The 87,164-nt window shown below is 50.7% G+C and carries 73 protein-coding genes and 1 tRNA gene (1 of these 74 only partly in view); 64 read left to right on the forward strand and 10 right to left on the reverse strand.

Annotation, left to right across the window (positions count from 1 at the left end):
• The 9 genes from argS to ACLU9Q_RS12660 all read left to right on the forward strand — a co-directional run.
• On the forward strand, positions 1–738 hold the end of the coding sequence (gene argS / locus ACLU9Q_RS12620) for an arginine--tRNA ligase (protein WP_412625371.1). Its footprint begins 1,029 nt before the window's first position; only the last 738 of its 1,767 coding nucleotides appear in the window; its start codon lies beyond the left edge, outside the window; it ends in the stop codon at positions 736–738.
• A gap of 172 nt (positions 739–910) precedes the next feature.
• Positions 911–2,161, forward strand: a complete 1,251-nt coding sequence (locus ACLU9Q_RS12625) for an SH3 domain-containing protein (RefSeq protein ID WP_412625372.1) — start codon at positions 911–913, stop codon at positions 2,159–2,161.
• A gap of 13 nt (positions 2,162–2,174) precedes the next feature.
• A complete protein-coding gene (locus tag ACLU9Q_RS12630; RefSeq protein ID WP_412625373.1) occupies positions 2,175–3,257 on the forward strand; it encodes a hypothetical protein in 1,083 nt (360 codons plus the stop codon).
• Between the two features lie 22 nt (positions 3,258–3,279).
• Entirely contained in the window at positions 3,280–4,191 is a 912-nt protein-coding gene (locus ACLU9Q_RS12635; protein WP_296906897.1) for an N-acetylmuramoyl-L-alanine amidase, read from the forward strand.
• A 5-nt stretch (positions 4,192–4,196) separates the two neighbouring features.
• A complete protein-coding gene (locus ACLU9Q_RS12640) occupies positions 4,197–4,841 on the forward strand; it encodes a CPBP family intramembrane glutamic endopeptidase (protein WP_296832029.1) in 645 nt (214 codons plus the stop codon).
• An 11-nt stretch (positions 4,842–4,852) separates the two neighbouring features.
• Positions 4,853–5,380 (forward strand): signal peptidase I, encoded by a 528-nt coding sequence (gene lepB, locus ACLU9Q_RS12645; protein WP_296832031.1) that lies wholly within the window; start codon positions 4,853–4,855, stop codon positions 5,378–5,380.
• Positions 5,381–5,398: 18 nt separating this feature from the next.
• A complete protein-coding gene (locus ACLU9Q_RS12650) occupies positions 5,399–6,775 on the forward strand; it encodes an aminopeptidase (RefSeq protein ID WP_298514435.1) in 1,377 nt (458 codons plus the stop codon).
• A 9-nt stretch (positions 6,776–6,784) separates the two neighbouring features.
• Complete coding sequence (gene pduL, locus ACLU9Q_RS12655; protein ID WP_296832034.1) at positions 6,785–7,426, forward strand: phosphate propanoyltransferase; 642 nt, start codon at positions 6,785–6,787, stop codon at positions 7,424–7,426.
• 71 nt (positions 7,427–7,497) lie between these two features.
• Positions 7,498–11,397: a phosphoribosylformylglycinamidine synthase gene (locus ACLU9Q_RS12660; RefSeq protein WP_302592224.1), complete on the forward strand. Its 3,900-nt coding sequence runs from the start codon at positions 7,498–7,500 to the stop codon at positions 11,395–11,397.
• Positions 11,398–11,510: 113 nt separating this feature from the next.
• On the opposite strand, the gene ACLU9Q_RS12665 is transcribed toward ACLU9Q_RS12660, so the two are convergent.
• Together ACLU9Q_RS12665 and ACLU9Q_RS12670 are read right to left on the reverse strand one after the other, a co-directional pair.
• Positions 11,511–11,999 carry a hypothetical protein gene (locus ACLU9Q_RS12665; protein ID WP_302227396.1) on the reverse strand — a complete coding sequence of 163 codons (489 nt, stop codon included), beginning with the start codon at positions 11,997–11,999 and terminating at the stop codon, positions 11,511–11,513.
• Between the two features lie 53 nt (positions 12,000–12,052).
• Positions 12,053–12,673: a class I SAM-dependent methyltransferase gene (locus ACLU9Q_RS12670; RefSeq protein ID WP_296832039.1), complete on the reverse strand. Its 621-nt coding sequence runs from the start codon at positions 12,671–12,673 to the stop codon at positions 12,053–12,055.
• A 464-nt stretch (positions 12,674–13,137) separates the two neighbouring features.
• Here ACLU9Q_RS12670 and ACLU9Q_RS12675 point away from each other — a divergent pair, with 464 nt between their 5' ends.
• The 10 genes from ACLU9Q_RS12675 (at position 13,138) to ACLU9Q_RS12720 (ending at position 24,669) form a co-directional block, all read left to right on the forward strand.
• Positions 13,138–13,794, forward strand: coding sequence for a hypothetical protein (locus tag ACLU9Q_RS12675; protein WP_296832041.1), 657 nt, complete (start codon positions 13,138–13,140; stop codon positions 13,792–13,794).
• Positions 13,795–14,058: 264 nt separating this feature from the next.
• On the forward strand, positions 14,059–14,775 hold the full coding sequence (locus ACLU9Q_RS12680; protein ID WP_296832043.1) for a response regulator transcription factor: 717 nt from the start codon (positions 14,059–14,061) through the stop codon (positions 14,773–14,775).
• Positions 14,756–16,069: a histidine kinase dimerization/phospho-acceptor domain-containing protein gene (locus tag ACLU9Q_RS12685; protein ID WP_296832045.1), complete on the forward strand. Its 1,314-nt coding sequence runs from the start codon at positions 14,756–14,758 to the stop codon at positions 16,067–16,069. Before ACLU9Q_RS12680 ends, ACLU9Q_RS12685 begins: the two co-directional genes overlap by 20 nt.
• 187 nt (positions 16,070–16,256) lie before the next feature.
• Complete coding sequence (locus ACLU9Q_RS12690) at positions 16,257–17,684, forward strand: efflux RND transporter periplasmic adaptor subunit (protein WP_298515261.1); 1,428 nt, start codon at positions 16,257–16,259, stop codon at positions 17,682–17,684.
• A gap of 53 nt (positions 17,685–17,737) precedes the next feature.
• A complete protein-coding gene (locus tag ACLU9Q_RS12695; protein WP_296832053.1) occupies positions 17,738–18,364 on the forward strand; it encodes an ABC transporter ATP-binding protein in 627 nt (208 codons plus the stop codon).
• Positions 18,361–20,745, forward strand: a complete 2,385-nt coding sequence (locus tag ACLU9Q_RS12700; RefSeq protein WP_302227400.1) for a hypothetical protein — start codon at positions 18,361–18,363, stop codon at positions 20,743–20,745. The genes ACLU9Q_RS12695 and ACLU9Q_RS12700 overlap by 4 nt, the downstream gene beginning before the upstream one ends.
• Before the next feature lie 12 nt (positions 20,746–20,757).
• On the forward strand, positions 20,758–22,014 hold the full coding sequence (locus ACLU9Q_RS12705) for an ABC transporter permease (protein ID WP_296838373.1): 1,257 nt from the start codon (positions 20,758–20,760) through the stop codon (positions 22,012–22,014).
• 142 nt (positions 22,015–22,156) lie between these two features.
• Entirely contained in the window at positions 22,157–23,503 is a 1,347-nt protein-coding gene (locus ACLU9Q_RS12710) for an ATP-binding protein (RefSeq protein ID WP_296838371.1), read from the forward strand.
• Positions 23,504–23,828: 325 nt separating this feature from the next.
• Positions 23,829–24,263: a hypothetical protein gene (locus ACLU9Q_RS12715; RefSeq protein WP_330490565.1), complete on the forward strand. Its 435-nt coding sequence runs from the start codon at positions 23,829–23,831 to the stop codon at positions 24,261–24,263.
• 46 nt (positions 24,264–24,309) lie between these two features.
• The gene (locus ACLU9Q_RS12720; protein WP_296838368.1) at positions 24,310–24,669 is read left to right on the forward strand and encodes a YccF domain-containing protein; all 360 of its coding nucleotides are present in this window, start codon (positions 24,310–24,312) and stop codon (positions 24,667–24,669) included.
• Positions 24,670–24,759: 90 nt separating this feature from the next.
• Here ACLU9Q_RS12720 and mscL read toward each other — a convergent pair whose 3' ends face one another.
• On the reverse strand, positions 24,760–25,218 hold the full coding sequence (gene mscL / locus ACLU9Q_RS12725; protein ID WP_296838364.1) for a large conductance mechanosensitive channel protein MscL: 459 nt from the start codon (positions 25,216–25,218) through the stop codon (positions 24,760–24,762).
• Between the two features lie 227 nt (positions 25,219–25,445).
• Between mscL and ACLU9Q_RS12730 the strand changes: the two genes are divergently transcribed.
• Together ACLU9Q_RS12730 and ACLU9Q_RS12735 are read left to right on the forward strand one after the other, a co-directional pair.
• Positions 25,446–26,513: a metallophosphoesterase family protein gene (locus ACLU9Q_RS12730; RefSeq protein ID WP_296838361.1), complete on the forward strand. Its 1,068-nt coding sequence runs from the start codon at positions 25,446–25,448 to the stop codon at positions 26,511–26,513.
• A 3-nt stretch (positions 26,514–26,516) separates the two neighbouring features.
• The gene (locus ACLU9Q_RS12735; RefSeq protein WP_296838358.1) at positions 26,517–28,103 is read left to right on the forward strand and encodes an ATP-binding protein; all 1,587 of its coding nucleotides are present in this window, start codon (positions 26,517–26,519) and stop codon (positions 28,101–28,103) included.
• Between the two features lie 12 nt (positions 28,104–28,115).
• Here the strand turns inward: ACLU9Q_RS12735 and ACLU9Q_RS12740 are convergent, their stop codons facing one another.
• The 4 genes from ACLU9Q_RS12740 to murC form a co-directional block, all read right to left on the reverse strand.
• Positions 28,116–29,285: a ribose-phosphate pyrophosphokinase gene (locus ACLU9Q_RS12740; protein ID WP_296838355.1), complete on the reverse strand. Its 1,170-nt coding sequence runs from the start codon at positions 29,283–29,285 to the stop codon at positions 28,116–28,118.
• Positions 29,286–29,335: 50 nt separating this feature from the next.
• Entirely contained in the window at positions 29,336–30,346 is a 1,011-nt protein-coding gene (locus ACLU9Q_RS12745) for an ATP-binding protein (RefSeq protein WP_296838352.1), read from the reverse strand.
• A gap of 11 nt (positions 30,347–30,357) precedes the next feature.
• Positions 30,358–31,488: a DnaD domain protein gene (locus ACLU9Q_RS12750; protein WP_298515048.1), complete on the reverse strand. Its 1,131-nt coding sequence runs from the start codon at positions 31,486–31,488 to the stop codon at positions 30,358–30,360.
• A 369-nt stretch (positions 31,489–31,857) separates the two neighbouring features.
• Entirely contained in the window at positions 31,858–33,237 is a 1,380-nt protein-coding gene (murC, locus tag ACLU9Q_RS12755) for a UDP-N-acetylmuramate--L-alanine ligase (protein WP_298515045.1), read from the reverse strand.
• A 291-nt stretch (positions 33,238–33,528) separates the two neighbouring features.
• On the opposite strand from murC, the gene ACLU9Q_RS12760 reads away from it, so the two are divergent.
• The 8 genes from ACLU9Q_RS12760 (at position 33,529) to ACLU9Q_RS12795 (ending at position 41,991) form a co-directional block, all read left to right on the forward strand.
• On the forward strand, positions 33,529–34,767 hold the full coding sequence (locus ACLU9Q_RS12760; protein WP_412624635.1) for an IS110 family transposase: 1,239 nt from the start codon (positions 33,529–33,531) through the stop codon (positions 34,765–34,767).
• Positions 34,757–35,059, forward strand: a complete 303-nt coding sequence (locus tag ACLU9Q_RS12765) for a hypothetical protein (RefSeq protein WP_296928017.1) — start codon at positions 34,757–34,759, stop codon at positions 35,057–35,059. Before ACLU9Q_RS12760 ends, ACLU9Q_RS12765 begins: the two co-directional genes overlap by 11 nt.
• Before the next feature lie 416 nt (positions 35,060–35,475).
• A complete protein-coding gene (locus tag ACLU9Q_RS12770) occupies positions 35,476–36,750 on the forward strand; it encodes a glucose-1-phosphate adenylyltransferase (protein ID WP_296834908.1) in 1,275 nt (424 codons plus the stop codon).
• Complete coding sequence (gene glgD / locus ACLU9Q_RS12775) at positions 36,747–37,865, forward strand: glucose-1-phosphate adenylyltransferase subunit GlgD (RefSeq protein ID WP_296834910.1); 1,119 nt, start codon at positions 36,747–36,749, stop codon at positions 37,863–37,865. Before ACLU9Q_RS12770 ends, glgD begins: the two co-directional genes overlap by 4 nt.
• A 92-nt stretch (positions 37,866–37,957) precedes the next feature.
• On the forward strand, positions 37,958–38,236 hold the full coding sequence (gene spoVG, locus ACLU9Q_RS12780) for a septation regulator SpoVG (protein WP_296834912.1): 279 nt from the start codon (positions 37,958–37,960) through the stop codon (positions 38,234–38,236).
• Positions 38,237–38,509: 273 nt separating this feature from the next.
• Positions 38,510–40,033: an alpha-N-arabinofuranosidase gene (locus ACLU9Q_RS12785; RefSeq protein WP_298515721.1), complete on the forward strand. Its 1,524-nt coding sequence runs from the start codon at positions 38,510–38,512 to the stop codon at positions 40,031–40,033.
• Entirely contained in the window at positions 40,030–40,290 is a 261-nt protein-coding gene (locus ACLU9Q_RS12790; protein ID WP_298515724.1) for a DUF6171 family protein, read from the forward strand. Before ACLU9Q_RS12785 ends, ACLU9Q_RS12790 begins: the two co-directional genes overlap by 4 nt.
• Before the next feature lie 57 nt (positions 40,291–40,347).
• On the forward strand, positions 40,348–41,991 hold the full coding sequence (locus ACLU9Q_RS12795; RefSeq protein ID WP_298515727.1) for a glycoside hydrolase family 43 protein: 1,644 nt from the start codon (positions 40,348–40,350) through the stop codon (positions 41,989–41,991).
• 59 nt (positions 41,992–42,050) lie between these two features.
• Here ACLU9Q_RS12795 and ACLU9Q_RS12800 read toward each other — a convergent pair whose 3' ends face one another.
• Positions 42,051–42,707, reverse strand: a complete 657-nt coding sequence (locus tag ACLU9Q_RS12800) for a YesL family protein (RefSeq protein WP_298515730.1) — start codon at positions 42,705–42,707, stop codon at positions 42,051–42,053.
• 219 nt (positions 42,708–42,926) lie between these two features.
• On the opposite strand from ACLU9Q_RS12800, the gene ACLU9Q_RS12805 reads away from it, so the two are divergent.
• The 16 genes from ACLU9Q_RS12805 (at position 42,927) to ltrA (ending at position 63,005) form a co-directional block, all read left to right on the forward strand.
• Positions 42,927–43,904 carry a family 43 glycosylhydrolase gene (locus ACLU9Q_RS12805; RefSeq protein ID WP_302592911.1) on the forward strand — a complete coding sequence of 326 codons (978 nt, stop codon included), beginning with the start codon at positions 42,927–42,929 and terminating at the stop codon, positions 43,902–43,904.
• Between the two features lie 208 nt (positions 43,905–44,112).
• On the forward strand, positions 44,113–45,468 hold the full coding sequence (locus ACLU9Q_RS12810; protein ID WP_302592913.1) for an ABC transporter substrate-binding protein: 1,356 nt from the start codon (positions 44,113–44,115) through the stop codon (positions 45,466–45,468).
• A gap of 121 nt (positions 45,469–45,589) precedes the next feature.
• Positions 45,590–46,510, forward strand: coding sequence for a carbohydrate ABC transporter permease (locus ACLU9Q_RS12815; RefSeq protein WP_412625377.1), 921 nt, complete (start codon positions 45,590–45,592; stop codon positions 46,508–46,510).
• Positions 46,511–46,524: 14 nt separating this feature from the next.
• Complete coding sequence (locus tag ACLU9Q_RS12820) at positions 46,525–47,394, forward strand: carbohydrate ABC transporter permease (RefSeq protein WP_296834928.1); 870 nt, start codon at positions 46,525–46,527, stop codon at positions 47,392–47,394.
• A gap of 83 nt (positions 47,395–47,477) precedes the next feature.
• On the forward strand, positions 47,478–48,797 hold the full coding sequence (locus tag ACLU9Q_RS12825) for a family 43 glycosylhydrolase (protein ID WP_412625378.1): 1,320 nt from the start codon (positions 47,478–47,480) through the stop codon (positions 48,795–48,797).
• 75 nt (positions 48,798–48,872) lie between these two features.
• Positions 48,873–49,796, forward strand: a complete 924-nt coding sequence (locus tag ACLU9Q_RS12830) for an ArsR/SmtB family transcription factor (RefSeq protein ID WP_296834932.1) — start codon at positions 48,873–48,875, stop codon at positions 49,794–49,796.
• Positions 49,797–49,875: 79 nt separating this feature from the next.
• Positions 49,876–51,063, forward strand: coding sequence for a CobW family GTP-binding protein (locus ACLU9Q_RS12835; protein ID WP_296834934.1), 1,188 nt, complete (start codon positions 49,876–49,878; stop codon positions 51,061–51,063).
• 15 nt (positions 51,064–51,078) lie between these two features.
• Positions 51,079–52,026 carry a GTP-binding protein gene (locus ACLU9Q_RS12840; protein WP_412625379.1) on the forward strand — a complete coding sequence of 316 codons (948 nt, stop codon included), beginning with the start codon at positions 51,079–51,081 and terminating at the stop codon, positions 52,024–52,026.
• 180 nt (positions 52,027–52,206) lie between these two features.
• The gene (locus ACLU9Q_RS12845; RefSeq protein WP_296834938.1) at positions 52,207–52,728 is read left to right on the forward strand and encodes a nitroreductase; all 522 of its coding nucleotides are present in this window, start codon (positions 52,207–52,209) and stop codon (positions 52,726–52,728) included.
• Between the two features lie 18 nt (positions 52,729–52,746).
• Entirely contained in the window at positions 52,747–53,322 is a 576-nt protein-coding gene (gene pth, locus ACLU9Q_RS12850; protein ID WP_296834944.1) for an aminoacyl-tRNA hydrolase, read from the forward strand.
• Positions 53,319–56,840 carry a transcription-repair coupling factor gene (mfd, locus tag ACLU9Q_RS12855; RefSeq protein WP_296834946.1) on the forward strand — a complete coding sequence of 1,174 codons (3,522 nt, stop codon included), beginning with the start codon at positions 53,319–53,321 and terminating at the stop codon, positions 56,838–56,840. The genes pth and mfd overlap by 4 nt, the downstream gene beginning before the upstream one ends.
• Before the next feature lie 82 nt (positions 56,841–56,922).
• Positions 56,923–58,194, forward strand: coding sequence for a peptidyl-prolyl cis-trans isomerase (locus ACLU9Q_RS12860; RefSeq protein ID WP_296834948.1), 1,272 nt, complete (start codon positions 56,923–56,925; stop codon positions 58,192–58,194).
• A 270-nt stretch (positions 58,195–58,464) separates the two neighbouring features.
• Complete coding sequence (locus ACLU9Q_RS12865; protein WP_296834950.1) at positions 58,465–59,151, forward strand: response regulator transcription factor; 687 nt, start codon at positions 58,465–58,467, stop codon at positions 59,149–59,151.
• Positions 59,141–60,511, forward strand: a complete 1,371-nt coding sequence (locus tag ACLU9Q_RS12870; RefSeq protein ID WP_296834951.1) for a sensor histidine kinase — start codon at positions 59,141–59,143, stop codon at positions 60,509–60,511. The genes ACLU9Q_RS12865 and ACLU9Q_RS12870 overlap by 11 nt, the downstream gene beginning before the upstream one ends.
• Before the next feature lie 71 nt (positions 60,512–60,582).
• On the forward strand, positions 60,583–61,128 hold the full coding sequence (spoVT, locus tag ACLU9Q_RS12875) for a stage V sporulation protein T (protein WP_040782947.1): 546 nt from the start codon (positions 60,583–60,585) through the stop codon (positions 61,126–61,128).
• A gap of 485 nt (positions 61,129–61,613) precedes the next feature.
• On the forward strand, positions 61,614–63,005 hold the full coding sequence (ltrA, locus tag ACLU9Q_RS12880) for a group II intron reverse transcriptase/maturase (protein ID WP_412624637.1): 1,392 nt from the start codon (positions 61,614–61,616) through the stop codon (positions 63,003–63,005).
• A gap of 148 nt (positions 63,006–63,153) precedes the next feature.
• Here ltrA and ACLU9Q_RS12885 read toward each other — a convergent pair whose 3' ends face one another.
• The gene (locus ACLU9Q_RS12885) at positions 63,154–64,608 is read right to left on the reverse strand and encodes a nicotinate phosphoribosyltransferase (protein WP_296905938.1); all 1,455 of its coding nucleotides are present in this window, start codon (positions 64,606–64,608) and stop codon (positions 63,154–63,156) included.
• Positions 64,609–64,801: 193 nt separating this feature from the next.
• On the opposite strand from ACLU9Q_RS12885, the gene ACLU9Q_RS12890 reads away from it, so the two are divergent.
• Positions 64,802–64,873 (forward strand) — tRNA-Gln (locus ACLU9Q_RS12890).
• 25 nt (positions 64,874–64,898) lie between these two features.
• Here the strand turns inward: ACLU9Q_RS12890 and ACLU9Q_RS12895 are convergent.
• Positions 64,899–65,984, reverse strand: a complete 1,086-nt coding sequence (locus ACLU9Q_RS12895) for an acyltransferase (protein WP_296830868.1) — start codon at positions 65,982–65,984, stop codon at positions 64,899–64,901.
• A 292-nt stretch (positions 65,985–66,276) separates the two neighbouring features.
• Between ACLU9Q_RS12895 and ACLU9Q_RS12900 the strand changes: the two genes are divergently transcribed.
• The 18 genes from ACLU9Q_RS12900 to lysS all read left to right on the forward strand — a co-directional run.
• Positions 66,277–67,899, forward strand: coding sequence for a VWA-like domain-containing protein (locus tag ACLU9Q_RS12900; protein WP_296833897.1), 1,623 nt, complete (start codon positions 66,277–66,279; stop codon positions 67,897–67,899).
• A complete protein-coding gene (locus tag ACLU9Q_RS12905) occupies positions 67,896–69,410 on the forward strand; it encodes an AAA family ATPase (protein WP_296833894.1) in 1,515 nt (504 codons plus the stop codon). Before ACLU9Q_RS12900 ends, ACLU9Q_RS12905 begins: the two co-directional genes overlap by 4 nt.
• A gap of 174 nt (positions 69,411–69,584) precedes the next feature.
• Entirely contained in the window at positions 69,585–70,304 is a 720-nt protein-coding gene (locus ACLU9Q_RS12910) for an acyl-[acyl-carrier-protein] thioesterase (protein ID WP_296833893.1), read from the forward strand.
• Positions 70,305–70,342: 38 nt separating this feature from the next.
• Positions 70,343–71,179 carry a S1 RNA-binding domain-containing protein gene (locus tag ACLU9Q_RS12915; RefSeq protein WP_296833890.1) on the forward strand — a complete coding sequence of 279 codons (837 nt, stop codon included), beginning with the start codon at positions 70,343–70,345 and terminating at the stop codon, positions 71,177–71,179.
• 22 nt (positions 71,180–71,201) lie between these two features.
• The gene (locus ACLU9Q_RS12920; RefSeq protein WP_296833887.1) at positions 71,202–71,576 is read left to right on the forward strand and encodes a RidA family protein; all 375 of its coding nucleotides are present in this window, start codon (positions 71,202–71,204) and stop codon (positions 71,574–71,576) included.
• Between the two features lie 122 nt (positions 71,577–71,698).
• Complete coding sequence (locus ACLU9Q_RS12925) at positions 71,699–71,932, forward strand: hypothetical protein (RefSeq protein ID WP_006861554.1); 234 nt, start codon at positions 71,699–71,701, stop codon at positions 71,930–71,932.
• 123 nt (positions 71,933–72,055) lie between these two features.
• Entirely contained in the window at positions 72,056–75,508 is a 3,453-nt protein-coding gene (locus ACLU9Q_RS12930) for a DNA polymerase III subunit alpha (protein ID WP_296833876.1), read from the forward strand.
• Between the two features lie 67 nt (positions 75,509–75,575).
• Positions 75,576–76,550 (forward strand): 6-phosphofructokinase, encoded by a 975-nt coding sequence (gene pfkA / locus ACLU9Q_RS12935; protein WP_296833873.1) that lies wholly within the window; start codon positions 75,576–75,578, stop codon positions 76,548–76,550.
• 2 nt (positions 76,551–76,552) lie between these two features.
• Positions 76,553–77,371: a TrmH family RNA methyltransferase gene (locus tag ACLU9Q_RS12940; RefSeq protein WP_296833870.1), complete on the forward strand. Its 819-nt coding sequence runs from the start codon at positions 76,553–76,555 to the stop codon at positions 77,369–77,371.
• A gap of 144 nt (positions 77,372–77,515) precedes the next feature.
• On the forward strand, positions 77,516–78,916 hold the full coding sequence (locus tag ACLU9Q_RS12945; RefSeq protein WP_296833867.1) for a cell wall hydrolase: 1,401 nt from the start codon (positions 77,516–77,518) through the stop codon (positions 78,914–78,916).
• Between the two features lie 412 nt (positions 78,917–79,328).
• A complete protein-coding gene (locus ACLU9Q_RS12950) occupies positions 79,329–79,769 on the forward strand; it encodes an NfeD family protein (protein ID WP_296833864.1) in 441 nt (146 codons plus the stop codon).
• Positions 79,766–80,689, forward strand: coding sequence for an SPFH domain-containing protein (locus ACLU9Q_RS12955; RefSeq protein ID WP_412625381.1), 924 nt, complete (start codon positions 79,766–79,768; stop codon positions 80,687–80,689). Before ACLU9Q_RS12950 ends, ACLU9Q_RS12955 begins: the two co-directional genes overlap by 4 nt.
• A gap of 24 nt (positions 80,690–80,713) precedes the next feature.
• Positions 80,714–82,618 carry an ornithine carbamoyltransferase gene (gene argF / locus ACLU9Q_RS12960; protein ID WP_412625382.1) on the forward strand — a complete coding sequence of 635 codons (1,905 nt, stop codon included), beginning with the start codon at positions 80,714–80,716 and terminating at the stop codon, positions 82,616–82,618.
• A gap of 8 nt (positions 82,619–82,626) precedes the next feature.
• Complete coding sequence (locus ACLU9Q_RS12965) at positions 82,627–83,607, forward strand: biotin--[acetyl-CoA-carboxylase] ligase (protein WP_412625383.1); 981 nt, start codon at positions 82,627–82,629, stop codon at positions 83,605–83,607.
• A 16-nt stretch (positions 83,608–83,623) separates the two neighbouring features.
• Positions 83,624–83,953, forward strand: a complete 330-nt coding sequence (locus tag ACLU9Q_RS12970; protein ID WP_296833850.1) for a DUF6145 family protein — start codon at positions 83,624–83,626, stop codon at positions 83,951–83,953.
• The gene (gene dusB / locus ACLU9Q_RS12975; protein WP_296833847.1) at positions 83,950–84,909 is read left to right on the forward strand and encodes a tRNA dihydrouridine synthase DusB; all 960 of its coding nucleotides are present in this window, start codon (positions 83,950–83,952) and stop codon (positions 84,907–84,909) included. Before ACLU9Q_RS12970 ends, dusB begins: the two co-directional genes overlap by 4 nt.
• A gap of 213 nt (positions 84,910–85,122) precedes the next feature.
• On the forward strand, positions 85,123–85,602 hold the full coding sequence (gene greA / locus ACLU9Q_RS12980; RefSeq protein ID WP_296833844.1) for a transcription elongation factor GreA: 480 nt from the start codon (positions 85,123–85,125) through the stop codon (positions 85,600–85,602).
• Positions 85,603–85,634: 32 nt separating this feature from the next.
• On the forward strand, positions 85,635–87,164 hold a 1,530-nt coding region (lysS, locus tag ACLU9Q_RS12985), incomplete at its 3' end, for a lysine--tRNA ligase (RefSeq protein WP_412625384.1).

Raw genomic sequence — 87,164 nt, forward strand, 5'->3', positions numbered from 1 at the left:
ATCTGTTATCTGGCGGACAAGCGGCAGGAGATGCACTTTATCCAGGTATTCCGTACCGCGCGGAAAACCGGGCTTGTGAAGGAGGATACAAAGCTTTCCTTCCTTGGCTTCGGCACAATGAACGGAAAGGACGGCAAGCCGTTTAAGACAAGGGACGGCGGCGTGATGCGTCTGGAGCATCTGATCGCGGATATCGAGGAGGAGATGTACCACAAGATCATGGATAACCATGAGATCGACCCGCAGGAGGCGCGCGAGACGGCGAAAATCGTCGGACTTTCAGCGATCAAGTACGGCGATCTGTCAAACCAGGCGTCCAAGGACTATGTGTTTGATATAAACCGGTTTACTTCCTTTGAGGGAAATACCGGACCGTATATTCTCTATACGATCGTGCGTATTAAGTCGATCCTGAATAAATACCAGGCAGCGGGCGGCAGCGCGGCAGAAGGGAGCATACTTGCTGCGGCAAATGACAGTGAAAAAGCGCTGATGCTGGAGCTGAGCCGCTTCAACGGCGTAATGGAGAATGCTTTCGAGGAGACGGCGCCGCACAAGATCTGTTCCTATATTTATGACCTTGCGAATGCGTTCAATCGTTTCTACCATGAAACGAAGATTTTAAGCGAGGAGAATGCGGCGCAGAAGGCGTCCTGGATCTCGCTTCTCTGTCTGACAAGAAGGGTTCTGGAGGCGTGCATCGGAGTGCTTGGCTTTGAAGCGCCGGAGAGGATGTAGGTGAAATAACAGACACCGCTGTGAAGGAAAGCGCGCGGATGGCTTCGGGCCTTTGCGTGGGGAAAGGATTTTCGGTAGATTTTCTTGTGAATCTTAAGGAAACATGAACCGCCGCAAAAAGGTTGGACATTTACAGGTGGGTGTGTTATTATCAACATAAGAGGTGAGGAAAATGTCTGATAAGAGGAAAATATCAACAATTTTAGGAATCTGCGGGGCAACAGTGCTGGCAGCGGGCGGCAGTATTTTTCTGACAAATACCGGGCTGTCCCTGGTGGATCAGAGCCAGCAGGTTGAAGGAGAGACAGAGCCGGGGCTTGGTGCGCAGACGAAGGAAACCGAGCAGCCGATCACTGTCGAGCAGTTTTCAAAAACAAAGGATTCATTTACGGTGTCGTCGAAAACGGCGTCGGATACAAAGACGAATGCAGATAATCAGAACATTTCCGGGACGGGGAATGCGGCGGACACGTCTGCTGCGGGAACCTCCGGGGAGAATTCAAGCATGATGTATGCCACCGGCGGCGTGAATGTCAGAAGCAGCGCAGGCGTGGAGGGGGATATCCTCGGCACGCTCCAGGTGGGAGAGGGCGTTACCGTAACCGGAAACAGCGAGGGCAACTGGATAGAGGTGACCTATAACGGGCAGACCGGCTATGTCAGCGGAAATTATCTGCAAAATGGAAGCACGGGCGGCAATGGAAGTACCGGCAGCAACGGAAGCACCGGCAGCAATGGAAGCACCGGCAGTTCGGGCGGTACTGTCAGCCAGACGGAGGGCACGGACAGCAGCTCCTCAAACGGCAGCAGCGGCACTGACAGCAATTCGGCGGGAAGCAACGGCGGTTCTTCGAACACCGGCAATACGCCGGCAGTCATTACCTGGAACGTTACTTCCATGAGCGGCACCATGTATGCGACCGGCGACGTGAATGTCCGCACCGGTGCAGGCACGAGCAATGACCGCATCGGCGGTTTGAGTGCAGGATCTTCTGTCACGGTTACCGGCTCAACGGACAACGGCTGGATACAGGTAAGCTACGACGGGCAGACCGGTTATGTTGCAGGCAATTATCTGTCCTGGGACAAGCCGTCAGGCGGCGGTTCATCAGGCGGCAGCAGCGGCGGTTCATCGGGAGCATGGGACGACAGCTATACATACGATCTGAGCAGCCGTTATGTCTCTGAAGATGAACTGGCAGGGTACAGCGCAAGCGAGCTTGCGATCATACGAAACGAGATTTTTGCGCGGCACGGACGCATCTTCACAAAGCAGACATATAAGGATTATTTTTCACAGAAGACATGGTATGAGCCGACTTACGACCCGTCCTACTTTGATGCGAATTTGGACAGCTTTTTGAACGATTACGAGTGGGCGAACCTTGCTGTCGTTCAGAAACTGGAAGATGCAAAGAGCTAGGGAGGAATATGTGATGACGGATAACAATCAACAGTATAAATGGCGGCAGAGAAAACAGCGCAACACACGCCTGGGAATCTGGATCGTTGTGGTAATTCTTGTTTCGGTGGGCGGCACCTTTGCCTATGAGGGGCTTCGGGACAGCGATCCGCAGAGAGTTGCCGAGGAATATGTGAAAAAAGCAACCGGAGTCGAGAGCTTTACCGTGGAGGCAGGCGACCGCTCCTTAAACGCAGATAATCAGTTTGTGCAGGATTACACCTTCACCTACACGGTGGACGGCAAGGAAACCAGTCAGCGGCTCAGTCTGACACAGCAGCAGGAAAAGAAATACGGTCTGTTTGATCAGTGGGCGGTGCAGGCGGCCGGCGCAAATGCGGTCGATATGGAGCTGATCGTTCCGGCAGGCGTGCAGGTGCTGATCGACGGCGCAAGTCCGGATGCATCCAGCGTGAAGGAGGATGACACGCTCTCACCGGGTGCGGTCCGCTATCAGCTTACCGGCGTGGAACCGACGGCGAAGCTTCAGATCAACGGGCTTCCGTTTGAATCCTTTGAGGGTACTCTGGAGACGAGCAATGGTCTGCTTGATATCCGTGACCGTCTGGAGGTCAGCGAAAACGCGAAGATACAGATGGAAGAGCTTGGAAAGAGCATGATCAATGAGCTGTACACTGCAGTGATGCAGGGAAAAGCGTCCTCAGACCTTGGGGAAGATTTCGCCGATGTTCCGAATAAGGATAATCTGTTTAAGGCAATATCCAGTAATCTTTTCCGCGGTGACGAGCTGCAGGCGGATAATATCACGTTTGAGGGCTTTGAGCCGACGTTTGGAGACATCTACTATCCGGGAAGAGATGAGGAGAGCTATATTGGAATCGAAATGACGCTTTCCTATACCTGCAGCTACGAGCAGGCGGAGGCGGAAACCGAAGAGGAAACTGAGGAGGAGACCGAAGCACAGTCTGAGAGCGAATCTGAGACTGAGACAGAGAGCGCAGGCAATGCGGGAACAAAGAAAGAAGCAAAATTCTATTTCCGCTATCAGAATGGCGACTGCGTGGTGACATCTGCGGAGATTCCGGGTGTACTCTAAGACAACGGCGGGAGAGGCAGGAATGAAAAAATATTTAAGGGGGCTGGCGCTGGTTCTGATGCTGGCGCTTGCAGGCAGCTATAGCTCCTCTGCGCAGGCGATGCTGACGGAGGAGGAGCAGCTTGCCAACCGGCAGAAGGACAGTGAAGCAGAAAAAATCATAGATGCCGACAAGGAAGCGGGAGCTTCCGGGACGGAAAAGGAAAGCGGTGAAGAGACGCAGGACAGCGAACCGGCTTCCGGGGAGCAGGAGAGCGAGTCAGCTGCAGAGGCGCAGGACGGTATTCAGGGAACCGGGGACGGACCGCTGGTTGCGATCGATCCGGGACACCAGGGACCGGGGCAGGATATGTCCGGCGTGGAGCCGAACGGTCCCGGGTCTGATATCATGAAGGCGCGGCTTGCCACCGGCACCAGCGGCTGTGTATCCGGGCTGGATGAGTATGAGCTGGATCTTGATGTTTCTTTAAAGCTGCGAGACGAGCTGATCAAAAGAGGTTATCGCGTGATCATGACGCGCGAGACACACGACATCGACATCAGCAACATTGAACGCTGTCAGGTGGCGAACGAGGCGGGCGCGGATATTCTTCTGCGCATCCATGCCAACGGTTCGGAGGACGGCAGCGTATCGGGCGCGCTCACAGCGGCGCCGTCCGCGTCCAATCCGTATGTGTCGGATATCTACGAGAGCTGCATGAAGCTGGCGGACGATCTGATCAACGCCTACTGCGAGACGACCGGGCTTTATAACCGCGGCATCTGGATTACCGACGATATGACGGGGATCAACTGGAGCGATATGCCGGTGACGATCCTGGAGATGGGCTTTATGACGAATCCCGGTGACGACGCGTACATGGCGGATGCGGCAAACCAGGATGTTATGGTTCAGGGAATCGCAAACGGAGTTGACAGATACTTTGGGAGATAGACAGTATGTTCTTGGAGCTGGCGGACAAAGTCGGACGGGTGATCGGACCGGTTCTGATCCATTACCTGGTGATCAATATCATAAGTATGATGAGGCTGCATGCAGATGCAGCCTTTCTGACTAGCATAGCGGCAGTGCTTGTACTGCCGTTGTTTTGGCAGATGTACAAAAAAGACAAAGAGCTGACTGGGAATGGCCGCAGGACGCCGGAAATGGCGGCTTTGGATTATGTGAAAATTGCGGTGCTCGGTATCGTCTGCAATTTGCTGCTGACGCTGGTGATGAACTGGATCCTTTCTTTTTTCTCCTTTTCCAACCAGACGCAGGAGGCGTTGTTTGGAAGCAATCTGGCAGTTCAGCTCGTCGGCGTCGGGATGATCGTCCCGATTATGGAAGAAGTTTTATTTCGGGGTATTGTATATAATCGTTTGAAGGGTTATACTAAAACTGCGCAGTCCGCCGTAATTCTGGCGGCAGCGATTTTTGCCGTGTATCACGGAAATGTGGTTCAGATGCTGTTTGCGTTTCCTATGGCGCTCATTCTGATCGCAGTGTATGAAAAATGGGGGACGCTGCGGGCGTGCATCACCTTCCACATGGCGGTGAATTTAAGCTCTGTGATCCTCACGGCAGTATTAAGCAGCAGATAAAGGAGAGGCTAATGAAGAAAGAGATTTTAAGCTGGATTGGGTGTTTTGCGGTCGCGATCGCGGCGGCGCTGTTTATCGTGACGTTTATCGGACAGAGAGTGGAGGTCGACGGGCGTTCCATGGAGCCGACGCTGGAGGATAAGGATAATCTGATCTGTGATAAGATCAGCTATCGCTTCAGCGAACCGGAGAGATTCGACATCGTGGTGATCTACCCGTACGAGGGCAGCAAAAAGGAACGCTGGATCAAGCGCATCATCGGTCTTCCGGGCGAGGAAGTGCGCATTGATGAGGAAGGAAATATTTACATTAACGGGGAGATCCTGGAGGAATCCTACGGCAAGGAAGTGATCCAGGATCCCGGCATGGCGATCGAGCCGATCCAGCTTGGCGAGGATGAATACTGGGTGATGGGCGACAACCGCAACCACAGCAGCGACAGCCGTGTGATCGGTCCGGTGACGAAGGACCGTATTATCGGAAAAGCGTTCGTGCGCATTTATCCGTTCAGCAAGCTTGGATTTATTAAACATCAGTAATAGAGAAGGAGTCTGAAAATGGACAAGAAAAACGTTTGGAGCAGCTACAGCAAAAAACAGCTCACAGAGCTGGAAAAATTAAACAAGGAGTACCGTCATTTCCTCGACCATGGCAAGACGGAGCGGGAGTGCATCAGGGAAGCGGTGAAGCTGGCAAAGGAGGCAGGCTACCGCGATCTTGGCGAGGTCATCAGGAAAAAAGAGACGCTCTCCGAGGGCGATAAGGTGTATGCTGTCTGCATGGGAAAGACGATCGCGCTGTTCCACATCGGAAGCAAGGACATCGAAAAGGGTATGAATATCCTGGGAGCGCATGTGGATTCTCCGCGCCTGGATCTAAAGCAGAATCCGTTGTACGAGGACACGGAGCTTGCATACCTTGATACGCACTACTACGGCGGCATCAAGAAATACCAGTGGGTGACGATCCCGCTTGCCCTGCATGGTATTGTGGCAAAGAAGGACGGCAGCGTGGTGGACGTCTGCATCGGCGAAAAGGAGGATGATCCGGTATTCTGCATTACCGATCTTCTGATCCACCTCTCCGGCGAGCAGATGGAAAAGAAAGCGGCAAAGGTCATCGAAGGCGAGGCGTTAAACCTGCTGATCGGAAATATTCCGCTGGCGGATCAGGAGGAGACGGCGGTAAAAGCGAATGTATTAAAGCTCTTAAAACAGCAGTACGATATCGACGAGGATGATTTCCTCTCGGCGGAGCTGGAGGTGGTTCCGGCAGGAAAAGCGAGAGAATGCGGGCTTGACCGCAGCATGGTGCTCGCGTACGGACACGACGACCGTGTGTGCGCATACACCTCTCTGGCGGCGATGCTGGATATGAAAAAGGTGAAACGCACTGCGTGCTGCATCCTGGTAGATAAGGAAGAGATCGGCAGCGTCGGCGCAACCGGTATGCAGTCCCGGTTCTTTGAAAATACGGTGGCGGAGCTTTTAAACTGCATGGGAGACTACTCGGACATCAAACTGCGCCGGGTGCTGGCAAATTCCCGGATGCTTTCCTCCGATGTGAGCGCGGCGTTCGATCCGGAGTTTGCTTCGGCGTTTGAGAAGAAAAATACGGCATATTTTGCGCACGGGATCGTGTTCAACAAGTATACCGGCTCGAGAGGAAAATCCGGCTCCAACGACGCCAACGCGGAATATATGGCGCAGCTTCGCGCAACTCTGGAGAAGCATGAGGTGGCGTTCCAGACGGCGGAGCTTGGAAAGGTAGATTTCGGCGGCGGCGGAACCATCGCCTACATTCTGGCGCTTTACGGAATGCAGGTAATCGACTGCGGCGTTGCAGTTCTGAATATGCATGCGCCGTGGGAAATCGTCAGCAAGGCAGACGTCTATGAGGCGAAGCGCTGCTATGCGGCATTCCTGGCGGAGTAGGTGTGCGGTATGAAGTCGAAGATACCGATAGAGATCTCGGCAAAGCATATCCACCTTTGCCGGGCGGATTTTGAAAAGCTGTTCGGCGAGGGACGCGAGCTGACCTTTGTCAAGGAGCTGAGCCAGCCGGGGCAGTTTCTGGCTGAGGAGCGGCTGACGATCGAGGGACCGCGCGGGCAGATGGAGCATGTGGCGATTCTGGGACCCTTCCGAAAGGAGACGCAGGTGGAGCTGGCGATTACAGACACCCGCAAGCTTGGCATCGAGAAGGTGATCCGTCAGTCGGGCGATATTGAAGGGACGCCTGGCTGCCGCCTGATCGGTCCGAAGGACAGTCTCGATCTGGAAAAAGGAGTAATTGTGGCAAAACGTCACATACATATGACGCCGAGCGACGCATACCGTATGCATGTGAAGGACAACGAAGAAGTGTTTGTGATCACGCAGAGCTACGAGCGGGCGCTGATCTATGCGAATGTGGTGGTGCGCGTGCACCCGGATTTCGTGCTCGCGATGCATGTGGATACGGATGAGGGCAACGCCTTCGACCACGGCGAGGAGCAGTATGGCGTGATCTTAAAGCTGTTTGACGGAAACGCTTACAGCTTAAGTGACTGGGCGGACGAGCTTCTGTCCGGCATACAGAGGTAAAAAGCGGGCACTTCCGGCGGATGAAGATCCGGCGGTGCGGAAATAGAAAATATATTTGACGGAGGAAACGTATGGGTAACGTAAAGAGAGTTTATGTGGAAAAGAAACCGGCTTTTGCTGTGCAGGCCAAGGAACTGAGACACGAAATACGCAGCTACCTCGGCATTACCGGGATGACCGGCGTGCGCGTACTGATTCGCTACGATGTGGAAAATATATCAGAGGAAGTATTCGAAAAGGCGTGCAGGACGGTATTTTCAGAGCCGCCGGTGGACACCCTTTATCATGAGAACTTTCCGATGGGAGAGAGCGACCGCGTTTTCTCTGTAGAGTACCTGCCGGGACAGTTTGACCAGCGTGCGGATTCTGCCGAGCAGTGCGTGCGCTTCTTAAACGAGGAAGAAGACCCGGTAATCCGTTCGGCGACGACCTATGTCATTGAGGGAACGCTGACGGAGGAGGAATTTGCGGCGGTGAAGAACCACTGCATCAACCCGGTGGATTCCCGCGAGACGGGGATGGAAAAGCCGGAAACGCTGGTGACGGTTTTCGACGAACCGGCGGATATTAAGATTTTTGAAGGCTTCCGTGAGCTTGCAGAGGCGCCGCTTAAGGAGCTGTACGCTTCCTTAAATCTGGCGATGACGTTTAAGGATTTCCAGCACATCCAGCATTATTTTACGGATGAGGAAAAGCGCGATCCGTCCATGACGGAGATCCGCGTGCTGGATACGTACTGGTCAGATCACTGCCGCCACACGACCTTCTCCACGGAGCTGAAGGACGTTGCGTTCGGTGAGGGCGATTACCGGGAGCCGATCGTCGGCACCTATGAGAAATACCTGGCGGACCGCGCGGAGATTTTCAAAGGGCGCGACGATAAATTTGTCTGCCTGATGGATCTGGCGCTGATGGCGATGCGCAAGCTGAAAAAAGAGGGGATGCTGGAGGATCAGGAGGAATCGGACGAGATCAACGCCTGCAGCATCGTGGTGCCGGTGGAGATCGACGGAAAGACGGAAGAGTGGCTGGTGAACTTTAAGAATGAGACGCACAACCACCCGACGGAGATCGAGCCGTTCGGCGGCGCGGCAACCTGCCTTGGCGGTGCGATCCGCGATCCGCTCTCCGGCAGAACCTATGTATATCAGGCGATGCGTGTGACCGGCGCTGCCGATCCGACTGTATCTGTGAAGGAGACCTTAAAGGGCAAGCTGCCGCAGAAGAAGCTTGTGCGCGGCGCGGCGAAGGGCTATTCCTCCTACGGAAACCAGATCGGGCTTGCAACCGGTTATGTAAAAGAGATCTATCATCCGAATTATGTGGCGAAGCGCATGGAGATCGGTGCGGTCATGGGTGCTGCTCCGAGAAAGGATGTAAAGAGACTGACGTCTGATCCTGGCGATATCATCATCCTGCTTGGCGGACGCACCGGACGTGACGGCATCGGCGGTGCTACCGGTTCCTCGAAGGTACACACCGAGGCTTCCATCGAGGTCTGCGGCGCGGAGGTGCAGAAGGGTAATGCGCCGACGGAGCGTAAGATCCAGCGTATGTTCCGCCGCCCGGAGGTGAGCCGCCTTATCAAGAAGTGCAACGACTTTGGCGCAGGCGGCGTTTCCGTTGCAATCGGTGAGCTTGCTGCCGGTCTGCAGATCTACCTTGACAAGGTCCCGAAGAAATACGCCGGACTGGACGGCACGGAGATCGCAATCTCCGAGTCTCAGGAGCGTATGGCGGTTGTTGTGGACCCGGAGGATGTGGAAGAATTTTTGAAATATGCCAATGAGGAAAACCTGGAGGCGGTGGCGGTGGCTGTTGTCACCGAAAGCCCGCGTCTGGTGCTCATCTGGAGAGATAAAGAAATCGTAAATATCAGCCGCGCGTTCCTCGACACCAACGGGGCACACCAGGAGACCGGCGTGTTTGTCGAGATCCCGTCGAAGGAGGATAAATATTTCCGCAGAGACGAGGTGGCGGATGTTAAGGCGAAATGGCTGGATACCTTAAGTGACTTAAACGGATGCTCCCAGAAGGGGCTTGTGGAGATGTTTGACAGTTCCATTGGCGCAGGCAGCGTGCTGATGCCGTACGGCGGAAAATATCAGCTCACTGAAACGCAGGCGATGGTGGCGAAGCTCCCGGTTCTGGAGGGCAAGACCGATACCGTCACGATGATGGCATATGGTTTTGATCCGTATCTGTCAAGCTGGAGCCCGTATCACGGTGCGATCTATGCAGTGCTGGAGTCAGTGGCGAAGATCGTGGCGGGCGGCGGCGATTACCGAAAGATCCGCCTTACCTTCCAGGAATATTTCCGCCGCATGACCGAGGATCCGAAGCGCTGGAGCCAGCCGTTTGCAGCGCTCCTCGGCGCATACGACGCGCAGCTTGGTTTTGGTCTGCCGTCCATCGGCGGCAAGGATTCCATGTCCGGTACCTTCAATGACATTGACGTTCCGCCGACACTGGTTTCCTTTGCGGTCGACGTGGCGAGTGATAAGACCATGGTGACGCCGGAGCTGAAGATGGCTGGCAACAAGCTGGTGCTGCTGACGATTGAAAAAGATAAATATGATTTGCCGGTCTATGAGCAGATTAAAGACCAGTATGGAAAATTCTTTGAGGATGTGAAGGCAGGCAGAATCGTGTCCGCGTACACCGTGGACGGCAAGGGGCTTGCGCTTGCGCTCGCAAAGATGGCGTTCGGTAACGGGCTTGGCGTGAAGGTAGAGCACAATGTCGACGAGCGCGATCTGTTTACCGCCGGATTCGGCAACATTGTGGCTGAGGTTCCGGGCGATAAGGTGGGAGAGCTTTCCATCACCTACACGCTGATCGGCGAGGTGCTTGCGGATGCGCATCTTGAGCATAAGAATGTATCGCTCTCTCTCGACGAGGCGCTGGAGGCATGGAAGCGTCCGCTGGAGAGCGTGTTTAAGACGGTTTCCGGGGAGAACGGCGGTACGGCCTTCCTGGAGGAGACGGAAGCGTCTGAAGAGGCTGTTTTGGCGGAAAATGCGGAAGCAGGCGAGGTTGTTTCGCGCGTGGCAGGAGACGGTCCGATAGCCGTATTCCTTGCCGGCAAATTAAATCCGGAGGACGAGGCGACCTTTGAGAACGGCGTTTATAAGACGGACAAGATTTATGTCTGCAAACATAAGGTAGCAAAGCCGCGCGTGTTTATCCCGGTATTCCCGGGCACGAACTGCGAGTACGACAGCAAAAAGGCTTTCGAGCGCGCAGGTGCTGACGTAGACGTTAAGGTATTCAAGAATCTGACGGCGGAGGATATCCGTGATTCGGTAAATATTTTTGAGAATGCGATTAACCAGGCGCAGATCATCATGTTCCCGGGCGGATTTTCTGCGGGCGACGAGCCGGACGGCTCTGCAAAATTCTTTGCGACGGCGTTCCAGAACGAAAAGATGAAGGAAGCGGTTATGCGCCTCTTAAATGAGCGCGACGGTCTGGCACTCGGCATCTGCAACGGCTTCCAGGCACTCATTAAGCTTGGTCTGGTGCCGCACGGCGAGATCGTCGGACAGACGGCTGATTCACCGACGCTGACCTTCAACACCATCGGACGCCACATTTCCAGGATGGTTTACACGAAGGTGGTATCCAATAAATCCCCGTGGCTGCGTCTTGCAACGCCGGGCGCGACCTACTGCAACCCGGCATCCCACGGCGAAGGACGCTTCGTGGCAAACGCCGAATGGCTGAAGAAGCTGTTCGCAAACGGACAGGTGGCGACGCAGTACGTATCCCCGGACGGCGAGCTTGGCGTAAACAACGAGGAGTGGAATGTCAACGGCTCCCACATGGCGATCGAGGGCATCACCAGCCCGGACGGCCGCGTGCTCGGCAAGATGGCGCACTCCGAGCGCCGCGGCGATTCCGTAGCGATCAACATCTACGGCGAACAGGATATTAAGATATTTGAATCCGGCGTGGAATACTTCAAATAAAAAGGTTTAGTGTGGATTTGACTCTCGCGGCAGCTGCCAAATGGATGTGCGGGCACATCCGCTTGGCTCGCTGCTCGCGGGAATAAAAGATTTTTCATCATATTGTGTTTCCTTTAGACGAACAGGAGCATCATGCCTGCGAGTATTGCTGCGATAATCGCCATACCTGCTGTACCCATCAGCCACTTTCTGCGCTTGTCTTTGGTGGTGATATAGGGCATCAGATCTTCCGTGCCGGGAATTATCCATGCTTTGGTGTGCCCTACCCAGAAGCCGTCTATCAGAAAGCGGTCTATGAGGTTCATAACAGACAGGATTATGAATATCTGCCAGAATCCCTCCTCAAACTCTCTGGCATTATTGATAACATAGACGCATACCAACACATAGACGATATAACCGGGAACGCACAACATTTTAAGAAGGATGCTGTTCCGTCTGATCTTTTCATGAGTTGTCAGACCCATTAAAACGCAACGCTCCTGTACCTCCGTGCTATATAGATGTACCATATTAACAGCACCTTTGTAAATGCTGATAGCACAGACTAAAATCAATAACCCGCCTAATCCAAGTCCTTCTAAAACAGATTGTATAATCATCAGTTATTCTTCCTGACCCCCTGCTCATCCGCACATCTGGGATGCTTCTTCAGCTAATCCATAGCGGCGTAATCCGACTTTACACACTCTGCATAGGTCAGTGGGAAACTGGCTTTCAGCACGACACTTTTCCGCACTTCCCATCCATGTTCCCGCAGGAAACTTAAATATCCATTGGTTGACCATTTGCTGTACTGGTGAAAGCCTGACAGCTTCATCAGAAACGCTTTGACCTTTCCGCGAAAACGGTTGTCAGCGTGGGTGAAGGTCGGTGCGATCAACACGCCATCATCCTTCAGTACTCTATGTATTTCTGCCAGTGCTCTTTCAGGCTCCGGTACAATATGCAGAGCATTGGATACGATGACGACATCGAATGACTGAGCAGCATAGGGGAGACAGAACATATCCTGCACAGAGAAATGGAGCTTTGCAGACTGCACGCCCTGTTTTGCCTGTTTGATCATTTCCTTTGACGCATCTGTAGCTTCGATATGATCAGCAGCGCGGACGATATGTTTGGCGATCAGCCCGGTTCCGGCAGCAAGCTCCAGCACCTGCTTATGCCGCACTACAGGATAAATGAGAGAGTACATTTGCCTGTACGCCCTATGGTCTTTCCGCATGAAGCGGTCATAGATTTTTGCTGTTCGATCCCAGAAAGTTTTCTTCATAATGCTCCCCCTTTACAACGAGGTTAGCAATAACTAACCAAAAACCCTTTAAAAAGCCGCCCATTGACCGCTTTTCTGTTTAATCAAATAATCCTTTACAAACCCCAATGAAGCAGCGTTTCAAGTACCTGTGGATACAGTTCACCGCGAATCGTTTCATTTTTTGTAGTCTCAATTATACTCTTTGCATTTAACGCTGTCAATAAGATTCAAAAAATGTAAAAACCGGCCGTGTATGGGCGGCGCAGGACAAACGTCCACCGGACGATTGTGACGAATCGTCACATAAATGGGCGCAGGAAACTTAACATACAGCTTTTTCTATGCTGAATGTTTCAATTTGTTGCAACACATATAAAGTACTTGAAAAAGAAATCCCTATGCGTTTATGATAGGACTGTACAAATTAAGGGCATCGGAGTGTGAGCTGATCGATGCACATAAAAACGAAGGGAGTACTATCAATGGAACACACAAATGAGGGGACACAAATCTGTTATGCAATTCTGAGAGGCAAGGCAAACCAGCAGCTTTTTGAAGAGGAAATTCAAAAGATGAAGGTTCTGGACGTGGCTGCCAGCATCCGGAAGGAGATGGAGCCGGAAATCCAGGTGCTTGCCTACTGCGTATTGGACAACGAGCTGCATCTTGTGCTGCACGCTGCCGGGGAGCAGGCCGTTGAAAAATATCTGGATAAGGTGACAAAACGCTATGAGGAAACCTGCATTCCGGAAAACGACGCAATGCTGCGGATAGATTATTTGCCGAGCACTAATCATTTTCCGCAGGTAAATTCTTCCGTGCATGAGCAGGGAATCATGTACGGGATCAACCGGAAGGCTACTCACTTCAGGAAAAGTACTATGCATGTCCTGAAGGATATGAAATCCGCGCTTCGTTATTGCATGAAACTGCACATGATGCCGGTGAAGGAACAGATCGTCAGCGTGCCGGAGGATTACTGGTGGTGCAGCTATCCCGACTATCTCGGAAGAAGCTGGCTGCCGCTGGTAAGTACAGAGGAGCTTCTCGGCGAGCTGGATGTGAGCGAAAAACAGGCGCAGAGAATCATCCGGAAAAAGCATTTAGACGCACTTGCGAAAATATCTTCTAACAAGTAATACGTAACCGGATGAGGCATTGTGATGGAAAAATGAGAAATGTATGGAGAATATTTCATTGATGGAATATAATGAAAAGAGACAGAATGTTCTGTGTTATTATTTTATTGCTTTAGATTTTTTTATGATTATTTCAGAAGCTGTTAAGATATTTTTGCGATAATATAAACAGGCGCCCGGCTTAAACGATCTGACCGGGCGTTATCTGTAAGTGAGACGCAAAGGTTAGCGGATGTGATTTTGCGACAGGAAAGGAGACAAGCTATGAATCGGGAGCAGGTATTGATTATCGAAGATGACGCGGATATCCGCGAGGGTGTGCGCATTCTTCTTGAAAGTGAGAATTACCATGTGAAAGAGGCGGAAAACGGGAAGAAAGGGCTGGAGCTTTTGGAGGATTCCACAGATCTGGTAATTCTGGATGTGATGATGCCGGGAATGTCGGGACTGCGCACCTGCGAGGAAATCCGTAAAATTTCCAACGTGCCGGTGCTCTTTCTGACAGCGAAGGCGCAGGAGTCGGACAAGCTGATCGGGCTGATGGCGGGCGGGGACGATTATCTGCCCAAGCCTTTTTCCTATGCGGAGCTTTTGGGCAGAGTGAGGGCGCTGCTGCGCAGATACCGGGTATATATGGGAAAAACCGCCGCAAAGGAAGAAAAAGAGGAGGAATACCTGGAAGCGGGCGGTATCCGTATCCACGAGGTTTTCAACGAAGTGTATGTGGACGGCGTGCTCAGGGAGATGTCTGACATAGAATATCATATGTTGTTATTGATGATGCAGCATCCGGGCAAGATTTTTTCCGCGCAGAATCTTTATGAGAGCGTTTGGGAAGAGCCTTACTTTTACTCCTGCAACAGCACGATCATGGTACATATCCGCAAGCTGCGGGTAAAAATAGAGGAGGATCCCAAATATCCGAAATATATCAAAACGGTCTGGGGAAAGGGGTATAAATTTGACACGGTCGGCGAATAAAATACACTCTATTTATTTCCAGCTTGTGCTGCTGCTGACGGTCTCGGCGGTGACGGCGGGAATTGTTTTTCTGGCTCTTGAGAAGGCGGGGGTGTGGCTGATTGACAACTACTACGACACGCCTGAATATAACGAAAAGAAAAACCGTTTCTACATAGAAAAGATGCAGCAGTATATCGACGAGGAGCAGATCAGCTATGAGGACAGGACAAAGCTGAATGCCTGGGTGAAGGAGCAGCAGGTCATCAGCGTTCGCGTATATAAAAACAACACATTGATGTTTAATTCGGACTATCAGGAGCAGGAGCCGGAGACCGACGGCATTTATGCGAATGAAAACGATCTGCTGACCTATTATCCGGTGGAATTTGCGGATGGCACGGCGATGGTAGGGATTATAGGCTGGTATGTGTATCAGCTCTACAATTATGAGCAGATTACCACTCTTGTAGCTTCCTTTCTGCTGTTTCTGGTGCTCACGCTGCTCGGTATACGCCGGAAAATGGCTTACATCGCCAGGCTCAGCATGGAGATCGGGATACTGGAGGGCGGAAGTCTGGATTATAAGATCACGGTAACGGGGCAGGATGAGCTTTCGCGTCTCGCGCAGGGGCTGGATAATATGAGACGTTCCTTTAAAAATATGATTGCCAGGGAAGCCGAGATGGTGCGGGAGAATCAGAAGGTGGTCACAGAAATGTCACATGATCTGCGCACGCCGGTCACGTCCATTCTGCTCTACACAGAGATCCTGAAAAAAGGAAATTATGAGAGTACGGAGCAGTCTGCGGAATATCTGGACAAGATTGACCGGCAGGCGCGGCGCATGAAGCAGCTCACGGATCATCTGTTTGAGTATTCTCTGGTGTCGGGACAGCAGGAGATTACACTCGAAAAGGCGGAGAGCTACGAGGATCTGTTTTACGACCTGCTCTCGGAGACCTGCAGCTTTCTTGAACACAGAGGGTTTCACACGGTGACGCAGATGGAATGGCGCGACCAGAAGCTGCGGGTATGCACGGAGTATGTGGTGCGTATCATGGACAACATCACATCGAACATCTTAAAGTATGCGGATGCGGAGAAGCCGGTAAAAATTTCCAGCATGTATATCGGCCAAATGGCAGGCTTCGCATTCGAAAACAGCGTGCAGGAGCTGACAGAAAAGCCGGACAGCACCCGCGTCGGTCTGCAGAGCATAAAAAATATGATGCAGAAGATGGGCGGCATCAGCAAGACATGCGAGCAGGACGGCATATTCCGGATCGAGGTGCTGTTCCCGTGCATGAAGTAGCCTCCCGGTTTCAGTAGTTTCCTGGTTTCTATATATAATTCAGATGTATATTTATCCTCTTTTAAGTAAGCGGAGGGGCGCGATTCAGACGCGCCCCTCTTTGTTATTTAGAATTTTTCAGAATTGATTCAGAAATGATTAAGAAAGACAGTGCATACTGACAGAAAACGGAAGGACAGGGGGATATATGAAAAAGAAGATTTTTATTCTGCTGGCGCTGTGTATCGCAGCGGCAGGTGCATACTATGCTGTAAACCGCTTTCAGGGAAGCAGAAGCGGCGCAGCGGATAATAAGGATGTTGTTTATGTGAACCGTGTGTCGGATATCACCGGTTCCGCCAGCTCAGACTACAGAGAACGGTTTGGGGGCGTCATTGAGCCGCAGGCGACTGTCAAAATAAAGCTGGATGCTGAAAAGAAGGTGAAGGAATGTAAGGTTAAGGAGGGCGATCAGGTCAAAGAGGGTCAGACGCTGTTCGTCTACGATACGCGGGAGGATGAAAATAAGCTGGCACAGCTTGAAATTGATATTGAAAAGGAAAAGAGCGAGATTGAGAGCGACACGGCGGCAATCGCCAGGCTGGAGAAGGAGAAACGCTCGGCAAGTGCGGACGACCAGCTCTCGTACACGACGGATATTCTGACGCAGCAGAACAACATTAAGATGAGCGAGTACGAGATTAAGACGAAGACGCTGGAGATAGAGCAGCTAAAGGAAACGCTGCAGCACGCGGAGGTAAAATCGGAGGTATCCGGAATTGTTCAGACGATCAATCCGCCGGACAGCGACAGCATGAACAGCTCAGACGGCACATATATGAAAATTTTGAAGTCCGGTGATTTCCGCATTAAATGCAAGCTGAATGAACAGAACCTGCCGATGGTGACGGAGGGAATGCCGGTCGTGATTTTTTCACGGCTTGACAGGAACCAGACCTGGAAGGGGACAGTAACAGAGGTCATTACAGACAACACGCAGGAGGATGATGGAAACGCAATGGTCATCGGCGACAGCGGTTCTACCGGCTCGTCCAATTATCGTTTTTACGTACAGGCGGATTCGATTGAAGGGATGCTGCTTGGACAGCACGTTTATCTGGAGGAGGACAAGGGGCAGGAGACGGAAAAAGAAGGTCTCTGGCTGAATGAAGCGTATCTGACGCGGGAGGATGGAAAATTCTTCGTCTGGAGGGCAGATGAGAGCGAACGGATCCGCAGGCAGGAGGTTACGGTCGGCGAGTACGATGGGGAGCAGGAAAAATATCAGATTCTCTCCGGGCTTGCCGCAGAGGATAGCATCGCATTCCCGATGGACGGTATTCAGGAAGGCAGCCAGGCGGTGCTGAATGTGTATGACAGCAGCGCGGACGGCGCGGTGGCTGATGAAGCCAGCGGCGACGATACGGGTGATGATGACAGCGCCGAAGTGATCGAAGACAATGCAGATGATGATTTGATGGAGGATGATGCGAATGTCGAAGTGATCGAAGACAATGCAGATGATGATTTGATCGGGGATGATGCAAATGCCGAAGTGATTGAAGATAATGCAGATGATGATGTGGATATTACAGTCGTGGATGAATTGGACGGCGCGGAGGATGTACAGGAGTGAGCGATGTAATTTTAAATCTGAAGCATATTTATAAGGATTATCAGCAGGGAAAAATGGTGGTTCCGGTGCTGAAGGATGTCTGCCTGGAGGTGGAGAGAGGTGAGTATGTGGCGGTGATGGGACCGTCCGGTTCGGGAAAATCCACGCTGATGAACATTATCGGCTGTCTGGACCGCCCGACCTCCGGCGAATATCATCTTGCGGGGGAAGAGGTGCTGAAGCTGAGCGAACGCGGACTGTCGGATGTACGGCTGAAAAATCTTGGTTTCGTGTTTCAGAATTTTCAGCTTTTGTCCCGAATGAGCGCGCTGGAGAACGTAGCGCTTCCGCTGGTGTATGCGGGCGTGCGAAGATCCGTCCGGCGTGAGCGGGCGTATGAAGCGCTTGCAAAGGTCGGGCTTGAGGATCGCGTAAAATTTCTGCCCACCCAGCTTTCCGGCGGGCAGAAGCAGAGAGTGGCGATCGCCAGGGCAATGGTGAACCGGCCGGAGCTGCTTCTTGCGGATGAGCCGACCGGCGCGCTGGATTCCAGATCCAGCAGCCAGGTGATGGAGCTGTTCGGCAGGCTGAACGCAGAGGGCGTCACGATTCTGATGATCACGCACGACCGCAATATAGCGGAGTGTGCGCGGCGTATGGTAACGATTTTTGACGGAGAACTAAGCGAGGAAAAGCAATGAAAAAAGGAGCAGTTTTAGGAGCAGCTATTTTAATTGTGTGCGTTGGGGCAGCGGCGGGCGCTGTCCGTTTTCTGGTACAGCATAGGCAGGTGACGGCAAAGGTGGTGCCGGTGGCGAATGTGAACGTGGGATCGTTTTCGAATCTGGATGACGGAATGTATGGAAATATTACGTCGCGGGTGGAACAGAATGTCAGTCTGGACGAATCCTATCAAGTGGACAAGGTTTTTGTAAAGGAAGGCGATCATGTGAGCGAGGGAACGCCGCTGTTCAGCTACGATATGACGCTGACGGAGCTGAAGCTGGAGATCGCGCGGCTGAAACAGCAGACGGAGGAACTGCATCTGCAGAGAATGGAAAAGGAGCTGAAAAAGCTTGGCGGTACACTGACGGCGCAGCTGATTCCAAATGAGATAAAACAGCTTGCAGCAGGAGAGGAAGCTTCCCGGGAGGAGCAGGTAATACAGCCGCCGGAAGAGGCGCCGACGGAACCGCTTGCCGAAGCGTCAGCGGAAACGCCCGCCGAAACGCCAACGGAGCCTGGAACGAAAACGCCCGTCGAAACGCCAGCGGAGCCGGGAACGGAAACGCCCGTCGAAACGCCAGCGGAGCCGGGAACGGAAGCACCTGCTGAGACGCCGGCGGAGCCGGAAACGGAAGAACCCGCCGAAACACCGACGGAGCCGGAAACGGAAGCACCCGCCGAAACACCGACGGAGCCGGAAACGGAAGCGCCCGCCGAAACACCGACGGAGCCGGAAACGGAAGCGCCAGTCGAAACGCCGACAGAGCCGGAAACGGAAACGCCAGTCGAAACGCCGACGGAGCCGGAAACGGAAGAATCAACCGAGACATCGACGGAAACCGAGACAGAATCTGAAACGGAAAGCGAGACGGAAAATGGGACAGAGACGCTTCCGGACGAGGAAACCCTTAAAAATCTGCAGATCTATTGCAGTCTGGCGGAGGCAGTCTTAAATGCGGCGGACGCGTCCGCAGAGCAGACACTGACGGACAGTGAGAGAGCGATAGAGCTTTATCAGACATGGCTTGCAGATGTGCGGATACCGGAAAAACCGGAGGAAGAGCAGGTTGTGTCGGAGGATAATGCAGCTTCTGAAAATTATATGGAGGATTATAGTCTGAAGCCGGAAATTGTCCTATATTTCCAGAAACAGAATCAGGAGGACGCAGCCAAAAAGCTGGCGGAGAGCTACCGGGAAATCTGCCTGCGCTATGTGCTGTATCAGGCTCTTTCGGCAGATCCGGAGACGGTCACGCGGGAAGCGCTGAAAAAGGCGATGGACGCCTGTGGACGTCTTGGCGAAAACTGGCTGCGGGAAGCAGAGCTTCGCTGGTTTGAGCTTCGGAAGGATCCAAAGAATCCGGGCACGCTGGTGCCGACACTGCAGGATACGCTGAAAGCGTACGATGTCATGCTCAGCATCCGGGAACTGGATCCGGCGTCTTTTGAGGAAAATCTGATAAACTATCTCACCACACTGCGCGATTATTACCTGGCGCTTCCGGAGGAGGCGCGGGCGCTTGTGAGCAATTCGGAGGAATTTATCGAATTTCTGAAGCAGTATGGTCTGTGGAAGGAAGAGGAACCGGACAATCCGGACGGAGGTTTTTCAGACTGGAATATGCCGGATTATACGCCGGAGGAGCGCAGCGAACTGATAAAGGATAAAGAGCGGGAGATCGCCGCACAGAAACTGAGTATAAAAGAGGCCGCATTAGCGGTAAAGGAGCTGCAGGAAACGGTGGATGGAAAGATTGTAAAGAGCAGCGTCAGCGGAACGGTGCTCAGCATCGGATCAGAGCAGGGCGGCTCCGGCAGCGAGTATTTTGCACGGATCTCCAGTGCGGAAGGACTTTATGCCCAGGGCGTTCTGGATGAATTTGGCAAGGAAGAGGTAAAGCCGGGCGATGTCATACAGGGCACTTCCCTGGACAGTGGAGAAGAATTTACTGCTGTGATCAAGGAAATTTCACAGTATCCGAATTCCGGAAATGAGGGCGATTTTATTCTGTTTGGAGAACAAAACCAGAATACGTCGTATTATACCTTTTACGCGCTGATCGAGGATGCGGGAGACCTTCCGGAGGGAATGGCGCAGCTTCGTCTGTCGGGCAGCAGCACGGAGGATGCGATCAGCGTAGAGCAGTATTTTGTGCGCACAGAGAAAAACGGCACAAAATATGTGCTGAAGCGCGGGGAGGACGGCAGGCTCTGCAAACAGACGGTAAGGACCGGGATCACAAACGGTTCCTATGTGGAAATTCTTGACGGACTGACATTGGAGGACTGGATCGCGTTCCCCTATGGGAAGGATGCGGTGGAAGGCGCGCAGACCGTCGAAACGGACACAATTTAGGGAGGATGCGCTATGACAGAAAATATACGGTTATCATTCCAGGGAATCTGGTCGCATAAGATGAGGTCCTTTCTGACGATGCTGGGAATAATTATCGGGATCGCCGCCATCATTTCCATCGTATCCACGATCAAGGGCACAAATGAGGAGATCAAAAATAATCTGATCGGGGCGGGCGATAATACGGTGCTTGTGCAGCTTGAGCAGAACGGTTTTAAATTTTCAATTTTTTCGGAAGAGGATATTCCGGCAGGCGTGCCCGGGGTGAGCGAAGCCTCCATTGAGAAAATCAAGGCATGCGATGGGGTGGAAAATGTTTCCTGCTATACGGAGCGGGAGAGTCCCGGCAGCGTGTTTTATAAAAACAAATCGCTGTCTGGCGTCGGGCTGCGCGGGATCGATACGGAATACTTCAATACAAGTAATTATTTTCTGCGCAGCGGCAGAAATTTTGGCAGGCAGGATTATGAGAAATTCCGCAAGGTGATTATCATCGAGCAGTCCGTGGCGGAGACACTGTTTCAGAACCGCAGCCCGATTGGGGAGGTAGTGGAGATCAGCGGAGCGCCGTTTACGATCGTCGGGGTTGTCGAGAAGGCGCGGCGGTTTGAGCCAAAGATTAACTCGGTGGATGATTATCTGAACTATGTCACAGACTCTCCGGGATATATTTATATGCCAAAGACTTCCTGGCCGATCGCATTCTTTTATGACGAGCCGGAAAATGTGATTGTAAAGGCAGAGCGCGTGGAGGATATGGAGCGCGCGGGCAAGGAGGCGGAAAAAATATTGAATGCCGCGCTTTCTCCGGATCAGACGGAAATTTCGTATAAGGCGGATGATATTCTGAAAAAGGTTGAGGATCTGCAGAATCTTGGCGCGGCGGCGCAGAAGCAGCTTATCTGGATCGCCAGCATTTCTCTTTTGGTGGGCGGGATCGGCGTTATGAATATCATGCTGGTTTCCGTTACGGAGCGGACAAATGAAATCGGGCTGAAAAAGGCGATCGGCGCCAGGAAGCAGAGCATTCTGATGCAGTTTCTGACCGAGGCGGCGGTGTTGACAAGCATCGGCGGTGTGATTGGCGTGCTGTGCGGAATCGCGATGGCGCAGACGATCAGCCGTGTTTCCGGCGTTGCAGTGGCAGTCAGTGTCCCGGCAGCGGGCATTGCGGTCGTCTTTTCCATGGTCATCGGAATCATTTTCGGACTGCTTCCGTCCGTAAAGGCGGCAAACTTAAATCCTATTGACGCGCTGCGGCGGGAGTAGAGAATAGAAAAAGTTGGAAAAGTTGCAAAAAGCATGTGAAGAATGGTTGGAAAAGTTGTAAAAATAAATAAAAAATGGTTGGAAAAGTTGCAAAAACGGGCTATAATAAGGTTGGAAAAGTTTTTGCAAGGAGATGACGACGATGCTGCGGCGGGAAATGGAACAAAAGCTTCAGAGGTGGCTGAAGGAAGGAAAAGCAGCTTTTATGCTGACAGGGGCACGTCAGATCGGTAAGACATATCTCATAAGAGAATGTCTGAAACAATCGGGATACCCATTTGTGGAATTAAATTTTATTGAACAACCGGAATTAGTGCAGCTTTTTCAGGATGCGGCGGATGCGAAACAACTGCTTCTCAGAATCAGCCTGGCAGCGGGCAAACCGCTGGAAAAAGGGAAAACTATATTTTTCTTCGACGAAGTGCAGGAATGCAGAGATATTGTTACACGTATAAAATTTCTGGTGGAGGAGGGGAGTTATCGTTATATTTTAAGCGGTTCTCTCCTTGGGGTAGAATTGAATGATCTGCGTTCGGCTCCGGTTGGATACATGCAGATTTTTGATATGTATCCGATGTGTTTTGCAGAGTTTGCGAATGCATGCGGGATACATCAAACGACAGTGGATATACTGCAGGAATGCTTTGAGCAGAGAAAGGCGGTAGATTCTTTTATTCATGAAAAAATGCTGGATTTGTTTTATCTGTATCTGATTATTGGCGGAATGCCGGAGGCAGTGAGTGAATATTTAAAAACAAACGACTTAAACCGGGTGGGAATGATTCATCAGAAAATCCTTCGACTATATAAAATGGATTTTTCAAAATATGAGAAACAGTATAAGCTAAAGCTCCGGGAGATATATGATGCGATGGCGACCGAGCTGGACAGTAAAAATAAAAGGTTCCGGCTGAACACCTTAGGAAAAGGCATCAATTATGACAGGGTGGTAAATGACTTCCTCTGGCTGAAGGATGCAGGAGTTGCGCTTCCTGTATATAATGTCAGCGAGCCGAAACTTCCGCTGAAGATCAGTGAAAACCGAAGTCTGTTCAAATTGTTTTTTTCGGATGTTGGATTGCTGACCAGTCAATATTCCAACAATGTGAAGATGCAGATATTAAATAAGGCATCGTCCATTAATAATGGAGCGTTATTTGAAAATGTAATTGCACAGGAACTGGTACAGAGAGGGATTCCGGCATATTATTTTAACAGCAAAAAAAAGGGAGAGCTGGATTTTGTGATAGAGCTGGATGGAAAAGTGCTGCCGATAGAAGTAAAATCCGGCAAGGACTACAAAAAACATTGTGCACTGGAAAACGTGCTTGCTGATGTAAACTATCAGGTGGAGCAGGCATATATATTTTCGGATTACAATGTGGAGGTAAAAGAGCAGAAAATATATTTGCCGGTTTATATGATCATGTTTTTAAAAAAAATGGAACTGCAAAATCCAATTTATAAACTGGATCTGAGCGGTCTGTAAAAAATCCTGGATCTGAGCGGTCTGTAAAAAATCCTTGACATCATCAGCTAATTGTGTTATATTTTTAACAAGCAAGCGAAAGGGAGTAGCTGAACGGTTATAAAACCGGGTTTGAGATCGACATTCGATGCCGAAGGGCATCCGTATCAAATGAGATAGCAAGACTTTTATTGTGGCAGGTGTCATGGTAAAAGTCTTTTTGTTACCATACAGTCCTTTCACAGTACCATTCGCAGATCCAAAATTCACTTCGTGAATGGGAGTTGAGAGCAGGAGGGACGCCTGCACAAGCCAGACAGCTTGCCGGGAAATGGAGGGAAAATAAATGATGGGAAAAACAAGAGAGACAGAAATCAGAGAAGCAGTAGCGGCGGGAGAGCGGGCGCTCACAAGTTTGCGCAGGGCGCAGGAAAAGCTCGACAGCGCGAGAAACTGGGGGTTATTTGACTTGTTCGGCGGCGGTTTTATCACGGACATGATCAAGCACTCCCGCATGAATGATGCGTCGGCGCTGATGGAGAATGCCAGGGCGGATCTGCTGGTATTTCAGAGAGAGCTGCGCGATGTCTGTGTGCCGACGGAATTTCGCATGGAGGTGAGCGATTTTCTTACCTTTGCGGACTTTTTCTTCGACGGAGTGATTGCCGATTATCTGGTGCAGTCGAAGATTGCGGAGGCAAGGGCGCAGGTGAGCGACGCCATTTATCAGGTGGAGCGGTTGCTGCGGGATCTGAGAGGATTGCAGAACTGTAACGGGTAGTGTGAAGTGAAAAATAGGGTGTTTTGACAAAAGGGAGGATGTAAGTATGGGTTGTCTTGGAAATGCATTATGGTTTATCTTTGGCGGCTGTATCACCGGTCTTAGCTGGTGCCTTGCGGGATGCCTGTGGTGCCTGACGATCATCGGCATTCCGGTGGGGCTGCAGTGTTTTAAATTCGCATCTTTAAGCTTCTTTCCCTTTGGAAAAGAGGTCGTTTACGGAGGCGGTGCAGGCTCGTTTCTTTTAAATGTGATCTGGCTGGTCGTATCCGGTCTGGTGCTTGCGATAGAGCATCTGGGGTTTGGCGTGCTGCTGTGTATTACGGTCGTGGGAATCCCGTTCGGGCTGCAGCAGTTTAAGCTCGCGAAGCTGGCACTGATGCCGTTTGGGGCGGAAATCGTCTGAGCGGAAGGAGCAGTGCGTTTAAGATGGGAAAAAAGCCTGTCCTGCAAAAAAGCAGGGCAGGCTTTTGCAATGAAAAAACCCGTGATCTGTTTACTCGATCACAGAGGTGCAGTGCGGGCAGCGCGTTGCGTTGATGTCGATCTCGCTCTGACAGTATGGACATTTCTTTGTGGTCGGGGCTGCTTCGGCTTTCTCCTCGTGATGTCCGACTGCGGCAAGCCGGTTCATAGCCTTCACCATGGAGAAGATGACGATCGCCATGATGAGAAAATTGATGACGGCGGTGAGGAAATTTCCATAGGCAAAGACGGCGACGCCTGCTTCCTGCGCGGCGGCAAGCGTGGAAAATTTCTGGTCGCCGCCGAGCTGGATGAACCAGTTGGAAAAATCAATGCCGCCCGTGATAAGGCTGATGATCGGCATGATAAGATCGTTTACCAGGGAATTGATGATTGCCTGGAATGCGCCGCCGATGATAACGCCGACTGCCAGATCCATGACATTTCCGCGCATGATAAATGTTTTAAATTCGTCAATAAGTTTCTTCATAACTCACGTACCCTCCTATGTAAGATATATTGATATCATTCTAACAAAAATCCCTGGAGATTACAATGTATTCGTAAAGTTATTGTTCGGAGGGTATTCGTAAAGTTATTGTTCGGAGGGCGATAATAAAATAGTTGCCGTTTGTGCCGTTTTGCGCTACAGTATAGAAGAAGAGAGGATTTGAGACGGGAAAACAGTAAATGTGCAATGGGAGATGGAGCAGCAGCATGAGATTTATACATATCGCAGACATACATCTGGGCGCGGCGCCCGACAAGGGGCAGCCGTGGTCGCAGAAACGCGCGCAGGAAATCTGGAAAAGCTTCCGGAGAGTCATTCAGGAGGCAAAGCGGCAGCAGGTGGACCTGCTTCTGATCGCGGGAGATCTGTTCCACCGGCAGCCACTTCTGCGCGAATTAAAAGAAGTAAACTATTTATTTGGCAGCCTTGGCAGAACACAGGTGGTATGGATTGCCGGCAACCACGATTATCTGCACCGCGATTCGCCCTGCCGCAGCTTTGCCTGGGAGGAAAATGTAATCTTTCTGGACTCACCGGAGTGTGAGAGCGTTTATTTTAAGCGGCTTCAGACGACCGTTTACGGGTTCAGCTATTACAGTAAGGAGATTACAGAGCCGCTCTACAACGATCTGGAGCCCGATGACACACCGGGATGTCACATTCTGCTTGCGCACGGAGGGGATGACCGCCATATCCCGATAGACAAAAAACGTCTGGCATCAAGCGGCTTTGACTATATCGCGCTTGGGCATATCCACAAGCCGCAGATACTTGCGGAGGACAAGATGGCGTACGCGGGGGCGCTGGAGCCGATCGACAGCAACGACACCGGCATACACGGCTATATTCTGGGAGAATATACGGATGGCCAGATTTCCATAGAGTTTGTGCCGTTTGCCTGCCGTGAATATGTACACCTTTCGCTGGAAAGCAGCATGGAGAGCACTGATTATGAGATGCAGGAACGGCTTGAGCGGGAAATCGCCGCTCACGGCGTGCAGAATATTTACAAGGTGGATATCGTTGGCGTGCGGGAGCCGGAGATTGTGTATGATACGGAGAGCTTTGGCGAGCTTGGCAATATTTTAGAGATCAACGATCTGACGGAGCCGGGATTTTCGATCGAGGAGCTTAGGCAGCAGCACGGGACAGATATTATCGGGCGTTATATTGAAAAGCTTATGCCTGCGGACGGGGAGACAGAAATCAGCCAGGTAAGGCGGCAGGCGCTCGCCTGCGGCATTGCCGCACTGAAGAAAACGCAGAAGAGGTAGCAGATGGAAATACTGGAAATCAGAATGGATCATTTTGGAAAATTTAACGGACAGAGCATGACGTTTCATCCGGGAGTCAATATCATTTACGGGGACAATGAGACGGGAAAGAGTACCATGCGCGCTTTTATACGGGATATGTTTTACGGGATCGACAGAATGCGCGGCCGCGCGGCGCAGCAGGATGAATATAGTCTGCGCCAGCCGTGGGAGAATGGCAGTTATTTTTCCGGGATGCTTAGGTTTCGCAGCAAAGATAAAATTTACCGGATAGAACGAAACTTTGAGAAGCGGGATAAAGCGGTGCGGCTGATCTGTGAGACGGAAGGCCGTGAGCTGGATGCAGAGGAGCTTTCCGGTTTCCTGCAGGACATGGACGAGACAGCATTCTCCAACACTGTGTTTTACGGCGGACAGAGCGGTGAGACGGACGAGGGGCTGGCAAACGCTGTGCGAAACGGCATGATTAACGCCGGGAGCGGTTCTTTGTCCGGTATAGATGGGGCGAAGGCAATGGAGGAGCTGAAGGAGGAGCGGAAACGTCTGGAGCGCGAGAAAAAGCAGAAGGTTGCTGCGAAAATTGAAAAAATGCAGGAGCTTTCCGTAAAGATAGATTATGCGCAGCAGGAGCTGGAGCAGCTTACATCGCAGGAGATGAAGCAGCGCGAGCGCCTCAAAGCTCTGGAGGAGGAGATCGGGGAAGCCGGTGAGGCATATAGCCGTGCGGCAGAAGAAGATATTCCCGGAAATGCCGGGACGCCTGTCTGGAAAATCGGTAAGATCACCATGGCGGTGATCGCGGTAGCGGCGCTGGCAGTCGCATTGGTGATGTCGGCATGGCAGGTGCGCGCAGGAGCGGTGGCTGTTATTCTGCTTGCCTGTCTGGGCGTACAGTTTTTCGGCGTGCGCGACCAGAAGCAGAAGGACAGGATGAAGGAGCAGGAGGCGTATCTTCGCGAACAGCGGATGCGCCGCGAATATGAACGGCAGAAGGCGCAGTATGAGCGTCAGCAAAGGAACGCGCCGAAGAAGGAGCGGCTGCTTGCCAACCTGGAGTGGGCGGTAAACGCGCGCAAAGAAAAACAGGTGATGCTTGAAGAGCTGCAGGAGCAGCAAAAGATACTGAAAAAGGAAAAGGGCGAGGTGGAGGAGCTGGAGCAGAAGCTGTCCGCCGTGTATCTTGCGATAGATACGCTCTCGGAGGTGATGAATGACATCTACCAGGAATATGCACAAAAGCTTAACGAGCGGATTTCCGAAATTTTATTGGTGATCACCTGCGGAAAATACACGGGCGCATATCTGGATGAAAATTTTCAGGTGCGGGTGAGCACGCCGCAGAAGCTGCTGTCCATCTGGCAGGTGAGCCGCGGAACGATGGAACAGATCTATTTTGCGCTGCGCATGGCGTGCGCGGAGTTTTTAAACCAGGAGGATGCGCTGCCGCTGATATTGGATGACGCTTTCCTCACATACGACGACACCCGCCTTGAGCAGACACTGCGGTGGCTGGCTCTTAGCGGGCGTCAGGTACTGCTGTTCACCTGCCATCGGAGAGAGCAGGAGATACTAAAGCGGATATATGAGTAAAAAGCAGATAGCCTACGCGTTTGCTTTTTCCAGGAAACGCTGGATGCGGTCGAGCGGGCTTAACAGCTCGCTGATGGAAGCGTCGTGGTTCAGCGTGTCGATAATGTAGGCAAGATATTTGCTGAGATCACAGCTTGTATAATATTTTTTCGAGAGCAGCTCCGGCGTCTGATAAACAAGGTTCGTCGTGAGCAGATAGTCGAATATGCCGTCCTCGTATGCTTTGTCGAATTTCTCCAACCCGTTCGTGAAAAGACCGAAGGTAGCACAGAGAAAGATTCTTCTCGCTTTGCGTTTTTTCAGTGCGGAAGCCACCTCCAGCATACTGTCGCCGGAGGAAATCATATCGTCGATGATCACCATGTCCTTGCCTTCCACGTTGGAGCCAAGAAACTCATGCGCTACGATCGGATTGCGTCCGTCTACGATCTTTGAGTAATCTCTTCTCTTATAGAACATACCCATATCAAGACCGAGCACGTTTGCCATATAGACGGCGCGGCTCATGCCGCCTTCATCCGGACTGATGATCATCATGGAATCTTTGTCAATGTGAAGATCTGGCTGCGCTTTAAACAGGCCCTTGATAAACTGGTATACCGGCTGTACCGTCTCGAAACCGTGCAGCGGGATCGCGTTCTGTACGCGCGGATCATGTGCATCGAAGGTGATGATGTTGTCGACGCCCATGTTTGTCAGTTCCTGAAGAGCCAGCGCGCAGTCGAGGGATTCGCGGCCGCTTCTCTTGTGCTGGCGCCCCTCATATAAAAACGGCATGATCACTGTGATGCGCTTTGCTTTTCCCTCTGCGGCTGCAATGATGCGCTTGAGGTCCTGAAAGTGATCGTCCGGCGACATATGATTCGTGCGTCCGGCAAGAGAGTAGGTGAGACTGTAATTGCAGACGTCGACCAGGATATAGAGGTCATTGCCGCGCACCGAGTCGTTGATCGTGCCCTTTGCCTCACCGGAACCGAAACGGGGGACCTTTGCATTTACAAGGTAGCTGTCTTTTTCATATTCGCGAAAAGCAATGGTTTCTTTGTGTTCGTGGTCGCGCTCTTTGCGCCAGTTCACCAGGTACTGGTCGATTTTCTCGCCAAGCTCCCTGCAGCTTGCAAGCGGGATCAGTGCGAGCGGTCCGACCGGGATGGTGTTCAAATTGCGTTCTTCTGTCTGCATGATTGTTCCTCCGTAGGTTTTTTCACTAACATCATAACATAAAAGTTTATTTATTCAAGGCTTTTTTTCTTTTGTGAGATCTGTTCCATCTTCTTTAAAAGGCGGATGTCCTTCCCAAACAGCTTCAGCATGGTATAGCTTGTTGAGATGCGCGAAAAGATACGCTCCGAGTAGGTATCCTTAAATGCTTTCAGCGAGAGATTGGTGGAGATAATGGTGGATTTTTGCGCTGTGAGCCGTTCGTTAATACAGAGAAACAGCTCGGAATTCACAAAGGTATTTGTGATCTCGGTGCCGAGGTCGTCGATGATCAGCAGGTCGCAGCTATAGATGGCATCCAGAGCAACCTGCGCGTCCTCCGTTTTTCCAAAGCGCTTCTGTGCGATCATCTCGAAAAGCTCCTGCGCAGAAAAATAGACCACCGAATGCGTCGTGTCCAGAAGCTCTTTGGCAATACAGTGGGAGAGGAAGGTTTTTCCGGTCCCGGTGTCTCCGTAGAAGAACAGGTTTGCGTTCGCAGTGTCGAAATCCCGGACAAACTGACGGCAGACGGCGTGAACCTTCTGCATTCGCTCCAGTGAGGAAACACCGCTGAGCTCTTCCTTCAGCTCGGCAGAGTAATAATCGAAGGAAAAGTTATCAAAATTTTCCACATCCAGAACGCCGCGAAGATTTGACTGCGTGTACAGAAGATCGATCTCTGCCTTCTGGAAGCAGCGGCATTTCTGACCGTCGACATAGCCGAGGTCGCGGCAGTCCGGACAATCGTATGTCATTTCAAGATAATTGGCGGGGAAGCCGCCGGCAAGAAGCACCTGCTCCCGCTCTGCGCCGAGAACGGCGATCCGTTCCTTCAAAACGGAAAGGGCAGCGTCGTTCCCGGATAAAAGCTCCCGGGCGCACTGCACGCTTGCCGAGGCGATCTCATCGTCAATTTCTTTGATGCGCGGCAGTTTTTCACGCACCTCACGAACGCGTTCCTCCATCTGGCGGCGGTGCATTGCCTGACGGCGGTAGTAATCACGCATAATTGCATCGTATTGTGAATTATTCAGTGCCACGTTTCTCCTCCTCAGCAGTCAAGAAGCTGCTGCTCAAGCTGTTCAAAATCGTAATCGCGCTGCGGGAAATTGTTAAATCTGTTTGCGGAAGCGTTTTTTCGCCCGGGCTGAGACTTCTGTGCGGGCGCCGCGGCAGGTGCCGGACGGTCCAGGGCGGCGATATCGCTCAGACGGGCGATGCCTGCCTCCTTCCAGCTTGCCAGGATCTTGTCCGCATACTGGAAATTTGGCGCATGCGTGCGGTTAATGGTGCGGCGGCACGCCTCCAGCACAACCTCCAGTGAGAAGTGGTACTGTGTGAACCAGCGTGCCATCATCTCGGCTTCCGCCTGTGCCGGACCGCGGTCCTTGATGCCAAAAGCATTCATGACAGCGTAGTAGTCCTTGCTGTAAAGGTTTGTATCCTTTTTTGCATCCGCGACGGTGGAAATCTGTTTGGAAGCCCATTCCAGCGCGACGGCACGGATGTAGCTGATGCTGCGTTTCCCTTTGGAAACACAGTATTCGATCAGATACTCGATCAGATCCACGGAAAAATGCAGCTCGTCGTAAAAGTATAAGATATTGGTGACCTCTGTGCTGCTCAGCTTTTTACCGAGGTATTGCTGTGCGATATACATGAGCTGCTGGATATCCTCCTGCGCAGCAAGCTCTTTTTTCCGGTCCGCCGATATAGAGATCCGTTTTGGCTCGGAATCGCTGCGCAGCGGGAAATCTGCTGCGTGCGAAGCATAGCTGTCCAGACGGTTCCCGGCATCGGAAACGACCGCGGTCTCCTCTGCGTAAGAAGGGACGCTCTCCTGCGTGCGCTGCGCAGAGCGGGCACAGTCCGCAGTCTTCTGAGGATCCGGAAAGGAAACGCCGTCTGTCAGTGTGATGCTTTTCAGCTCCCCGTCCGGGGTATAGCTGATCTGCAGAAGCTTTTTCTTTTCCCAGTATGTGAGGGCACGTTTTACATCGCTTTCCGTGTGGTTGAAGATATCCGCGATCACAGAAAGGGAAAGCTCGCGATCCGTATCGCTGCTGCGGAGCAGATAAAGATAAATCTTTACGAACTCCCCATTTGCCGAGGGCATATATTCATCAAAAAAACGATTGTGAACCAGCGTATAGTCGCCGGAATGGTATTTATGTAAGATCAATTTGTTCACCTGCCGCATTTTGCCGCTAACGTACTTCCTTCGCAGATTCGCGAAGCCGTTACGGTATGTTTTTTATAAGAAGTGGGACGCGCACACTGCGTCCATTAGCAGTATATCATAGCTTTTTTAAAAAGAAAACAACGACTTATACCGGACATTTTTGTGGAAATCCGTGTGGATAATGTGGATAATGTGGACAAAAGAAAAGCTTCTGTTTTTAACGCAACCAAAAATATTGTGGAAAAATCAAGGTTTGTCGAATTATAAGACATTATGCGTCCGGAGTTATGTCGACAATGATTTGCACAAAAAATTCCACACGCCGATTTGCGCAATTTTGTGCATAAGCGTGTGGATAATGTGGATAAGTTATTCGCCAAGAAGCTTTTCCCCGATTTTAACGACATCTCCGGCACCCATGGTTATCAACAAATCGCCGTGTACACATTTTTCCAGCAAAAATGTTTCGATCTCGTCGAAGGATGGAAAATAATGCGCTTCGGTACCGAGCGCCTCGATTTTTTCGCGCAGCGTATCGGAGCTGATGCCAAGATTGTCAGTCTCGCGGGCGGCATAGATGTCTGCGAGCACGACCTTGTCCGCCAGGGAGAGCGCTTTCGCGAAATCGTCCATCAGCGCCTTCGTGCGCGTGTATGTATGCGGCTGGAACACGCACCAGAGCGTCCCGTGCGGACAGTTTTTGGCAGCCGTTAAGGTAGCGGCGATTTCCGTGGGATGGTGTGCGTAGTCGTCCACAATGGTCACGCCGCCCACTTTTCCCTTGTACTGGAAACGGCGGTCTGTACCCGTGAAATCCCAAAGCCCCTTCTGCGCCGTCTCGCGCGGAATATGAAGAAGATCGGCGAGCGCGAGCGCGGCAACGGCATTATCCACATTGTGGATGCCCGGCACGCGCAGCTCGTAGTGGCCGAGCGTTTCCCCATCCCTTGTGAGGTCGAAGGATGCGCAGGCAAGCTCGTTATAGGTAATATTTGTCGCGGAGTAGCCGCAGCCTGCCTCAAGACCGTAATAGATCACGCGGCAGGGCAGATCTTTGGTGATGTCTTCCACCCGCGGGATCGCGCGGTTGATGATCAGCGTGCCGTCCGCCGGAAGCAGTCCGGCAAAACGCCGGAAGGAATGACGGATATCGTCGAGATCCTTAAAGAAATCAAGATGATCGGCGTCGATGTTCAGAATAATGCTGATCTTCGGGAAGAAATCAAGAAAGCTGTTGGTGTACTCGCATGCCTCTGTCAGAAAGATATCCCCTGCGCCGACACGGATGTTTCCATTTATTGCCGGCAGGATGCCCCCGACGGAGATCGTCGGATCATCCTCATCCGCGAGCAGCAGATGGGAGATCATGGAGGTCGTGGTCGTCTTTCCGTGCGTACCGGAAACGGCGATCGGCAGCCGGTAATTTGTCATAAGCTGTCCAAGCAGCTCCGCGCGCGTGAGCATTGGGATACCGGCGTCTGCTGCTGCCTTATATTCGGGGTTGTCCGGGTGGATGGCAGCCGTATAGACCACCAGATCGGTTCCCTCTTTTATATTAGAAGCGCGCTGTCCATAATAAATCGATGCGCCCTGTTCTTCCAGTCGTCTGGTCAGCTGAGATTCGCTGCGGTCGGAACCGGAAACGTGAAATCCGCGGTCGAGCAGCACTTCCGCCAGGCCGCTCATGCTGATGCCGCCGATCCCGATAAAATGAACGTGTACCGGTTTCTGAAAATCTATTTTGTACATAGCTTTTTCTCCTTATACTACTACAATGTATTTATGGTTAATACCCCTTACAGCCAGTAAGGAATTACCCATCTTGTTGCTTAAGCTGTTAGAATGAGTAAGGCAATAGGTCTGGCCACCTTCTACTAGGACTTTACGTCCGTAATTTAGTCAGCCAACCAGCCCTCATTCGCAGCATTCGTTTTACGCAGGTTGAACCCACAGGCGTTCGTGTGATACCCAGTAGATTGAACAGGCAATGAGTAAATCTGGTATTGACCATTGCTGATTCATTGTAAAGGAGTATCCATTATGAACGCTGTTGGTATTGATGTTTCCAAAGGCAAGAGCACTGTTACCATCCGCAGGCCTGGCGACGTTGTCCTGATGCCTCCCCGCGACATTCCCCATACACAGTCCGCTATCAACGGACTGATCGGGCAGATAAAGGAGCTTGACGGGGAGACGAAGGTCTGCATGGAGCACACCGGAAGGTACTACGAGCCGGTCGCCATGTGGCTTTCTGACGCCGGTATCTTTGTTAGCGCCGTAAACCCCATTCTCATCAGGAACTTCGGGGATGATTCCCTGCGCACTCCAAAGACCGACAAAGCGGATTCCAAAAAAATCGCACGCTATACTCTTGACCGCTGGGCAAAACTGAAGCAATATGGAATCATGGATAAAACACGCAACCAATTAAAAACCATGAACCGACAGTTCGGCTTCTATATGGCACAGAAAACTGCCATGAAAAACAATCTTATTGCCCTGCTTGACCAGACTTATCCGGGTGCTAATGACTTCTTTGACAGCCCTGCGCGCAGCGATGGCAGCCAGAAATGGGTGGATTTTGTCCATACCTACTGGCATGTGGACTGTGTCCGCTCCAGGTCGCCGGAAGCCTTCAAAAAGCATTACCAGAACTGGTGCAAACGCAAAGGTTATAATTTCAGCGCACAGAAAGCGGAAAATATCTACCATGCCTCTTCTGACCTGATCGCCGTATTTCCAAAAGATGACAACACAAAAATGCTCATCTGGCAGGCTGTGGCAATGCTTAATACTGCTTCCCGGACAGTAGAATCCCTCCGTCTGGAAATGGATAAGGCTGCTTCCGCGCTGCCGGAATATCCGGTTGTTCTGGCTATGGATGGTGTCGGGCCTACCCTCGGTCCCCAGCTCATGTCTGAGATCGGGGATGTGACACGGTTTACACACCGCGGGGCTCTGACTGCTTTTGCCGGCGTTGACCCCGGAAAGGATGATTCCGGGCAGCGCATCCGTAAAAGTGTGCCTACCACAAAGAAAGGCTCGCCGTATCTGCGCAAAACCCTGTTCCAGATCATGGACGGGCTCATCAAACGTTCCCCTGCTGACGATCCCGTTTACGCCTTTATGGATAAAAAACGGGCGCAGGGCAAACCTTATTACGTCTACATGACCGCTGGTGCGAACAAATTTCTCCGTATTTATTACGGGCGGGTAAAGGAATATCTTGCCTCACTGCCCCAGACATCCGACACGGAGGCGGAGAAGGATGGAATATAAAACATATCCCTGCGAGGTAAATTTCAGATATCTCGTCCTCAAAGGCGTGCCTGTTGTGGCTGGTTTTTTCTCCGAGAAAGACGCGGCGGATTATGCCCTGTCCATTGGAGGAACCGTCATAAAAGCGAACGAAAATCCACGCAATGCCGGAAGGATACCGAAATTCTCTGACCGCGAGAAAGATGCTATCAGAGAATGTATCGCACAAGGAATTCCCATGCGTCGTATTGCCCGGGAATTCCGATGTTCTGTAGGCTATGTTCAAAAATTAAAATGTGAACATCCCTTATAGGTGGCACAATATATGGCTTCCTTTTTTCTTAAGCCAGCGTAAACCGGTGGCTTAACGTTTATGCCCTAATTTCAACCTGTATAAAATTTTCAAAGTTCATCAATTTCTGCTTGACTTTTTATTTGCAGACTATATTGAATGAGTATGCTATCATCATACCGCAATTTTGGAAAAAAAGAAAGTGCGCGGGAAGAAATAATTAGTATTCCATAAAAATAGACAGGTTTTCTTTGCCAAAAGTGGAAATAATAAACGAAAAAATTTTCTTTTTCGACGCAATAAGGCGATGTAAACTGAAAAATTCATAAAAAGGCGTCTGTTGCTTTGTGATTTTTGTAAAAACTGCGTAAAAGGTGTTCACTATTTTAAAAAGCTGTGTTATAATCATTTAAAACATAACATCAAGAGGTGATAACGTGATTAAGAAAGAAATGATTGCCATGCTGCTGGCAGGTGGTCAGGGCAGCCGTTTAGGCGTTCTGACATCCAAAGTAGCAAAACCGGCAGTTACTTTCGGCGGGAAATATCGCATCATCGACTTCCCCTTAAGCAACTGTATCAATTCCGGGGTAGATACGGTAGGTGTTCTGACGCAGTACCAGCCGCTGCGTCTTAATACGCATATCGGCATCGGCATTCCCTGGGATCTGGACCGCAATATCGGTGGTGTGAGCATCCTGCCGCCGTACGAAAAAAGTACGGATACCGAGTGGTATACAGGCACTGCAAACGCCATTTACCAGAACCTTACTTACATGGAAATGTTTCATCCCGAATATGTGCTCATCCTTGGCGGCGACCACATCTACAAGATGGATTATGAGGTTATGCTGGATTTCCACAAGGCAAGCGGCGCTGCAGTCAGCATCGCGGTGATGCCGGTCCCGTGGGAGGAGGCAAGCCGCTTCGGCGTCGTTGTTACAGATGACAACAGCAATATTACAGAGTTTCAGGAGAAACCAAAGGAACCAAAGAGTAATCTGGCGTCCATGGGAATCTACATATTCACATGGGAAGTGCTTCGGGAGGCACTGATCGCCAACGCAAATGTACCGGGCTGTGATTTTGGAAAACACGTTATACCCTATTGCTTTGATAAAGGTGAAAAACTGGTAGCATACGAATACAACGGATATTGGAAGGACGTGGGGACTTTAAGCTCCTACTGGGAAGCCAATATGGAACTGATCGACATTATCCCGGAATTCAATCTTTACGAAGAATTCTGGAAGATCTATACTTCAAGTGAAATCATTCCTCCGCAGTATGTATCGGCTGACGCGAAGATTGAACGCAGTATCATCGGCGACGGCACCGAAATCTATGGCGAGGTAAAAAGCTCGGTGATCGGAGCAGGCGTTACGATCGGAAAGGGCGCCGTGGTCCGGGATTCCATTATTATGAAAGGAACGGTGATCGGGGAAAACGCGGTGGTGGATCGCGCGATCATTGCGGAAAATGTAAATGTCGGTTCCGGTGTCGTGATGGGCATCGGAGAGGAAGCGCCCAATAAGTACAAACCGGCAGTGTATGCCGGCGGTCTTGTCACCATCGGCGAAAACAGTACCATTCCTGCTGATGTAAAGATTGGCAAAAACACCGCGATTTCCGGAAACACCGCGCCGGAGGACTACCCGGACGGCGTGCTGGAGAGCGGCGGATCAATTATTAAGGATGGTGATGTGGCATGAGAGCGGTAGGAATCATTTTAGCAGGCGGCAACAACCAGAAAATGCGGGAGCTGTCCAACAAAAGAGCGATTGCGGCCATGCCGGTGGCGGGAAGCTTTCGGAGTATCGACTTTGCTCTGAGCAGCATGACTAATTCGGGGATCCAGAAGGTAGCTGTTTTAACGCAGTACAATTCCCGCTCCTTAAACGAACATCTCAGCTCTTCAAAGTGGTGGGATTTCGGAAGAAAACAGGGCGGTCTGTTTGTATTTACGCCGACCATCACGGCAGGAAACAATTTCTGGTTCCGCGGAACCGCAGACGCACTTGCGCAGAATCTGGATTTTCTGAAAAGGTGCCATGAGCCGTATGTGGTGATCGCATCCGGCGACGGCGTCTACAAGCTGGATTACAGCAAGGTGCTGGAGTATCATATTGACAAGAAAGCAGACATTACCGTGGTCTGCACGGATGTACCTGAGGGAGACGACGTCAGCCGTTTTGGCGTCGTGAAGATGGACGACGACGGCAGGATCGAGAGCTTTGAGGAAAAGCCCATCGATGCAGTCGGGAATCTCATTTCTGCAGGTATTTACGTCATCCGCAGACGTCAGCTCATCGAATTGATCGAGAAGGCGGCGTCGGAGGACAGATTTGATTTCGTAAAGGATATTTTAGTCCGATATAAAAATATGAAACGGATCTATGCATACAAGATGGATTCGTACTGGGCAAATATCTCTACGGTAGACGCTTATTACAAGACAAACATGGACTTCCTGAAACCCGAGGTACGGGACTATTTCTTCCGGCAGTATCCGGACGTGTACTCCAGGATCGAGGACATGCCGCCGGCAAAATACAATCCGGGCGCTGATGTGAGAAACAGCCTGGTATCCGCAGGGTGTATCGTAAACGGTAAGGTGGAAAATTCCATATTATTTAAGAAAGTATTTGTCGGAGAAAATTGTGTGATCAAAAATTCCATTATTCTCAACGATGTTTATATTGGCGACAATACGTATATTGAAAACTGCATCGTGGAAAGCCATGATACGATCCGCGCAAATTCCCGCCATGTCGGCGAGGGCGAAGTGAAGATCGTGGTGGAAACGAACGAAAGGTATGTCATGTGATGTCCGTAGAGGGCAGAGCCCGACCGATAAAAACAGACTGAAATGCTAACCTCTGCCCATAAAATACAATTTATGAGGAAGGAGGACCGGCTATGAATATCACAGACGTTAGAGTCCGCAAGGTAACAAAGGATGGAAAAATGAAGGCCGTTGTGTCCATTACAATTGATGATGAATTTGTTGTTCATGACATCAAAGTGATCGAGGGCGAGAAAGGCCTGTTTATTGCAATGCCCAGCAGGAAAGCTACGGATGGGGAATATCGCGATATTGCACATCCGATTAACTCTGGAACTCGTGACAGAATACAGAATCTTATTCTGAAAAAATATGAAGAAGCTTCTCAGGAAACTGATGAAGAGACGCTGTAAAGGGGTTTTACAGGCGCGGGGATGCTGCGAGAGCAGCATCCCTTTTTTTGTTATGTTTATTTATGATAAACTAAAATGCTACAAATAAATATAAAATATACGTATCTGATTTAGGAAACTTTAAAGAGTCTATTGAAAAATTTGTTTAATCTTTAAAAAAATATAAAATAATTCAATAAAAACAGTTGCTATTTTTGTGCTTTCAGTATACGATAGGATTACATAGATTATTACAGTGCGCGGTTTGGAAACATGCGCAGGAAGGAGTTTGTTATGGCTAGATTGATGATTAATCCGAAAAAGAAGGTCAGCAAAATTCATAAGGAAATCTACGGACATTTTTCCGAGCATTTGGGAAGATGTATTTATGAGGGGATTTACGTGGGCGAGGATTCCCCGATCCCCAACGTGAACGGTATGCGCTGTGACGTAGTGGAAGCGCTGAAAAAGATCAGGGTGCCGGTACTGCGCTGGCCGGGCGGCTGCTTTGCGGATGAATATCACTGGATGGACGGCATCGGACCGAAAGAAGAGCGAAAAAAGATGATCAATACGCACTGGGGCGGGGTCCTGGAGGACAACAGCTTCGGTACGCATGAGTATTTTGAGCTTTGCCGTCAGCTGGGCTGCGAGACCTATGTAAATGGCAATCTTGGCAGCGGCACTGTGCGGGAAATGTCGGAGTGGGTGGAGTACATTACGTTTCCGGGCGTATCTCCGATGGCGGATCTTCGCAGGAAAAACGGACATGATGAGCCGTGGAAGATTGATTTCTTTGGCGTAGGCAATGAAAACTGGGGATGCGGCGGTAATATGAACCCCGATTTCTATGCCAACGAATACCGGAGATACCAGACTTATGTGCGCAATTATCACACGGAAGGCGAAGAGGAGCAGACGATCCAAAAGATCTGCTGCGGAGCTAACGTCGACGACTATGAGTGGACAAGGGACGTGCTGAAGACTTGTTTTAATCACTGCGAAGAGAAATTCCACGGCTTTATGGACGGATTATCACTGCACTATTATGTACATCCGGAAGGCTGGGAAATTAAGGGCAGCGCTACGGATTTTGACGATGCAGTATGGTACAAAACGCTCTCCAAAGCGTATTATATGGACGAGCTGATCCGCCGTCACGGTGCGATCATGGATTCCTATGATCCGGAGAAAAAGATCGGTATGATCGTGGACGAATGGGGAACCTGGTACACGGTAGAGCCGGGTACCAATCCGGGCTTCCTGTATCAGCAGAATACGATCCGGGATGCACTGGTAGCGGGAATCACCCTGAATATTTTTAATAAACATTCCGACCGCGTAAAAATGGCAAATCTGGCGCAGATCGTGAATGTGCTCCAGTCCGTGATCCTCACGGAGGGCGCGGATATGATCCTGACACCGACGTACCATGTGTTTGACATGTATAAGGATCATCAGGATGCGATGCTTCTGGACAGCTTTATCGATGCAGAGAAAATCGGCGTCTGCGGGGAATATCAGGTGCCGAACCTGACGGAATCCGTATCGATGGCGGAGGATGGTACGATACATATTACGGTGACGAATGCGTCCCTGACGGAATCGTATCCGGTGGATACGCAGATCCTTGATCAGGCGGCATGGAAAGTAACCGGCGAGATGGTGCAGGGAGAAATGCATGAGATGAATACGTTTGAGGAGCCGGAATGTGTAAAAGTAAAGGCGTTTCAGGATATTGAAACGAAAGAGGACGGTTTCTCCTTTAAGATCCCGCCCTGCGCTGTGGTCCATCTGACTGTGAAGAAACAGTCATGAGCGGCGGGCTTCGGGTCTGCCGAAAATGCCTGCCCCGCGGGGAGTCCGGGAAAGAATATTTTGAAAATCTAAGAAATTATATTGCGAGCCTGGATGATGACGTGAGGGTGGAGCAGGAGATTTATGAAGAACGGCTCCATAAATGCGCACAGTGCGCGCAGCTTTTAAACGGAATGTGCCGTCTGTGCGGATGCTATGTGGAGCTTCGCGCGGCGATCAGGGTCCGAAAATGTCCTGCGATGGATCGGCAATGGTAAGCATACGCCTGCGGGACGGCATTTTGGTGTAAAAACAAACATGGGAGGGTTTAAAAAGTGAAAAAGAAGGTATGGATAGCAATGATATCTGCCGCGGTTCTGGCAGCTTCTGTCTGCGGATCGCTGTCTGCCGCGGAGAACGCGGAGGAGACAACGGCCTCTGGCGGGGAAAAAACATTTTACGAGGGCGCGATTTCCCGCGCCAGCGTACATGATCCCTCGATCATCCGTGAGGGCGATACGTATTATGTATTTGGAAGCCATCTCGCCGCGGCGAAGTCAGAGGATCTGGTAAACTGGGAGCAGCTTTGCAAGGATTACGAGAATCCGACAGACAATGCCATATACGGGAACCTGACGGAAAATTTTGCGGAGACGTTCGAGTGGGCGGGCTTTAACGACGGCGACTGCACGGGCGGTTACGCGATCTGGGCGCCGGATGTCCACTGGGATGCGGAGTATGTCTGGGAAGACGGGAGCAAGGGCGCGTATCTTTTATATTACAGCGCGTCTTCTTCCTGGAAACGCTCCTGTATTGGTCTGGCTGTATCAAAGACGATCGAAGGACCGTATGCGTATGTGGACACTATGATCTATTCCGGCTTTTCCAAAGAAAGCGGTGTGGACGAAAACAGTAAGATCGATACCAGGTGGGATAATGACTATCTGAACCTTACGGAGCTTCTGGAGCTTGGCTCGGCGAACGGCGGGATCGATGAGATCAGTGAAGAATGGTTTGGCGCAGACGGGCTTTACAATTACAAGTATGCTCCCAATGCGATCGATCCAACGGCGGTAGAGGATAAGGACGGAAATCTGTACTTGGTGTACGGCTCCTGGTCCGGCGGACTTTATATCCTCAGGGTAGACGAGACGACGGGGCTTGTGATCTATCCGGGCACGGATTCCCAGGAAGAGGTTTCCGGCAATTTCACAGACCGTTATTACGGCACGCACATTGCGGGCAGCAAGCATCAGTCCGGCGAAGGTCCGTATATCCTTTACGATGAGGAAGCCGGTTACTATTATCTGTATGAGACGTATGGCGGTCTCACCGCGGACGGCGGCTACAATATGCGTATGTTCCGGTCTGAGAATATTTACGGTCCATATCTTGACGCAGCGGGAAATAACGCGGCGGACAGCGGCAAAGTAGAAAACTCCAAATACGGTATCAAGCTGATGGGCAATTATCAGTTTGACGGTCAGCGGGGCTACAAATCCGCCGGACATAATTCGGCGCTGATCGACGAGGACGGTCAGAGATACCTGATCTTCCATCAGCGGTTCAACGAGGGCTCCGAATACCATGAGGTGCGGGTACGCCAGCAATATCTGAATGAAGACGCGTGGCCCTGCACGGCGGTGTACGAGAATCGCAATGAGCGCATTACAAATGTCGATGACTCTGCGGTGACGGGAATTTACGAATACATCAACCACGGAAAGGAAAACAGCCCTTCCATGCTGGAAACCGGCTCTTTGGAGCTGAAAGAGGACGGAACGGTGACGGGAGCCTTTGAGGGAACCTGGAGCAAGAAGGATTCCGGAAAGGGATACGATTACGTGACGATCACCATGGATACCGGACTGGAATTTAAAGGGATTTTCTATGAGCAGACCAACGATGAAGGGGAAAAGAAGATGACCTTTTCTGCGATCGGCGGAAACAACGCCTGTATCTGGGGAAGCATGAAGTAAAATGCAAAAAAAGGCTGAAAGGAAAAAAGGATTCCTTTCAGCCATCTTTACGATCTGTATTATTGTTCCTGGTCCATCCTGGACGCCATGGCGTCTTCCTGCAGCTCGTCGGGCAGATATTTCCGGAATACATAGACGAAAACGCAGGACGTAAGGTAGCCGAATATGCCGGCTCCCGCGATCAGCATCAAGCCCATAAAGGGCGGAAATACCAGCGTCAGCAGAACAAAAGTGGCAAGAATGAATGCCAGAAACAGGGTCCACTGAAAATTTGACAGGGACATAAGGAATGCATTTTTGAGGTTGTCTAAAATGCGGTTCTCAAATTTTGCCTGCACCGGAAAAATGTAAAGAACAGTGCAGAAAAACGGGATCAGGAGCATGGAGCAGCTGACCAGCATGATTTTTCCGAGCACGCCTTCCACAGAAAGCCCGATCCAGAGATCCATGTAGAGGATGCCGCCGACTGCCAGAAGCAAAAGCCAGATCAGAGTGGATTGCCGGAAGTTGGATTTAAAAGCGCGAAAAAAGTTGCCGGTGATATACCCTTCATCTCTCCGGATGCGCTTCATGCAGGAGGAATAAAGGGCGGTAGTGGAAGCCCCGATCGTCACGATGGGGAGACTGCAGATGATCCACAGGATATGAAGCAATACGATATCCGCTACCAGATAGAGAAATCTGGAAAGCCAGCTGTTAAACGAAAATATATTCATAGGTAACTCCTTTTACAATTTTTTTGGTCGTACAGGTTCTTTGTATATTATATCGTGCATTGTGCGAAAAGTCGATAGCAAACCTGTGCAAAAAGACATAAAAATTTTAGCTAAATGTGTAGTAATTTAACAAAAACTAAAACAGTAATTGCATATGCCGAAAAGGTAGTGTAGAATAAAACGGATTACCTGATAAAACAACAGGAGGAATATGAGATTATGAATAGAAAGAAAATCTGTATTACGGAATATAATCAGCCGCTGATCGAATGCCGCGCGGATCCTTATGTGTTCCGTGCACAGGATGGAACGTATTATTTTATGGGATCCGTACCGGAATACGACCGGCTGGCTATCCGCCATGCCGATACCATTGCCGGGCTGAAAGACGCAGAAGAAAAAACAGTCTGGACAAAGCACGAGAGCGGGCCGATGAGTCTGCATATCTGGGCGCCGGAGCTGCATTATCTGGACGGCCGCTGGTTTATTTATTATGCGGCAAGCGAGGTCGGTAATAAATGGAAGCTGCGTCCCTACGTATTGGAGTGTACGGGAGACGATCCGATGAACGATCCCTGGGAGGAGCGCGGGATGATCCAGCCGGCGGACGGGGATAAGTTCAGCTTCCGGGATTTCTCTCTGGATGCGACGATCCTTGAACATAAAGGGGAAAAATATTTCGTCTGGGCGGAAAAGGTGAATAAGGGAAAGAAGATCTCCAACCTCTATATCGCCAGAATGGAGTCGCCTTATAAGCTTGCCACGGCGCAGGTGCTTCTTACGACACCGGACTATGACTGGGAACGCGTAAACTTCTGGGTAAATGAGGGACCGGCCTTCTTAAAGCATGGCGGAAAGATATTTATGACATATTCCGCAAGCTCCACAGGCGCCTGCTACTGCATGGGAATGCTGAGCATTGACGAGGACGCGGACCTTCTGGATCCGCATGCCTGGAAGAAGGAACGCTATCCGGTGCTGTCTACCGATCCTGAAAAAGGCATTTTTGGCCCTGGCCACAATTCTTTTGTAAAAGGCGAGGACGGCGTTACAGATTACTGCGTGTACCATGCGCGTCAGTACGAAAAGATCACCGGAAACTCCCTGTATGACATCAATCGCCATGCGATGGTAATGAAGCTCACCTACGATAAAAAAGGATTTCCGGTATTTGATTACAAACCAAATTTATTTTAGGAAATTTAAAATAAAAAAATCCTCCTTAATTTTTTTGTGAAAAACGACCAAAATAAAACTGGCATTTTCATGAAAAACTAACAAAATATCATTTTTCATTTAGAAAAATGTAAAAAATCATAGACAAAACTAAAACAATCTGCTATAGTATTGTTATCATCAAAAGCGCATGGAAAACCACACGCAAAATAAGAAGGAGGATATTAAGATGAGCAGTAAAAAACTTATGGTTCTTGGACTGGCAGCAGTGATGACCTGCGGTTCCGTGTCCATGGTACAGGCAGACGACGGCGCAAAGCTGAGCATGTTCGTATATGCGAATGAGCAGGAGCAGGCGATCGTCCAGAACATGATCAAGAAGTTCGAGGAAGCGAACGGATGCACCGTTGAGGTTCAGTTCTCCACGAAGGACGACTACAACACAACGCTGACCGGTATGATGACAGCGAGAGATCTGCCGGATGTATTCTACGTAGGACCGGAAACAGTTTCTCAGTACGTAGACAACGGCTATATCACCTCCCTGACTCCGCTTCTGGAAGAAGCAGGTCTTTCCACGGACGACATGATGCAGGATATCCTGGACAACTATCGCTACGATGGAGAGTCTACCGGTACCGGCGATCTGTACGGACTTCCGTATGATTCTTCCGTATTTGCATACGCTTACAACAAAGAGCTGTTTGACGAAGCAGGACTGGATTATCCGGACCCGGACAACCCCTATACATACGACGAATTCGTAGAAGTCTGCAAACAGCTGACAAAGGATACGGACGGCGACGGTGAGATCGATCAGTGGGGCATGGGCGCAGCAAATGCCTTTATGCTGTATCAGTATGTATGGTCAAACGGCGCAAGCTTCCTTTCCGATGATTACAGAACCGTAACCATCGACACGCCGGAGTTTATCGAAGCATGCCAGAAATTCGTAGATCTGACGCTTGTACATCAGGTAACGCCGACCGTAGAGCAGGATGCTTCCCTTGGCGTATATCAGAGATGGCTTGCAGGACAGGAAGCCTTCTATGCATGCGGTACCTGGGATGTAGCTGCTTTCATGGATGATGAGACTTTCCCGTTTGAATGGGATCTGTGCCTGTATCCGACACTTTCCACCGGCAAATCCATGACCTGGTGCGGAACCGTTGGCTACTGTGTGGCAGAAAGCTCTGAAAACAAAGATCTTGCCGCAAAACTCGCTTACTTTATGAGTGCTGATGAGGATGGAAACAGAGAAATGTCCGGTATCACGACCGGTCAGTCCATCCGTCTCCCGAACATCACTTCCATGGCAGAGGGCGAATTTAAGGATGCCGTTACAAACGGCGAGCTTCCGTACCCGAGCAACGTAGACGTATTCTTCAACTATCTGAACGGAACGGAAAACGCAGGCGTAAGATTTATCGAGTCCACCTACACCCCGAGCGCAGGCTGGCTGGATAGATTCTTTGAAGGTTTCGATACCGTAAAGAACGGCAGCGTAACCGTAGAAGAGTATATTGCAGAAGTTCAGCCGGAAATGCAGGAGCTCCTGGATGAAGCATGGGAAATGGTAGAATAAGATAAAACAGATAAAACAGAATCAGACGAGGGAGAACAGCCGGCCGCCATAAGTCCGCGGCCGGCTCTCTTTCTATAAAAAATCAAAATGCAGTTTTTGTCTGTATTGGAGGTGGAAATTCGTGAGTGGTAACGTAGCGAAACGTAAAAAAATGAGTAAAGCAGCTTTTAAAGAGCATTGCTGGGGGCTTGCATTTGTGGCTCCGCCTTTTATCGGCTTTTTGATCTTCATGGCGTTCCCGATCGTCTTCGCGTTTATTGCCAGCCTGACTAAATGGACTGGTATGAACAACATGCTGGACAACTTCGTCGGTCTCAGGAACTATATCAAGCTCTTTACCGATGACCGTTTCTGGAAGGTATTGCTGAACACCATTATTTACATGCTCGGCATTCCATGCGGTATGATCCTCGGTATTATCATTGCCATGGGTATGAACCGTAAGATCAAAGGCATCAAGGTACTCCGTACCATGTACTATATTCCGGTTATTTCTTCTCTGGTTGCGGTATCTATCCTCTGGATGTGGGTATTCAACTACGATTACGGTCTGCTTAACAGCATTATAAAGCTGATATCCGGCAAACATGGTCCTAACTGGCTTGGAGATGAATTCTGGGTAAAGGTGGCAATGATCATCTTTATGACATGGAAAGGTCTTGGAACCTCTATTATCCTGTATCTGTCCGGTCTGCAGGGCATTCCCAAAGACTACTATGAGGCGGCGAAGATCGATGGCGCGAGCGGCTGGAATCTGTTCCGAAATATCACCTGGCCGCTGGTATCCCCTGTTACCTTCTACCTGCTGATCACCGGTCTTATCGGCGGTTTCCAGGTATTTGTAGAGGTACTCGTTATGGTTCCGAACGGTGGTCTGAACTACAGCGCCGCGACGGTAGTATTTTACCTGTACGATAAGGCGTTCGGCAATAACCAGATGGGTTATGCATCCGCAATGGCCTTCATTCTGGCGATCATCATCTTTATCATAACAGCGATCAACTTTGTCGGCCAGGATAAATGGGTTAAGACGATTGAGTAGGGGGTGGAAAGAAAATGGCGAAAAATGATGAAAAAGCTTCGGGCGGTATGACCTCGAAAGAACGCAGGACGAATGTGATCGTGTTTATCCTGCTTTGCCTTGGCGCGGTAGCCATGGTATTTCCGCTGGTGTATATGATTTTTGCTTCTTTCATGACAAAGAATCAGATACTTTCCGCGAACTTCAGCCTGATCCCGAATCCGTGGAAATTCGGTAAATATTCGGAAGTGCTGGCGAAACCGGAATTCCTGCGAGGTGTGCGCAACACCCTGATCGTTGAGATCCCGGTGCTGTTAGTCGGCAGCTTTACCTCTTCCCTGGCGGCTTTCTCGTTCAGTAAGCTGAAATTTAAAGGGAAAAACGGAATCTTCCTGGGACTTCTGGCAACGATGATGATTCCCTTTGCCGTTGTTATGATCCCTCAGTACGTAATGTTCACAAGAATGGGTCTGACAAACAACCTGCTTCCTCTGATCCTGCCTGGTCTGTTTGGTAATGTCAGCATGATCTTCTTCCTGCGGCAGAACCTGACCAGCATTCCGGATGCGTTGGTGGAGGCGGCAAAGATCGACGGATGCGGTTATTTCAAGATTTACTATGCGGTGTTCCTTCCGCTGATGAAGGGCGCGCTGATGACGCAGGCGATCCTGTGGTTCATGGGTATCTGGAATGATTATCTCGCACCGACGATCTTCGTATCCAAGGATAAGTGGTACACACTGCAGGTAGTTATCCGTATGTTTAATTCTGCCTATGCAGTAAACAGTGATTATCCGCTGATCATGGCAGCTTCCGTATTGTCGCTGCTGCCGACTCTGGTACTGTTTTTCATATTCCAGAGATACATCATCGAATCGATGGCGCTTACCGGCGTAAAGGGCTAATAAGTATACAATTCAACAGATGAAAAAGGGGCAGCGGAAAAATTTTACGGCTGCCCCTTTTCAAAACAGAAAGGGAGAAAAACATGGAAGGTTTGCTGCGGCTGAATGACTATCACATAAAATCAAACGCTTTTGCAGGAGCCCATGATCCTTCTATGATGTGGGATCCTGTCACAAAAAAATATTATTCTTACTGTACGGACGCATACGGACCGGAGCTCGGACTGCCGGATGAGATCGGGATCCCGGTACGAAGCTCTGCCGATCTGGTGCACTTTCGTTACGAGAAGTGTGTGCTTTCCCCAAAAGCGATCGCGCAGGGACGGGATAACGGCGGGTATCCGCCCACCCCAAATTTCTGGGCTCCTTTTACCGAGTATGTGAAAGGCGAGTATCGGATGTATTATTCTGCAACCAGAAGCTTTGGCAGTTCGGAATCCAGGATCTGGCTGGCAGCGGCAAAGCATCCGCTGGGGCCTTTTGAAAACCGGGGCGTGGTGGCAGACACCTGGGGAACGGACGACACCTATCCGAATGCCATTGATCCGCATATCATCCGGGCAAAAGAGCGCTGCTATCTGGTATATGGTTCCTTCTTCGGGGGGATTTACATAAAGGAACTGGAGGCGTCCACCGGGCTTCCTCTGGATGGGGATCCGAAAACTTTAGGAACCTGTATCTCGAGAAAAGGACGTCCGCCGAAGCTGGACGGGCCTGAGGGGGCGGCTGTGATCTATGTGCCGGAGACTGGGTATTTTTATCTGTTCCAGTCCTACGGCTGGCTGGGGAATAATTATGATGTCCGGGTGGGCAGAAGCAGGACGGTGACCGGACCCTATACAGATCGGGAAGGAAAAAATCTTGTGGAAGAAAGCATGGGAGAAAAGATCGCAAACAGCTATCGGTTTAATGCTTGCGCTCCCGGTGTGGGATCGGAAAATGCCGGATGGAAATGGGGAGGCTTTCGCGGACCGGGACACGGCGTGCCGTTTTATGATCCGGTGCGGAAACAGTATTTTTTCGTGCACCATATCCGTGACGGGGCAATGGCGGAGAGTTACCGTGATGAGTATGAGAACCGTCTGAGTTTTAAAAAGCATTACCTGATGGTGCGTCCGATGTTTCTGATCGACGGATGGCCGGCGCTCGGGCCGGAACCCTTTGCCGGAGAGGCGCTGGAGAAGATTCCGGCGGAAGAACTCTGCGGCTCCTGGGAGATCGTAGAACTGGACGATAAGGATAATGAACAGAAAATTTCGAAGGAGGTTCATCTGGAAAAAGAAAGCGTATATTTCCGGCATTTTGCCGCGTATAGGGGCTGGGATTACGAAAATCAGAAAAATGCTATTTTTTTGACAGGATTTTTGGAAACAGGCATTGCATTTTGGGGAAAACTCTTGTAAAATGGACTCAATTAGTTTGGTTTTATCTAAAACAAACCGGGTATTTCAGAAGAACAATGCAAAGGGGAAGGGAAAATGCTGCATGTTAAAAATATTGGCGATGGACTGGAATTATTTAAGGCACTTGGCTCAGATGTCCGGATCGCGATTCTGAAGCTTCTGCTGAAGGAAAAAGAGCTCAGCATGAACGAGATCGCGGTCCGTCTGGGAATAACCAACGGCGCGCTTACAAGTCACATCAAGAAATTAGAAGAAAACGGACTGGTAAAGATTTCAATCGAGCGTGGCTCGCACGGGAATCAGAAACTGTGCAGTGTAGCAGAGGATAAGATCCTCATTGAGATAGAATCGGAAGAAAACCAGCACAGCGGACAGATATACAATGCGGAATTAAAAGTGGGGCATTACGCAAACTACGAGGCGTATCCTACCTGTGGTCTTGCCACGACGGAGCATCTGATCGGGGAAGTGGACGATCCAAGATACTTTGCGCATACGGATCGGATCAATGCGGGGATTTTATGGTTTACCCGGGGGTACGTAGAGTATATCATTCCAAATCTTTTGCCGGAGGGGTCGCGGATCGATCAGCTTACGCTGTCCTTTGAGATCGGCTCGGAGGCGCCGGGCGTAAGCTGCGACTGGCCATCGGACATCTCTTTCTATTTAAACGATGAATGGGTGGGAATGTGGACGAGCGCCGGCGATTTTGGAGACGTGAGGGGGATCTTTACGCCGGGCTGGTGGCCGCCGAACTGGAATCAGTACGGCGTGTTAAAGATGCTGATGATCAATCATAAGGGGACCTTTATCGATGGAATGAAGGTGTCCAGTGTGACGATCGATCATCTGCACATCGACTACAAGAGCACGCTGCGTTTTAAGTTTATGGTTCCGGGCGATGCATTAAATACCGGAGGTCTCACCCTCTTTGGAGAGGGATTCGGCAATTACAATCAGGATATCAAGATCCGGATTTCCTATAGCAGAATGAGTTAGAAAGCAAATTTTATAATCTGTTTACTTGCTGTTTTGCGAAAAAGGCAGTATACTATTTGGGAACAAGGAGGCGGTTATTATGACCAAGATTGATATTATCTCCGGCTTTCTGGGAGCCGGAAAAACGACACTGATTAAAAAGCTGCTGAAGGAGGCGTTCTCCGGGGAGCAGGTGGTACTGATTGAAAATGAATTTGGAGAGATCGGCATCGACGGCGGATTTCTGAAGGAATCCGGCATCGAGATCCGGGAGATGAACTCCGGGTGCATCTGCTGCTCGCTGGTGGGCGATTTCGGAAAATCCTTAAAGGAAGTGGTGGATACCTACCATCCGGACCGCATTCTCATCGAGCCGTCGGGCGTTGGCAAGCTTTCGGATGTCATTAAGGCGGTGCAGGATGTGCAGGAGCAGATCGACGCGAAGCTGAACAGCTTCACGACGGTTGTGGACGTCACAAAGTGCAAAATTTATAATAAAAACTTCGGCGAATTTTTCAGCAACCAGATTGAATATGCCGGTGCGATCATCCTCAGCAGAACCGACAAGGCGAAGCCGGAAAAAGTGCAGGAGAGCCTTGCGATCCTGCGTGCGCTGAACGCGAAAGCACCGATCATTACGACGCCGATCGCCAGTCTGACCGGCGAAAAGCTGCTGGATACGATGGAGGGAAGCAAGTCTCTGGAGGAAGAGCTGCTTGGCGAGCTTCGCTGCCCGGAGTGCGGCGAGGTGCATGAGCACGGCGAGGAGTGCTGCTGCGGCCACGATCATGACCATGAGCATCATCATGACCACGAAGAGCATGACCATGAGCATCATCATGATCACGAAGAGCATGACCATGAGCATCATCACGACCACGAAGAGCATGACCATGAGCATCATCACGATCATGAAGAGCATGACCACGGGCATCATCACGATCATGACGGGGAGTGCGGCTGCGGACATGACCACGATCACGAGCATCACCATCACGGACATCATCATGCGGATGAGGTGTTCACAAGCTGGGGATGTGAGACGATCAAAACGTACACGAAAGAAGAAATCAACCGGATCCTGCATACGCTGGAGAGCGACAGCGCTTACGGCACGATCCTGCGCGCAAAGGGCATGGTAGCAGGTGCGGACGGCGAGTGGATCTATTTTGACATGGTGCCGGAGGAACATGAGGTGCGCAGCGGCGCGGCGGAATATACCGGTCGTCTCTGCGTGATCGGTTCTGCTTTGAACGAAGCAAAGCTGGCAGAGCTGTTCGGCGTTTAGGACGGAGGGATTTTCATGAACCAGCCAAGTGTTATGGTTTATCTGGTGACCGGATTTCTGGACAGTGGAAAGACGCAGTTTTTAAAATTTACGCTGTCGCAGGATTACTTTCAGATCCGCGGCAAGACGCTGCTGCTTCTCTGTGAGGACGGCGAGGAAGAGTACGACCCGGAGGAACTGAAAAAATATCATGTAGTGATCGAGCGCGTGGAGCGGCAGGAGGAGCTGACAGAAGATTACCTCAAAATGCTGGACAAAAAGCATCGCCCGAAGCGCGTGGTTGTGGAATACAACGGCATGTGGAAGGTAAGCGATTTTGAAAAACTGAAACTCCCGTATGGCTGGGAGATGGAACAGAAGCTGACTACAGTGGACGCAAGTACTTTCCAGATGTACCTGACGAATTTAAAGCCGCTGTTTGTGGAAATGGTGCGCGGCTCGGAGCTGGTGCTTTTCAACCGCTGCGAGGACATTAAGCCGCTGGCAGGCTACCGCCGGAGCGTTAAGGTGGTCAGCCCGCAGGCGGAGGTAGTCTTCGAGGACGAAGAGGGCGAGATCGAGAATATTTTCGGCGACGAGATGCCCTATGATATGAACGCGCCTGTCATTGAAATCCGCCCGGAGGATTACGGAATCTGGTTTGTCGATGTGATGGAGAATCAGGAGCGGTACCGCGGAAAGATCGTGGAATTTACGCTGCAGGCAAAGAAATATCCCGGCTTCCCGACCGGCGTGTTTGTGCCGGGGCGCACGGCGATGACCTGCTGCGCGGACGACACGACCTTCCTTGGGTATGTCTGCAAATGCGGCAAGGAACCGGAGCCGGAGGACGGCGCCTGGGTGAAGATCCAGGCGAAGATCGACTTTGCGCATCTCTCCGTATACCGCGGCGTCGGCCCGGTGCTGAAGGCACAGCACATTGAGCCGGCGGAGGAGATTAAAGAGATGGTGTATTTTAACTAGCAGGATCGCGGGGTGCAGCCCGTCTGCCGCGCTGAAAACAGTGGCGGTGACGGCTGCGCTTTTTTTATGCGCAAATTCGTGTGGAAAATTGAGCAGAAGAAACAAAGAACAGTGGTTCACAAATTTTACCATAAATGATACAATAAATACGCAAATGCGAGTTTGAGAGGAGGATTTATCATGAGCAATACGATCGATGCTATACTGTCAAGAAGAAGTATCCGCAAATACAAACCGGACATGGTTCCGAAGGAAATCATTGAGAAGATCGTGCAGGCGGGCACTTATGCAGCCACCGGCATGGGGAAGCAGTCGCCTGTCATTCTGGCGGTGACAAATAAAGAGCTGCGTGATAAGCTTTCAAAAATGAATGCTGAGGTTATGGGAACCGTATCTGATCCGTTTTACGGGGCGCCGGTCGTGCTGGTGGTGCTTGCGGACAAAAGCCGGCCCACATACGTTTACGACGGCAGTCTGGTGATGGGAAATCTGATGCTGGCGGCGCACGAGCTGGGCATTGCGAGCTGCTGGATCCACCGCGCGAAGGAGGAGTTTGAAAGCCCGGAGGGCAAAGAAATTTTAAGATCGCTTGGCATTGAGGGCGATTATGAAGGAATCGGACACTGCATTCTGGGGTATGCTGATATGGAAGCGCCCAAGGCAGCGCCGCGGAAAGAAAATTACGTATATTTCGCAGAGTAAAAACGGTGGAAACGGGACATGTATATCATAGCAGGACTTGGAAATCCGGGCAGACAGTATGCCCATACCAGGCACAACGTGGGATTTGATGCCATAGATGTGCTTGCAGAGAAATATAATATAAAAGTAGAGAATGCAAAGGGCAGGGCGCTGACGGGCAGCGGAAGGATCGAAGGACAGAGCGTGCTGCTGGTAAAGCCGCTCACCTACATGAATTTAAGCGGCGAGAGCATCCGGGCGCTGACGGACTTCTATAAAATTGACGAGACATCGCAGCTCATTGTCATTTACGACGATATCAGTCTGCCGCCGGGACAGCTTCGCATCCGTGAAAAAGGCAGCGCCGGCGGGCACAACGGCATAAAAAGCATCATTTCCCATCTGGGCGGACAGGAGTTTCTGCGCATTAAGGTGGGTGTCGGGGAGAAGCCGGCGGGCTGGGATCTGGCGGATTACGTGCTCAGCCGCTTTGCAGAGGACGACCGCAAAAAAGTGGAGGAAGCGCTTGAAAGGGCCGCCGATGCCGCTGTGTGTCTGATGACGGACGGCGTGGAGGCGGCGATGAATGAATATAACAGGAAGGTATCAGAATGAAAGCATTTACTGCTCCGCTGAAAAATCTGGAGGAGTTTGAGCAGCTATGCTCCGGCTTAAAGAAAAACCGTGGCATCCTGCAGGTGTCCGGCTGCATCGAGGCGCAGAAATCGCATCTGATGTACTGCGTGGGCGAGCCGTACCGGAAGAAGCTGATCATCACATACAGCGATCTGCGTGCGAAGGAAATCTACGAAAACTACCGCTTTTTCGACCGGAAGGTGCTGCTGTACCCGGCGCGGGACCTGATGTTTTACAGCGCGGATATCCGCAGCCACCAGATCGGGCAGCAGCGCATGGCAGTTCTGCGGGAGCTTTTAGAGGAAGAGCAGGTTACGGTGATCACAACCCTTCCGGGGTGTATGGAGCATGTGCTGCCGCTTTCCGGTATCCGGGAGCATGTGCTGGAATTTGCGCAGGACAGCGAACTGAGCCTGGAGAAGCTCTCAGGACAGCTCGTCGAGATGGGCTACGAAAAGACGGCGCAGGTGGATGCGCCGGGGCAGTTTGCTATCCGCGGCGGCATTGTGGATATTTTTCCGCTGACAGAAGAAAATCCCGTCCGCATCGAGCTGTGGGGAGATGAGATCGACTCCATCCGCAGCTTTGACGCCCAGAGCCAGCGCTCTATTGAAAATCTGGAATCTGTGCGTGTCTATCCGGCAAGCGAGATCGTTATCAGCGATGCGCAGGCGGCAAAAGCGGCGGAGCGCATCAAAAAAGAAAGCAAAAAACAGGAAAAAATCTTCCGCGAGGAAATGAAGACGGAGGAGGCGCACCGGATTAAGACGGCGGCGCAGGAAATCTGCGATCGTCTGCTGGAGCTTGAGGAGCGCACCGGGCTGGAAGCATTTATTCCTTACTTTTATGAAAAGACGGTATCCTTTCTGGACTATTTCGGACAGGACGCTTTGATTTTGCTGGATGAGCCGAACCGCATTGCCGAGGAAGGGCGTGCGGTGCAGGAGGAGTTTTCCGAGAATATGAAGAGCCGTCTGGAGAAGGGCTACATTCTGCCGGGGCAGACGGGAATCCTGTACGGACAGCAGGAGATCATCGGCGAGCTGAACCGCCGGAATTGTCTGGCACTCTGCATCATGGATCTGCCGCGCGATGAATGGAACATTACGGGCAGATACAACATGACCGTGCGCTCCATCAGCTCCTACAACAGCAGCTTTGAGCAGCTTGTGAAGGATCTCGGGCGCTGGAAAAAGGAGGGCTACCGGGTGGCGCTTCTGTGCGCCTCACGCACGCGCGCCATGCGTCTTGCAGAGGATCTGCGCGATCACGAGCTGAACAGCTTTTTCACGGAGGATATGGACCGGGAGATCCAGCCGGGAGAAATTCTGCTCGCGCGGGGAAACACGCACAAGGGATATGAGTATCCGCTGATCCGTTTTGCGGTGATCACGGAAAGCGATATTTTTGGAAAAGAAAAGAAACGGCGCAAAAAGCAGCGGCGCTATGAGGGCACAAAGATCGCCAGCTTTGCCGATCTGAATGTCGGAGATTATGTGGTGCATGAAAGTCATGGACTTGGTATCTACCGCGGTATCGAAAAAATTGAGGTAGATCATGTCATGAAGGATTACATGAAGATCGAGTACAGCGGCGGCAGCAATCTTTACGTGCTGGCGACACAGTCGGATGTTATCCAGAAGTATGCAGGCTCCGAGGCAAAAACGCCGAAGCTCAATAAGCTGGGCACGCAGGAGTGGAATAAGACGCGCACCCGCGTGCGCGCAGCGGTGCAGAACATCGCAAAGGAGCTGGTGGCGCTCTACGCCGAGCGGCAGGAAAAAAAAGGTTTTGCCTACGGGGCGGACACCGTCTGGCAGCGCGAGTTTGAGGAAATGTTTGAGTTTGAGGAGACGGACGACCAGCTTGCAGCGATCGAGGCGACCAAGCGCGATATGGAGAGTACGAAGATCATGGACCGCCTGATCTGTGGGGACGTGGGCTTCGGAAAAACAGAGATCGCGATCCGCGCGGCGTTCAAGGCAGTGCAGGAGGGCAAGCAGGTGGTATATCTGGTGCCGACTACCATTCTCGCGCAGCAGCATTACAATACCTTTGTGCAGCGCATGAAGGATTTTCCGGTGCGTGTGGATCTGCTGTGCCGTTTCCGCACGCCTGCGGAGCAGAAAAAAACGCTGGTGGATTTAAAGAAAGGGCTTGTCGACATCCTGATCGGTACGCACCGCGTGCTCTCAAAGGATGTGGAATACAAGGATCTCGGCCTGCTGGTGATCGACGAGGAACAGCGCTTCGGCGTTACGCATAAAGAGAAAATCAAACAGTTAAAGACAAATGTGGATGTACTCACGCTCACAGCGACGCCGATCCCGCGCACGCTGCATATGAGCCTGATCGGTATCCGTGATATGAGCGTGCTGGAGGAGCCGCCGATGGAGCGGACCGCTATCCAGACCTATGTTATGGAGTATAATGAAGAAATGGTGCGCGAAGCGATCAGCCGCGAGCTGGCGCGGGGCGGGCAGGTTTACTATGTCTATAACCGTGTCAATACTATCGTGGAGATGACAAATAAAATCGCAAAGCTGCTGCCGGAGGCAAATGTAGCGTTCGCTCACGGCCAGATGAAGGAGCGCGAGCTGGAGCGCATCATGTACGATTTTATCAACGGCGACATCGACGTGCTGGTGTCTACCACCATCATCGAGACGGGGCTGGACATTTCGAACGTTAATACCATGATCATCCACGACGCTGACACGATGGGGCTTTCCCAGCTCTATCAGCTTCGCGGGCGCGTGGGACGTTCAAACCGGACGGCATACGCATTTCTGATGTACCGCAGAAACAAGATGCTCAAAGAGGTGGCGGAAAAGCGGCTGCACGCCATCCGGGAATTTACCGAGCTGGGCAGCGGCATCAAAATTGCCATGCGCGACCTGGAGATCCGCGGAGCGGGCAACTTGCTTGGCGCGGAGCAGCACGGGCACATGGAGGCGATCGGCTACGATCTTTACTGCAAGATGCTCAATGAGTCTGTCCGTGCGCTGAAGGGCGAGATGAGTCCGGCGGACAACTTTGAGACGACGATCGATCTGGACATCGACGCCTACATCCCGGAAAAATATATCCGCAACGAGTATCAGAAGCTGGATATTTACAAACGGATCGCGACGATCGGGAACCAGGAGGAATACGACGATATGCTGGAGGAGCTGATGGACCGCTTTGGGGAGCCGCCGAGGGCTGTGCAGAACCTGCTGGCGATCGCGCATCTGAAGGCGATCGCACACAGTGCCTATGTGGCAGAACTGACGCAGAAGGGCGATTACATCCGATTCGTCATGTACGAAAAAACGCCCGCCGACCCGAAAAAGATAGAAGCCTGCATTGCAAAGCACGGCGGAAAGCTAAAATTCGTGATGGAGGGGCGACCTTATTTTCTGTATGCAAAGCCGCGCGTCAGCGCAAAGGATAACGCGGACGTGCTGACGCTGACAAGAGAACTTCTTACAGATATCGCAGGATGTTTGCAATAAAAAATGTTGCGATATCAGTAAAAACGCGCTATACTACTTAATAGCATGTTCGAAAAAAGAAGGTAAAGCGAGGAGAATACGTATGAACAGGTTTGGAAAAAGATGGATTGCAGCAGGACTTTGCGCCGCACTGGCGGCATCAATGCTTACGGGCTGCTCCTCTGTGAATAAAAATGATGTGGTAATGACGGTGGATGATACGAAGGTCACACTTGGCGAGGCGGCATTCTGGCTGCGTTACAACCAGGCGAACACAGAAATGTATCTTGGCGGACTTTTCGGGGATGGCAATATGTGGGAGCAGGATCTTTTTGGCACGGGAGAAGCCTACGGCACCACCATTAAGGAGCAGATCCTGGAAGATATCAAAGAAATGGTTCTGATGGAGCAGCACGCGTCCGAGTATAGTGTAGCGCTGACAGCGGAGGAGGAAGCGGCGATCGACGAGGCGGCGCAGGCGTTCTTTGAAGCAAACGATGACAAGACCCTGAAGGCAATGTATGCCGATGCGGAGACAGTAGATCGTATGCTGACGCTGCGCACGATCCGTGAAAAGATGGAGACGGAGATCAAGAAGGGTGTCGACACAAATGTTACCGATGAGGAGGCGGCGCAGAAATCGATCCAGTATGTAAGCTTTACGGCGTCGTCGACCACTGATGAGGATGGAAATACGGTCGATCCGACGGATGAAGAGAAGGAAGCTGTGAAACAGCAGGCTCAGGATGTCATCGACGCGGTAAACGGCGGCAAGACACTGGAGGACGCCGTGGCAGAGGTTGATGAGGAGAAAAATGTAGTCTCCAGCACCTACGGCGACGACAACACTACCTTGAATGACGCGCTGAAGGAAGCGGCGGATGCGCTCTCTGATGGGGAAATCTGTGCGGAGCCGGTGGAGATGAGCAGCGGAAACGGCTGGTACGTTGTTCAGATGGTATCCACTTTTGATGAAGAGGCAACGGAGGACCGCAAGGCCGAAATCATCACCGACCGCGAGAATGATTTGGTGACGACCACGCTGGAAGGCTGGGAGCCGGAGGTTTACGAGGTCGACGAAGAGCTTTGGGCGAAGATCACCTTTAACGTAGGCTTCAATGCACCGGAGGCGGAGACAGAAGCGACGGAAGCGGGAAACACCGAAGCTGAGACAACCGCAGAGAGCGAGACGGAAGCGGGAAGCACTGAAGCGGCAGAGGAAACCGAAGCGGAAACAGCTGCAGAGACTGAGACGGAAGCGGAAAGCGCCGAAGCAAAGACAACTGCAGAGAGCGAGACGGAAGCGGAAAGTACCGAAGCGGCAGAGGAAACCGAGGCGGAGACAACCGCAGAGACCGGGACGGAAGCAGAATAAGAAAAGCAGGTTATATGGGATGGTGTTTCGGCATCATCCCATATTTTTCTCACAATTTTTCGATACAATCAAATATCCCGCTGCAAGCAACAGGGGATCAGGTTTGCAACGCTGCAGAGCAGCGGGGTATTTGATCCTCGCGGCATCTACGCTACGCTTCGGTCGGTGCTAAGCGTGTGCCACTGGCACACAGCACCGCCAAATATCCGCACAAGTGCGGCTGCTTGGCTCGTTGCCCGCGGGAATAAACCAAAATCGAGGAGAGGATATATGAAGAAAAACAGGATTTTGATCGTAGAGGATGAGCAGAAGCTTGCGAGGACGATGGGAGACTTTCTCAGGCTCCAGGGATATGAGACCTGTCGGGCGGCAGACGGGCGGGAAGCGCTTGCGGTTTTTTATAAGGAGCGAAAAACGCTGGATCTGATTTTGCTGGACGTTATGATGCCGGATATCAGCGGCTACGAGGTTTTAAAGGAAATCCGCAAGACCTCCAATATTCCGGTTATCATGCTGACGGCGCGGTCGTCGGTGGAGGATCAGATGAGCGGCTTTGAGAAGGGCGCGGACGATTATATCACAAAGCCGTACACGCTGGAGCTGGTAAAGCTGCACATAGAAGCGGTCTTAAAGCGTTCCGGAAAGCTGGCGAAGGTTCTGGAATATCAGGATATCAGCATAAATCTTGAAGCGCAGAAGGTTTACTGGAAGGGGAATTATATCGAGACGACCCGCAAAGAATATGAGCTGCTGGTTTATTTTATTGAAAACAGCGGAATTGTACTCGCGCGCAATAAAATTCTTGATGCGGTCTGGGGCTACGATTATGTCGGGGATATTCGCACGGTGGACACGCTGGTGAAGCAGCTCCGCAAAAAGCTGACAGAGGAATGCACGTATATTAAATCCGTTTATGGAGTAGGCTATTTATTCGGAGAAGGCGGCTATGAGGAATAACAGAGAACAAAGGCTCCGGCAAAATCCGGGACTTCTTTTGCTGCTGGCAGCGGCAGTTGTGATAATGCTCTATGCGTTTTTGGCGTACCCCATTTACACACGCATGAAAATGCAGGTGCTTAAGAATGCATATAAGGAAATCAGCGTGATGAATCTGGCGATGCTGGATGAAGAGGAAACGTCGATTCTGCAGAGCTTTAATGCAGATAAGCTGGAGTTTCTGATCACGGATGAGAATTTTGCGCTTGTTTATACGAATAAAAGTCAGGCGGTCGATCAGCAGATAGAGCGCTATGTGAGGTCACGTGCAGATGAGTTCCAGGAGGAACCGACGCTGACTGCGCGGGAATATAATTCGTTCTGTGTGATCCGTTTGCGTGCGCTCCTGCACGCTGACGGCAAGACGTATTATGTGTTTATCCGATGTGAGGTTCATCAGGTACATGAGATGATCAATTACACGGTCATGTATCTGACACTGGCGCTTCTCATAATCTGTGCGGTGTGGTCTCTGCTGCAGAAAAAGATGCAGCAGAGGCTGGCGTTTGTGCCGGAAGGAGCAATGGCCGGACTGGAAAACGAGCGTGCGGCAGGTACACATGGAGAGGGAGCGGACGGAGGCTTTGGAAGCATTGACGAGGCGCAGAAGGAATTTGTCGCGAACATTTCGCATGAGCTGAAGACGCCGCTGGCAGTGATCTCCGGGCAGGTGGAGATGCTGCAGTGTATGGGCAGCGAGATCGACCGGGAATACTATTTTTCTTCTATCCGCGAGGAAATTGATAAAATGACGGATCTGGTAGGAAACCTTTTAGATATCACGGTTATGGATCATCATATGGAAGAGATGGAAATGAGTGAAGTAAACCTCTCCGATATGATGGAATATATGATGCTCAAGTACGATGCGCTTTTCAAGAAAAACAAGATCAAGCTGCAGAGCGAGCTGGAGAAGGACTGTATTGTTTTTGGAAACCGTATGTATCTGGAGCAGGCGGTCAATAATTATATGATGAACGCTTTCCAGCACACCGCGCAGGGAAAATGGATGCGCGTCGGACTCTTCAGAAAACACGGCGCTGTGCGCATTGAAATTTACAACGAAGGACCGCAGATCCCGGAGGAGGATATGGAACGCATCTGGCAGAGCTTTTATAAGAGCGGTCGGGAAAATTATAAAAAGGATCTTAAGCTCAGCAACGCCGGGCTTGGGCTTTATATGGTGAAAAAAATCGTCGAGCAGCACGGCGGACGCTGCGGCGCCGAAAACGAGGAAAACGGCGTGACGTTCTGGATGGAGTTTGCAGCTCATCAAAAATCTGCTGCAAACAACAGGAGCTTTGGAAAACAGCATGCATAAATCGGCGGCATTTCCACATACTAACTCCATGACCAATATAGACACAGACGAATGGCAATGGAGGAAGATATATGAAAGCTACAGGAATTGTCCGCAGGATTGACGACCTCGGAAGGGTGGTCATTCCGAAGGAGATCAGAAAAACGTTAAGAATAAGGGAATCCGACCCGCTGGAAATTTTTACCGACCGGGAAGGAGAAATCATACTGAAGAAATATTCCCCAATCGGGGAGCTCGGCAGCTTTGCCAAGGAATACGCCGAGTCGCTGGCGCAGACGACCGGTCACAGCATCTGCATTACCGATAAGGACCAGATTATTGCCGCGGCAGGGGGCTTAAAGCGCGAGTACGTGGGACGTCCCATCAGCGGGTCGCTGGAGAGCCTGATCGGGGAGCGCGAAAATGTGCTTTACAATATGTCAGACAGGGAGTACATCGAGATTTTTGACAGCAGCGAGGAAAAGCGTCCGCAGGTCATCAGCCCGATTATCTGCGAAGGAGACGCCATCGGCGCCGTCGTGATGGTCGGAAGAAGCGATAAGGTCACGATGGGGGAAACCGAGCAGGTGGTGGCAAAATGCGCGGCAAATTTCATGGGAAAACAGATGGAAGCATAAAATAAGCGGCTCCGGGAAGCTTTTATCCCGGAGCCGGTTAAATAGTGCGCCTGGCGGCGCACGTTTCCAACAGGTGCAAGTCCTGAATCCGCCCGGTAGTGGGAAGGATATAGCCGAAGGCAAGGGTGTCCATCGAGAGGTGGAATCTGAAGGAAGCTGGATGTGGGGAACATACTAACCCACGGGCAAATCTCTGGTCTGACGAACAGAAATCACATATGAGGTTATGCATGAGGGTAAGGCTGCTATGCAAGTCGAAGCCCAATAACTACACGGAATCATGCATGATAAATGTGGCAGATGGATGGAGAGAAGGAAACGTGTGGTACCCGGGGAGGTCTGTGTGATACGCTCCGAAAAGAGTAACCAACACTGAAAAGTGTTGCTGAACACACAGAAGTCAGCAGAGGTCATAGTAGCCGGGAGGCGAAGGACCGAATCAGTAGGAGTCTTAAGTATGACCGGGAAAGGAGGAATGACCGCCCATGACAGAAAACACAAACAGTGGCTGTTCGCAAAGAGATAGTGCGGAACATGAAGGGTATGCGAAAGCGTCAAGGTCGTTCAAGCGGATATGGAAAGAAAGAGACAGTGCACAGCCGAAGCTCTTGGAAATGATTCTGTACAAAGATAATCTTAACAGAGCGTACAAAAGAGTGAAAGCAAACAAAGGGGCGGCAGGCATTGATGGAATGAGCATCGAAGAAGCCCTGCCATATCTAAAGGAACATCAACAGGAGTTAATTAACCGAATACTTAGAGGAAAATATACTCCATCACCAGTGAGAAGGGTTGAGATTCCAAAATCAGACGGTGGTGTGCGAAAGCTTGGCATACCAACAGTGATAGACCGAACAATCCAACAGGCAATAACGCAGAAGTTAGTGCCAATCTATGAACCATTGTTTGCAGAAAACAGTTTTGGATACCGTCCGAACAGGAGCGCAAAGGATGCAATCATAAAGATTAAGGAGTATGCGGAACAAGGCTACACATTTGCGGTAGCCCTTGATTTGTCAAAGTATTTTGATACCTTAAATCACGAGATTCTCATAAATCTGCTGAGACGGAATGTAAAGGATGAACGTGTAGTGCAGCTGATTAAGCGTTGTCTGAAAAGCGGTGTAATGGAAAACGGAGTGGTCATAGAAACAGAAGAAGGCTCGCCGCAAGGCGGAAATCTGTCGCCATTGCTTGCGAATATCTACCTCAATGAGTTCGACCAAGAATTCATAAAGAGAGGTGTTCCGTGCATCAGATACGCAGATGATATCGTGCTTCTCGCAAAGAGTAAGCGTGCATCAGAGCGGTTGCTGGAAAGTAGTACGAAATATCTTGAGGAAAAGCTGAAATTAACAGTAAACCGAGAGAAAAGCCGTATGGTCAGCGTGTTTGCAATCCGAAATTTTAAGTTCCTTGGCTTTGCATTGGGAAGGAACGGAAGTGGAATTTATGTCCGAGTTCATCCAAAGTCATGGAAAAAGTTTAAGTCAAAACTGAAAGACCTATCTTCCCGTAGGTCGGTACAGAGTATCAAACCAAGCCTTGAGAAAATCAAAGTGTATGCAAGAGGTTGGCTGAACTATTACGGAATAGCAAGCATGAAGAACAACATAGATGACATCAATGGATGGCTCTATCACAGGATACGAATGTGTATATGGAAACAATGGAAAAAGCCGAAAACAAAGGTGCGAAACCTAATAAAGATGGGAGTACCAGAAGATTTGGCGAGGAAGGCGGGAAACAGCCGCCGGGGCTATTGGTTCACAACACATACAGTAGCCGTAAATATGGCAATGACAAAAGAAAGACTGATAAGCAGTGGCTTTTATGATTTAGCCACAGCCTATCAGTCTGTGCACGTCAACTATTGAATGCGCCGGATACGTGAACCGTATGTCCGGTGCTGTGAGAGGACGGGAGCTAATCACTCCCTCCTACTCGATTGCATCTAAATCAGGCGCTTAAAATATCTGCCCGGATTATCTGCATAAACGATTATTGGCCCCTGCTGCTTTTACTTTACATATCCTTGCTCATTTCGCGAAGCAGGTCTTTTTTCGTTTCATAGAGCTTATCGGAAAGGTCGACATACATTTCGTGCGGATTAACCAGACGGCGCGTCTCATCCCAGAGGGTATCCAGCTCTTTGAAGCAGATGTCACGGATTTCCATAACACTCGGGGAGGTGTAGACGCACTCACCGTTTTTAAATACCGGTACCAGCAGCTCGCGCAGAGTGTAGGTGCCTGCTTTCAGACGAGTGTGCTTCCAGGTCTCGATCGGGTCGAAGATTACCAGATCTTCGGACTCGTCGAAGGTTTCGTCCGCAAGGGTGATGAGATCTGCCTTTACTTTATAAGCATCCTTTTCGTAGATGCGGTAAATGGTTTTGTTGCCAGGATTGGTAATTTTTTCCGTGTTGTCTGAGAGTTTGATCTTTGGAAGAAAATTACCGTTTTCATCCTGGATGGCAGCCAGCTTGTATACGCCGCCGAAGGATGGGCAGTCCTTGGAGGTGATCAGATTTGTGCCGACGCCCCAGGAGGTGATGCGGCAGCCCTGTGCTTTTAAGCTGTCGATCAGATACTCGTCCAGGTCGCTGGAAGCGGAGATGTACGCATCGGTAAATCCGGCTGCATCCAGCATTTTACGTGCTTTCTTTGAAAGGTAGGCAAGGTCGCCGCTGTCGAGGCGGATGCCGTAATTTTGCAGTGTAAGACCAGAATCGCGCATTTCTTGGAAAACGCGGATGGCGTTCGGAACACCGGATTTTAAGGTGTCGTAGGTGTCAACCAGCAGACAGCAGGCGTTCGGGTAGAGGTCTGCGTAGGTCTTAAAAGCAGTATATTCATCCGGGAAACTCATGATCCAGCTATGCGCATGTGTACCCTTCACCGGAACATCAAAAAGCTGACCAGCAAGCACATTGGAGGTTCCGATACATCCGCCGATCATCGCAGCGCGCGCACCGTACACGCCGGCGTCCGGTCCCTGCGCGCGGCGCAGTCCGAATTCCATGATGCCGTCGCCCTGCGCGGCATAAACCACGCGGGATGCCTTTGTTGCGATAAGACACTGGTGGTTGATGATCGTCAGAATAGCAGTTTCCACGAGCTGCGCTTCCATGATCGGCGCGATCACCTTGATCAGCGGCTCGCGCGGGAAAACAACAGTACCCTCCGGGATAGCGTAGATATCGCCGCTGAAGCGGAAGGTGCTGAGGTAATCGAGAAAATCTGCGTCAAAGATATGCAGCCCTCTCAGATAAGCAATATCTTCCTCTGAGAAGCGCAGGTTTTTGATATATTCGATCACCTGCTCCAGTCCGGCAGCAATCGCGTAGCCGCCGTCGCTGGGATTGTGACGGTAAAACATATCAAAAACAACTGTTTCGTTTGTGCGGCTCTTAAAATAGCCCTGCATCATGGTCAGCTCATAGAGGTCAGTCAGAAGACTGATGTTCATTGTACTCATGATCGTTTCTCCTGTCTTTTATACATAGTGTATATGCCGCAATGCCAAAGCCTGCAGCTTATCTTGCTTATTATAACACAAATCAGAAAGATTGGACATGCATTTGAAAAAAAGTTGAAAAAAATTAAAAAAAATGAAAAAAAGGGCTTGCTTTTTTTGATAAGCTGTTCTATAATACATCGTGTTGTGACATTGGGCTATCGCCAAACGGTAAGGCAACGGACTCTGACTCCGTCATTTCAAGGTTCGAATCCTTGTAGCCCAGCTAAGAGATACTCAGATGAGTATCTCTATTTTTTTATCTTCTCATCAATTTTATCAGCGGCAGAATCCAGTGCCCGTGTATAGCGTTTTTCCAGAATATGAATCCTTGCCAGTTCAATAACGGTACATCCAATGAATACAGCAGCGATCACCAGCAGCGAATATGGAATCAATATGTTGTTTTCTGCATAGGAGGCATTTTTAAATAACGTTTTCCACAGAAAAGGACGGATATATTTATTATCATGTATCAGATATACTCCAAAAGTTGCCGAGGAAATCGTGTTGATAACCGGCTTGTATCCGATATCTGTTTTTAAAAAACCGATAAACAGCATAGCTGCTATTAAAAAAATCGGGAATTTTCGCATACCGTATAAAATTGTTGCATTTTTATAGAAGAATTCAATTTTTGTTCCCAGGAAATCGGAGACAACTGCAGACAAAAATGTCAGTAATGTAACAGCAATGGACATCCATATGTATGTGCTGCCCTTTATGTTGGTTTGGGGCTTGAATAATCTTATATATCCTGCAAAAGCATACAAAAATACAAACCACAGTAAGTCATTGCTTTGGTTAGCCTGTGCAGTAAGCGTCGGTATGATACACCAGCAGAATCCTAGCAGCAGCAGAAAATGCTGATACTGTTTTTTATTCAATGAATGCAGCAATCTATTGATATACGGAGATAAAAGATAAAGAATAAAATAGGTGCTCGCGAACCACCATTGCGAATACGTGATGGGGAAGCAGACCTTGATTAATTTTTTTATCCCAAAGGTTTCAGCTCCGCATAACGAAAAGACAATAAAGATACCGGCGGAATACGTGAATATCTGCAGCCACAGCTTTAAAACTTTATTCGTTTTCAGCGATTTGGCGGATACAAGAAAATATCCGGATATGAGCATAAAGATATTAACACCGATTTTTCCGCCAATGAGAAGAAATTGTACCCAAAACCGGGTGGCCGTAATTGTATCGCTTGAAAATTTAAAACCGCCGTGGAAAGCAAAATGATGAGCAATGATCATGATCATGGCAACAATACGCAATAACTCAATATTAGATTGGCGCGGGGCTTTGGCTGTCAGATTTTCGGTCTGCATTACATTTTGACTCCTTTTTCAAGAATTTTTGCTGTGCTTTTCTATTATGATTTTATTAGTTCCTGTTCACGCCAGCCTCAAACACCTGTTGTTTGAAGCGTGAGAACGTGATGCAAGTGTGAGCAAATCCCATTCGCGAAGCGAATTTTAAATGGATTTGCGAAGGTTACTGCGAACGGAGTGAACAGTAACTTTTATTATGCACGGTTTTTCGCATGCTGTCAAATAGATTGTCAATCCGGCAGATATTTGTTACAATAATGGGCAGGAAAACAGAATTTGTCGGGAGCCAATGATGGAGGAATGGAAGAAAAAGTTTCTGGAGACAAAACAGCCGCCGCAGAAATTGAAAATTGCATTGGAATATTTTGATAAGTCCGAAGGGGAATGGAAGGAACGTCTGGGCTTTTATCTGCGTCAGAGGATCCGGCCTGCTGCCAGTGTTCTGATCAGCGAGAATGCTGCAGATAAATTGCGGAACCTCCTTGCCACAGGATGGATGACGGAAACGATCATAGATGAAATGATTGCAAAAGCAGGAAAAGAACACCGGACAGAAATAACAGCCGTTCTTCTTGAGCAAAAGCGCTGCAGCGATGCAGATAAAAAGAAAGAAAGCAGTCCAAAAGAAACCTTTGAGAATATAGGAGATATTCAAAATAAAGAGGAACGGATCTGCAAAAGAATCTGGGATCTGACCATATTGTCACTGAGCGGAAAATATCCTTTTTTCCGTCCGTATTTGTGTGGGCTTGAATTCAGGAAAAGCAAAGACGTTCATCTGTACAAAAGGGAGAATACGGTTTATTTCAATCCCGGTTTTTTGATTGAAAAATTCTGTATTTCCATGGATGAGACAGAGCATTTACTTCTGCATATGATGATGCATGACCTGTTCCTTCATACGATAACGGCGTCCATGCCGGATAAGCGTCTGTGGAATCTTGCCTGTGACATGGCAGTAAAGCGTTTGACGCAAAAAATAAATGGCACACAGCCTAAGCTTCCTACAATCCGGGAACATGATACCATACGTCAGGAAGACCAGGATGAAATACGCCCGGAACTTATTTACCGGGTACTGCTTCAAAATTCTCTTTCGGAAGAAACATTAAGAGAAATGGAAGCACAGTATCAGGTGGATGACCACCGATACTGGAATTTATCGGATAAGAAGAAAACAGCAAAAGATGTGAGACAATACTGGGATCGAATTTCAAAAACCGGCAGAGCCGGATCCGGCGGAGGCCTCCGTAAATCCGGTGGAAAATCAGACAGTGATCTGGAAGCGCTGCATATCCATAAGGGCGGAAGGGCAGATTTTCGCCGTTTTCTGCGCCGGTTTGCCGAGACAGGAGAAGAAATGCAGATGGATATGGAAGAAATCGATTATATTCCTTATCTGTTTGGATTGGAACATTACGGCAATATGCTGCTTGTAGAGCATCCGGAATACAGTGAGGTGAGGAAGCTTCAGGAGCTTGTGATTGCAATTGATACATCAGGCTCCTGCAAGACGGATACCGTACGCCGTTTTATGGAGGAAGTTTACAGTATATTCCGTGACGGGGAGAATTTTTTTCGTAAAATGAATGTATATATCCTGCAGTGTGATCTGATGGTGCAGGACGCGGTGCACATTAGCTGTGAAAAGGAATGGAAAGAATATATGGCTCATCTGGTGATACATGGAAGAGGTGATACGGATTTTCAGCCTGTTTTTCGTTATGTGGAAGAGCTTCGCAGGGAGAAGAAACTGAAAAATCTGAAATGTCTGATGTATTTTACAGACGGAGACGGTATTTACCCCACAGAAAAAACAGATTATCAGACGGCATTTATTTTTTATCATAAAAAAAGCGGGTATCAGAAAGCGCCTGCATGGGCACAGAAGTTTGATCTGGAGGAGCTATGAATATTAAGGAAGCAAAAGAAGAGATCAAAAATACAGTAAAGGCATATCTGAGAAAAGATGATGTGGGAAATTACAGGATACCGACGGTCAGGCAGAGACCGATCCTGCTGATAGGACCGCCTGGGATCGGAAAGACGGCAATTGTAAATCAGGCTGCAAATGAGCTTGGCATCGGTTTTGTAGCTTATACAATGACGCATCATACGAGGCAGAGCGCAGTGGGGCTCCCCGTTCTTATAAAAAAAGAGTATGAGGGGGAAACCTTTACAGCAACAGAATATACGATGAGCGAGATTATTTCGTCCGTGTATGAGTGCATGGAACGATCCGGATGCAGGGAAGGACTTCTTTTTATTGATGAGATCAACTGCGTATCGGAGACTTTAATCCCGACCATGCTTCAGTTTTTGCAAAATAAGACCTTTGGGGCGCACAGAGTGCCGAAGGGCTGGGTGATCATAGCAGCGGGAAATCCGCAGGAATATAATCATACGGCAAGAGAATTTGATATTGTCACGCTGGACCGCGTCCGCATGATGGACATCAAAGAAGACTACGAGGTATGGAAGGAATATGCATATGGACACAACGTTCATCCGGCTATTCTTTCGTGGCTGAATATGCATCCGGACAGGTTTTATTATGTGAAGGATACCGGAGCGGAGAAACATTTTGTCACAGCAAGAGGATGGGAAGATTTATCTGTGATTCTTCAAAGCTATGAAGAAATGGGGATCGAGGATGCGTACAAAGTAATTCCGGAATATATCCGGGATCCCGCAATTGCAGGAGATTTTTCTTCCTATTATGTGCTGTACAGGAAATATCTGCAGGATTACAGGATCATGGAAATTTTGCAGGGAAGCTGCAGCGAGACAAAGCTTCAGAAATTGGCATGTCTGGCAGCAAAAGGAAATGCAGATGAGCGCCTGGCGGTAACTGGAATGATCGTTGACGGCTGGAACACATATTTTGAAACATATAAAAGAAAGAGTCTTATCGTACGTCATTTGAGTGATGCGCTGGAACAGTGGGAACATACGGAAGAAGGATTTCATGAATGGATGGAACAGCGGGAGAAAGCGTTTCTGGTCAAAAGCCAGGCAGAGCTTGTCGCAGAGGAAGAATTAACGGAAGAAAAATTTGTACAGCATGTGATACGTTCCTGTGATCAGAAAATACGGGAGATACGATGCAGGAAGAAAGAAGAGATGACAGAAATACTGAAAAGTTTTTGGATAGCAGAGAAGGAAAAATTGTCCGTATGTGTGCAGGAGGTATCAGCGGCTCTGGACAGGGGATTTTCCTTTGCGGAACAGGCATTTGGCGAAGGAATGGAATTGACGCTCCTTACATCGGATCTGCTGCAGAATCCATCAGCGGCAGAGTTTATAAGCAAATACGGATGTGACCGCTATTTTGCCCATAGTGATGTGCTTTTTCTGGAAAAGGAGCGGAGAGAAATTCTTGATCAGGCGGCAAGGCTGCGGGCCGTAAGGGACGATCCGTAAGTTAGGTTGCTGTGAACGACGTGAACAGTAAGTTGGACAAAAACGCGAGAATGTTCCCTTGCACATTGTGAAATTGTGTGATAAACTGGATGCGTTTACAGCTGATATGGAGTATAAAGAGTTGCTGAAGCAGCTCTTTTTTTACACCTGCATATTACAGAAGGGATGATTTGCATGAGTTATCAATACCGCAGCCGTATCCGCTACAGCGAGATCGGCGAGGATAAGAAGCTTACGCTGCCCGGTCTGGTGAACTACTTCCAGGACTGCAGCACGTTTCAGTCAGAGGAGCTTGGCGTGGGACTGGACAGGCTTGGCGAGCGGCGCCGGGCATGGCTTCTGGCATCCTGGAAGATCGTCATTGACAGGCTGCCGCAGCTTGGGGAAGAGATTATTACAGAAACGTGGCCGTATGATTTTAAAGGATTTTTCGGCAACCGTAATTTCCGGATGCTGGATGGTGAGGGAAAGACACTGGCGAGCGCGGATTCCGTGTGGATTTATCTGAATGTGGAGAGCGGGCATCCGTGCCGGGTTGACAAGGATGTTCTGGCGGCGTATGAGATGGAAGAGGCGCTGCCGCTGGGAGCGTTTTCGCGCAAGATTTCCGTACCGGAGGAGAGCACGGAGAAGGACAGCTTTCCGGTGATGCGCAGTCATCTGGACACCAATCATCACGTGAATAATGGGCAGTATATTCTGATGGCAGAGGAGTATCTGCCGGAAAATTTTGAAGTAAAGCAGATTCGTGTGGAATACCGCAAGGCTGCTGTTCTGCACGACATTATCGTGCCGTTTGTGCACACAGAGCCGCAGCGCTGTACGGTGAGCCTTTGCGGAAGTGATGAAAAACCATTTGCGGTCGTGGAATTTTCTGCGGAAGCGCTTCAATGAGGGGATCAGAGCAAAAGTATCAGGGCAGGGAGAGGATTATGCTGGAGTTAGGAAAGAAACAGAAATTAACGATTCTGAAAAAGGCAGATTTCGGGGTTTATCTTGGAGAAAAGGAAAACCCGCAGGAGCGTGTGCTGCTCCCGAAAAAAGAGGTTCCGTCGGATGCCGGGATCGGAGCCGAGCTGGAGGTCTTTTTATATAAGGATTCCAAAGACCGTCTGATCGCAACAAGAAGGGAACCGGCGCTGACAGTTGGAGAGGTTGCCGTTTTGAAGGTGGCGCAGGTTGCGTCCATCGGCGCGTTTCTCGACTGGGGACTGGAAAAGGATCTTCTGCTTCCGTTCAGGCAGCAGACGGCAAAGGTGCGCGCCGGGCAGGAATGCCTGGTTGCGCTTTATATCGATAAGAGCAGTCGCCTTTGCGCAACCATGAACGTTTATCCGTACCTTCGTACCGATTCTTCCTATAAGAAGGATGACCACGTTACCGGAACCATTTACCAGATCAGCGAGGAATTCGGCGTATTTGTGGCGGTGGACAACCGCTATTCCGGCTTGATTCCCAGAAAAGAGGCGGCGGGGCGTTTCTTTATCGGCGATACGATCCAGGCGCGTGTCACGGAAGTGAAAGAGGATGGAAAGCTGAATCTTTCGGCGCGTGAAAAAGCATATCTGCAGATGGACGAAGACGCCGAAAACATTATGAAAGTGATCGAAGAATTTGACGGCGTGCTTCCGTTTGGCGATAAAGCGTCGCCGGAGGTGATCAAACGCGAGCTCGGACTGAGCAAAAACGCCTTTAAGCGCGGCGTCGGCAGGCTTTTAAAAGAGGGGCGCGTGGAAATCACGGAGCGTTCGATCCGAAAAATAAAATAAACTTATCAAGGAGGAAACAGCGATGAAACAGGTAATCAGCACAGAAAAGGCACCGGCGGCAATCGGACCGTATTCCCAGGCGATCGAGGTGAACGGGATGGTATACACCTCCGGCGTGATCCCGGTAGATCCGGCCACCGGTGAAATCCCGGCGGGCGTGGAGGCACAGGCAAGACAGGCGTTTTCAAATCTTGCAAACCTGCTGGAAGCGGCGGGGACTTCCATGGCGCAGGCGGTAAAAACAACGGTATTTATCAAGGAAATGAATGATTTTGGCAGAATCAATGAGATTTATGCGGAGTATTTTACAAAGCCGTATCCGGCGCGCTCCTGTGTGGAAGTTGCACGACTTCCGAAAGATGTTCTGCTGGAAATTGAGGTAATTGCACTGAAGTAAAAACAGCGCTCTCCCGAATCACTTGTAAAAAAGGGAGAATCTTCCGGAACCCCTTGTAAATACGCAATTTGTGGGGTATGATAAAAAAGTAACAAACAAGAGGGAAAGGAAGGAGTAAACGTATGAAAGTACAGAATATTACCGATATCAATAGATTTTTTGAAGTGATCGACAGCTGCAAGGGTAAGGTCGAGCTGGTAACGGGTGAGGGCGACAGACTGAACCTCAAATCCAAGCTCTGCCAGTACGTTTCCCTGGCAAACATCTTCTCCAACGGAGAGATTCCGGAGCTGGAGATTCTGGCATACGAGCCGGAGGACATCGAAAAGCTGATCTCCTATATGATGAACAGCTAAGATTTACTATTCACTGTGAATAGTAATTTCAAAAAAGAGATGAAAAGACCGCTGTAAAATGGTATACTATGGGTATATTATTTTACGGCGGTTTTTTGCTGCAATGCATTCGGAGGTACAAACGTGAATTTTACGCATTTACATGTCCATACGGAGTACAGCCTCCTGGACGGTTCGAATAAAATAAAAGAATATGTGGCGCGGGTGAAGGAGCTTGGCATGAACAGCGCGGCGATCACCGACCACGGCGCAATGTACGGCGTGATCGACTTTTACCGGGCGGCGCGCGCGGAGGGTATCAAGCCAATCCTCGGGTGCGAGGTGTACGTTGCGCCAAATTCCCGGTTTGACCGTGAGAATACCGGCGGTGAGGACCGTTACTATCATCTGGTGCTGCTGGCGGAAAACAACGTCGGCTATGCCAATCTGATCAAGATCGTCTCGGCGGGCTTTGTGGAGGGTTACTATTACAAACCGCGTGTCGATAAGGAAATTCTGCAGCAGTACCACGAGGGCATCATTGCGCTGAGCGCCTGCCTTGCGGGGGAAATACCGCGTTATCTGGTGCGCGGCATGTACGACGAGGGCAAAAAGATCGCGCTGCAGTACCAGGAGATTTTCGGCAAGGGCAATTTCTTCCTGGAACTGCAGGATCATGGGATCGCCAACCAGCAGATCGTCAACCAGCAGCTTCTGCGCATGAGCGCGGAGACCGGCATTGAGCTGGTGGCGACGAACGACGTGCATTACACGCTGGCGTCTGACGCCGAGGCGCACGACATTCTGCTCTGCATCCAGACCGGCAAGAAGCTGCAGGACGAGGATCGTATGCGCTACGAGGGCGGACAGTATTATGTGAAATCGCCGGAGCAGATGGCGCAGCTTTTTCCGTATGCGCTGCAGGCGCTGGAAAATACGCAGAAGATTGCCGATCGCTGCAACGTGGAGATCGAGTTCGGCGTCACAAAGCTGCCGCACTTTGATGTGCCGGAGGGTTACACGGCGTGGGAATATCTCAATAAGCTCTGCTTCGATGGGCTTGCGCTGCGCTATCCGCCGGAAAAAGCCGCGGAGCTGAAGGAAAGACTCAATTACGAGCTTGGCATTATCAAGAAGATGGGCTATGTCGATTACTTCCTGATCGTGTGGGATTTCATCCGCTACGCGCGCGACCACGGCATCAGCGTCGGTCCGGGGCGCGGTTCGGCGGCGGGGAGCCTGGTATCCTACACGCTTGGCATCACGAAGCTTGACCCGATCAAATACAACCTGCTGTTTGAACGATTCCTCAACCCGGAGCGCGTTTCCATGCCGGATATTGATATTGATTTTTGCTTTGAACGCAGGCAGGAGGTTATTGACTACGTAGTGCGCAAATACGGCAAGGACCGCGTTGTGCAGATCGTCACCTTCGGTACGCTGGCGGCGCGCGGCGTTATCCGCGACGTCGGGCGCGTTATGGACATCCCCTACTCCGTTGTGGATTCCGTAGCAAAAATGGTGCCGCAGGAATTAAATATCACGCTGGACAAGGCGCTGCAGGAGAACAGCGAGCTGCGCAAAATTTATGAAGAAGATCCGCAGATGCACCGGCTGATCGACATGTCGAAGCGTCTGGAGGGTCTGCCGCGTCACACCTCCATGCACGCGGCGGGCGTCGTGATCTGCCAGAAGGCGGCGGATGAGTACGTGCCGCTCTCGCGCGGAAGCGACGGCTCCATCACCACACAGTTTACCATGACGACGCTGGAGGAGCTTGGGCTTCTGAAGATGGATTTCCTCGGCCTGCGCACGCTGACGGTCATCCAGGACGCCACCAGGCTGGTGGAAAAGGATACCGGAAAAGTGCTGGATATGGATAAGATCGACTATGACGATAAGGATGTACTAAATTCGCTTGGCACAGGAAAGACGGACGGCGTGTTTCAGCTTGAAAGCGGCGGCATGAAGAATTTCATGAAGGAATTGAAGCCGCAGAGCCTGGAGGATATGATCGCCGGAATTTCCCTCTACCGTCCGGGACCGATGGATTTTATTCCGCAGTACATCCGCGGAAAAAACCATCCGGAGACCATCACCTACGACTGCCCGCAGCTTCAGCCGATCCTGGAGCCGACCTACGGCTGTATCGTGTACCAGGAGCAGGTCATGCAGATCGTGCGGGATCTCGCCGGCTACACGCTTGGCAGAAGCGACCTTCTGCGCCGTGCGATGTCGAAGAAGAAGGCGTCCGTCATGGAAAAGGAGCGGCGCAATTTCGTTTACGGAAACGAGGAAGAGGGAGTGCCGGGCTGCATCAAAAACGGCATCTCAGAACAGGTGGCAAATAAGATCTACGACGATATGATCGACTTTGCAAAGTACGCCTTCAATAAATCGCACGCGGCGGCCTATGCGGTCGTTTCCTATCAGACGGCGTGGCTGAAATATTATTATCCGCTGGAATTTATGGCGTCGCTTATGACATCGGTGATCGATAACCCGCCGAAGGTGGCAGCGTATCATCTGACCTGCCGGCAGATGGGAATTGAGATCCTGCCGCCGGACGTCAATCGCGGAGAGAGCGGGTTTTCCGTGGAAAACGGCAAGATCCGTTATGGACTTTCGGCAATCAAGAGCATCGGCAAACCGGTGATCGCCGCGCTTGTGGAGGAGCGCGAGCGAAACGGACAGTATACCTCACTGAAAAATCTTGTCGAGCGCATGTCCAGCAAGGACATCAACAAGCGCACGCTGGAGAGCTTCATCAAGTCGGGGGCGCTCGACAGCCTGGGCGGAACGCGCCAGCAGATGATGATGGTCTACGCGCAGGTGTGCGACGCGGTCAACCAGGAGCGCAAAACGTCGCTCACCGGTCAGATGAACCTTTTCGACTTTATGGGTGAGGAGGAGAAAAAACACTACGAGATTTCCATGCCGAATGTGGGCGAGTATGAAAAAGAACAGTTTCTTGCTTTTGAGAAAGAGGTGCTTGGCTTTTATGTCAGCGGACATCCGCTGGAGGCTTACGAGGAGCTGTGGCGCAAGCGCATTACCAATGTCACGACGGATTTTCAGCCGGATGAGGAGACGGGGATCCCGCTGGTGCAGGATCAGAGCCGCGTGACGGTGGGCGGCATGATCACGGGCAAGACGATCAAATACACAAAGACTAATCAGACGATGGCGTTTTTGTCACTGGAGGATCTGCTCGGAACGGTTGAGGTGGTGGTATTTCCGCGCAGCTACGAGAAAAACCGCGAGCTTTTAAATGTCGACGAAAAAGTATTTATCACCGGAAGAGTTTCCGCGGAGGATGACAAGGCGAGCAAGCTGATCTGCGAGAGTATTACGGCATTCGCAGATATCACGAAAGAGGTGTGGATACAGTTCCCGGATATGGCGAGCTATCAGGCGGGCGAGCAGGAAATGTACCGTATCCTGCGCGGCTCGGACGGGCGGGACCGCGTGGCGATTTACGTGCGCTCCCCGCGTTCCGTCAAAAAGCTGTCTGAAAACTGGGCCGTGAATGCCGACCAGGATCTGCTTGCGGCGCTGGCGGAGAAATTTGGCAGTGAAAACGTAAAAACTATTTGAAAATACACGCAAAATGCATTACACTATGGGCAGAGGCAAATCGTAATTTTCGAAGGAGGGCTTCAAAATGGCAAAAGAGGTAAACACCATCGGCGTACTGACAAGCGGCGGCGACGCTTCCGGCATGAATGCGGCGATCCGTGCGGTAGTCAGAAAAGCGATATATAATGGAAAAAAGGTAAAAGGCATCTACAGAGGCTACAGCGGACTTTTAAATGAAGAGATCCGCGACCTCACGGCGCGCGACGTGTCCGACACGATCTCCCGCGGCGGTACCATCCTCGGAACGGCGCGCTGCTCGGAGTTCCGCACGGAGGAAGGGCAGAAGCTTGGCGCGGAAGTCTGCCGCAAGCATGGCATCGAAGGACTGGTAGTCATTGGCGGCGACGGCTCCTTTGCGGGCGCGCAGAAGCTGGCGTCTCTTGGCATCAACACCATTGGCGTTCCGGGCACCATCGACCTGGATATTGCCTGTACAGAATACACCATCGGCTTCGATACCGCGATCAACACGGCAATGGAAGCGATCGATAAGGTGCGTGACACCTCTACCTCGCATGAGCGCTGCAGCATCATCGAGGTAATGGGCAGACATGCGGGCTATATTGCCCTCTACTGCGGCATTGCGAACGGCGCGGAGGATATTCTTGTGCCGGAAAAATATGATTACGACGAGCAGAAGCTGATCAACAACATTCTGAAAAACAGAAAGCGCGGCAAAAAGCATCATATCATCATCAATGCGGAGGGCATCGGTCATTCGACGTCCATGGCGCGCCGTATCGAGGCGGCGACCGGCGTTGAGACGCGCGCAACCATTCTCGGACACATGCAGCGCGGCGGCAGTCCGACCTGCAAGGATCGCGTGTACGCGTCCATGATGGGCGCATATGCGGTGGATCTGCTCTGCGCGGGCAAGACAAACCGCGTGGTCGGTTATCGTCACGGCGACTTCACTGATTTTGACATCGACGAGGCGCTGGCAATGCAGAAGGATCTTGGGGAATATATGTGGGAAGTGGCATATGCCCTCTCGGTATAATTATGATTAACAGTACGTCAAATAAACAGATAAAAAATCTTGTGCAGCTTCTCACGAAAGCGAAGGCGCGCAGAGAACAGGGGCTTTTTGTGGCGGAAGGCGTTCGGATGTACCGCGAGACGCCGAAGGATCGGCTTGTAAAGACCTACGTATCCGAGAGTTTCTATGAAAAAGAGGAAAACCGCGCTCTTTTAGAGGGAGCGGAGCCGGAGATCGTGACGGACCGCGTTTTTGCATCTACATCCGACACGAAAACGCCGCAGGGGATTCTTTGTGTCATCCGGCAGCGGGAATATACCCTGTCTCAGATGCTGCGCAAAGAAAACCCTATGCTGATGCTTCTGGAGGATATTCAGGATCCGGGAAATCTCGGCACCATTTTCCGTACCGCGGAGGCGGCAGGAGCAGCCGGGATCATTATGAGCAGCGGCACCGCAGATATCTACAATCCAAAGACCATTCGCTCCACCATGGGCTCCATCTACCGTATGCCTTTTCTGTACGTAAAGGATTTTGCGCCGGTGCTGGAGCAGCTTGGCAAACGCGGTATCCGCACCTATGCGGCGCACCTGCAGGGAAGCGGCGAGTACACCGCGCAGGATTACCGGAAGGGCTGCGCCTTTCTGATCGGAAATGAGGGAAAAGGACTTACAAAAGAGCTGGCACAGAGCGCGGATGCCCGCATAAAAATCTCCATGTCCGGGGAAGTGGAGTCCCTAAACGCGGCGGTTTCCGCGGCGGTACTGATGTTTGAGGCAAAAAGGCAGAGAAAAAGAATCGTTTCGGCTCATATGGAAAACAGGGCGCACGGCAGTTTATGATAGCTGCCGTGCATTTTTGTACAATCTTTCTATTGACAAAAATTATTAACTGTTATAAAATGAGTGCGTAATAAAGTTAACAAATTTGTAACAAACGGGCGAAAATGAGGTAAGTTTGCCTGTACATAGGAGGTTTTATTGACTATGAAAAGAAGAATGAAACAGGTTCTCTGCACTACCGTATCCACGCTCACACTTGCAGCAGCAGTGGGCGGCGCGGCATCTGCAGCCACTGTATCGGATAAGTGCGGCGGCAAAAACATTGCTGTTGCAAACGTAGAGACTGACCTTTTGATCCGCGAATCTGCATCCGGGGACAGCAAAGTGATCGGCTTTGTTCCGGGCGCCGCCGGCGTGATCGTGCGCAGCATGGATGCGGATTGGACCTTGGTTGAATCCGGAAATATTTCCGGCTATGTAAAAACGGAGTATCTTGCGTTTGGCGATACGGCGGAACAGTTAAAATCGATCTACGGTGTCCTGGGCGCAGTTGCCAATTACGACGGCGTAAAGGTATTTTCCGATAATGAAAATTTATCCTCTGTCATCGGCACGCTGAATGAGGGCGAGGGCTACGAGGTGCTTGGAAGCACGGCAAACTGGGTAGAGGTAGAGCTTGCGGACGGCAGTATGGGATATGTGGCGGCAGAGGATGTGGAAATGACCACCGTGCTTGACACCGCGATCGCTACAGATGCATATGTGGCACCGGCGCAGACGGAGAGCACACAGAACGCCCCGCAGACTGCACCGGTTCAGACAGAAACCGTTCCGGAAACAGAAAGCTATGCAGACGACAGTTACGCTGCAGCGGAAGATTATACAGAAACGGAAAGCTATGTGGACTATGGTACTGTAAATTATATGGAAACTGAGGCCTATGCAGAGACAGAAAGCTATCCGGAAACAGAAAGCTATGCGGAAGATGTAGATTACGGAACGGTAAACTATGTGGAGACCGAAGGTTACGTGGAAACAGAAGCTTATGTAGAGACAGAAAGCTATGTGGAAACGGAAGATTACAGCACGACAGACTATACAGAAGCGGAAGTGCAGACGGAAGCGTGGAGCGACGAGGGCGCATACGCAGACGATACATATGTAGAAGGCGATGAAGAGACTGGCGTCTGGGACGAAGGCGAGGACGATGGACTTGGCGGAGACGAATACATTGATCCGTCCACTGAGGCCGATGGTTCCACCGATACAAGCTACAGCGCAAGCGACCTGGATCTCCTGGCAGCTCTTATCTACTGTGAGGCAGGCAACCAGAGTGAGGAAGGAAAGATTGCGGTCGGTCAGGTTGTTATGAACCGCGTCAACAGCTCCTCCTTCGCGGACAGTATTTCCGGCGTTATCTATGAAAGCGGGCAGTTCACACCGGCAAGTTCCGGCTGGCTCGACCAGGTAATCGGCAACGCTCCGCAGGACTGCTACGATGCGGCAGCCGCTGCGCTCAACGGTGAGGGCACCGTAGGAGACGCCCTCTACTTCAACGCCGGCAGCGGTCAGGGACAGCAGATCGGAGACCATCAATTTTATTAAACAATGAGTCATGCAAAAATACCGTCATGGACGGATGTGCGTGCTTGCACGCATACATCCATCCATGGCGGTATTTTTATGGGACGAATGTCCCAAACGAAGGAACGAAGTTCCTGAGTGCGCATGACGGAGCAGAGGGAGTCGGTGCTTGCACGCATACATCCATCCATGGCGGTATTTTTATGGGACGAATGTCCCAAACGAAGGAACGAAGTTCCTGAGTGCGCATGACGGAGCAGAGGGAGTCGGTGCTTGCACGCATACATCCATCCATGGCGGTATTTTTATGGGACGAATGTCCCAAACGAAGGAACGAAGTTCCTGAGTGCAATGTCCTCTATTTTTCTGTTTACCTTCCCTCTCCTTTGGTGTATAATAATCCCATAGGCGATACATGGAGAGGAGGATTTCTATGGAACCGATATACTGGCTTATTCTGTTTGCCCTGCTTCTGATTATTGAGGTGATCACGATGGGACTGACGACCATCTGGTTTGCAGGCGGAGCGATTGCCGCGATGGTAGTCTGCATGCTCGGTATAAATGTGTGGGTGCAGTGCGGCGTTTTTCTTGCCGTGTCCTTTATACTGCTGCTTTTCACCAGACCGTTTGCCGTGCGCTGCGTAAACCGCAAGCGTGAGCGGACGAACGCAGACGGGCTGATCGGCCAGATTGCCTGTGTCACAGAAGACATCGACAATCTGAAGAGCGTCGGAAAAGCGCAGGTACGCGGACAGGAATGGACCGCGCGTTCTGCGGATGACAGACACATCATCAGAACAGGCAGCACCGTGCAGATCGCCGCGATAGAAGGCGTAAAACTGATTGTAAAAGAAAAGGAGACAAAAATATGACTATAGGGATTATTCTGGTACTGGTTCTGATCGTGCTTTTGCTTCTGACTTCCTGCGTGAAGGTAGTTCCGCAGGCATATGGATATGTGATTGAGCGTCTGGGAGGCTATCAGACGACCTGGGGTGTTGGCATCCACTTTAAAGTGCCGCTCATTGACCGTGTAGCGCGCAAGGTGCTCTTAAAGGAGCAGGTAGTGGACTTTGCTCCGCAGCCTGTTATCACAAAGGATAACGTAACCATGCGGATCGACACCATCGTGTTCTTCCAGATCACGGATCCGAAGCTGTACGCATACGGCGTGGAGAACCCGATCATGGCGATCGAGAATCTGACGGCTACCACACTGAGAAACATTGTCGGAGAGCTTGAGCTGGACGAAACGCTCACTTCAAGAGATGTCATCAATACGAAAATGCGCGCGGCGCTCGATCTGGCGACTGATCCGTGGGGCATCAAGGTAAACCGTGTTGAGCTGAAGAGCATTATCCCGCCGGCAGCCATCCAGGAGGCGATGGAGAAGCAGATGAAGGCGGAGCGTGAGCGCCGCGAGACGATCCTGGTGGCAGAGGGTGAAAAGAAATCCGCTATCCTGATCGCGGAAGGTAAGAAGCAGTCAATCATTCTGGACGCGGAGGCGGAGAAGCAGGCGGCGATCCTGCGCGCAGAGGCGGCAAAGGAAAAGATGATCCGCGAGGCGGAAGGCCAGGCGGAGGCAATCTTAAAGGTGCAGCAGGCGAATGCCGACGGTATCCGTTTCCTGAAGGAAGCGGGTGCGGATTCCAGCGTGCTTGCACTCAAGAGCTTTGAGGCAATGACGAAGGTGGCGGACGGGCAGGCGACCAAGATCATCATTCCGTCCGAGATGCAGAATATGGCGGGCTTTGTGAAGGCTGCTGCGGAAATTGCAAAGAGTGAATAGGGAAGCAAAGGGATAGAAGCATTTATGCCGAAAATAGATTTAAACCGGGAATACGGGATTGTGCTTGAGGGCGGCGGTGCCAAAGGCGCCTACCAGGTAGGCGCCTGGAAAGCGCTGCGCGAGGCGGGCGTAAAAATTAAGGCAGTTGCGGGCACCTCCGTTGGCGCTCTGAACGGAGCTTTGATCTGTATGGATGATATCGACCGGGCGGAAAAGCTCTGGAAAAATATCAGATATTCCAGTATTATGGACGGTGTGGACGATGATGCAATGCAGGCGCTGTTTGAGGGCAGGCTTCCGCTTTCGGAGATTTTAAAAATCGGGCGGGATATTCTCAAAGACAGAGGAATTGAGATAGAGCCGCTGCGCGAGCTTTTGAAGGAAAATGTGGACACACAGAAGATACGGGAATCGAGGATTGATTTTTATGTGCGGACGGTCTCTGTGACAGACCGCAAGGCCTTGGAAATCCACATGAATGAGGCGGACGAGGAGGACATGGTAAATTATCTGCTCGCCAGCTCCTATATCTCCCCGATCTTCAAGAGCGAAAAGATTGAGGGGAAGCGCTATCTGGACGGCGGCTTTGTGGATAATGTGCCGGTCGGCACGCTGCTGCAGAAAGGCATCAAAAACATCATTGTTATCCGGATTTATGGTATCGGTATTGAGCGTCCGGTATCCATACCGGAAAATGCGAACATTATCACGATCGCGCCGGAGGAGGATCTTGGCAATATTATGGATTTTTCCGCCGTGCGATGCCAGGAAAATATGGAGCGCGGATACCAGGATGCGCTTCGTGTCCTGCGTGAGGGCGATAAAACGCCGGAGCGCCAGGACAGTCTGATAGAGCGTCTTGTGCAGCAGGCGGGCGAGAAGATAGCGGATCTGGGTATTCAGGAAAAGTGGAAACTGAGGAGTGGAAAAAATAAAATGACGGATTTAAAGGGACGTAATTTTTTAACATTGAAGGATTTTACACCGGAGGAAATTTCAAGTCTTCTGGAGCTTTCCGCGGACTTGAAGGAAAAGAAGAAAAAAGGCATTCCGGTGGATGTGCACCGCGGCAAGAATGTTGCGCTGATATTTGAAAAAACAAGCACAAGAACACGCTGCTCCTTTGAGGTGGCAGCGCACGATCTCGGCATGGGCACCACCTATCTCGACCCGAAGAGTTCGCAGATCGGTAAAAAGGAGAGTATCGAGGATACGGCGCGGGTGCTTGGAAGTATGTTTGAGGGCATCGAGTACCGCGGCTATGGGCAGGAAATTGTGGAGGAGCTGGCGCGCTACGCCGGTGTTCCGGTTTGGAACGGTCTGACGAACGAGTACCATCCGACGCAGATGCTTGCGGACATGCTCACTATCCAGGAAAATTTCGGGAAATTAAAGGGCATCAAACTGGTGTATCTTGGAGATGCGCGCTACAATATGGGTAATTCCTACATGATCGCCTGTGCAAAGATGGGTATGGATTTCGTGGCGTGCGCGCCGAAAAAATACTTCCCGGCGCAGGAGCTGGTGGAGGAATGTCAGAAATATGCGGAGGAATCCGGCGCTACCATCACGCTGACGGAGGATGTGATGGAGGGCACAAAGGGCGCGGACGTTATCTGCACGGATGTGTGGGTTTCCATGGGCGAGCCGGACGAGGTCTGGGAGGAGCGCATCCGCGACCTCACGCCTTACAAGGTGACAAAGGAAGTCATGGACAATGGAAGCGAGAATGTTATTTTCCTGCACTGTCTGCCGTCCTTCCACGATCTGAACACCGGGATCGGCAAAGAAATGGGAGAGCGTTTTGGCCTTACGGAGATGGAAGTGACGGACGAGGTGTTCCGCAGCGGACGCTCAAAGGTATTCCAGGAGGCGGAAAACAGAATGCATACCATCAAAGCCGTCATGCTGGCGACGCTTGGAGAATAACGGATATTATGAAGAGTAAGATTTTAAGCGCACTGCGCGCGAAGAAGGATTATGTGTCCGGACAAGAGCTTTGCGGGCAGTTCGGAGTGACGCGGGCTGCCATCTGGAAGGGAATCCAGCAGCTTCGTGAGGAGGGCTACGAGATCGAGGCAGTGCAGAACAAAGGTTATCGTCTGGTGGCGGCGCCCGACACCGTTTCCGGCGCGGAGCTGAGAAGCCGCATGGAGACTGCATGGGCGGGGCAGGAGCTGGTATATCTCGATACCGTGGATTCCACAAATGATTATGTGAAAAAGCTTGCGGAGCAGGGCGCGCCGCACGGCACGCTGGTGGTCGCTGACTATCAGAGCGGCGGCAAGGGGAGGCGCGGAAGGGCATGGATCACGCCGCACGGAACGACGATTGCCATGAGTATTCTGATCCGGCCGCAGATCAGGCCGGAGAAAGCGTCCATGCTGACGCTCGTTGTCGGGATGGCGGCGGCAAAGGCGGTCTGCGAGGTCACCGGGCTGGACGTTCAGATAAAATGGCCGAACGACCTTGTCATTCACGGAAAAAAGCTGTCCGGCACGCTCACGGAGATGAGCGCGGAGATGGAAGGGATCCATTATGTAGTGATTGGTACCGGAATCAACGCTAACATTACGGAATTTCCGGAGGAATTAAAGGGGCTTGCCTCCTCGCTGCAGCTTGAGCTTGGTCATCCGGTCGACCGCGGCGCAATTATCTGTACCTGCATGAAATATTTTGAAGCTTACTATGAAAAATTTATCGGGACGCAGGATATGTCGCTGCTTGTAGGTGAGTATCAGAAGCTGCTTGCCAATATGGACCGGCAGGTGCGCGTGCTCGATCCCGCCGGAGAGTACACCGGCATTGCCAGAGGAATCGATGAATTGGGACAGCTTCTGGTGGAAAAAGAGGATGGGATCCTCACGAAGGTATATGCGGGAGAGGTTTCCGTCCGCGGCATTTACCAGTACTGCTAAAAAGAGGATATAAAGGATGTATGAAGAAAATGTGGTTTTGTGCGCGGCGAGCGCGTACAATGAAAAATATTATCTGAATGAGGATTTTGAAGCGCTTCCCGAACAGGTGAAGGATGAGCTGAAGATTATGTGTGTGCTTTACACGCATGACGTTGGCGGAATCCTTACGCTGGAATTTGACCAGGACGGGGAGCTGCAGTTCCGCACGGAAGCAGCCTCGGATGATTTCTTTTATGACGAGATCGGCAGCGTTTTAAAAATCCGCGAGCTTCAGCGGACAAAGCAGGATCTGCTGGAAGCGCTGGAAATGTATTACAGAGTATTCTTTCTGGAGGAAGATGAATGAGCTTGAAGATAGGAAGCGTGGAGCTTGCAAATCCCTATATTCTTGCTCCGATGGCAGGTGTGACGGACCTGCCTTTTCGTATGCTCTGCAAAGAGATGGGAGCTGGGCTGCTCTGTACGGAGATGGTGAGCGCGAAGGCGATCTCCTTTCACAACAAAAATACGCAAAAGCTGATGGAGACTGCGGAGGACGAGCATCCCGTTTCGCTGCAGCTTTTCGGGAGCGATCCGGATCTGATCTGCGAGGTGGCGCAGCAGATCGAGGAGCAGCCGTTTGACATTCTTGATTTTAATATGGGCTGCCCGGTTCCGAAGGTAGTAAACAACGGCGAAGGTTCGGCTCTGATGAAAAATCCGCCGCTTGCGGAGGAAATTGTGCGGAAAACGGCGAGGGCGATCAAAAAGCCTGTGACGGTGAAGTTCCGCAAGGGCTTTGATGACGATCACATTAATGCTGTGGAATTTGCGAAGCGCATGGAAGCGGCGGGCGCAGCGGCGATCGCCGTGCATGGAAGGACGCGTATGCAGTATTATGCCGGGCATGCCGACTGGGATATTATCCGACAGGTAAAAGAAGCGGTGAAGATTCCCGTGATCGGAAACGGCGACGTGGACAGCCCGGAAAAAGCGCAGAAAATGTTTTCAGAGACGGGCTGCGACGGCATTATGATCGGAAGGGCAGCGCGCGGGAATCCGTGGATATTTCAGGCGCTGAACGCATATGATAAAGAAGGTCTTGTCTTGGAAAAGCCGCAGCCGGCAGAGGTAAAGCGCATGATCCTGCGGCACGCTGCACTGCAGGTTCAGTATAAAGGAGAATACACCGGAATCCGCGAGATGCGCAAGCATGTGGCGTGGTACACTGCGGGCTATCCGCACAGCGCTGCGCTGCGCCGGAGAGTAAACGAAATTAACAGTATCGCGCAGCTGGAGGAATTGCTGGAGTTGTTGGGATAACGCCAGGATCGGTGGAGATCTGACTTGTCAGAATGTGGACAGCTGTGCATCAAACAATCGGACGGTTGCGCATCAAACAATCGGACGGTTGCGCATCAAACAATCGGACGGTTGCGCTTGACAGCGCCGGTTTCATGATATATAATACTTTGAATGTTGCATCAAGGGGAAGACCAGTATTTTTGCAGTATATAAACAGGAAGGTGTAAAGCAATGGAAGGAAAAAAGAACTTATTAACTTATGCGGGGTTAAAGGCATTAGAAGATGAAATGCACGATCTGAAGGTCGTTCGCAGAAAAGAAGTTGCCGGAAAAATCAAGGAGGCGCGGGAGCAGGGAGATTTATCCGAGAATGCGGAGTATGACGCAGCAAAGGACGAGCAGCGCGATATTGAAGCGAGAATTGAGGAGATTGAAAAGATTCTCAAAAACGCTGAGGTAGTTGTGGAGGACGATGTTGATCTGGATAAAATTAATGTCGGCTGCACTGTAAAGCTCTATGATGAAGAATTTGAAGAAGAAATTGAGTACCAGATCGTAGGTTCCACCGAGGCAAACAGTCTTATGGGTAAGATTTCCAACGAATCTCCGGTAGGGAAAGCGCTGATCGGTGCGAGCATCGGACAGGAGATTGAGGTAGAGACACAGGTTGGTATCTGCAAGTACCGCGTACTTGGTATTCAGAGATCATAATCATTATATAGGAAGAAATAGGAGAGGCAAGCATGGCACAGGAGAACAATAAGCAGAAGAATGTACAGGAGGTTGATGAAAATCAGCTTCGCAAGGTGCGCCGCGAAAAGCTGGCAGAGCTGGTAGAGAGCGGTAACAATCCTTTTGAAATTACAAAATTTGATCGTACACATCACAGCCAGGATATCAGGGATCGGTTTGAAGAACTGGAAGGAAAATCTGTTACGCTGGCAGGACGTATGATGTCCAAACGTGTCATGGGAAAAGCTTCTTTCTGTAATATTCAGGATCTGAAGGGGAATATCCAGTCTTATGTGGCGCGCGACAGTGTCGGTGAGGATTCATACAAGGCATTTAAGAAAATGGATATCGGCGATATTGTCGGCATCAAGGGGGAGGTATTTAAGACGAAAACCGGCGAAATTTCCGTTCACGCCTCGGAGATTACGCTGCTCTCCAAGAGCCTGCAGATCCTGCCGGAGAAATTCCATGGGCTTACGAACACAGACCTGCGTTACCGTCAGCGCTATGTGGATCTGATCATGAACCCGGAGGTAAAGGACACGTTCATCAAGCGTTCACGGATTCTTTCTGCTATCCGCAGATATCTGGATGGGCAGGGCTTCATGGAAGTGGAGACGCCAATGCTGGTTGCAAATGCCGGCGGTGCGGCTGCACGCCCGTTTGAGACGCATTTCAATGCGCTGAATGAGGATCTGAAGCTGCGTATTTCACTGGAGCTTTACTTAAAGCGACTGATCGTGGGCGGTCTGGAGAAGGTATACGAAATCGGAAGAGTGTTCCGCAACGAGGGACTTGACACCAGACACAATCCGGAATTTACGCTGATGGAATTGTATCAGGCGTATACTGACTACAACGGCATGATGGATCTGACGGAAAACCTGTACCGTTATGTGGCGCAGGAGGTTCTCGGAACCACGAAAATCGTTTACAATGGCGTGGAAATGGATCTCGGCAAGCCGTTTGAGCGCATCACGATGGTAGATGCGGTTAAGAAATATGCCGGCGTGGATTTTCATGAGATCCATACGCTGGAGGATGCGAGAGCTGCTGCGAAAGCGCACAACGTGGCATATGAGGAGCGTCATAAAAAAGGCGATATTCTGAACCTGTTCTTCGAGGAATTTGCAGAGGAGCACATGATCCAGCCGACCTTTGTGATGGATCATCCGATCGAGATCTCCCCGCTCACGAAAAAGAAGCCGGAGGATCCGGAATATGTAGAGCGTTTCGAATTCTTCATGAATGGCTGGGAGATGGCGAATGCCTACTCTGAGCTGAACGATCCGGTCGACCAGAGAGAGCGCTTCAAAGCGCAGGAGGAAGCTCTGGCAGCGGGCGATGAGGAGGCAAACACCACCGACGAGGACTTCTTAAATGCCCTTGAAATCGGTATGCCGCCCACAGGCGGCATCGGCTTCGGTATTGACCGCATGTGTATGTTACTTACAGATTCACAGGCAATAAGAGATGTTTTGCTGTTTCCGACAATGAAGTCACTGGACGCTGACAAGAAAGCTTCCAAGACTTCCGAAGCA

Source organism: Marvinbryantia sp., from assembly GCF_047017445.1.
Classification (GTDB): Bacteria; Bacillota; Clostridia; order Lachnospirales; family Lachnospiraceae; genus Marvinbryantia.

Excerpts from the sequence above, each read along its gene's own strand:
- ACLU9Q_RS12635 (WP_296906897.1), top strand. The coding sequence starts at position 3,280 with ATGAAAAAATATTTAAGGGGGCTGGCGCTGGTTCTGATGCTGGCGCTT.
- ACLU9Q_RS12860 (WP_296834948.1), top strand. The coding sequence starts at position 56,923 with ATGAACAGGTTTGGAAAAAGATGGATTGCAGCAGGACTTTGCGCCGCA.
- glgD (WP_296834910.1), top strand. The coding sequence starts at position 36,747 with ATGAGAGCGGTAGGAATCATTTTAGCAGGCGGCAACAACCAGAAAATG.
- ACLU9Q_RS12765 (WP_296928017.1), top strand. The coding sequence starts at position 34,757 with ATGGAATATAAAACATATCCCTGCGAGGTAAATTTCAGATATCTCGTC.
- ACLU9Q_RS12805 (WP_302592911.1), top strand. The coding sequence starts at position 42,927 with ATGAATAGAAAGAAAATCTGTATTACGGAATATAATCAGCCGCTGATC.
- pduL (WP_296832034.1), top strand. The coding sequence starts at position 6,785 with ATGAAGTCGAAGATACCGATAGAGATCTCGGCAAAGCATATCCACCTT.
- ACLU9Q_RS12940 (WP_296833870.1), top strand. The coding sequence starts at position 76,553 with ATGATTAACAGTACGTCAAATAAACAGATAAAAAATCTTGTGCAGCTT.
- ACLU9Q_RS12705 (WP_296838373.1), top strand. The coding sequence starts at position 20,758 with ATGACAGAAAATATACGGTTATCATTCCAGGGAATCTGGTCGCATAAG.
- ACLU9Q_RS12885 (WP_296905938.1), bottom strand. The coding sequence starts at position 64,608 with ATGAGTACAATGAACATCAGTCTTCTGACTGACCTCTATGAGCTGACC.
- ACLU9Q_RS12680 (WP_296832043.1), top strand. The coding sequence starts at position 14,059 with ATGAATCGGGAGCAGGTATTGATTATCGAAGATGACGCGGATATCCGC.
- mscL (WP_296838364.1), bottom strand. The coding sequence starts at position 25,218 with ATGAAGAAACTTATTGACGAATTTAAAACATTTATCATGCGCGGAAAT.
- ltrA (WP_412624637.1), top strand. The coding sequence starts at position 61,614 with ATGACAGAAAACACAAACAGTGGCTGTTCGCAAAGAGATAGTGCGGAA.
- ACLU9Q_RS12625 (WP_412625372.1), top strand. The coding sequence starts at position 911 with ATGTCTGATAAGAGGAAAATATCAACAATTTTAGGAATCTGCGGGGCA.
- ACLU9Q_RS12970 (WP_296833850.1), top strand. The coding sequence starts at position 83,624 with ATGTATGAAGAAAATGTGGTTTTGTGCGCGGCGAGCGCGTACAATGAA.
- ACLU9Q_RS12630 (WP_412625373.1), top strand. The coding sequence starts at position 2,175 with ATGACGGATAACAATCAACAGTATAAATGGCGGCAGAGAAAACAGCGC.
- ACLU9Q_RS12840 (WP_412625379.1), top strand. The coding sequence starts at position 51,079 with ATGAACCAGCCAAGTGTTATGGTTTATCTGGTGACCGGATTTCTGGAC.
- ACLU9Q_RS12925 (WP_006861554.1), top strand. The coding sequence starts at position 71,699 with ATGAAAGTACAGAATATTACCGATATCAATAGATTTTTTGAAGTGATC.
- argF (WP_412625382.1), top strand. The coding sequence starts at position 80,714 with ATGCCGAAAATAGATTTAAACCGGGAATACGGGATTGTGCTTGAGGGC.
- mfd (WP_296834946.1), top strand. The coding sequence starts at position 53,319 with ATGAAAGCATTTACTGCTCCGCTGAAAAATCTGGAGGAGTTTGAGCAG.
- ACLU9Q_RS12955 (WP_412625381.1), top strand. The coding sequence starts at position 79,766 with ATGACTATAGGGATTATTCTGGTACTGGTTCTGATCGTGCTTTTGCTT.
- ACLU9Q_RS12965 (WP_412625383.1), top strand. The coding sequence starts at position 82,627 with ATGAAGAGTAAGATTTTAAGCGCACTGCGCGCGAAGAAGGATTATGTG.
- ACLU9Q_RS12640 (WP_296832029.1), top strand. The coding sequence starts at position 4,197 with ATGTTCTTGGAGCTGGCGGACAAAGTCGGACGGGTGATCGGACCGGTT.
- ACLU9Q_RS12900 (WP_296833897.1), top strand. The coding sequence starts at position 66,277 with ATGATGGAGGAATGGAAGAAAAAGTTTCTGGAGACAAAACAGCCGCCG.
- spoVT (WP_040782947.1), top strand. The coding sequence starts at position 60,583 with ATGAAAGCTACAGGAATTGTCCGCAGGATTGACGACCTCGGAAGGGTG.
- ACLU9Q_RS12785 (WP_298515721.1), top strand. The coding sequence starts at position 38,510 with ATGGCTAGATTGATGATTAATCCGAAAAAGAAGGTCAGCAAAATTCAT.
- ACLU9Q_RS12945 (WP_296833867.1), top strand. The coding sequence starts at position 77,516 with ATGAAAAGAAGAATGAAACAGGTTCTCTGCACTACCGTATCCACGCTC.
- ACLU9Q_RS12730 (WP_296838361.1), top strand. The coding sequence starts at position 25,446 with ATGAGATTTATACATATCGCAGACATACATCTGGGCGCGGCGCCCGAC.
- ACLU9Q_RS12915 (WP_296833890.1), top strand. The coding sequence starts at position 70,343 with ATGCTGGAGTTAGGAAAGAAACAGAAATTAACGATTCTGAAAAAGGCA.
- lepB (WP_296832031.1), top strand. The coding sequence starts at position 4,853 with ATGAAGAAAGAGATTTTAAGCTGGATTGGGTGTTTTGCGGTCGCGATC.
- ACLU9Q_RS12920 (WP_296833887.1), top strand. The coding sequence starts at position 71,202 with ATGAAACAGGTAATCAGCACAGAAAAGGCACCGGCGGCAATCGGACCG.
- ACLU9Q_RS12895 (WP_296830868.1), bottom strand. The coding sequence starts at position 65,984 with ATGCAGACCGAAAATCTGACAGCCAAAGCCCCGCGCCAATCTAATATT.
- ACLU9Q_RS12790 (WP_298515724.1), top strand. The coding sequence starts at position 40,030 with ATGAGCGGCGGGCTTCGGGTCTGCCGAAAATGCCTGCCCCGCGGGGAG.
- dusB (WP_296833847.1), top strand. The coding sequence starts at position 83,950 with ATGAGCTTGAAGATAGGAAGCGTGGAGCTTGCAAATCCCTATATTCTT.
- ACLU9Q_RS12820 (WP_296834928.1), top strand. The coding sequence starts at position 46,525 with ATGGCGAAAAATGATGAAAAAGCTTCGGGCGGTATGACCTCGAAAGAA.
- greA (WP_296833844.1), top strand. The coding sequence starts at position 85,123 with ATGGAAGGAAAAAAGAACTTATTAACTTATGCGGGGTTAAAGGCATTA.
- ACLU9Q_RS12845 (WP_296834938.1), top strand. The coding sequence starts at position 52,207 with ATGAGCAATACGATCGATGCTATACTGTCAAGAAGAAGTATCCGCAAA.
- ACLU9Q_RS12665 (WP_302227396.1), bottom strand. The coding sequence starts at position 11,999 with ATGATTATACAATCTGTTTTAGAAGGACTTGGATTAGGCGGGTTATTG.
- ACLU9Q_RS12835 (WP_296834934.1), top strand. The coding sequence starts at position 49,876 with ATGACCAAGATTGATATTATCTCCGGCTTTCTGGGAGCCGGAAAAACG.
- ACLU9Q_RS12830 (WP_296834932.1), top strand. The coding sequence starts at position 48,873 with ATGCTGCATGTTAAAAATATTGGCGATGGACTGGAATTATTTAAGGCA.
- ACLU9Q_RS12700 (WP_302227400.1), top strand. The coding sequence starts at position 18,361 with ATGAAAAAAGGAGCAGTTTTAGGAGCAGCTATTTTAATTGTGTGCGTT.
- ACLU9Q_RS12800 (WP_298515730.1), bottom strand. The coding sequence starts at position 42,707 with ATGAATATATTTTCGTTTAACAGCTGGCTTTCCAGATTTCTCTATCTG.
- ACLU9Q_RS12675 (WP_296832041.1), top strand. The coding sequence starts at position 13,138 with ATGGAACACACAAATGAGGGGACACAAATCTGTTATGCAATTCTGAGA.
- ACLU9Q_RS12715 (WP_330490565.1), top strand. The coding sequence starts at position 23,829 with ATGATGGGAAAAACAAGAGAGACAGAAATCAGAGAAGCAGTAGCGGCG.
- ACLU9Q_RS12695 (WP_296832053.1), top strand. The coding sequence starts at position 17,738 with ATGGTGGTTCCGGTGCTGAAGGATGTCTGCCTGGAGGTGGAGAGAGGT.
- ACLU9Q_RS12650 (WP_298514435.1), top strand. The coding sequence starts at position 5,399 with ATGGACAAGAAAAACGTTTGGAGCAGCTACAGCAAAAAACAGCTCACA.
- ACLU9Q_RS12760 (WP_412624635.1), top strand. The coding sequence starts at position 33,529 with ATGAACGCTGTTGGTATTGATGTTTCCAAAGGCAAGAGCACTGTTACC.
- ACLU9Q_RS12950 (WP_296833864.1), top strand. The coding sequence starts at position 79,329 with ATGGAACCGATATACTGGCTTATTCTGTTTGCCCTGCTTCTGATTATT.
- ACLU9Q_RS12905 (WP_296833894.1), top strand. The coding sequence starts at position 67,896 with ATGAATATTAAGGAAGCAAAAGAAGAGATCAAAAATACAGTAAAGGCA.
- ACLU9Q_RS12670 (WP_296832039.1), bottom strand. The coding sequence starts at position 12,673 with ATGAAGAAAACTTTCTGGGATCGAACAGCAAAAATCTATGACCGCTTC.
- ACLU9Q_RS12735 (WP_296838358.1), top strand. The coding sequence starts at position 26,517 with ATGGAAATACTGGAAATCAGAATGGATCATTTTGGAAAATTTAACGGA.
- ACLU9Q_RS12690 (WP_298515261.1), top strand. The coding sequence starts at position 16,257 with ATGAAAAAGAAGATTTTTATTCTGCTGGCGCTGTGTATCGCAGCGGCA.
- ACLU9Q_RS12865 (WP_296834950.1), top strand. The coding sequence starts at position 58,465 with ATGAAGAAAAACAGGATTTTGATCGTAGAGGATGAGCAGAAGCTTGCG.
- pfkA (WP_296833873.1), top strand. The coding sequence starts at position 75,576 with ATGGCAAAAGAGGTAAACACCATCGGCGTACTGACAAGCGGCGGCGAC.
- spoVG (WP_296834912.1), top strand. The coding sequence starts at position 37,958 with ATGAATATCACAGACGTTAGAGTCCGCAAGGTAACAAAGGATGGAAAA.
- ACLU9Q_RS12740 (WP_296838355.1), bottom strand. The coding sequence starts at position 29,285 with ATGCAGACAGAAGAACGCAATTTGAACACCATCCCGGTCGGACCGCTC.
- murC (WP_298515045.1), bottom strand. The coding sequence starts at position 33,237 with ATGTACAAAATAGATTTTCAGAAACCGGTACACGTTCATTTTATCGGG.
- ACLU9Q_RS12710 (WP_296838371.1), top strand. The coding sequence starts at position 22,157 with ATGCTGCGGCGGGAAATGGAACAAAAGCTTCAGAGGTGGCTGAAGGAA.
- ACLU9Q_RS12720 (WP_296838368.1), top strand. The coding sequence starts at position 24,310 with ATGGGTTGTCTTGGAAATGCATTATGGTTTATCTTTGGCGGCTGTATC.
- ACLU9Q_RS12825 (WP_412625378.1), top strand. The coding sequence starts at position 47,478 with ATGGAAGGTTTGCTGCGGCTGAATGACTATCACATAAAATCAAACGCT.
- ACLU9Q_RS12910 (WP_296833893.1), top strand. The coding sequence starts at position 69,585 with ATGAGTTATCAATACCGCAGCCGTATCCGCTACAGCGAGATCGGCGAG.
- ACLU9Q_RS12810 (WP_302592913.1), top strand. The coding sequence starts at position 44,113 with ATGAGCAGTAAAAAACTTATGGTTCTTGGACTGGCAGCAGTGATGACC.
- ACLU9Q_RS12660 (WP_302592224.1), top strand. The coding sequence starts at position 7,498 with ATGGGTAACGTAAAGAGAGTTTATGTGGAAAAGAAACCGGCTTTTGCT.
- ACLU9Q_RS12870 (WP_296834951.1), top strand. The coding sequence starts at position 59,141 with ATGAGGAATAACAGAGAACAAAGGCTCCGGCAAAATCCGGGACTTCTT.
- pth (WP_296834944.1), top strand. The coding sequence starts at position 52,747 with ATGTATATCATAGCAGGACTTGGAAATCCGGGCAGACAGTATGCCCAT.